The organism is Blautia sp. OM06-15AC (assembly GCF_003481425.1).
Taxonomy (GTDB): domain Bacteria; phylum Bacillota; class Clostridia; order Lachnospirales; family Lachnospiraceae; genus Fusicatenibacter; species Fusicatenibacter saccharivorans.
This window is the reverse complement of the sequence record NZ_QULD01000007.1, coordinates 115344-196446: the sequence shown is the minus strand read 5'-3', so window position 1 is coordinate 196446 and position 81103 is coordinate 115344. Positions and strand designations below refer to the sequence as shown.

General features: G+C 50.5%; 71 protein-coding genes, 2 tRNA genes, 1 pseudogene and 1 other annotated feature (1 of these 75 running past the window's edge). Of the genes and pseudogenes, 13 read left to right on the top strand and 61 right to left on the bottom strand.

Translation table 11 applies throughout. From position 1 onward, the window contains the following. Positions 1–145: 145 nt before the first annotated feature. The 17 genes from DXB83_RS10975 to ispG all read right to left on the bottom strand — a co-directional run bounded on the left by DXB83_RS10975 (position 146) and on the right by ispG (position 21860). Positions 146–235 (bottom strand) — tRNA-Ser (locus tag DXB83_RS10975). A gap of 48 nt (positions 236–283) precedes the next feature. Further along, positions 284–369, bottom strand: a tRNA-Ser gene (locus tag DXB83_RS10970). A 250-nt stretch (positions 370–619) separates the two neighbouring features. Next, complete coding sequence (gene ispD, locus DXB83_RS10965; protein ID WP_055219901.1) at positions 620–1348, bottom strand: 2-C-methyl-D-erythritol 4-phosphate cytidylyltransferase; 729 nt, start codon at positions 1346–1348, stop codon at positions 620–622. Between the two features lie 79 nt (positions 1349–1427). Beyond that, on the bottom strand, positions 1428–2453 hold the full coding sequence (gene tsaD / locus DXB83_RS10960) for a tRNA (adenosine(37)-N6)-threonylcarbamoyltransferase complex transferase subunit TsaD (protein ID WP_022462650.1): 1026 nt from the start codon (positions 2451–2453) through the stop codon (positions 1428–1430). Continuing rightward, positions 2446–3369, bottom strand: coding sequence for a ribonuclease Z (locus DXB83_RS10955; protein WP_022462651.1), 924 nt, complete (start codon positions 3367–3369; stop codon positions 2446–2448). Before DXB83_RS10955 ends, tsaD begins: the two co-directional genes overlap by 8 nt. 137 nt (positions 3370–3506) lie before the next feature. Continuing rightward, on the bottom strand, positions 3507–4289 hold the full coding sequence (gene trpA, locus DXB83_RS10950) for a tryptophan synthase subunit alpha (protein WP_118697613.1): 783 nt from the start codon (positions 4287–4289) through the stop codon (positions 3507–3509). Next, on the bottom strand, positions 4282–5466 hold the full coding sequence (trpB, locus tag DXB83_RS10945; protein WP_118697612.1) for a tryptophan synthase subunit beta: 1185 nt from the start codon (positions 5464–5466) through the stop codon (positions 4282–4284). The genes trpA and trpB overlap by 8 nt, the downstream gene beginning before the upstream one ends. Further along, positions 5459–6067, bottom strand: coding sequence for a phosphoribosylanthranilate isomerase (locus DXB83_RS10940; RefSeq protein WP_055228636.1), 609 nt, complete (start codon positions 6065–6067; stop codon positions 5459–5461). The genes trpB and DXB83_RS10940 overlap by 8 nt, the downstream gene beginning before the upstream one ends. Before the next feature lie 53 nt (positions 6068–6120). Then, on the bottom strand, positions 6121–6903 hold the full coding sequence (trpC, locus tag DXB83_RS10935; protein WP_055219907.1) for an indole-3-glycerol phosphate synthase TrpC: 783 nt from the start codon (positions 6901–6903) through the stop codon (positions 6121–6123). Between the two features lie 4 nt (positions 6904–6907). Further along, entirely contained in the window at positions 6908–7927 is a 1020-nt protein-coding gene (gene trpD / locus DXB83_RS10930; protein WP_118697611.1) for an anthranilate phosphoribosyltransferase, read from the bottom strand. A gap of 34 nt (positions 7928–7961) precedes the next feature. Next, positions 7962–8534, bottom strand: a complete 573-nt coding sequence (locus tag DXB83_RS10925) for an anthranilate synthase component II (protein WP_022462657.1) — start codon at positions 8532–8534, stop codon at positions 7962–7964. Continuing rightward, on the bottom strand, positions 8531–10072 hold the full coding sequence (trpE, locus tag DXB83_RS10920) for an anthranilate synthase component I (RefSeq protein WP_118697610.1): 1542 nt from the start codon (positions 10070–10072) through the stop codon (positions 8531–8533). The genes DXB83_RS10925 and trpE overlap by 4 nt, the downstream gene beginning before the upstream one ends. A 436-nt stretch (positions 10073–10508) precedes the next feature. After that, a complete protein-coding gene (locus DXB83_RS10915) occupies positions 10509–11285 on the bottom strand; it encodes a hypothetical protein (RefSeq protein WP_118697609.1) in 777 nt (258 codons plus the stop codon). A gap of 3 nt (positions 11286–11288) precedes the next feature. Further along, a complete protein-coding gene (locus DXB83_RS10910; protein ID WP_118666559.1) occupies positions 11289–12536 on the bottom strand; it encodes a DUF5716 family protein in 1248 nt (415 codons plus the stop codon). Next, positions 12518–16093 (bottom strand): DUF5717 family protein, encoded by a 3576-nt coding sequence (locus tag DXB83_RS10905; protein WP_147399377.1) that lies wholly within the window; start codon positions 16091–16093, stop codon positions 12518–12520. The genes DXB83_RS10910 and DXB83_RS10905 overlap by 19 nt, the downstream gene beginning before the upstream one ends. Before the next feature lie 101 nt (positions 16094–16194). Then, positions 16195–20784, bottom strand: coding sequence for a PolC-type DNA polymerase III (locus DXB83_RS10900; RefSeq protein WP_117509873.1), 4590 nt, complete (start codon positions 20782–20784; stop codon positions 16195–16197). 20 nt (positions 20785–20804) lie between these two features. Beyond that, positions 20805–21860 carry a flavodoxin-dependent (E)-4-hydroxy-3-methylbut-2-enyl-diphosphate synthase gene (gene ispG, locus DXB83_RS10895; protein ID WP_117509872.1) on the bottom strand — a complete coding sequence of 352 codons (1056 nt, stop codon included), beginning with the start codon at positions 21858–21860 and terminating at the stop codon, positions 20805–20807. Between the two features lie 168 nt (positions 21861–22028). Between ispG and DXB83_RS10890 the strand changes: the two genes are divergently transcribed. Beyond that, on the top strand, positions 22029–22616 hold the full coding sequence (locus DXB83_RS10890) for an AAA family ATPase (protein WP_117509871.1): 588 nt from the start codon (positions 22029–22031) through the stop codon (positions 22614–22616). A gap of 81 nt (positions 22617–22697) precedes the next feature. On the opposite strand, the gene DXB83_RS10885 is transcribed toward DXB83_RS10890, so the two are convergent. From DXB83_RS10885 to DXB83_RS10845, 9 genes and pseudogenes are all read right to left on the bottom strand, one after another. Next, complete coding sequence (locus DXB83_RS10885) at positions 22698–23051, bottom strand: hypothetical protein (RefSeq protein WP_022462665.1); 354 nt, start codon at positions 23049–23051, stop codon at positions 22698–22700. 3 nt (positions 23052–23054) lie between these two features. After that, a complete protein-coding gene (locus tag DXB83_RS10880) occupies positions 23055–24056 on the bottom strand; it encodes an ABC transporter ATP-binding protein (RefSeq protein WP_022462666.1) in 1002 nt (333 codons plus the stop codon). Further along, positions 24056–25087: an ABC transporter ATP-binding protein gene (locus DXB83_RS10875; protein ID WP_022462667.1), complete on the bottom strand. Its 1032-nt coding sequence runs from the start codon at positions 25085–25087 to the stop codon at positions 24056–24058. The genes DXB83_RS10880 and DXB83_RS10875 overlap by 1 nt, the downstream gene beginning before the upstream one ends. A gap of 18 nt (positions 25088–25105) precedes the next feature. Further along, complete coding sequence (locus tag DXB83_RS10870; protein WP_022462668.1) at positions 25106–26023, bottom strand: ABC transporter permease; 918 nt, start codon at positions 26021–26023, stop codon at positions 25106–25108. A gap of 10 nt (positions 26024–26033) precedes the next feature. Further along, positions 26034–26990, bottom strand: coding sequence for an ABC transporter permease (locus tag DXB83_RS10865; RefSeq protein ID WP_117509869.1), 957 nt, complete (start codon positions 26988–26990; stop codon positions 26034–26036). A 115-nt stretch (positions 26991–27105) separates the two neighbouring features. Next, on the bottom strand, positions 27106–28857 hold the full coding sequence (locus tag DXB83_RS10860) for a peptide ABC transporter substrate-binding protein (protein ID WP_118640485.1): 1752 nt from the start codon (positions 28855–28857) through the stop codon (positions 27106–27108). 358 nt (positions 28858–29215) lie between these two features. After that, complete coding sequence (locus DXB83_RS10855) at positions 29216–30007, bottom strand: shikimate kinase (RefSeq protein ID WP_117761637.1); 792 nt, start codon at positions 30005–30007, stop codon at positions 29216–29218. A gap of 253 nt (positions 30008–30260) precedes the next feature. Next, a complete protein-coding gene (locus DXB83_RS10850; protein ID WP_330426816.1) occupies positions 30261–32339 on the bottom strand; it encodes a diguanylate cyclase in 2079 nt (692 codons plus the stop codon). A gap of 191 nt (positions 32340–32530) precedes the next feature. Then, a pseudogene (locus tag DXB83_RS10845) lies at positions 32531–32782 on the bottom strand (TIM-barrel domain-containing protein); the annotation flags it as partial. A 240-nt stretch (positions 32783–33022) separates the two neighbouring features. Between DXB83_RS10845 and DXB83_RS10840 the strand changes: the two are divergent. Next, positions 33023–34237, top strand: coding sequence for a GNAT family N-acetyltransferase (locus DXB83_RS10840; RefSeq protein ID WP_022462381.1), 1215 nt, complete (start codon positions 33023–33025; stop codon positions 34235–34237). A gap of 67 nt (positions 34238–34304) precedes the next feature. On the opposite strand, the gene DXB83_RS10835 is transcribed toward DXB83_RS10840, so the two are convergent. Beyond that, positions 34305–35531, bottom strand: coding sequence for a dicarboxylate/amino acid:cation symporter (locus tag DXB83_RS10835; protein WP_117802377.1), 1227 nt, complete (start codon positions 35529–35531; stop codon positions 34305–34307). Between the two features lie 162 nt (positions 35532–35693). Further along, entirely contained in the window at positions 35694–37025 is a 1332-nt protein-coding gene (locus tag DXB83_RS10830; protein WP_118697619.1) for an MATE family efflux transporter, read from the bottom strand. A 212-nt stretch (positions 37026–37237) separates the two neighbouring features. On the opposite strand from DXB83_RS10830, the gene rfbD reads away from it, so the two are divergent. Both rfbD and DXB83_RS10820 read left to right on the top strand, forming a co-directional pair. Beyond that, positions 37238–38083, top strand: coding sequence for a dTDP-4-dehydrorhamnose reductase (gene rfbD, locus DXB83_RS10825; RefSeq protein WP_117802376.1), 846 nt, complete (start codon positions 37238–37240; stop codon positions 38081–38083). Beyond that, positions 38083–39381, top strand: coding sequence for a dicarboxylate/amino acid:cation symporter (locus DXB83_RS10820; protein ID WP_118697606.1), 1299 nt, complete (start codon positions 38083–38085; stop codon positions 39379–39381). Before rfbD ends, DXB83_RS10820 begins: the two co-directional genes overlap by 1 nt. 124 nt (positions 39382–39505) lie before the next feature. Here the strand turns inward: DXB83_RS10820 and DXB83_RS10815 are convergent, their stop codons facing one another. From DXB83_RS10815 to DXB83_RS10800, 4 genes are all read right to left on the bottom strand, one after another. Further along, positions 39506–40009 (bottom strand): NUDIX hydrolase, encoded by a 504-nt coding sequence (locus tag DXB83_RS10815; RefSeq protein ID WP_118659405.1) that lies wholly within the window; start codon positions 40007–40009, stop codon positions 39506–39508. 74 nt (positions 40010–40083) lie between these two features. Further along, positions 40084–41787, bottom strand: a complete 1704-nt coding sequence (locus tag DXB83_RS10810) for a proline--tRNA ligase (protein ID WP_022462387.1) — start codon at positions 41785–41787, stop codon at positions 40084–40086. A 180-nt stretch (positions 41788–41967) separates the two neighbouring features. Then, positions 41968–42270, bottom strand: a binding site (T-box leader). A 79-nt stretch (positions 42271–42349) separates the two neighbouring features. Further along, the gene (locus DXB83_RS10805) at positions 42350–42622 is read right to left on the bottom strand and encodes a hypothetical protein (protein WP_022461797.1); all 273 of its coding nucleotides are present in this window, start codon (positions 42620–42622) and stop codon (positions 42350–42352) included. 20 nt (positions 42623–42642) lie between these two features. Continuing rightward, the gene (locus DXB83_RS10800) at positions 42643–43473 is read right to left on the bottom strand and encodes an alpha/beta hydrolase (RefSeq protein WP_055219937.1); all 831 of its coding nucleotides are present in this window, start codon (positions 43471–43473) and stop codon (positions 42643–42645) included. 331 nt (positions 43474–43804) lie between these two features. Between DXB83_RS10800 and DXB83_RS10795 the strand changes: the two genes are divergently transcribed. After that, entirely contained in the window at positions 43805–44620 is an 816-nt protein-coding gene (locus DXB83_RS10795) for a Cof-type HAD-IIB family hydrolase (RefSeq protein WP_117509860.1), read from the top strand. Between the two features lie 55 nt (positions 44621–44675). On the opposite strand, the gene DXB83_RS10790 is transcribed toward DXB83_RS10795, so the two are convergent. From DXB83_RS10790 to DXB83_RS10745, 10 genes are all read right to left on the bottom strand, one after another. Continuing rightward, positions 44676–45716, bottom strand: a complete 1041-nt coding sequence (locus tag DXB83_RS10790; RefSeq protein WP_118697605.1) for a YeiH family protein — start codon at positions 45714–45716, stop codon at positions 44676–44678. Between the two features lie 66 nt (positions 45717–45782). Further along, positions 45783–47132, bottom strand: a complete 1350-nt coding sequence (locus DXB83_RS10785) for an MATE family efflux transporter (RefSeq protein ID WP_118697604.1) — start codon at positions 47130–47132, stop codon at positions 45783–45785. A gap of 116 nt (positions 47133–47248) precedes the next feature. Further along, a complete protein-coding gene (locus DXB83_RS10780) occupies positions 47249–47806 on the bottom strand; it encodes a hypothetical protein (RefSeq protein WP_118697603.1) in 558 nt (185 codons plus the stop codon). Positions 47807–47905: 99 nt separating this feature from the next. Continuing rightward, positions 47906–48391, bottom strand: coding sequence for a hypothetical protein (locus DXB83_RS10775; RefSeq protein WP_118697602.1), 486 nt, complete (start codon positions 48389–48391; stop codon positions 47906–47908). A gap of 158 nt (positions 48392–48549) precedes the next feature. Next, entirely contained in the window at positions 48550–49269 is a 720-nt protein-coding gene (locus DXB83_RS10770) for an N-acetylmuramoyl-L-alanine amidase (RefSeq protein WP_118697601.1), read from the bottom strand. Beyond that, complete coding sequence (locus tag DXB83_RS10765; protein WP_118697600.1) at positions 49266–49685, bottom strand: phage holin family protein; 420 nt, start codon at positions 49683–49685, stop codon at positions 49266–49268. The genes DXB83_RS10770 and DXB83_RS10765 overlap by 4 nt, the downstream gene beginning before the upstream one ends. A 96-nt stretch (positions 49686–49781) precedes the next feature. Beyond that, on the bottom strand, positions 49782–50264 hold the full coding sequence (locus DXB83_RS10760) for a hypothetical protein (protein ID WP_118697599.1): 483 nt from the start codon (positions 50262–50264) through the stop codon (positions 49782–49784). An 80-nt stretch (positions 50265–50344) separates the two neighbouring features. Beyond that, positions 50345–51898, bottom strand: a complete 1554-nt coding sequence (locus DXB83_RS10755; protein WP_118697598.1) for an RHS repeat domain-containing protein — start codon at positions 51896–51898, stop codon at positions 50345–50347. 110 nt (positions 51899–52008) lie between these two features. Continuing rightward, complete coding sequence (locus DXB83_RS10750; RefSeq protein WP_055268114.1) at positions 52009–53562, bottom strand: DUF3794 and LysM peptidoglycan-binding domain-containing protein; 1554 nt, start codon at positions 53560–53562, stop codon at positions 52009–52011. Positions 53563–53577: 15 nt separating this feature from the next. Next, positions 53578–54000, bottom strand: a complete 423-nt coding sequence (locus DXB83_RS10745) for a protease complex subunit PrcB family protein (RefSeq protein ID WP_022461788.1) — start codon at positions 53998–54000, stop codon at positions 53578–53580. Between the two features lie 177 nt (positions 54001–54177). Between DXB83_RS10745 and DXB83_RS10740 the strand changes: the two genes are divergently transcribed. Further along, entirely contained in the window at positions 54178–54909 is a 732-nt protein-coding gene (locus DXB83_RS10740; RefSeq protein WP_118697597.1) for a lysophospholipid acyltransferase family protein, read from the top strand. A 131-nt stretch (positions 54910–55040) separates the two neighbouring features. Here DXB83_RS10740 and DXB83_RS16920 read toward each other — a convergent pair whose 3' ends face one another. The 6 genes from DXB83_RS16920 to DXB83_RS10715 form a co-directional block, all read right to left on the bottom strand. Continuing rightward, positions 55041–55157, bottom strand: coding sequence for a putative holin-like toxin (locus tag DXB83_RS16920; protein ID WP_226906323.1), 117 nt, complete (start codon positions 55155–55157; stop codon positions 55041–55043). A gap of 81 nt (positions 55158–55238) precedes the next feature. Continuing rightward, positions 55239–56618, bottom strand: coding sequence for a UDP-N-acetylmuramoyl-tripeptide--D-alanyl-D-alanine ligase (locus DXB83_RS10735; RefSeq protein ID WP_118697596.1), 1380 nt, complete (start codon positions 56616–56618; stop codon positions 55239–55241). Further along, complete coding sequence (locus tag DXB83_RS10730; protein WP_055228033.1) at positions 56615–57664, bottom strand: D-alanine--D-alanine ligase family protein; 1050 nt, start codon at positions 57662–57664, stop codon at positions 56615–56617. The genes DXB83_RS10735 and DXB83_RS10730 overlap by 4 nt, the downstream gene beginning before the upstream one ends. 55 nt (positions 57665–57719) lie before the next feature. Next, a complete protein-coding gene (locus DXB83_RS10725; protein WP_118697595.1) occupies positions 57720–59138 on the bottom strand; it encodes a L,D-transpeptidase family protein in 1419 nt (472 codons plus the stop codon). Between the two features lie 130 nt (positions 59139–59268). Beyond that, positions 59269–60555 (bottom strand): aminotransferase, encoded by a 1287-nt coding sequence (locus tag DXB83_RS10720; protein WP_118697594.1) that lies wholly within the window; start codon positions 60553–60555, stop codon positions 59269–59271. Positions 60556–60773: 218 nt separating this feature from the next. Next, positions 60774–61640 (bottom strand): class I SAM-dependent methyltransferase, encoded by an 867-nt coding sequence (locus tag DXB83_RS10715; protein ID WP_118594863.1) that lies wholly within the window; start codon positions 61638–61640, stop codon positions 60774–60776. A gap of 163 nt (positions 61641–61803) precedes the next feature. Here DXB83_RS10715 and DXB83_RS10710 point away from each other — a divergent pair, with 163 nt between their 5' ends. Together DXB83_RS10710 and DXB83_RS10705 are read left to right on the top strand one after the other, a co-directional pair. Beyond that, on the top strand, positions 61804–62184 hold the full coding sequence (locus DXB83_RS10710; protein ID WP_055219975.1) for a DUF3783 domain-containing protein: 381 nt from the start codon (positions 61804–61806) through the stop codon (positions 62182–62184). Positions 62185–62294: 110 nt separating this feature from the next. Further along, complete coding sequence (locus tag DXB83_RS10705) at positions 62295–62888, top strand: ECF transporter S component (protein WP_022461779.1); 594 nt, start codon at positions 62295–62297, stop codon at positions 62886–62888. 168 nt (positions 62889–63056) lie between these two features. Here DXB83_RS10705 and DXB83_RS10700 read toward each other — a convergent pair whose 3' ends face one another. Beyond that, positions 63057–64139, bottom strand: coding sequence for an NUDIX domain-containing protein (locus tag DXB83_RS10700; RefSeq protein ID WP_118697593.1), 1083 nt, complete (start codon positions 64137–64139; stop codon positions 63057–63059). Positions 64140–64417: 278 nt separating this feature from the next. Here DXB83_RS10700 and proB point away from each other — a divergent pair, with 278 nt between their 5' ends. Then, the gene (gene proB / locus DXB83_RS10695) at positions 64418–65500 is read left to right on the top strand and encodes a glutamate 5-kinase (protein ID WP_243108914.1); all 1083 of its coding nucleotides are present in this window, start codon (positions 64418–64420) and stop codon (positions 65498–65500) included. A 175-nt stretch (positions 65501–65675) separates the two neighbouring features. Further along, entirely contained in the window at positions 65676–66878 is a 1203-nt protein-coding gene (locus DXB83_RS10690) for a MalY/PatB family protein (protein WP_118697591.1), read from the top strand. Between the two features lie 99 nt (positions 66879–66977). On the opposite strand, the gene DXB83_RS10685 is transcribed toward DXB83_RS10690, so the two are convergent. From DXB83_RS10685 to spoVAD, 3 genes are all read right to left on the bottom strand, one after another. After that, positions 66978–67640, bottom strand: coding sequence for a methylated-DNA--[protein]-cysteine S-methyltransferase (locus DXB83_RS10685; RefSeq protein WP_055220159.1), 663 nt, complete (start codon positions 67638–67640; stop codon positions 66978–66980). 157 nt (positions 67641–67797) lie between these two features. Beyond that, positions 67798–68154: a SpoVA/SpoVAEb family sporulation membrane protein gene (locus DXB83_RS10680; protein WP_055220161.1), complete on the bottom strand. Its 357-nt coding sequence runs from the start codon at positions 68152–68154 to the stop codon at positions 67798–67800. A gap of 13 nt (positions 68155–68167) precedes the next feature. After that, positions 68168–69187 carry a stage V sporulation protein AD gene (gene spoVAD / locus DXB83_RS10675; RefSeq protein ID WP_118697590.1) on the bottom strand — a complete coding sequence of 340 codons (1020 nt, stop codon included), beginning with the start codon at positions 69185–69187 and terminating at the stop codon, positions 68168–68170. Positions 69188–69344: 157 nt separating this feature from the next. Between spoVAD and DXB83_RS10670 the strand changes: the two genes are divergently transcribed. The 3 genes from DXB83_RS10670 to spoVAC are packed head-to-tail and all read left to right on the top strand — an operon-like array spanning position 69345 to position 70885. Further along, the gene (locus tag DXB83_RS10670; RefSeq protein ID WP_118697589.1) at positions 69345–70013 is read left to right on the top strand and encodes a stage V sporulation protein AA; all 669 of its coding nucleotides are present in this window, start codon (positions 69345–69347) and stop codon (positions 70011–70013) included. Next, the gene (locus DXB83_RS10665) at positions 69970–70392 is read left to right on the top strand and encodes a stage V sporulation protein AB (protein WP_191901198.1); all 423 of its coding nucleotides are present in this window, start codon (positions 69970–69972) and stop codon (positions 70390–70392) included. The genes DXB83_RS10670 and DXB83_RS10665 overlap by 44 nt, the downstream gene beginning before the upstream one ends. A gap of 19 nt (positions 70393–70411) precedes the next feature. Beyond that, complete coding sequence (gene spoVAC, locus DXB83_RS10660; protein ID WP_022461770.1) at positions 70412–70885, top strand: stage V sporulation protein AC; 474 nt, start codon at positions 70412–70414, stop codon at positions 70883–70885. Between the two features lies 1 nt (position 70886). Here the strand turns inward: spoVAC and DXB83_RS10655 are convergent, their stop codons facing one another. The 9 genes from DXB83_RS10655 to DXB83_RS10610 form a co-directional block, all read right to left on the bottom strand. Further along, a complete protein-coding gene (locus DXB83_RS10655; RefSeq protein WP_022461769.1) occupies positions 70887–72266 on the bottom strand; it encodes a DUF4129 domain-containing protein in 1380 nt (459 codons plus the stop codon). Next, the gene (locus DXB83_RS10650) at positions 72257–73387 is read right to left on the bottom strand and encodes a DUF58 domain-containing protein (protein ID WP_022461768.1); all 1131 of its coding nucleotides are present in this window, start codon (positions 73385–73387) and stop codon (positions 72257–72259) included. Before DXB83_RS10650 ends, DXB83_RS10655 begins: the two co-directional genes overlap by 10 nt. A gap of 6 nt (positions 73388–73393) precedes the next feature. Then, entirely contained in the window at positions 73394–74338 is a 945-nt protein-coding gene (locus DXB83_RS10645; protein ID WP_118697588.1) for an AAA family ATPase, read from the bottom strand. A gap of 187 nt (positions 74339–74525) precedes the next feature. Next, complete coding sequence (locus DXB83_RS10640; protein WP_118697618.1) at positions 74526–75710, bottom strand: iron-containing alcohol dehydrogenase family protein; 1185 nt, start codon at positions 75708–75710, stop codon at positions 74526–74528. 78 nt (positions 75711–75788) lie between these two features. Continuing rightward, the gene (locus DXB83_RS10635) at positions 75789–77312 is read right to left on the bottom strand and encodes an APC family permease (RefSeq protein WP_055219995.1); all 1524 of its coding nucleotides are present in this window, start codon (positions 77310–77312) and stop codon (positions 75789–75791) included. A 3-nt stretch (positions 77313–77315) separates the two neighbouring features. Further along, positions 77316–77936, bottom strand: a complete 621-nt coding sequence (locus DXB83_RS10630) for a cytidylate kinase-like family protein (RefSeq protein ID WP_117509835.1) — start codon at positions 77934–77936, stop codon at positions 77316–77318. Positions 77937–78099: 163 nt separating this feature from the next. After that, entirely contained in the window at positions 78100–79317 is a 1218-nt protein-coding gene (locus tag DXB83_RS10625) for an aspartate aminotransferase family protein (protein ID WP_117509834.1), read from the bottom strand. Between the two features lie 337 nt (positions 79318–79654). Then, a complete protein-coding gene (locus DXB83_RS10615) occupies positions 79655–80209 on the bottom strand; it encodes a helix-turn-helix domain-containing protein (RefSeq protein WP_055220001.1) in 555 nt (184 codons plus the stop codon). A gap of 193 nt (positions 80210–80402) precedes the next feature. Continuing rightward, on the bottom strand, positions 80403–81103 hold the 3' portion of the coding sequence (locus DXB83_RS10610; protein WP_055220004.1) for a SigB/SigF/SigG family RNA polymerase sigma factor. Its footprint extends 16 nt past the window's final position; 701 of the gene's 717 nt are visible here — the last part of the coding sequence; its start codon lies off the right edge, out of view — the gene reads right to left on this strand; it ends in the stop codon at positions 80403–80405.

Genomic DNA, 81103 nt, shown 5'->3' with positions numbered 1-81103 from the left:
GAATTACTTATTCAGAACTTTCGAGGATGTGTTTCATTGTTTAATTATCAAGGTTCTTCGCTGTTCTCTCGATCAGCAACTCGTTTATTTTATCAAACTCATTTGCATTTGTCAAGAACTTTTTTCAACTTTTTTCAAAGCCGAGCGGAGAAGGAGGGATTTGAACCCTCGCGCCGCTATTAACGACCTACTCCCTTTCCAGGGGAGCCCCTTCAGCCAGCTTGGGTACTTCTCCATAGTTTGCCTGATTCATAATCAGATATTCAATTAACTGAGTTTTGAGCGGAGAGGGTGGGATTCGAACCCACGCGCCCTTTCGGACAAACGGTTTTCAAGACCGCCTCGTTATGACCGCTTCGATACCTCTCCGTGTGTGAATTCAAATCTCGGTAACTCCCGAAATCATCTCAGTTTTTGGCCTGTCAGCTTTGCGTTTTTATCTCTCTCGCTCAGCGACATTCGTTATTATATCAGCAGTGTTTCAGAATGTCAACCACTTTTTTGAATTTTTTTTACATTTTTTTCAATTTCTTTTTCGTTTTCGCTGTTTTTCCCTGTTTTGCAATTCACACATTTGTTTTTATCCATTTATAGTTTGCTTTCTGTATTTTGCTTTTTTCTATTTTTCTGCCAGAAAGCTCTCTGCAACGAGCAGATCCTCCGGTGTTGTGATTTTTATATTTTCATAGCCGCCTTTTACCATCACTGATGCGATTCCCATCTCCTGCTCCACAACCATGGCATCGTCGGTGATTCCTTCTGTGGAATGCTGCATCAGTTTTTCGAATGCCGGAAACAGAAGCTCTGCTGCAAAGGCCTGCGGGGTCTGTGCCTGCCATACGAGATCTCTTCGCGGGCTTTCCCTGATTTTTCCGTTTTCATCGGTAAGCTTGATGGTATCCTTGACCGGCATGCCAAGGACACAGGCTTTTTCTTCTTTTACACATGCGCAGAGACGTTCCAGCATTTCCTGGTTTAAAAACGGGCGGGCGCCATCGTGAATCAGAACGTAATCGGTCTTCTGATCCTGTTCGCTTTCCAGGCTTTTCAGCGTCTGCAATGCTTTCCAGACAGATTCATACCGTTCCCTTCCGCCTGCGCATACGGAAACAGTTTTCTTAATTCCATATTTTTCGATAATCTCTTTCTGACAGTATTCTATTTTATCCGCACCTGTCACAAGAATGATCTGGTCAATCTCCGGCGAATGTTCAAAAACCTCCAGCGCGTAAACCACGACTGGTTTTCCTCCGATTTCCAGAAACTGTTTTGCTACGCTTCCGCCCATCCGGGTTCCCTTTCCGGCTGCCAGGACAACCGCAGTGTATTTTTCTTTCTTCTCGCTCATCTTTTCCTCCGTTTTCTACAAATACAAAAACTCCGCAGCAGATCTCTCTTCTCCGTTCTGCTGCGGAAGTTTCTTTTTCTTATCGTTCTCCAAGCTTCAGGTTCGGTACGGCATTCAGGTCCCAGCCGTGGCGGGTTCCCTTCTGGTACTCGTAGTAAGCTGCCACACCGATCATGGCCGCATTGTCGGTACAGAAGATCGGGGACGGACGGTAAAAGCGGATGCCCTCTTTTTCACATGCTGCTTCCATCGCCGCGCGGAGTGCCCCGTTCGATGCAACGCCGCCGGCGATCGCCAGACGGTCCATATGGTAATCTTTGGCCGCACGGATGGCATTATCCACCAGAACGTCCACAACGGCCTGCTGGAAGGACGCAGCGATGTCTGCTTCGACAATTGGTTCGCCTGTCATCCGGCATTTGTTCAGATGGTTTAAAACGGCAGATTTTACGCCACTGAAGCTGAAGTCATACGGCGCATCCTCCATGTGGGCACGCGGGAAGTCGATGGCGTGCGGGTTTCCTTCTTTTGCCAGCTTGTCGATCTTCGGTCCGCCCGGATAGCCGAGTCCGATGGCACGGGCTACCTTGTCGAAGGCTTCTCCGGCTGCGTCGTCTCTCGTTCTTCCGAGGATTTCGAAAGAACCGTAATCTTTTACAATGACAAGATGGGTATGGCCTCCGGAGATGATTTCACACAGGAACGGCGGCTCCAGATCCGGGTGTTCGATATAGTTCGCCGAGACGTGGCCTTCAATATGGTGAACGCCGACCAGCGGTTTCTTTTTTGCATAGGCGATCGCTTTTGCCTCTGCCACGCCGACGAGAAGTGCGCCGACAAGGCCAGGGCCGTACGTAACACCGATCGCATCGATATCATCCAGAGTGACATCGGCTTCTTTTAAGGCCGCTTCTACAACCTGGTTGATTTTTTCGATATGTTTTCTGGATGCAATTTCCGGCACAACGCCGCCATACAGGGTATGGATGGCGATCTGGGATGAAATAATGTTAGACAGCACACATCTTCCGTTTTTCACGACGGAGGCTGCGGTTTCATCGCAGGAGCTCTCAATTGCAAGAATCAAGGTATCTTTTTCACTCATTTTTCGTTTCCTCTTCAAATAACAGTTCTACTGATCTTCCGTCTTTTCCAAGCTCTGCGGCCGGGAAAATCTTCTGTACCTCATCCATGTACCGCTGCGGGCCGACGAGCGACGGGGAAAAGTGGGTCAGCCACATTTCGGCAGCCTCGGCATCTTTTGCCAGTTTTGCCGCCTCGTAGAAGGTCATATGCTTAAATTCTTTTGCTTTTGCCTGTTTTTCCGGCTCGCCGTACATTCCCTCGCAGATGAAAAGGTCGGAGCCTTTCGCATGTTCGGAGATCGACGGAATCGGGCGGGTATCGGTGCAGTAGGTCACCTTCAGTCCCTTTCTGGCAGGGCCGAGGACCATGTCCGGCGTATACGTCTTTCCATCCAGGGTGACAGTCTCGCCTTTCTGCAGCGGATTCCAGCATTTAATCGGAATTTCCTGTGCTTTAGCGCGCTCCACATCGAATTTTCCCTTGCGGGAGATCTCCAGCGAATAGCCGTAGCAGGTGATATTGTGCTGCACGCGGAAGGCTGTGATTTTGTAGCCGTTCATCTCAATCACTTCCTCCGGCGCTGTCACCTCGTGAAATACAATCGGGAACGGCAGCTCCGGGCAGATGACACGCAGTGAATTGACGACGCGCTCCAGGCCTTTTGGGCCGATCATGGTCAGCGGTTCTCTCCGGTCGGTGTTTCCCATCGTCAGGAGAAGTCCTGGAAGGCCGCTGATGTGGTCTGCGTGGTAATGGGTGAAGCAGATGGCATCAATCGGCTTAAAGGTCCAGCCTTTTTCCTTGATGGCAACCTGGGTTCCCTCGCCGCAGTCGATCAGAAGGCTGCTTCCGTTGTATCGGGTCATCAGGGCGGTCAGGCGTCTGCCTGGCAGAGGCATCATACCGCCTGTTCCCAGTAAACATACATCTAACACGTTTTTCCTCCATATTCTATCCGGCTTTTTCGAAAGCCGGTCAGGTATTTTACGTTGAAAAAGCGTGTCCAAAACGGTTTGTTTCAGACACGCTCTCATCTTAACACAGTTTTTTCAAACACGCAATGACGCGGGTTTTATTTATTTGCTGTCATGACAGCTTCCTTCATCATGCGGACATACGTATAGATGTGCTGCTCCGCATGAGTGCCGTACTTCGCAATCATTTTGACGATAGCGCTTCCGACGATGACACCGTCCGCAATTTTTGCAATGTTGGCCGCCTGATCGGTCGTGTTGATGCCGAAGCCTACGGCTACCGGAATATCGGTTACTTTGCGGATTGCGGCGATCATTGAATCGAGGTCTGTCTTGATCTCGCTTCTGACACCGGTAACGCCCAGAGACGATACGAGGTAGATAAAACCTTCGGCATCTGCGGCAATTTTCTGGATGCGCTGCTCAGACGTCGGCGCAATCAGGGAAATGACATCTACCTGATGGCTGCGCGCAATATCGTTTAATTCGCCTTTTTCCTCATACGGCATATCCGGGATGATGATGCCATTGATGCCGACTTCCTCGCATTTTGTAAAGAACGGCTCGTATCCGTAATGGAACACCGGGTTTAAGTAGGTCATAAACACCAGCGGAATGTCTGTTTTTTTGCGCACGGAAGCTACTATATCGAAAATTTTATCGGTGGTGGTTCCGGCTTTTAAGGAACGGAGGTCTGCCTCCTGGATGACAACGCCCTCGGCAATCGGATCCGAGAACGGGATTCCGATCTCGATCAGGTCTGCGCCTGCTTTTTCGAGCTCCAGGATATAGCTCTCGGTCTTTTCAATGTTCGGGTCTCCGGCTGTCAGAAACGGAATGAATGCTTTGCTATTTGAAAATACTTCTGTTACTTTACTCATGAAGGTCCCTCCCTCTGTATCTTGCAATCGCTGCTACGTCTTTGTCTCCGCGTCCGGACAGGCAGATGATAATGGAGTCTTCCGGATCAAATTCTTTGGCGATCTTCATCGCATGGGCTACCGCATGGGCGCTCTCGATCGCACAGATGATACCCTCGGTTCTTGCAAGGTATTCAAATGCTTCTACCGCCTCGTCGTCCGTTACCGGAACGTATTCGGCGCGGCCGATGTCATGCAGATATGCATGCTCCGGTCCAATGCCCGGGTAGTCAAGGCCTGCGGAAATCGAGTAAACCGGTGCGATCTGACCGTATTTATCCTGGCAGAAGTAGGATTTCATACCGTGGAAGACGCCGAGTGTTCCGGTTTCAATGGTTGCTGCAGTCTCTGCGGTGTTGACGCCGCGTCCTGCTGCCTCGCATCCAATCAGGCGGACATTTTTGTCATTGATGAAGTTATAGAACATACCCATCGCATTGCTTCCGCCGCCGACGCATGCCATGACGGCTTTCGGGAGTTTTCCTTCTTTTTCGAGGATCTGCTCTCTTGCCTCTTTGCTGATGACAGCCTGGAAATCGCGGACGATGGTCGGGAACGGATGCGGGCCCATAACGGAACCGAGAACGTAGTGGGTGTCATCGACACGTGATACCCACTCGCGCATCGCCTCATTGACGGCATCTTTTAAGGTCATAGTTCCGGTAGTAACGGCATTTACTTTTGCACCGAGAAGCTCCATCCGGTATACATTGAGGGCCTGACGGTCGGTGTCTTCTTTTCCCATGAAGATCTCACACTCAAGTCCCATCAGCGCTGCTGCCGTTGCGGTTGCCACACCGTGCTGGCCGGCTCCGGTCTCTGCGATGACACGGGTTTTTCCCATTCTTTTTGCGAGGAGGCACTGTCCGAGCACGTTGTTGATTTTGTGGGCTCCGGTGTGGTTCAGATCCTCTCGTTTGAGGTAAATTTTTGCTCCGCCGAGATCCTTTGTCATTTTCTCTGCGTAGTAGAGAAGGGACGGGCGGCCCGCGTAATTTTTCAGCAGGTCATCGAGTTCCTGGCAGAACTCCGGATCGTTTTTATAATAATTGTACTGTTTTTCCAGATTGATAATTTCATTCATCAGAGTTTCCGGTATGTACTGGCCTCCGTGAATACCAAATCTTCCGTCAGACATGTCTTATCCTCCTTATGCATTCTGTGATTTTTTTCGGGTCCTTTACGCCGTCTGTCTCGACACCGCTGCTGATGTCGACGGCGAAGGGATGTGTCTGTAAAATCGCCTGTTCCACATTTTCGGCGTTCAGGCCTCCCGCAAGGAAATACGGGCGGTCCATGTTTCTGATCAGTGACCAGTCGAACGATTCGCCGGTACCGCCTTTTCCGTGGTCGAGAAGGATGTAATCGGCGCTGCTTTTTTTCGCCTTTTCGACGTCCTCCCTGGTTTTGATGGAAAATGCCTTGATCAGTTCCCCGCCGGTGCGGAACCGGAGCGAATGGATATATTCTTCACTCTCATTTCCGTGGAGCTGTGCCAGATCGATGACGCCCTCTTCGAGGTATCCTGCGACAATCGCCGGAAGCTCGTTCACAAAGACGCCGACCGCCTGGATTTCGGGATCCAGATAGCGCCGCAGCGTCACGGCATGTTCTTTTGTAATCTGTCTGCGGCTTTTTGCAAAGACAAAGCCGACATATTCGGGCTTCAGCTCATTCACCGCATCGATGTCTTCCAGCCGTGTGAGCCCGCAGATTTTGATTCTGGTCTGTTCTTCCATAACGTTTGACTCCCCGTGCGCTCTGTTTTGTTTTGCGCACTTACGTTACCACTTTAACACATTGAAGAGAGTTTTTCAAGCTCTGCTTTTTTGTTGCTGCTCCGCATCAGCGTTTCGCCGATCAGAACGGCATCGGTTTTATTCTGATACAGTCTTCCGACATCCTCCGGCGTTTTGATGCCGCTCTCGGATACGAAAACAATGTTTTCCGGGACAAGCTCCCGCAGCCGCTCACTGTTGTGGATATCGACCGTGAAATCTTTTAAGTTGCGGTTGTTGACACCGATGATCCTTGCTCCGGCGCGCATGGCCTGTGCAACCTCCGCCTCATCGTGGGCTTCCACAAGAGCGGAAAGGCCGAGGGAATGCGCTGTTTCCAGATATTCTTTTAAGGTTTCCTCCGGCAGCAGCGCACAGATCAGAAGGACAGCGGTGGCTCCGAGCACCTTTGCCTCGTAGATCATATAGGGATCCACGGTAAAATCTTTCCGTAGAACCGGGATGGATACGGTTTCTGCAATTTTTTTTAAGTAACGCTTGTCGCCTTTGAAGTATTCCGGCTCAGTCAGGCAGGAAATGGCGGAGGCACCGGCCGCTTCATATTCCTTTGCGATCTCCAGATAGGGGAAATCTTCTGCGATGATGCCCTTCGACGGGGAGGCTTTTTTTACCTCGCAGATAAAGGACATGCCCGGCTTTTTCAGCGTCTGTTCAAACGGGAATCCGGTGTCCGGGTTCATCGCCGTTGCTTTTTCTTTCATTTCTGCAAGAGAACACTTCTCTTTTTCTGCAGCGACACGTTTTCTTGTGGCTTCTGCAATCGTTTCCAGTATCATATGTTTATTCCTCTTCTGCCAATTTATTGGCGAGTGACACAAACTCTTCGAGTTTTTTCTGTGCTTTTCCGCTGTCGATCAGCTCCTCTGCCAGTTTTACAGCGTCCTGCATCGGGATTTCTTTTGCTACATGAAGGGCTGCGGCGGCATTCAGGACAACAGCGTCTCTTGCCGGGCCTTTCTTTCCTGCAAGAATTTCTTTCGTAATTTCAGCATTCTCCTGCGGGGTTCCGCCGACCAGCTCTTCTTTGGTACAGCGGGTCATGCCGAACTCTTCCGGTGTGATGACGTATTCCTCAAACGTTCCGTCCTTGATCTCGCAGACGCTTGTCGGTGCGCTTAAGGAAATTTCATCGAGGCAGTCCTGGCCGTAGACAACCATGCCGCGTTTGACACCAAGATTGGAGAGAACTTCTGCCATCGGGCGGACAAGTGCTTCCTCGTAGACACCCATCACCTGCATCGTGGCTGCTGCCGGGTTGGTCAGCGGTCCGAGGATGTTGAAAATAGTTCGGATGCCGAGCATCTTGCGGACCGGTGCCACGTATTTCATGGACATGTGGTATTTCTGTGCGAACAGGAAACAGATTCCAAGTTTTTCCAGAACTTCTTTGTTTTTCTCCGGCCCCAGGTCGATTTTGACGCCGAGCGCTTCGAGACAGTCGGCTGCGCCGGATTTGCTCGATGCGGCGCGGTTTCCGTGTTTTGCAACTGCGACGCCGCCTGCAGAGATCACAAGGGATGCTGTTGTGGAGATGTTGAAGGAATTGGATTTATCTCCGCCGGTTCCGACGATTTCCAGAACATCCTTGTCATGTTCCATGGGAACACCGTGCTTTCTCATGCCGTTGGCACATGCGGTGATCTCTTCGATTGTCTCGCCTTTCATCGTCATGGCAGTTAAAAATGCGCTGATCTGGATCGGATCGGCTTTTCCTCCCATGATTTCATCCATGGCGCCCTCTGCCATCTCGTAGGTTAAGTTCTCTTTATTTACCAGTTTTACAATCGCTTCCCGAATCATATTCTGTTCCTCTCTTTCTTGGCTGTCCTGTGATCTATCTTGTAATTTTTAAGAAGTTTTCTACCATCTGTCTGCCCTGCGGGGTCAGAATGGATTCCGGATGAAACTGGACTCCGTAGATCTTTTTCTCACTGTCCTCGACTGCCATGACCTCGCCGTCTGCAGTTCTTGCCGTTACCTTTAAGGTTTCCGGCAGTGTCGCTTCATCAGCTGCGAGGGAATGGTATCTTGCAACCGGAACGGTTTCCGGCAGCCCCTGGAATAATTCCGAGGTAAGATCCAGCGTTGTCTCGGACTGTTTGCCGTGCATCAGCTGTTTCGCATAGGTGACGGTCGCGCCGTACGCGGCACAGATTGCCTGATGGCCGAGGCAGACACCGAGGATCGGGATCTCGCCGCCTAATTTTTCTACAATCTCCATGCATCGGCCTGCCTGCTCCGGACGGCCCGGTCCGGGAGATAAAATGATGGATGCCGGTGCCAGTGCGCAGATTTCGTCGATCGTCATCTCGTCGTTCCGGATGACCTTCATGTCCGGATTGATCGAACCGGCGAGCTGATACAGGTTATAGGAAAAACTGTCATAATTATCTACCAGCAGTATCATAAGTTGCTTCCTCCTTCTGCCTCTGCAAGTGCGACCATCACGGCCTTTGCTTTGTTGATGCATTCCTGATGCTCTTTTTCCGGTACGCTGTCGGCTACAATGCCGGCACCGGAGCGGACGAACACTTTTCCGTTTTTCTTAAACGCAAGCCGGATTGCAATGCAGGTGTCCATATTTCCGGTGAAATCCAGATAGCCGATCGCACCGCCGTAAATGCCGCGCTTGTTGTTTTCCAGCTCGTTGATGATCTGGCAGGCACGGAGCTTTGGTGCACCGGAGAGGGTTCCGGCCGGGAGAACGGAATCGATGGCATCGACTGCGGTCTTGTCTTTCCGAAGCTGTCCTTTTACAGTGGAACCGATGTGCATGACGTGGGAGTAACGCTCGATTGACATGTATTTTTCTACTTCCACGGTTCCGAAATCACAGATCTTTCCGAGATCGTTTCTTCCCAGATCAACCAGCATGTTGTGCTCGGCACGCTCTTTTTCATCGGCGAGGAGTTCTTTTTCCAGCCGCTGGTCTTCTTCATAGCTCTTTCCTCTCGGCCGCGTTCCGGCAAGCGGGAAGGTCCGGACCTCTCCGTCCTCGACTTTTACGAGGGTTTCCGGGGATGCACCGGCGATCTCGACATCATCACTCGAGAAGTAGAACATGTACGGCGACGGATTCGTCGTGCGGAGAACGCGGTACGTATCGAGGAGGCTTCCCTCAAAATCAGCTTCGAGCCGGTTGGAGAGAACGAGCTGGAAGAGGTCTCCCTCATGGATATAATGTTTGACCTGCTCGACTTTCTCACAGTACGCTTTCTCATCGAAGAGCGGGCGGAACTCGGATTTCAAGTGGCCGGCTTTCGTCTCGGCCGGTTTTCCGAAGCGGATCAGCTCTTCCATTTTTTCGAGTTCCTGTACGGCTTTTACGTAATTTTCTTCGAGATTTTCGGTTTCGATATTAATCATCAGTACGATTTTCTGACGGTAATTATCATAGGCGATGACCTTATCGAACAGCATCAGGTCGACATCTTTGAAATGTTCCTGATCTTCTGCGTCCAGCTTTAAGGTCGGCTCGCTGTACTTGATGTAATCGTAAGAGAAGTATCCGACGAGGCCGCCAGTGAAGGTCGGCAGTGTCGCGATCTTCGGACTTTTATTTTTCTCAATCAGGGTTTTGATGACGGCTCCCGGATGGGCTGTCTTTGCGGTCAGCCGGATCTGTCCGGTCGGAAGCTGTTCTTCGTGGCTTTCCGGAATATCTTCTACTTTTTTCATCTCTGCCGCATCGGCAGTGATTGTCAGGTTTCCGTTGACACAGGTGAGTTCCAGAGACGGATCGTAGCCGAGGAAGGTGTATCTTCCCCACTGTTTTTTATCCTCCACGCTTTCGAGCATGTAGCAGTGGCTGCTGACGCCCTGCAGGACTTTCAGTGTTTCTACTGGTGTACGGATATCCGAATAAATTTCTCTGCTTACCGGGATTTTCCGAAAAGCTCCCGATGCGGCTGCTTTTGAAATTTCTTCTAACGTCATCTGTTTCATCTTGTTATCTCCTCTCCTTGTGTCTGCAAAGGCTGTCATCAACACTGGTCCTCAGAACCAATTTCTGATATACAAAAAACCGCCCCCGGCAAAGAATCACTTTGTTCTTTGCCAAGGGCGGGTATATTTTTATACTCGTGGTGCCACCTTGTTTTGCGATTGCTCACACGCTCTGCAGAATACGATCATATTCCTGGCAACTAACGTATGCCTGCACGTTACAGAATACTCAGACGGTTTCCCGCTTTTCCCTGTACCCTCCGTGGTCCATTTGCTGATCCGCTTTCTGTCCGGCTTCCACCTGCCCGGGCTCTCTGTGAGTGCGCTTCCAACGTTATCTCCACTTCATCGGTTTCGAAGTATTTATTTTTTTCTTATGGGCTGTATTATAGTTCCATTCTTTTTTGCTGTCAAGTAATTTTTTTGTTCTTTTTGTTCAAAGTCCGGTATTTTTATGATATTCCCGTGTCCACGCCGCAAGAGCTTCGTCCAGATCGCGCGGGAGCTCGACCTGCATTGCCTCGGTGATCTGGCGGTCCATCTCCCGTTTCGTCTCGGCATCCACTTTCCGCTCGGTGCACATCTGCTCATAGGCGTCCTGTCCTTTGCTCATGTAGACCGCAAACAGCCAGCTCTTTAACGATGCTTTCGTGTGCAGCTCTTCATTTGCTTTCTGAAAGCACGTAAGTGCTTCATTCATCTGGAACAGACTTGCGTAGGCACAGCCCATGTTGTTGTAAATACTTCCGGTGAACTGGCTTCCCATGTTGTTTTCGTTTTCCTCGGTATCTTTCAGCGTTTCCTGGTAAACCTGGATCGCATTGATATATTTTTCGTGGTCGACAAGGTAATCTCCCTTGATTTTTTTCCGCACAATCTCCGGCTGCTCCTCGAACCGTTTCAGGCGCTCATTCATCTCACGGAACTGATCGTGGGAAAGATAATTGATCTCCTTGAAGATCGGCAGGATAAACTCACCGATGTTCTTTTTCTCCTCCAGAAGGACGTAGAGACGCTGGTACAGTCTTCTTAAGTGGAGTTCTTCTTTCATCCACACCAGCAGCTGCTCGTTAATGATGGTCTCGTCCAGCAGATAGATGTTGTGGTACAGATAATAGCACAGTTCCTCGATGGAATAAATATTTGTGCTGATGTTGGAAATATAATACGGATTTTTCGCCCGTTTGACCTGACATAAAATATAACCGCTCATCGTTTACACCTCCCCCATCGTCTCGTGCCAGGTTTTGTGGCTTGCCGGGAACATATCGCCAAAACCCAAATCCTCTGCGGTGATCTGACACGTAACCGGAGAATCATACTCCAGACGCAGCCGGATCCGTGTTGTCTTCGGCGGCCGTTTGGGCAGCCCGTCCAGCTTCATGGTATAGCGGTTTCGTTTTCCGCTTTCCATGGAACTTACAACAAATTCCAGCTCCTCCGTTCCGTCGAGGATCAGCTCACATTCTTTTTCTGCTTCATACCAGTTCACACCGGCTGCAATCAGCGCATAGTATGCCGGAGAACCATTGATCGTCATCTCCATGCCGATGTTGTAGCGCACGAGGTCATTTCCGAGGAAGAGATAGCCCTTTAAGCGGCGCTCCTCCACTTTTTCGCGCGCGGAAAAGCAGGCGCCCTGTGCAAACAGGTTCGTTCCGCCGAAGATTCTTCTCTGGTTTTTCTTTAACTGACGCAGAGAGTTGTCGGCCCAGGCAAGGTCGAACTCCTCGCTCACCAGAAATACGCTGGAATAAATTTCATTCCCCATCGCTTCTCCCATCAGATGGCAGAAATCGCGGTCGCGCTCCATCGGCTCGATCGAAAGTGCGGCTTTTGGCCCCCGTTTTACGGTCACAGTTGCCGGCTTCGTTTTACGGCTGATGGAAAGTTCAGAAAACGATGCTTCCTCATCTTTCAGGAAAAACAGACCGACTTTACGGCTCCAGAGCTCCGGCTTCTGGTTCAGCACATGGCAGTAAAAGCTCTCGTCATGCTCCTGCAGGTAGGCTCTGCCGCGCGGAAGTCCGATTATCTTGTATGCTTCACGCACATTTTCCACAAATGGACGGGTCAGATGGCCCGTGGTGATCATCATCGCCTGGATCTGCTGGTCCGGGCGCTCGATGCCGATCATCTTCAGTGCTTCGCGAAGGAACGTGCCAAGGACTTCTCCCGGCGTGTAATCCCGGTTTTCGATCTGGCAGATGCGGGATCCCATGCAGATCTCGTACAGATTGTCCAGCCAGATGCCGTTTTCCGCGTGAGCAGATTTTTCTGCATCCGGTCCTGTTTTCCACGTTTCCTCATTCCGTTTTTTGGCAATGGCGGTCGGAAATTCCACCGCCTCTTCTCCTTCTTTTACCGGGATGGAGACGGCCGTATGGGTTCCCCTGTCATAGCAGCAGAACTGGGAATATTTCTCTCCAAAATCAAATCCTAAAATTAAATTTTTCTGTTCCATGTCGTATCCTCCTGCTGCTTCTTTTCATCCACAAGTGCAAAACAGTTCCGAACCAGAGCCTCCTGCTGCAGATACTTTTGGAATGCTTCTTCTGCTTTTTCCGAATCTCCTGCCGCGCGCGCTGCTTTCATCTGATTCAGAAGCTGGTACCGCGTCTTTCCTGCTTTTGGTTCGCCGGTCATGGAGACGGTTTTCACCTCTGTTTTTCCCTCGCCCTGACGGTTCGTAAAGGTCAGGTAATACTCCATTTTCTCGCCGTAGAACAGCAGAAACTCTTTCACAAAAATGCCCTGATACATATTGCGCATCGGTTCGCTCTTCCATGTTTCTTCGGCGTTTGTCCGGTAATGAATCGTCACCTTTGCCTCCGCTCTCTGGCGCTCCTCGATGAACATGCGGTCGCCGATCTGGAAGCCTTCGGTCAGGTGCTCCGGCAGATCCTTGTAGAAGGCAAAGCGGAGTCCCTGTTTCGTAAACGCCAGAAGCAGGGTATGCGCCTCTTTTTCTTCCTCCTCAGAAAGCTGCGGCTTCGTGGAAAGATGTTTCAGCATCGCAAAACGGCAGATCTCGTCCAGCTCCCAGCCCTGTTTCCAGGCGCGGTCCAAGTAGTCAAACATCTGATCCGAAAGCGGTTTTCCGTCCATAAAATAGCCGATCGCAAGATACGTCAGGTATGCCAGAATGACATGCTCTTTTCCGCTCTGGCGGATGTAGCTCTCCAGCATTTCCTGCTCCCACTTCGGGTGGCTGCGCACAAAGACGGACCAGGTCAGAATGCGCTCCTCCAGCTTGTCGCTCTCCATCTGAAAGCCGCGGATTTTATCCCATAAACTGCACATATCCTCAATAGAACCGGTGAAATAATCTCTCAGATAGCACAATACAATTTCATCGTAAATGCCCTGTTTTACCACGTAGGATGCCAGATAGAGAAGCTCCTCGTCCTCTGTAAACTCTTTTTCCAGAATCATCGCATGCGCCAGACGGAAGAGACACGACACCGGGATCTTTTCGTAGCCGTACCGATCCGTCAGGGCAAAGGCGCGGCTGTAACAGCCGTAGCGTACCAGAAGCTCGATCGTAGAAATACGGTCCACCTTTGCGTAAGCGCTGTCCTCCAACTCTGCAACAGCTGCCTCGGTCTCACGCTCATCCGGATGGGCAAGATAGTATTCCAGCAGTTTCTGACGCACTGTTTTCCGGTAAGCACTGGAAAATGCGCTCGTGCGCGCTGCCTGCTGATACCAGGCAAGATTTTCTGCGGTAAGCTGCATCTCCTCTTCCTGCTCCCCGCACAGGTGCAGCAGCAGACCCGGATTTTCAATGGCAAAACCGCCGCAGGCACGGGCAAGCTCTTCATCCGTAAACAATGGCTCTATGCGGCAGGTTTCTGTCACCGCATATCTTCTGCGCTGCTCATCTTCGAGAAGAATCCGCGCTTTTTTGCCGTACAGACGGATATAAGCACCCCGTTCCGTCATCGGATAGGACGTTTCGCCCGCCATCGCCGGATGGCAGACGATCACACGCGTGATTTTCGGATTTTCACACGTTACATGATGGGTAAACAGCACATTTGCGATCGCTTTTGCGCTGTCGGGATCTTCCGGTTTTTTCAGAAAAGTCCGGTACAGTGCGGCGTATTCGCGGTTCATGCGGCCTTTCTGGATCTGTCTTGCCGTGAAAACCTCCATCGCCGGGCGGTAGCTCTGGAATGTATGGCGGTCTTTTTCGCGGTTTTTGATCACGTTGGCGTAGATCAGCGCTTTCTTCTGGCCTGCCAGTGTGTTGCTGTAGGAGAAATACATCCGGATGACCTGCGGAAGGACCTCGTCGAACGACGCATCCATCGTTTCAATATAGTACTCGTACAGGCGCGTGATACGGATGTTCCGCTCCACGGCTTTTGCATACCACGGGAAATATTCCTTCCGCACCGGGCGGCCCTTCATCACCAGTTTGCAGATGGCTTCGAGCACTTCATCGTATGGAAAACGCTCATAGCCCGCAGTCAGAATCTGATAGACATTCTCATCGAACGTTTTCATCGTCTCTGTAAGATAAGCGGCCCGTTTTAACAGTTCCCCGCTTAAAATGCCTTCTTTCTGCGCAAATTTCAGCACCTGAACGGTGAACGGCGAAATCCGGCGGAGCTGTCCCTCCTGGCGGAGATAGAGCTGTGTCGCATCCAGATACAGAAGCGGGCTCTTGCACCCGCACTCATAGCAAAGTTCCATCGCGTAGAGCTGACGGGTCAGCGACTGCTGCCAGGAATCGTCGGCATCAATGGCAAGCTTTAACAGAAAATAGCTTGCACTCTCCTGCCGCATCAGCGTTCCAAGGCGTGATACCAGCCCGGTATGGCCCACTTCCATTTTCAGCTTCCATGCCAGATACAGGTACGCTCCTTTTTTCTCCGCGGTGTCCAGCAGTTCCTGATGCTCTTTTACGTAAGAAAGCGTTTCTCTTGCTTTTCCGGTTTCCTCATGGCTCTCGTACAGCCATGCTTTTCCCAGCGTCACCCACGCCATGTCTCCGCCGGCTTTTTCGAACTGCTCGATGGCCTCCCAGGTGTCCTGATACCAGGTACGGTAGTCGCGTTTATGGACTGCCAGATCGAGATAGCCGCGCGCGATGGCAGTTATCTGACGGTCGCGCTCCGTATTTTTCCTGCTAGTCACATGCTTTTCGCTGTTTGTCACTTCCAGTTCAAAGCGAAGCTCCTGTTTTCCCTGACGCACCGTAATTCTGCCGTAATGGCGGCCGTTTCCGATTTTCTCCTGATGGATAATGTATTCCACACCGTAGACGCTTCCGATGAAATCTTCTGAAGTGACGACTTTCTTTTCCACTTCCAGAAAGTCTCCCTGCACCTCGATTTCCATGCGGACGTAGCCCCAGGTATTTTTATACAGATACAGTGTTTCCTTGCGCGGCTGGTCCACGGTAAGCACAGTTTTCTCCGGCTGTTCCGCCGAAAGCATCACCGGCTCTTTCTGACCGAGGGCAACCAGAAATTCCTCCAGATGCTGAAATGTCACCGGCTTGTGGGACAGTCCCTGATAAAGTGCCATCTGCTCCGGTGCCTCTTTCTGAAGAAGACGTGCAAACTCTTTTTTTACAAAGAAGCGGTACGCTGCGCCGAAATCATGACTTGCCAGATGCACAAAATCTGCCAGGGAATGAATCTCCTGTCCGGAAATGTTCATTGTCTTTCCCGCAATCGAGACGTGTACCCGCACGCAGCGTTCCTCCAGATTGCTGCTGACGGTGATGTTTCCACAGATTTCATCGCCTGCTTTTAATCCGCTGGTATCCACGCCGTACTCAATCGTACTCGCCGTTCCCTGGAACTGATTTTTCGCCAGAACGATTCTCTGATGATCTGTGGTCACAATTCCTTTTACTCTTCTCCCGTCTTCCGCTCCGATATTCAGCTCTCCGCGGAAATTCTGCCCCTCGTCCAGCGTCAGGGCCACCTCCGTCTCGGACAGCAGCAGATGGGGAACCTCATATTCAAATCTGCCGTTCAGCAGTTGTTCCAATCTTCTTCTCAATGTTTTTCACCTTATTTTATCTAAATCGTTTTCGTTCTTTTCCACAACGTCTGATTATACCCCAAGACGCACGGGATTGCAACGGAAAGGGGACGCTCCTTTTAATAGTCGAACAGCGAAAACTGATTGCTTTCGGGCAGATCTCCGAAGACACCGAGGTCCGCCATAAAGTCGATAATCGTCTTGCTGACCTTGGTGCGGTCGCGGAAATCATCTTTCGAGAGGAATTTTCCGTTTCGTGCCGCAAGGACAACGGCGTCGGCCGCCTTGTCGCCCAGACCCTCGATCGAGTCGAGCGCCGGCATCAGATGTTTGTCATCGTAGACCTGGAAGCGGTGCGCCTGTGCCTTATAGAGGTCCACCGGCACGAAATCGAAGCCGCGGGCGTACATTTCCTGGACAATCTTCATATCCTTGACGGTTGCCTGCTCCTTCTGAGTCAGCGTGTCTTTCCGTTTTTCGTAATCTTTCATATAATATTCCAGCCGGTCGCGTCCCATGCACATGAGCTCGTAGGAGAATGCGGACGCACGAATGGAGAAGTACGCCGCATAGTACGCCAGCGGATAGAAAATTTTATAGTAAGCGATGCGGTACGCCATCATGACGTACGCCGCCGCGTGGGCTTTCGGGAACATGTACTTGATCTTTTTACATGACCAGATGTACCAGTCCGGCACATCGTGGGCCTTCATCTCCTCTTCCCACTCCGGTTTTAAGCCCTTTCCTTTTCGCACACTCTCCATGATCGTAAAGGAAAGCTCACTTTCGAGTCCCTTGTCGATCAGGTAGATCATGATATCGTCCCGGGTACAGATGGCGGTGGAAATCGTCGCCTTGCCCTCCTCGATCAGGGTCTGCGCATTGCCGAGCCATACGTCGGTTCCGTGCGACAGACCGGAGATACGGATCAGGTCAGAGAACGACTGCGGCTTCGTGTCCAGAAGCATCTGGATAACGAAATCGGTACCGAACTCCGGCACGCCAAGGCATCCAAGCGGGCAGCCGCCGATGTCCTCCGGCTTGATGCCGAGCGCCTCGGTGCTCTTGAACAGCGACATGACCTCCGGGTTATCGAGCGGAATCGTCTGCGCATCAAGATGCGTGATATCCTCGAGCATACGGATCATGGTCGGATCATCGTGTCCGAGAATGTCGAGCTTTAAGAGGTTGGCATCAATGGAGTGGTAATCGAAATGGGTCGTAATAATGTCGGTTGTCATATCGTTCGCCGGATGCTGCACCGGGGTGAAGGAGTTGATGTCCTCACCGAACGGCAGAACGATGATACCGCCCGGGTGCTGGCCGGTGGTACGGCGGATGCCGGTGCATCCTTCCACGATACGGTCGATCTCGCAGTTCCGTTTGTGCTGGCCGCGCTCTTCGTAATAGTTCTTCACGTAACCGAACGCTGTTTTATCCGCCAGCGTACCGATGGTTCCCGCACGGAACGTCTGACCGGCGCCGAAAATAACCTCTGTGTATTTGTGCGCCTTACTCTGGTAATCACCGGAAAAGTTCAGGTCGATATCCGGCTCTTTGTTTCCCTTGAATCCAAGGAACGTCTCGAACGGAATGTCAAATCCGGCTTTTTTCAGCGGCTTGCCGCAGTTCGGGCAGACGGCGTCCGGCATATCGCATCCGGCACGGCCGACGTACTCTTTGACGCGCGGCGAATCGAACTCGCTGTAATGGCACGACTCGCAGTAGTAATGCGGGCTCAACGGGTTTACCTCCGTGATTCCCGCCATCGTCGCAACGAACGAGGAACCGACGGAACCACGCGATCCTACGAGGTAGCCGTCCTCGTTCGACTTCCACACTAGTTTCTGTGCGATGATGTACATAACGGCATATCCGTTGGAAATAATGGAGTTCAGCTCCCGTTCGAGGCGCGCGGAAACGATCTCCGGCAGCTCCTCGCCGTAGATTTCATGCGCGCGGTCGTAACAGATTCTCCGCAGTGTCTTGTCGGAATCCTCGATGACCGGCGGGAATTTTCCGGCACGGATCGGGGAGATTTTCTCGACAAGGTCGGAGATTTTGCGCGGATTGGTGATGACGACCTCCTCCGCTTTCTCACTTCCGAGATACGAAAACTCTTCAAGCATCTCCTCGGTGGTGCGCAGGAACAGCGGTGCCTGCTCATCCGCGTCGTCAAAACCTTTTCCGGTCATGATGATGCGGCGGTAGATCTCGTCCTGCGGATCCATGAAGTGGACGTCGCACGTTGCCACAACAGGCTTATGGAACTGCTCGCCAAGTTTGACGATGCGCCTGTTGATCTCCTTTAAATCCTCCTCGCTCTCTACGGCAGAAACGTCCTCTTTTTTGATCATGAACGCGTTGTTGCCGATCGGCTGGATTTCCAGATAATCGTAGAAGTCCACGAGACGCGCAATCGCCGCATCCGGTTCACCGCGCAGGATTGCCTGGTAGAGTTCGCCCGCCTCGCAGGCAGATCCGATCATCAGACCGTCCTGGTATTTCAGGTAGACGCTCTTTGGCAGCTTCGGCCGGCGGTTGTAGTATTTCAGGTGGGATTCCGACACGAGGCGGTACAGATTGACACGTCCCGTCTCGTTCTTTGCCAGAATGATCGCATGGTACGATGGAAGCTTGCGCACAGCCTCCTCCGATACTTTTCCCTGCGCATTCAGATCATCCAGAGTCAGAATATTGCGCTCCTCCAGCATTTTTACGAATTTCACGAAAATTTCCGCCGTACAGCCGGCATCGTCCACCGCACGGTGATGGTTTTCCAACGATACGCCGACCGCCTTCGCAACGGTATCCAGCTTGAAACGGTTCAGGCCCGGCAGCAGGAAACGCGCCATGGCGACGGTGTCCGCCGTTGTAAATTCCCGCTCGATCCCCTGCAGGACGCAGTTGTGCTCGATAAAGCTCATATCGAACGAAGCATTGTGGGCAACCATAACGGCTCCCTCACTGAACTCCAGGAATTTCGGCAGCACCGTTTCGATGTCCGGCGCGTCAAGAACCATGTTGTCGTTGATGCCGGTCAGATTCTCAATCCGGAACGGGATCGGGACTTTCGGATTGACGAAGGTGGAAAACTTATCGACAATCGCTCCGTTTTCCACACGGACGGCGCCGATCTCAATGATTTTGTTGACAACCGGGGAAAATCCCGTCGTCTCGATATCGAAAACAACGTAGCTTCCGTGGATGTCCTGTCCTTTGCTGTTGACAACGATATCTTTCAAGTCGTCGACGAGATAAGCCTCCATGCCGTAGATGACCTTGAACGGAGCCGAAACTTTTTTCAGCTCATCTTTTGTCGCATCCGGGTGCTCTGCCTGGTATTTTTTCCGGTAAGCGCCGTCGATCGCCTCGATCGCATGGTTTGCCTCCGGGAAGGACTGCACCACGCCGTGATCGGTGATCGCGATCGCCGGATGGCCCCACTCGTAGGCACGCTGTACCAGACGGGCAGCATCGGTGACACCGTCCATATCGCTCATCTTTGTATGGCAGTGCAGCTCCACACGCTTCACCGGACTCGTATCCTGACGGCCGGTACGGAAATCGGTGATCTTCTTGATGCCCCAGACAGACATAACCGTCAGATCGTGGTCAAATGCATCAACCGTCGTTTTTCCTTTTACTTTAATGAACGCGCCTTTTTTGATCGCATCCTTTAATTCCGGCACTTCCGCGTTCTGGACGAAAATCTTGACGCCGATGGTATCTGTAAAGTCGGTGATCGTGAACATGAAAATCGTACGCTCATTCCGGATTTCGCGCATATCCACACTCTGGACTCTTCCTCGGATGACAACATCACCGATCTCATCGCCGATTTTCAGAATCTCCACGCTCTCATCCTCGAAATCTCTTCCGTACAGCACATCCGGATTGGAGGATTTGCGCGGCTGATTGTCCGCATTCCGGCCGAAACTGCCCTTGCCTTTTTTGAAGGAACCGCGTCCGCCGCCGGAAAAACCTTTTCCCCTTCCGCCGTCTGCTGCTTTTTCTTTTTTCGCCTCGCCGTCCTTGGCTGCTGCGGCTGCTTTTGGCTGTTCGCCTGCTGCTTCCGCCTGCTCTTCCATCCGGTTCTGCTCTTTTTCGCCGAGCATCTCACCGTAATGGGTATGCGCCAGAACGTGGCGCACTTCCTCCCGGATGCGGAGCTCGGAATTTCTCATGGCGCGGCTCTCGCCCTCCGGCTTTCTCATCTCGGTTTCCACGATCAGGTCGAAGCCGCACCGCTCACAGAAGATTTTCTCGAGAATGTGGACCAGCTCCTCCTCGCGCTCCTTTGCCACAACGGAATCCACGAGCACCAGGTGCATTTTGTTCGTCTCCGGGAAGGTAATCTCGGCAGTCGAAAACAGATGATTCAGAAAGACACTGTGGTTTTTCAGCTCGAGCAGGATACTCGGACGGTACACCTCCAGAAAGTTTTCCGGCGTATACTGGCGCGACAGATAGAACCGCTCAATAATCTTCACGCGCAGCGGCACGTTGGAAAAGAGCTGCTCCTCGATCTGGCGCTCCAGCTGATAAATATATTTTTTGTGAATCCACTGATGGCTGACCACATAGATCCGCAGCAGATCTTTTTTCTTATTGATCGATACCCGCGAAACCTCCACGGTATCGAGAAGCTCTGCCATGCCCCCTTCGATTCTCAAATCCGGAAATACTTCCTGAAACTGTTTTTCCATTCCTATTCCTGCTTTCTTTTCTACTTGCCCCAGTGATCCAGCTCGTCCTTTAAGACGGACAGCAGCTCGCTCTCCGGTACTTTTTTCACGATTTCACCTTTTTTAATTAAAATGCCGACGCCTTTTCCGCCTGCAACACCAAGATCCGCCTCTTTTGCCTCGCCCGGTCCGTTGACCACGCAGCCCATGACGGCAACCTTGATATCAAGATCGTAGCCCTGCACCAGTGTTTCCACCTGGTTTGCCAGTCCGATCAGATCAATCTGGGTCCGTCCGCAGGTCGGACACGATACGACCTCAATGCCGCCTTTTCGAAGTCCCAGGGTCTTTAAGATCCGTTTTGCGGATTTGATTTCCTCGAGCGGATCGCCGGTCAGGGAAACACGGATCGTATCTCCGATGCCCTGATATAAAATAATACCGAGCCCCACTGCCGATTTGATGTTGCCGGAATACAGCGTTCCTGCCTCCGTAATGCCGACATGAAGCGGATGATCCGTCTGGTTCGTGATCAGCTCATGCGCTTTTGCACACATCATCACATCAGACGATTTGATACTGATGACGAGATTGTCATAGCCCATCTCCTCGATGATCCGCACTTTGTCGAGCGCGCTCTCCACCAGGCCCTCTGCCGTTACGCCGTTGTATTTTTCCACCAGCTCTTTTTCGAGTGAACCGCTGTTGACGCCGACGCGGATCGGAATCTGGCGTTCTTTTGCTGCATCTACAACCGCCTGGATCCGGTCGCGGCTGCCGATGTTGCCCGGGTTGATGCGGATTTTATCGGCTCCGTTTTCGATCGCGGCGATCGCCAATCGATAGTCAAAATGAATATCTGCTACAAGCGGAATCGAGATCTGCTTTTTGATCTCGGACAGCGCCCTGGCTGCCTCCATGGTCGGGACGGCGCATCGGATAATGTCACATCCGGCTTCCGTGAGCGCCTGGATCTGCTTTACGGTTGCCTCCACATCTTCTGTTTTGGTATTCGTCATGGACTGGATCAGAATCGGATTTCCGCCTCCGATGACCCGGTCGCCGATTTTCACAACTCGTGTATTTGCTCTGCTCATTGTCTTTCCTCCATTTATTTTCTCCGTGATGGCATAAAAATCTTATTTTATTATAAGACAATTTTTTCTCTGGCACAACCGTCTTTTCTCTTGCAATTTTTTCCCAAATTTTCTATAATGCTAGGAGTGATTTTTTTTGATTCAACTGGAAAGGAAGACATACAAACGATGAAAAAGATGATCCTCGTAACCTCGCCGCCGGCGTGCGGAAAGACATACATTTCAAAACAGCTCGCCAAGGAGCTGAAACACGTTGTTTATCTCGACAAGGACACGGTCATTCCGCTGTCGAACCGCGTTTTCAAAGCGGGCGGACAGGAAATCAACCGCAGTTCTGATTTCTTCGAGGAGAATATCCGCGATTATGAATATGAAGTAACGGTCAATTTCGGACTGGAAGCACTCGAGTATGACGATATTGTGCTGATCAACGCACCATTCACACGCGAAGTGCATGATGAGAAGTTCCTGAAAGACTTCTCCAAAAAGCTCGCTGACCATGGGGCAAAGCTTGTTGTGATCTGGGTTGTCACAAAACCGGAGATCTGCCACCAGCGCATGATCGACCGCAACTCCGTGCGCGATACGTGGAAGCTGGAGCACTGGGATGAATATGTGAAAACGATCGACTACTCCATCCCGGAAGCACTGAAGAAAATGAGCAGCTGCCTCGATCTGATGCTGTTCTACAATTCTTCGGATGAAGAATATCAGAAATCCATGGAGATGGTTATCTCCCGTCTCGAAGACGAATAACGACTAAACGAAAAAAGAGAATTTTGCCGGACCTCATTTTTACAGTCTGCAAAATTCTCTTTTTATTTATAGAAACTATTTTCACATCCGATACAAAAGATAATCCGCCGCTGCCGCCCACAGCACCCAGGAAACGCAGAGAACTGCGAACACACTCTTATATCCGAGTACGGCAAAGTGGACGCGCCATTTTTCCTTCTGCGTGAATTTCTCCGGGTTTTTGCCTTTTACCATCAGCATTCCGGCGATCACGAACATGCCGAGGGCCGCGATCAGCAGCAAGCCGTCTTTCGCCGCCTCAAGGGCAGCGCGGAACGTGAATCCCCCAAAGAGGAATCCTCCCAGCAGCAGCACAGCTGCCGCAGCGCCGCCGGAGAGCAGGCCGATTGTAAATGCTCTGCCGAGATCACAGCAGATGTTCTTTATCTTTTCCATGTTTTACAATTCCTTATTTTCTTCTAACGCATCACAGAAATGACATGCCACAAAGTGATTGTTGCCCACGTCTTTTAATTCCGGCATCTGCTGTCGGCAGATGTCTTTTGCGTACTTGCATCTTCCCTGGAATTTGCAGCCCGGCTTCGTGTTGATCGGGCTCGGCACCTCGCCTTCGAGGCGGATTTTTTTGCGGTCGCGCTCTGCCTCTACTTTCGGGTCCGGAATCGGAATCGCGGAGAGCAGTGCCTGTGTGTACGGGTGGCGCGGGTTGGCGTACAGCTCCTCGGATGTCGTCAGCTCGACGAGCGTTCCCAGATACAGAACCGCCACACGGTCGGAAATATGTTTGACCATCGACAGATCATGGGCAACGAAAAGATAGGTCAGTCCCATCTTTTTCTGCAGATCCACAAGAAGATTGACGATCTGTGCCTGGATCGAAACATCGAGTGCGGAGATCGGCTCATCGAGAACGATGAACTCCGGCTGCACGGCAAGCGCACGCGCAATACCGATTCGCTGGCGCTGTCCGCCGGAAAACTCGTGCACAAAACGGTTCGCATGCTCGCGGTTCAGTCCGACCAGTTCCAGATATTTGTAGATCATCTCCTGGCGCTCTTTCTTATTCTTTGCCAGATGGTGAATGTCGATGCCCTCGCCGATGATGTCGGCAACGGTCATACGTGGGTCGAGTGATCCATACGGATCCTGAAAGACCATCTGTACCTGTTTTTTGAAGGCAAACCGCTCTTTTCCGTTTAACGCATGGACATCGGTTCCCTTGTAGAGCACCTGTCCGTCGGTCTTGTCATACAGGCCGATGCAGGTACGGCCGCACGTTGTCTTTCCACATCCGGACTCGCCAACCATTCCAAGTGTCTCACCCTTGTAAATTTCGAAGGAGACATCATCCACGGCCTTTAAGGTCGCATGGTTTCCGACCTGAAAATATTTTTTCAGATGGGAAACGGAAAAAAGCACTTCTTTTTCGTTATTTTCCATTACAGTTCTCCTCCTTCCAGATTTGGCATTTCTACTTTTGGTGCCATCGGGTGATGGAGCCAGCAGGCAGCTTTATGCTCGCCGCCGAATTCCGTTGCCTCCGGCATCTCTTCCTTACAGATCGGCATACAATAGCTGCACCGCGTGCAGAACGGACATCCGACCGGCGGGTTTAAAAGATCCGGCGGAGTTCCCGGAATTGTCGCGAGTTCCTGCTTGTTTTTCAGATCCAGACGCGGTACGGAACGGATCAGCGCCCAGGTATACGGGTGACGCGGACGATAGAAAATATCCTCACACGTTCCGCTTTCCACGATAATACCGGAATACATGACAGCAATCTTCTGTGCGATATTCGCCACAACACCAAGATCATGTGTGATCATGATAACGGACGTCTGGTTTTTCTTCTGCAGATTCTTGATAATATCGAGAATCTGTCCCTGAATTGTCACATCGAGTGCGGTCGTCGGCTCGTCACAGATCAGAATTTTCGGATCACAGGCAAATGCAATCGCGATCATAACACGCTGACGCATACCGCCGGAAAATTCGTGCGGATACTGTCTGACACGTTTTTCCGGCTCCGGGATGCCGACCATGCGCAGCATCTCGACAGCCTCCTTTGCCGCTTCCTGTTTTGTCATGTTTTTGTGGCCCATCAGATTTTCCATAATCTGTTTTCCGACACGCATCGTCGGATTTAAGGAAGCCAGCGCATCCTGGAAAATGATTGCACACTCGCCGCCTTTGTAATGCTGCCACTGTTTTTTGTTGTATTTCAGAATATTCTCTCCATGATAGAGAATTTCACTGTTCTCTTTAATCTCACCCTGCGGGGCCTTGATGAGGCCCATGATGGATTTCGCCGTTACAGATTTTCCGCAGCCGGATTCGCCCACAATTGCGAGCGCCTGACCTTTCTCGAGAGAAAACTGTACACCGCGGACTGCCTTTACTTCACCGGCATAGGTGTGATAAGAGACTCTTAAGTTTTTTACTTCCAGAATCGGATTGTTTTGTTCGTTCATATCGTTATCTCCCACTTATTACTGGCGAAGTCTCGGATCCAGGGCATCGCGCAGGCCGTCTCCCAGAAGGTTGAATGCCATAACGATGATACAGAGCACGAGACATGGGAACAGAAGCTGTGACGGATAGAAATCCATGTTCTGCTGTCCCATCGAAATCAGGACACCAAGGCTGATTGATGGTGCCTTGAGGCCGATGCCGAGGAAGCTAAGACCTGCCTCCGTAAAAATAAACATCGGGATTGCCGTCGCCGTATCCAGAATCAGGATACCCAGCATATTCGGTACATAGTGTTTTAAGATGATGCGGAGCGGTTTTGCACCGAGCACCTCCGCCGCGTAAACGTATTCCGTCTCACGGAGCTGTTTGATCATACCGCGCACCTGACGTGCCGTGTTACACCATGCGGTGACACTAAGCGCGACCAGAAGTGCAAACAGGTTATTTCCAAGAATCATCATGATCAGAATCGTAAGAAGCAGAGACGGAATCGAGTTGATAACCTCGATGATCCGCATCAGAACCTCATCGACCCAGCCGCCGAAATGTGCCATCAGCGCGCCATATACCGTTCCGATGATGAGTTTGATTGCCGTTGCAACGATCGCGATGATCAGTGATGCCCGCGCGCCGACCCAGACTCTTGAGAAGAGGTCACGTCCCAGGTTGTCGGTTCCAAACCAGTATTTTGACGATACGCCCTGGTTTTTCTCGGCGATATTCATGGATACATAATCATATCCTTTGATATGCGGTCCGATGATGACCATGACAAGCAGAATACCGAGCACAACAAGAGATCCCATTGCGATCGGGTTTTTGCGGAGCCGTCTCCAGGCGTCCTGCCAGTAGGAAATGGTCGGGCGGTCAATCCGGTTCGCATCTTCCTCGGTGTATCCTATTACTTTAAATTTTTCCGGTGTTAATGCTGCCATAATATCCTCCTTATCTGCTCTTTCCTGTCAGACTGATTCTCGGGTCAACGACCACGTACAGCAGGTCCGTGATAAAGAGAACACCGATGTAAAGTGCTGCGATAATAACCGTCTCTCCCATGATAATGGAAAGATCCTGGTTATTGACCGCCGTCACATAATACTGTCCGATTCCCGGGATGGAAAAGATGCTCTCGATGAAGAAGGAGCCTGTGATACACATGGCAACCGACATCGGAAGCTGTGTGATAACCGGGATAAACGAGTTCCGAAGGATATGGCGGCGGATAATCTGTCCGCGGCTTAAGCCCTTCGATTCAGCAGTCAGCACGTAATCCTGATTGATCACATCGAGCATCGAGGTTTTCAGCAGACGCGCATACGTTGCGATATAAGAAAAGCATCCTGTCAGGGTCGGAAGAATCGTGTATTCCCATCCTCCGAACCACAGATCCTTTCCCGCAGGCCAGCCGATCGTCGGCAGAACCTTCAGGTTACCTGCGAAAATTTTCTGAAGCATCAGACCAAAGATCAGGTTCGGAATGGAAATCAAGAGGACCGACAGGGCGATCACCATATAGTCCCAGAAGCTTCCCCTCCTCATTGCCGCAAGAATTCCAAGCAGCAGACCGATCGTGATACCGGCCAGCACCTGCTGGATACCAAGGCGGGCGGATACCGGAAGACGGTCATGAATCAGCTTCTGTACCGTCTGTCCCGCATAGACAACAGATTCCCCGAACTCTCCCTTGCAGATTCCCTTCATTGTGATCACATAGCGCTCCATCATCGGCTTGTCGAGGCCGTAGCGCTTATAGAGGTTTTCCTTTACGGTCGGCGAGAGCTTGCTCGCACGCTCCGTCAGCGGATCTCCCGGAACCGCTTCCAGAAGGAAAAACGTGGCCGTTGCAATCAGAAACAGTGTGATCAGCATTTCCGCGAAACGGCGCAGTAAATATTTTGGCATAAAAATCCTCTCCCTGTCCGGTCTTTTTCGACCGGAATTTTATTATGATAGCGAAAGAAGAGCCTATTGTTTCATAAGCCCTTCTTCCCTCATTTCTTCTGTTTTGCTGCTTTTTTTATTTCTCTACAGTTGCTCTGTAAAGCTCCTGGCTTGCGCCGAAGGAGGATGTGTAGAAATCTTTTACCCAGTTCTGATAATAGTAATGTTTATCAGAGTAGTACAGCGGTGCAACACCACAATCCTGTGCAACCAGCAGATCTTCCAGCTTCTGGTAAATCTCAAGGCGTTTTGCGTTGTCGTTCTCTCCGGTCAGAGAATCGATCAGGCTGTCGTACTCGCTGTTGCTATAGAGGCCGTAGGAATCATAAACGCCTGTCTTCATGATGTTCAGGAAATCCAGCGGATCGTTGTAATCGCTGAACCATCCGCCTACAAAGATATCGTAGTTCTTGTTATCGCGCTCGTTTGCAAACATCTGGTAATCGCCAACGGTATTCAGCTCTACCTTTACGCCCAGATTCTGGGAAATGGACTGCTGCAGGTACTCTCTCTCGAGCTGATTCTCGGTAGCAGAACCCTGGGACAGCAGTGTAATGGTGATGTCTTCCGGTTTATCGGTGATACCAAGCTCATCAAGGCCTTTCTGGAACAGTGCTTTTAACTTGTCTGCATCTCCTGCATACTGCTCATATTCCTTTTTCATCGTCTCCGACGCCTGCTTGCGGTAGGAAGTTCCGTCGAGCGTGATCGCCGGGGAAACGAAGCCGTAAGCTGCGGTGTATCTTCCGTAAACAGCTGATACCATCTCCTCACGGTTGATGGAGTAGGAAATTGCCTTGCGGATGTTTACGTTTTTCATCAGACCGGATTTTCCGCCCTCAGACTGCTCGTAGCACAAAACCATAGTTCCCGGGTACTCGGTGGTCATGGTCTGCATATTGCCTGCTTCTACTTCTTTGTCATATTTTGCAATGTAATCGCCTGCTGCATCGAAAACGTCCAGCTGTCCGTTATCGAACATGGTTGCTGCTGTTGCGTTCTCTGCTACACAGTACCAGTTTACCTGATTCAGTTTTACGTTGTCCTTATCCCAGTACTGGTCATTCTTTACCCATGTCATGGAGTTATCTTCTACCAGGTTGGTCATGGCAAACGGTCCGTTGTAGACACACTTTGTCCAGTCTTTTCCCCACTGGTCTCCGGCTGCCTCTGCGACATCCTGACGGGTCGGGTAAAGCGGAGTTGCTACCAGCTTGGACTGGAAGGTCGGATCCGCTACCTTTAAGGTAACCTCGAAGGTGTAATCGTCAACTGCTTTGATTCCGATCTCATCGGCAGAACCCTGTCCGTTATAATACTCCTCTGCTCCTACTACGTTAAACAGGAAGAAAGAATAGGAATATCCGTATTCCGGATTTAACAGACGTTTCCAGCCGTACTCATAATCTGCTGCGGTAACCGGCTGTCCGTCGGACCATTTTGCATCCTTTCTCAGATGGAAGGTATAAACCAGTCCGTCGTCGGATACGTCCATGGATTCTGCACCGGCGTACTCGAAACGGTCTCCGTTCTCATCTGCTACGTCACGCATCAGTCCTTCGTAGCACTCTGCCATCATCCAGCGCCATCCCATATCCTGTACATCGAAGTTGTTTCCAAAGGATACCGCGCGAAGATTGATCTGTCCGTCCACTTCACCTGCAGTCTCCGGTGCTGCAGAATCCGCTGCTCCAGTACTGGTTGATGCCGCTGTAGCATTGTCAGCAGTTGCTACCTGTGCCTCTCCGCTGCTTCCGCATCCGGCCAGAAGACCGGCTGCCATGCATCCTGCCAAAAGCAGAGAAACGACTTTGTTTCTTTTTCTCATTGGTGTTCCTCCTTTGTTTTCCGCAGACCCTCCCCGGCTGATCCGGCTATGTCTGCACACGGGCCATTGTTTTTCATATAATTATCCTGAATTTTTTCTCTTATTCGGACAATAGCACGAAATAATACCTTGTTTTTTCAATCTTTTCACGTGATTTTAGCCCAACTTTTATCAGAATATCGAAAAATATCTTTTTTGTCAATCTTTTTTCCTACACATTTTGTATTTTTTAAGTGCGCAACAATTCGGTATCAAAAGGAAAAGAAGGAGGCTGCCGTCGCACACAGCATTCTCCTTCTTCTTTTTCTTTCTTTTTCTTGCTTTTTCTTGCTTCTTCTTTTTCTTTGCTTTTTCTCTTTTATTCCGCTTTTGCATCCATCTGCCGCAGGCTGTGGATCAGCTCCTCACAGATCTCCAGCTCGCTCTTTCCGTCCGTCTCGATGATAATGTCGGCTGCGGCCTCATATTTCTCACGGCGCTTGCTCATCAGATCTGCGATAAACGGAACGGTTTTGTTGTTCTCGATCAGCGGTCTGTCGTGGCTGTCTTTGACACGGTCTAAAATCGTCTCCGGCTTTGCAGTCAGAAGAACAACGCGGCCGTTCTTTTTCATCTCCGCAACGTTACACTCACGCATCGGAGTTCCGCCGCCGCACGAAATGACAACGTTTGTTCTCGACTGCATTTCAATCAGAAGATTCGTCTCGCAGTCACGGAAATACTGTTCGCCGTAAGTCTCAAAAATATCGGAGATGCTCATACCGGCACGCTCTGCGATGATCTGATCCATCTCGATGATATCCATGGCAAACACGGTTTTGAGATAATCGGAAATGGTGCTCTTTCCGGCTCCCATGAAGCCAATCAGTACAATATTATAATTGAACAGCTTTCTTGCCTGAATCTTTTTACTGTTTCTTGTGATGCTCTCGAAAACATCCGCAACTTCGTTTTTATGGCGTTTTTCCTGCATCCGGCGTTCCAGCCATTCCTTCTGTTTTGCTTCCTGCTCCGGCTGGAGAATCGGCACGTTATTTGCTTCTTTATATACCATAATGTCCTCGACAATACGGTTTCTCATAAGCAGTGCATCCAGAATAATCTCATCGCACTGTCCAAGACTCTCTCGTAATACTTCCAACTGATTCATGATATTTATCCTTTCCAGACTTGTGTGTACTTGTTCGCACAGCCCTCTTCCGGTATTTTTGTCGTATTTTTTGACATTTTCTGTTATTATAGCAGTTGTCCTCCGGAATCACAACAAAAATTTGCACAAAAGTGCGAAAAGCCCATGGAATCTTTTCAGGAATCCATGGGTTTTGGTATATTTTTATTTAAAATCGTCTTTCGAATCCGCATGATACCTGTTCTCCCAGGCATCTTCTGTGGATAACTTCTCATCAGAGTTCAGAAAACTCAGCTCTGCCCCCCCCCGATTTCAGATTCTTTTTCAGCTTTTCAATCTGAATCGAAGTCTGTTTTTCTTCGGATATGGTGTTCAGCTCCTCGCAGATGGCATCTTTGATATCGAGCAGACACTCGAGCATCAGCGGGCTGAAGGCACCGCACTCGCCGTTCAGGATCATCTCGATGGCTTTCTCGTGCGTGTATGCCGATTTGTAGACACGCTCGCTTGTCAGCGCATCGTAAACATCGGCAATCGATACAACCTGGGCTGCAATCGGGATCTCCTCACCTTTTAAGCCGTCCGGGTAACCCTTTCCGTCGTACCGCTCATGATGCCAGCGACAGATCTGGTACGCAATCTGTACCAGCTTCTCGTCCTGATACAGTTCCAGGCTCTTCAGCATGGACGCTCCGATCAGGGTATGTTTCTTCATCTCCTCGAACTCTTCTTTCGTCAGCCTTCCCGGCTTATTTAAAATGTTCTCGTCAATGCCCATCTTTCCGATATCGTGCAGCGCGGATGCCGTTGTGATCATCAGCTGATCGGACCAGCTTAAGTGGTAGCGGTCTGTCTTCTGTACCAGACGCTCGAGGAGCATACTGGTCAGAACGTTGATGTGGTGGACATGAAGTCCGCTCTCGCCATTCCGGAATTCCATGATATGGCTCAGGATACTGATCATCATCTGATTGTTTTTCTCTTTTTCGTAAATCTGCTCGGTGACGAGCGTCACGAGACGGCGCTGTTTTGCATATAATTTGATCGTGTTGAAGACACGCTGGTAAACAACTTTTGCATCAAACGGACGACTGATATAATCGGATACGCCCTGCTCATACGCACGGCGCACAAATGTGGTGGAATCCTCGCTCGATATCATGATGACCGGAACCTCTTCGATCCAGTGGTTGCGGTTCATGTAGTCAAGCACTCCGAAACCGTCCATGCCCGGCATGACGATATCCAGAAGGATCAGCGCAAGGCCTGTTCCGTATTCTTCCAGCAGACGCAGGCACTCTTCGCCGGTGGAAGCCTCGATGATATCGTATTCATCCTGCAGAATCTCCGAGAGGATGATACGGTTCATCTCGGAATCATCCACGATCAGGATGCGCTGTTTTTCTCTGCGGTTTTCCTGACGGACAACATCGTCCTGACAACCCAGGATCTGGTCTTTCTCGGTGACAACCATGTTTTTCCGTTGTTTCGCAAGATACATCAGCTGGTCGGCACGCATCGCAGCTTCGCCGATCGTCTCATCTCTTGTCAGAACACCTCCTACGCTGACGGAAAGACGCATCTTCGAGTAGCCTGGCACCTGTGCCTCATGGATCTGTGACTGAATCTGTTTTAATTTCTGTACAAAGTTTTCCTCATCCATCTCCGGCAGAACCAGCAGAAATTCGTCTCCTCCTAAGCGGATCAGACGGTCGGTACGTCGGGTGCAGCGGTTGACGGTCTTTACAATGGTGTCAAGCGCCATATCTCCGGCATTGTGGCCGTATGTATCGTTGTATAATTTGAAATCATCGAGATCGATCATGGCTACGCCGCAGCAAAAGCTGGCGTCCCGGATCTGGTCTTCGAAGTAGCGGCGGTTGAATACTCCGGTCAGCGCGTCACGATACAGCTCTTCGCTGTAGCTGTTCAGCTTGCTTACCAGATTCTGGCGTCCTTCGGAGTCCATCAGTGTTTCATCGTCGAGACGGTTGATCATCTCGATCACGCATGGTTCTCCTTCGATCTCCACGTATCTTGCAATGACCTGATACACATTCGACGCAATGCATTCCAGTTTTGATTTCTGCGATTTCTCCCGCAGGGCTTTTTCGGAAATACAGTTAAGGCACGGCATCGCTTTGTTCCATACTGTACAGCATTCACACAGCTTGCCATTCTCTTCATCGATAATAAAATCTCCGATCTCATCCGGACGGAGAACCCGCACATACATGAAAATATTCTTCAGATGTTCCACCAGACTGTCTGCCTGTTCCTGTGTCATCTGAACATCCTTAGAAGGCTCTTTCTTACTTATTTTTTCACATTCCGGCAATTCGGTCTGATTCATCTGTTTCCCTCTCTTCTCCCCGGTACACACAAAACTTCATTACCCCTTTGTGTGCTTCCGCGTTTTGCTACATTTTCCCATTTTAATTACAGTTATACATAATAGTGTAACGATTGTTTCCCGTTTCGTCAAGAAAAAAGTGTACAAAAACCGTCCTGTAATGGAAATTTATTCAAAAAAACCGACCGGTTTTACGCGGTCGGTTTTTTCTTCTTATCATAGAAGACACGGCTGTATAACTGCGGATAGATGTTGCTGCAGGAGAGCGCCGGTCCTTCAATATAGCGGTAATGATCGAAATCGTAAACACCGTAATCCGGCTCGGAGTTATCCAGCCAGAAAGCATTGATGCCGTAATCGTAGTAGTTCTTCTTGCATACGTTCCAGACATATTTTCTTGTCTCCGGATTGAACACGTCGATCTCAACGCAGTCACCCTGGAAATCGTATGTCTGCTTTTTCGCGCAGACTGTCCCTGTATGTTTTTCATTTTATTAGATTTTTTGTCTGTTTCTTGAAGTTTTTATCCGATTTCTAACACTATTTTGATCTTTTTACCAAATTTGCGGAATGGGCTTTATTTTTAACTGCACAAATTCCATTTCTTATGATAGAATATTTACGAAAAAATAAAGTATCTGATTCACTATACTTTGATTCACAATAAAATGAGGGAGTAATCCATGATTCAAACGAAAGATTCGAACTTAACCTTCCGCCCGCTGACCATCGACGACGCAGAGCAGTACAATGCACTTCTGCGCTACGCCTTTCAGGTTACAGAGCAGGAGCTTTCCGAAAGCGGATGGAAAGACGATGAAATCAAGCAGTCCAAATTCCCGGTTCTCGTCCGTGCCGATGTGCTCGGCTGTTTCTGCGAGGAGGATCTGGTATCACAGTTCGCGGTTTATCCGCTGGACATGAATATCTACGGTGTCCGCTATCCCGTTGGTTTTGTCACCAGCGTCTGCACCTACCCGGAATACACCGGCCAGGGCATCATGAAAAAGCTGATGATCCGGAGTCTCACGCGCATGCGGGAAAACCACCGTTCCTTTGCGCTTCTCTATCCCTACTCCATTCCGCTCTACCGGAATCTCGGATGGGAAATCATTTCCAATAAGATGACGTACACCATCAAGGACACGCAGGTGCCGCGGAAACTCAAAGCCCCTGGCTATGTGCGCCGCGTGGCATGGGATGACAAGGATTTCAAGGAACTACATACCAAATTTGCTTCGAAGACGCACGGCTGCCTCTACCGCAACAATCTGGCGTGGGAAGAATATTTCCGCTGGGATGAGGATGATACCGTCGTTGCGATCTACTATTCCGCTGATGATGTGCCGTACGGCTACATGGTCTATCTGATCAGCTCCGATATCATGCATATCAAAGAGATGATCTATCTGAACCGCGAAGCGCAGCTGGGACTCTGGGAGTATATTCATGCGCACGATTCCATGATCGATGAGGTCAAAGGAAATAACTACTACAGTGAACCCATCGCGTTCGAGCTTGAGGACAGCGATATCAAAGAAACGATTCGCCCATACTCGATGGGGCGTATCATCGATGTCGTGCAGTTTATGGAACATTACGCCTGCGACCCGGACGAGCCGGATGTGTGTATCCGTTTTGAGATCGAGGATGAGCTGCTTCCGTGGAACAATGACAGCTTCACATTCTTCTTTGAAAAAGGACACTGTGTGCCGACCGACCGCGAGCCGGACCATGTGATGAAAATGACGATCGCATCGCTCACGACACTGCTGCTCGGCTACAAGACGGCTTCCAAGCTGTATGAGATGGCGCGCATCGAAACGACGCCACAGACTGTGGAATGCCTGGATGACCTGCTCTTCCACCATATTCCATATGTTTCGGACTATATTTAATTTATTTTACGCATTGCAAAAGAGGGACTCCCGTGAAAGGAATCCCTCTTTTTCTATGTAACATTTTTTAGTTTTCTTCCAGTTTGATTTTCTCCTGCAGCACAACGCAGCCTGCCATATCGCCGATGACGTTGACGCATGTGGCACCCATGTCACACAGTGTATTGATACTGATGTAAACGCCCATGACGCCGGCCGGAAGACCTGCCATCGTGGCGAGTGCTGCGAACGATGCGATCGCACCGCCCGGGATACCCGGTGTTCCGACAGAAAGCAGGACGTTGGCAAGCAGAATGATCACCATCATCGAAATGCTGACGCTGATGCCGCAGGCATTTGCGAAGAACATGATCATAAACGACATCAGGATCGATACCGCATCCATGTTGACGGTGGCACCGAGCGGGATTGCAATACTGCTGATCTGGTTCGAAACGCCGAGTTCTTTCTCGACACAGCGCTTGCTGATTGGGATCGTCGCGGAACTGGAACATGTTCCGAATGCATTCAGGGCTGCCGGCATGATCGCCTTAAAGAACTTGACCGGACTCGTCTTTCCGATGAGTTTTACAGCGCCGCCGTAGACGACGATCGCAAATCCATAGAATGCCACATACAGAATGATGAGCTGGGTTGCCAGGGAAACGATGGTTTTGGTTCCGTTTGCCTCGACAACCGGCACGATCGTACAGAAGACACCGATCGGGGTGAAGTACATAACGGTGCTGATGACTTTTAAGCAGACCTCATTCAGGGAGTCGATCACGTTTAAGAGCGGCTGTCCCTTCTCTCCGACCGCAATCAGCGTAAAGCCGACAACGACAGCGAACACGAGTACCTGGAGCATGTTGCCCTCCGCAAATGCTTTCACCGGGTTGGACGGGATCAGGTTTTTGATCGTGTCGAGGATGCTGGTCATCTCGGTCGCCTGGATATCGGAAGTTGCCATCTCAAAATGGACTCCCTTTCCGAGGCGGATCAGTCTTGGAATGATAATGCCGACTGCACTTGCAATCGCGGTGGTGCACAGGAAGAAAATCATCGAGTAGCCGGTGATCTTACCTGTCGTTTTTGCATTTCCGATGCTGCAGATGCCCATGACAATTGAGCAGAATACCATCGGGAAAATCATCATATTCAAGGCGTTCATGTAGATGCCGCCGATGACGCCGGTTACGGTCAGAATCGGCGTAAAGCGGTCCGCCAGAAGAAGTCCGGTTAAAATACCGAGAAGCAGTCCGGTAAAGATCGCACCTGTAATATGCTTCTGATACCATGCATAAAACTTTTTCATATGTTCTCTCTTCTCTCCTTTTTCACAGAGTAAGAGGCAGGTGTCCCTGTATCTTCTACCTGCCTCTTCGCATACGGCCATCTTATCACACAACCGCGGATAATTCCACCTAAAAATGGATTTATCCGCGGTTTTTCTGGCTTTTTGTCTTTTTTCTCTTTTTTATACGGCTGCTGCCCGGCTGTGGACTTTCTTCCGCACAATCAGATAGCAGATCACCTGCAGGATAATCGTGATGATCCACGATCCCGGATACGAAATGAACAGCACATACAGCGAGCGGTGCTGCGGGAAAATGCCGAAGATCCACACGATTCGCGTTCCGACCGTTCCGATGACGGACAGAATCATCGGCACCGCCGAGCATCCCATACCGCGCAGGGCTCCCGGGAAGAGGTCCATGATGCCGCAGAGGAAATACGGAACCGTCGTGATCGACAGAATTTCCATACCGCAGCGGATAACCTCCGGGTCCCCGGTGTAAATCTGCAGGATTTCCGTACCGAACAGATACGCGCCGCCACCCATCACCAGTGCGATGCCGCTGGAGAGAATCAGGCAGTCGATCAGCACCTTATCCATTCGTTTGTATTTTCCGACACCGTAGTTCTGGCTTGTGAAGCTCATGCACGCCTGGGTGACGGAGTTGACTGAGGTGTATAAAAATCCCAGCACATTGTTGGCCGCCGTGTAGCCTGCCATTGCAATCGAACCGAAGGAATTGACGGATGACTGCAGCAGCACGTTCGAGAAGTTGATAACGGTACTCTGAATACCCGCCGGGATGCCGACCTGGAAAATCGGGATGATGTAATCCTTTTTCAGGCACAGCTTCGAGAACCGGAGCTGATAACTTCCCTCGCTCTTATAGAGGCACCGCAGAACCAGCAAGCAGGAGATCGCCTGCGAAACCACCGTTGCAATCGCCACACCTGCCACGCCGAGACTGAACACAATCACGAGGAACATATTCAGACCAGCGTTGATCACACCCGATACAATCAGGAAATACAGCGGCCGCTTCGTGTCGCCGACGGCACGCAGAATCGCCGCACCGTAGTTGTACAGCATGAAAAACGGCATTCCCATAAAGTAAATTCTCATATACAATGCCGACTGATCAATGACATCCGCCGGTGTATCCATCAGCTCCAGCGCGCCTTTTGCAAAAAATACGCCCACAAACGCCATCACAACGCCGCTGATCAGCGCCAGCATGATCGATGTATGTACCGTTTCCGACATCTCCCGGTCGCGCCCCGCCGCATAATACCGCGCCGCCAGTACATTCGCACCGAGTGAAATTCCCATAAACAGGTTGATGAACACGTTGATGAGTGCCGTTGTCGATCCGACAGCCGCAAGCGCCTGGCTTCCGCTGAACCGTCCGACGACGATGATATCCACCGCGTTGAACATCAGCTGCAGAATGCCGGACACCATCAGCGGCAGCGAAAAGGAAATCAGCTTGTCCATAATCGTGCCGTTGCACATGTCGATTTCATATTTGTTCTTTTTCAAAAATACTCCTCCTTCTTTTGTAGCAGATATGCAGTCTTACACCGCAGACATATACAGAAATGATACCACTTTTTTCCGGTTCTGCACAGAGACTTTCCATAATTTATTGACTTCTGTAAAGTCCACAGGTAAAATAAATACAATTACAGTTTTTCTGTATATAAATCAAGGACAGGAGAAAACCTATGAAAAAAATATGGATTACAGGTGCCGAAGGCCACATCGGTACTGCCCTTCTGGAACTGCTGGAGGGTGTGGAATATCAGCTTCTTCCGACGGATATTCACGAGGTTGATATTACCAAAATCGATGAAGTCACACAATTTGTTTATGTCAACCGTCCCGACGTTATCATCAACTGCGCCGGTATGACCGACGTTGCCGAGTGTGAAAAAAACCTCGACGAAGCCTATCGTGTCAATGCCATCGGTGTGCGCAACGTAGCGCTTGCCGCCAATGATATCGACGCAAAGGTTATTCAGATCTCAACGGATGATGTTTTCGACAAGGAATCCCGCATCCCGTACAACGAGTTTGATACCGTGCATCCGCGTACGATCTACGGAAAATCAAAAGAGGCCGGAGAGAAAATCCTGACACAGCTTTTGAACCGCTTTGTCATCATCCGAAGCTCCTGGATTTACGGGATCGGCCGCGATTTTGTGGATGAAGTACTCCGCAATGCGGCAAAAGGCGGCACGATGGAGGTTCCAAACAACCAGTATGCGGCTCCAACCAGTGCTTTTGAGCTTGCGCGCGTGATCTGCCACTTTATCGACAGCGAGGAGTATGGTCTGTACCACGTTGTCTGCCCCGGAAGCTGCAGCCGCTATGAGTTTGCAAGAACCATCCTCGAGTATACCGGAAAAACCGGTGACCTTGATCTCTACCCGGTTGTCGCACGCGATGATGTCCGCCCGACCTATTCTGTTCTGGACAACATGATGCTCCGCCTGACCGGTATTCCTGAGCCGCTCGACTGGAAAACGGCACTGAAAGAATATCTCGAAGAAACCGGAGGAATCGAATAATGGTCCGAAACAGAAAAGAAACAACGGAAAAGTCAAAAAAGAAGCCCGGGCTTTCCACCCAGATTTTTATTGCCCTGCTGGCCGGTGCGCTGCTCGGCGTGGTGATTCACTATTGGATCCCGTCCAGCTATATCAAGGACACCGTCATCGTAGAAGGTGTGCTGTATGTCATCGGACAGGGCTTTATCCGCCTGATGCAGATGCTTGTCGTACCGCTTGTCTTCTGCTCCCTCGTCTGCGGAAGTATGTCCATCGGAGACAGCAAAACCCTCGGAAAGGTCGGCGTAAAAACGATCGGCTTTTACCTTGTTACCACAGCACTTGCCGTCTGCATCGCACTTGGAACCGCCCTGCTCATTCACCCGGGTCTCGGACTTAACATGAGTGCGGTTCAGAAAGCCGACCTGTCCTCGACAGCAGCAGATTCCAGCGTCAGCCTGGTGGATACACTGCTCAACATCATCCCGAAGAACCCGATTGGTTCCATGGCAAACGGCGATATGCTTCCCATCATCGTATTCGCCCTGTTTGTCGGTGTAATGCTGGCAAAGCTCGGAAACCGTGCTTCGGTCGTTTCCAACTTTATCAGCCAGTTTAACGATGTCATGATGGAAATGACCATGACGGTCATGAAGGTGGCCCCGGTCGGCGTTTTCTGTCTGATTGCACGTACCTTTGCAACGGTCGGCTTTTCTGCGTTCGCACCGATGCTGAAATACATGGGAAATGTAACACTGGCGCTGGCACTGCAGTGCTTCATCATTTATCAGGTTCTTCTGTTCGTATTCACACGGCTGAATCCGATTAAATTCGTGAAGAAATTCCTTCCGGTTATGGGATTTGCATTTTCCACCGCAACCTCCAACGCGACAATCCCGATGTCGATTGATACCCTGAACAAAAAGATGGGTGTCTCGAAGCAGATTTCTTCGTTCACCATTCCGCTCGGCGCAACCATCAACATGGATGGTACCTCCATTATGCAGGGTGTCGCTGTCATCTTCATCGCAGAGGCATACGGTATTCATCTGACTCCGGCAAACCTCGCAACGGTTGTTGTTACCGCAACACTGGCTTCCATCGGTACCGCCGGTATCCCAAGCGTCGGACTTGTTACCCTGGCTATGGTACTGAATTCCGTCGGACTGCCAACGGAGGGTATCGCTCTTATCATGGGTATCGACCGTATTCTCGATATGCTGCGTACCGCCGTCAACATCACAGGCGATGCTGTCTGCACAACGATTGTCAGCCATCAGGAAAAGGCGCTCAACCGCGAAGTATTCAATCGCAATTAACTGCAATAAACTGCTTGCGAAAAGCCTTTTTCAGACACGCTCTAAGGCTAAGAAAACGCGTTCCCGTTTTCGGAAACCCCTGTGGTTTCCGGCGGGAACGCGTTTTTCTTATCTTATTTTTCTGTTACAGTTCAAATGCCTGGCGGATGCTGTCATAATGCAGGAATTTACCTTCTGCGGCGTACTCTTTGATTTCGTCCGGCGCAGCAAAACGGTAGCCGTCTGTTTCTTCCTCCTGAAGATGGAGATCTTCGTCTTTGACATCCATCACGAAGCGATAGACATCGACAAAGTAATTGTCTCCCTCATCCGGGTTGATGCGCCGGTAGGTAAAGAGATAACCGCCGTCAGCCTTGCTCACATCGAGTCCGGTTTCCTCTCTGACCTCACGGCGCACGGCCTCCCAAGAGCTCTCTCCTGCCTGTGCCGCGCCGCCGGAAACCTCCCACCAGCCCGGTGCCCATGCTTTCGTCATGACACGTTTTGTGATAAGAAAGGTCCCATCCGGTCTTGCGATTACGCCGAGTACGGTCAGGTGAAACTCGCCCGGCTTCATATGCCAGTCATTCCGTTTCATCGTGCGGCCGGTCGGCTGTTTGTTTTCATCATAGATATCCCAGAGTTCCATATCGTGTTTTCTCCTGTCGAACTTCTTCCGAGCCCCATCTCGATTTTTCTTCCCTTTCTCATGGTTCTGAATCATTACAGATACTGTTTAATCTCTTCCATCACATTTTCCAGCGGAATCTGTGTTTTCAGAGTCTTATCGCGGGATGCAACCTCGACAACGCCCTGTTTCATGTTTTTCGGGCTTACGATGATGCGCAGCGGAATGCCGAGCAGGTCGGCATCGGCAAACATTACGCCGGCTCTGACGCTTCTGTCGTCGTAGATCACTTCGATGCCTGCATTCTGCAGATCCTCGTACAGCTTGTCCGCATATGCTCTGACTTCCTCGTCATCGACGCGGACTGCACAGAGGTGTACCTGCCACGGAGCGATAGCTTTCGGCCAGATCGGGCCGTACTCATCGTGATGTGCCTCGCAGACCGATGCTGCCAGACGGCCGACACCGATACCGTAGCATCCCATGATCGGGGTCTTGCTCTCGCCGTTTGCATCGACATAGGTCATATTCATGGATTTTGTATATTTGGTTCCAAGCTGGAAGATATTTCCGACCTCGATACCTCTGGAGATCTTCACGGTCTTTTTGCCGCATTTCGGGCAGATGCCGCCCTCCTGGATTTTTGCAAAATCGTGATACTCGGCATTCGGAACGTCGCGCTCCATGTCGAGTCCTTTGTAATGATGCTCTGCCTCGTTGGCTCCGCAGGAAAGGTTGTTTCTTCCCTCGAGGGATTTATCATAGAGAACAACGGCATCTCCGTTCACCTTCAGGTTCACAGGTCCGATATAGCCTGCGTTCAGTCCGCATTCTTCGGTGATCACGGCTGCGTGAACCTGCTCGCCGAGGAAGTTGACCAGCTTCGTCTCGTTGACTTCGAGATCACCGCGGATGAAAAGGACAACGTATTTATCATCAACATTCTGCTGATAAACAACGGCTTTGCAGGAGTTCTTTGTCTCGTCTCCGAAGAAATTGCAGACGTCTTCAATGGTGTGGACGTTCGGTGTATAAACCTTTTCGAGTGCAGCGGATTCTGCATCTCTTGCGATGTCGGAAATGTTCTCAGCTGCCTCCATGTTGGCTCTGTAATCGCAGGAATCACACAGAACGATGGAATCCTCTCCGACCGGAGTCAGAAGCATGAACTCGTGGGAGATATTTCCGCCCATCATACCGGAATCGGATTTGACAGATACCACCTCCGGCACGCCGACACGCTCGAAGATGCGCTCGTATGCTGCATGGCATTTCTCGTAATACTGCTCCAGATCTTCCTGGCTGGTATGGAAGGAGTAAGCATCCTTCATCGTAAACTCACGCACACGGATCAGGCCGGCTCTCGGACGGGCCTCATCACGGAATTTTGTCTGGATCTGATAGATCATAAACGGATATTTGGTGTAGCTCTGTGCATACTCGCGTACAAGGTGTACGGCTGCCTCCTCGTGGGTCATGCCGAGTACCATTTTGGCATTGTTGCGGTCGGTGAAACGCAGCAGTTCATCGCCGATGCTATCGTAACGGCCGGACTCATCCCACAGAGAAGCAGGCATGACAACCGGAAACTGCACCTCCTGGCCGTCGATTTTGTCCATCTCCTCGCGCAGGATCTGCTCGATTTTGCGCACAATGCGGCGCAGCGGCAGATAGGAAGAATAGATTCCGTTTGCCATATATTTGATGTATCCGCCTTTTACCATAATAGCATGGCTGTCGATGACACAGTCAGCAGGTCTTTCTTTGAAGCGCTCTCCTACTAATTTTTCAAGTTTCATTTTCTGATTTCCTCCTTATTCTTTGGGTTTTCAACATCTGAAATCTTCCAGACGCGAGAACATTCCAGCCTGTCCGATTTTAAGCTTTTATACAACATTTTACGCATCTAACTCATCACTGAAGTAACGAGTTAGATGCTTCGTTTTCAAACAGAAAAAAGCCCTAAACCGCAAGCTGCAGTTTAGGGCGAATTTTTTTATCCGCGGTACCACCTAAATTCAGGAAAACTCCTGCACTCTGACACAAAGCATTTGTACCCCACGATTTTTGTATTTTGTAATACGCGTGATCTCTGCTCTCTGTACCTTCTCTGTAACGGGAGATCCCGGTGCAGCCTACGAAATAAATTTTTCCTGATGGATTTTCTTCTCTTCGGTGCACAGCTCCAAGACCGGTTCACGATAGATTCTGCAAAAAGCTTTCACCTGCCGCTTTCTCTCTGAATGCGCTCTGTCGCTACTGTTTCTTTTCGTCGCTTTTTCACTGCACTGATTGTAGCAGAAACCGGAAAAGAATGCAAGCCCGTTCCTTCTGCTTTTTCTGCATAAACGCCCGCCCAGGTTACAGGCCTTCCCGATACATTCTGCTGATTGCCGCCTGGGCTTCCTCAGACTGTTTTTTCTCAATCCATGCTTTGCGGTCACTCAGGATAGCCAGCATCTCATCGACAACGTCCTCGGCGCGCGGGCTTGTGACGCGGTAGAGATAGCCGAGCATCCGCGTGGCGGTAAAATCGGTGTTCATCTGGCGGTATGCAATTTCCCGGCAGAAGTCGTCCGGGTAACCGTTGTGTTTTAACGCACGGTACAATTCGTCATTTCTCGTTTCTGGCATTGCCTGTCTCCCTTTTTCCTTTAAACATTTACGTTTCCGCTGTTCAGACCTTCCGTCTTTTCCTCAAGTGGCAGCCAGTCCAGTGCCTTTTTGATCCACTCATCCCAGAAATCCCATTCATGGCCACCCTTGCTCTCATAGTAGACAATGTCCATGCCGCTCTCTTCCATCCGTTTATGGTAGAGACGGTTTACTTCCAGAAGTCCGTCCTCTGTTCCGCACGCCTGGAATACGGTCGGCACATTGACAGACGGATCTTTTTTCCGTGCTTCCTTTAACTGCTCGATAAGAACAGCCGGGTTTTTGTCACTCTTTGCTGCTTCGACCAGATTTCCGAAATAACCTTCTTCATGTGCAAAGCTGTCCGCTCTGCTCTCTTCCGGATTTTCCAGCACATGAAGTGCACCGGACAGGCAGATCACAGCCCCGAAGGTATCGTGATATTTCAGGCCATTTCTGAGTGCGCCAAAACCACCCATGGAAAGGCCTCCGATAAAGGTGTCTTCTCTTTTTCTGGACAGCGGAAACATTTTTCTTGTAATCTCAACCAGTTCTTCTCCGATAAACTGTCCGTGCATGGCACCGATGGACGGCTGATCCACATAAAACGCATTCTCGCCGGCCGGCATGACAACGGCAAGGTTTTTCTCCTCTGCCCATCTTTGGATTCTGGTTCCATGAACCCAGTCTGTCTCATTCCCAAAAATGCCATGCAGCAAATACAGCGTTTTAAACGGTTTTTCCTCGCGCTCCGGCTGCCCAAAGGTAAATTTGTCGACCGGCAGAATAACCTGCAGCGGTACGGTGCGCATTAAAGTTTTTGACATGAAGCTTACCTGAATAAATGCCATAATAAAAATCCCCCTGTGGATATATATTTTTCTTTATTTTACGCCTTATTTCCGCATTTCGTCAACGTGGAGTTTTGCGTTCCTCCGGTTCCGGCTTGCACCCCGAAGCAATTCACGATATAATCATGTTTATAGCAATCCCAGAAAATAATGCAAAAAATTCAGCACTGCAGAACGTGAATTACTGCGTCACGGATTTTCGTCGTACCCCGGTACGCCTTCAAATCCGTTCCTTGTAATTCGCGCCCTGCAGCACTGTCTTTTTTGCGTTATTTTCTGGTCTTGCTATAGTTTGAATTTTTTCTGTGACAAGATAAGGAGATTTTCTATTATGATAAAGTTGATTGCAACCGATGTCGATGGAACGCTCGTCAAAGACGGCACACTTCTGATCGACCCGGAATATATGACTGTTGTTTCCAGGCTTGTCGACCAGGGCATCCATTTTGTTGTCTGTTCCGGCCGCCAGTTTTCCAGTGAACAGAAGCTTTTCGCTCCGATCAAGGACCGCCTGCTCTACATCTCCGATGGCGGAACTGTCGTGCGCACACCGGAAAAGATTCTGAAAACATATCCGATGGAAACGGCACTCTGGAAATCCATGTGCCGCATGGTACACGACGAACTTCCGTCCTGCGACTGCTTTGCCGCCACCCCGGACTACTGCCTCGCCGAAGATGCCGGAAGCCGCATGTTTCACTGGCTCCGCGACTCCTACGGCTTCGATGTCCGCGAAGTACCGGATCTATCGAAGGTAGAAAACGAGGACATTATCAAATTCACAATCTACCATCCAACCTCCTGTGAAGAGCTTTGCTCCCCAAATTTCATCCCGGCGTGGAATCATCAGGCAAAACTCGCTGTCGCCGGTAAGGAATGGTTGGACTGCAACGCCCGCGGCGTCAGCAAATGGACCGGTCTCTCATTTCTGATGAACTACTTTGGCCTTACCCCAGACGAAGTCTGCTGCTTCGGCGACAACCTAAACGACATCGAGATGCTTCAGAACGCCGGCGAAAGCTACGCCGTTTCCAACGCCCGAGCGGAAGTCATCGCCTCAGCAAAACACACCTGCCCGCCGTACTGGGAGAACGGGGTGCTGCAGGTTTTGAAAACGTTTTTGAAGGAAACGACAAACCCGTTTTGATTTAAAAAATCCAGGCATCCTATACGGATGCCTGGATTTTTAATTCTCTGTTTCTTTACAGTACCCCATGCGGCGCAATGCCGATCGCAAATTCGACTGCAATCGCTACCAGGACTACCAACAGCGAAATGATGAATCCGTGCAGCATCGGCTTTGCGCCGGAGCGGCAGAGGGATTTGAAATCGGTGTTCAGGCCGATGGCCGCAAGGGCGGCCACCATCAGAAATTTGCTGATGGTTTTTAATGCGGCTGCTGTGCCTGCCGGGATAAGACCTAAGGAGGTCAGTGCTGACATGGCGAGAAAACCTAAGATAAACCATGGAAAAATGGATTTGATGCTTACCTTTACGGCGGTTCCTTCTGCTGCCTGCGCCTTCCGTTTCAGATGTACGTTGATGGCGGCGAATGCCAGAACAGCCGGAATGATGGCGAGGGTCCGTGTCAGTTTTACCATGGTGGCGAAATCACCGGCAGCCTCGCTGAATGCGTAACCGGTGGCAACGACGCTTGAGGTATCGTTGACCGCAGTTCCGGCCCAGAGGCCAAACGCGGCATCCGAAAGGCCCATCCAGTGACCGAGGATCGGGAATACGACAATCATGACCGTATCAAATAAAAACGTTGCGGAGAGGCCATAGGCAATGTCCATATCGGTTGCCTCGATGACCGGCGCGATTGCCGCGATCGCGGAACCGCCGCAGATACCCGTGCCGGCGTTGATGAGGCTGCTCGTCTTCCAGTTCAGTCCCATTGCTTTTCCGATCAGTGCGCCAAGGCCGAAGCACGTTGCCAGGGTAAATACCATAACCGTCAGGGAAAATCTTCCGACCGTCAGCACCGTGCGGATATTCAGGCTCGCACCGAGCAGAATAATCGCAAATTTCAGGATCTTCTTCGATGTAAATTTAATTCCCGGCGCCGTCACGCTGTTCGGCTTGTAAAAGGCGTTCACAATCATACCGATAAACATGGCGATGACCGATGCCCCGATAAAGTGCAGTCCGGCGCTCTCCTCCAGGCTTTCCAGGAATTTCGCCGCAGCGGCAATCACCAGCGCAATCGCCGCTCCGGGAATCAGTTTCTTTGCGTTTTTCATAATAATAACTTCCTCCAGATGTATCGTTTTTTCTTTCTCTCTCCCCAAAACATTCCGTATTTTTCATCACGTCTGATGCTGCCACTTCCCGCTTCGATAGCGAAGGACAAAGAAAATGGCACGAACAACCCAGTCCATCGTCATGGCGACCCAGACACCGAAGACGCCGAATCCCATACGCACACCGAGCACATAGCTCATGCCGATTCTGCAGATCCACATGGAAAGAATCGAGAGAATCATGCAAAATGCCACATCATTGGACGCGCGGAGTACATTCGGCAGATTGAAGGCAATTGGCCAGATTATCATACAGCAGATGCCGTGGTAAACGATGATATCTTCCGTCATGGCTGTTGCCTCCGCAGACAGACTGTAAACGTGAAGCACCGCCGGAAGTGCCGCGATGACACCGAGACAGCAGACGATCATCAGGCCATAAATGATGATGTGCAGCTTTTTCGCATAGTATTTTACCTGCTCATAGTCTCCCGCTCCCGCGCACTGTGCGCTTACGGTCAGCACTGCATTTCCGATCGCCATACCGGGCAGTGTCTGGAAGACAGCAATCGTGTTGGACACCGCATTTGCCGCGATCGACGCTGTTCCGAACTGTGTGATCATACTTAAGACCATAATTTTGCCGAGCTGGAACATACTGTTCTCGAGGCCGTTCGGAATGCCGATGCCAAGGATTTTTTTCAGCATATGGAAATCCGGTTTTAATTTCACCGGATAAGAGCACCGCACTGGATACCGCTTATTATGTACGAGAACAAATGCTGCCGCAGCCGCGTACATACGTGAAAACAGCGTCGGAATCGCAACGCCGTCCACGCCGAATTTCAGCGCATAGACCAGAAGCGCATTTCCCGAAATATTGATCAGGTTCATGACGATGGATATTTTCATCGGCGTTTTCGAATCACCCTGCGCACGGAAAATGGCCGCACAGCCGTTGTAAACCGCCAGAAACGGAATGGAGGCCGCTACGATCATCAGATAAATATTGCAGTTTCTTTCTACCTCTGCCGTAATGTTTCCAAACACAACATGCAGAATAAACGGCTTTAAAAGATAGACCGCCGCCATGATCACAACTGACAGCGCCGTTGTCACCAGCAGAAGCTGGTCAGCTGCCTCACATGCTTTGTGTGGCCGCTTCTTTCCGATATACTGGCCGCACACGACGGCTCCGCCGGTTGCAATCGCGGTGAACATGTTGATCAGCAGAATAAAGATTGTATCAATCAGCGACACACTCGACACCGCCGCCTCGCCGACACTGGATACCATAATTGAATCCGCCATGCCGACTGCGATGGCAAGAAGCTGTTCAATCAGAAGCGGCACAATCAGCCGTTTCAGATCCGCATTGGAGAACAGGTCACCATCCCGTTCCTTCAGATAATTCATCTTTTGTTTCCTCCATTTTCATACCTTCTCTGTTGATGATTTTTCACGCATGTGTATTACACTCATGCTGTTTTTATCTTACCTGCATTTTTACGTAAAAGCAAGAAGAACCGGCATCATTTCTTTACCGATTCTCCATTGATTGTCTGTACCAGGACTTTGTCAAATCTTGCGTATTTTTTTACTTCTTTCATCAGCGTATCGAGGTCTTTCACAATCTGCTCGCGCTTTCCTGTCGGTCCTATGAAATATTCTCTGCTGCCCATTTCCAGCAGATTTCCTGTCGTTCTTGTCCGTACGCCGAAGGTAAGTCTTCTGCTTCCCCGCCGGTAATAAATCGTATAGGTACGCGGCACATAGTTAAACAGGGAACTTTCTATTTCAGAAACCGTATAAAATTCACCGCTCTCCTTCGCCGCCGCATACCGCCTGTCCTTCAGGCAGTCCATTTCGGCTACAGAAATAAAGCAGATCAGATAGTCCAGAAACGAAAACACAACCAGAATCAGTGCTTCCACGATTCGCCCCGTCTTTGTTTTATCCAAAATGTGAACATAGATATCTCCGTAAAATACCGCAAAGAAAAGAACAATACTCAAAATAATCTTAATCCACGGCCAGAGACGGGATTTAATTTTCCGGTTTACTTTAAAAACATTGATCCAGTCAAGCAACTGTTTTTCCTCCAAAGCTGTAATTATACATGTATTTATACTACTCTCTTTTCCCCGTAAAAACAACAGAAATCAGAACACTTCCACTCTTTTTGTATGTTATTTACTTTCCGTATACTTGACACCGTATGAAGTGAGGAGGTTACAAAATTCGTCGGCACTGAACGGTATGATTCCCCAGCTTGGTGCCCGGAACTTGTCGAATATCATGATGCTGGTAAATGGATGATAAGTGCACCAAAACAAACTATCGTCTTTCTGTTTCGATATGTTGAAGAAAAAATGATCATTGTATCTTTGTATCACAGTGAAATCTTCCCATTCTATCTTTTTTTCATACCTCAAAAAAGATAGCTTTATTCCCCATTCGCAAATGTAAATTTGTCTTAGAAGTTCTACAGTTACAGCAACACCAAATAAGCCAATAAAAAACATCATTCCTATCAGTACTATAATACTTTCCTTCAATGAATACGATTGGATCTGGGCTTTTTCTTTTATCCATATACTCGCACAATAATAATTACCCATAGCACACACAATCAACTTTATACTTCTACCCAAATCATCCCATATTACTTTCATACAATCTTCCCCTCGTTATTTCTTTCGACTGTGCAATATTCGCACCACTTGTATCCATGGTATTTACCAGTTCTCCCCCTGCATCGTAAGAATAGTTTACTCCCTGCTTTCCATCGCTGTCAATCCGTCCGATGACATCGTTTTGCAAAGATGGGATTTTACACGCTTCCCCCGTAAAAACAATATGCTTTATGGCAGTTGATCCATCCCGCTCCCGACAGCAGTCTGCCCCAGCTTTTGTTTCTGATTTCTGTGATCGTATAGCTTCCCTGGTCTTTGATGACTCCCACCACCGGGTATTCTACTCCGGGACCTGTGCGGATGTTGAGCGCCGGGTCTGTTACACGGTAGATGCCGGGATTGTATTCACTTTTCTCACTGCCGTCTTCTGTTTCCCGAATCAGACGCTGGAACCGCTCCCAGTCTCCCCGCTTCTGAATCTGGGACGGGCAGTTTTTGCTGCAGATGTCGTAATGCCGGTAAACTGCATCTGACGGAATCCCCGTCTCGTTCATCAGGTTTTTCACCAGCTCCACCGTATGTAAAAATGCGGTTTCGTAATCATATCCTTTCTGCACGCACATCTCAACCGCGATGCTGTTCCGGTTTCCATATCTGCCGAATAGATTTTTACTTCCATAATTTCTCCCGACATGCCAGCATCCTCTGCTGTGCGGCGCAGCCTGATAAGCGATCTCCCCGTCATCTACGTAATAATGCGCCGACATATTCTGAAAATTTCCCTGGTACTGCGCTCTTGCATGCGCGCGGGCATCGGCTCCGGCGGCAAAATTGTCTGTATTGTGTACCACAATACACTGCGGATGATTTTCCGGCCAGGTATTCTGGTTACTGCAATAGCTTCTGTCAATCCTCATTTACTCTGCTCCTCCTTTCTCAGCACATCAATCCTTGACCGCAGAATCTCAGGGATTTTCACACCCATCAGCCCTGCATTTTCCAGAATTGAAACTGCTTCATTTAAAATAGCTCCAATGCAGACGGCATCTCGCAGGTAATTCGTCTGTGTAAACCGATCCAGTTTTTCTGCAACCAGCACAAAGAACAGCATCATCCCTTTTCTGCAAAGTCCTTTCCATCCTGCACGGCTCTCCAGCGTTCCGTTTTCGGATTTCGGGCTCTTTTTAAAAACGACAGGAAGCAGAACGCCTCCTGTGATCCAGTCAATTGCCATGAAGCAGACCAGCGTTTCCAGTGCAGCATCCCATCCTCCAAACTGTGCCGCAAGAAAGCTGCCTGCTGCGGCAATGATCGTGCAATAAATTGATTTCATTGGCATTTCCTTCTTTCTTTTTCCAAATTTGCGTATAAAAAGGGAAGTGGCTTGTAATTTGTGGGATCTTACGGCCACTTCCACTCTTTTTGTATGTTATTTACTTTCCGTATACTTGACACCGTATGAAGTGAGGAGGTCACAAAATTCGTCGGCGCTGATTGGCATAATACGGACACAACTAAATTGTGACTTATCAAATATCACAAAGCTAGTAAATGGATGATATGTTAAAAAAAACAGACCGCTATCTTTTTGTTTTGATACGTTAAAGAAAAAATGATTTTTATATCTTTGTATAACGGAAAAATCCTCCCATACAATTTTTTTCTTATATCCCAAAAAGGTAAGTTCCATTCCCCACTTATGGATGTAAATACGTGTTAAAGCATCTACACTTCCCCATGACACTATCCCGCAAATAAACATCATTCCCAATATTACCCAAAGCTTTTGAGGCAAATTATATAATTCGCATTGATTTTTTGCATCTTCCCAAAATTTTGTCATAAGATACCCGATGCCTATTAATATGACAACTTGTCCAAACATAAAAAACTTACGATATCCTGCTCTCATATTTTCTCCTGTTAATATATTTTCACCTTTGCACGAAGATATATTTTATCTCATCTCGTGCAAAGGCATTTCAAAACTTTTTATCTAAGTGCCGGAAGTCCTATATTCTGCATTTTCTTTGAAATTGCGGATTTATTGTTTTGCCAATTCTTTTTTTCTCCACCTTGTTTAGTACCAAAATTGGTATTGCTATCTTTCTTAAATGTTGATCCATTTTTATTTTCCTGTTTTTGGGGTTTTCCAAAAACACCATCCAAAACACCACTTTTTCCATGTCCAAGAATTGGTGCCTGAAAAAAATTCGAAAAAATCTTTAATGCATCCTTTTCCACTTTTTTCTCTACATGAGCAGTATAGGTTCCTGGCTGTAATGCTGTTACAATACTCTCATAAACTCCAGCCGCAATAGCTCTTCCTGGATCCTTTGAATCCTGATATTCCGAATAAGCTCCTCCTGCAAAACTTACTGCTATTGAAACGGCTATTCCGCCAAAAGCACCTGTGATTCCTCCAGAAATAGCTGCGATAAACGTTCCTTCTTTTGTCACATCTTCGCCACTGATCAAACACTGAATCCAGTATGTAACAACTCCCACAAAGGCTCCTTTTGCTACTTCTTTCAGTACCGCTATAACTCCCTGCAAAGTTTCTGCTAAGCTGCCGTCCTCATCTACCGCATTCACCGGATTGTTGCAGCAATACACATAAAGGTTCTTTCCGTTCATACTGAACATTTGCGCTTTTACAACATCAAAGTTGTCTGCACAAAGGAATCTGCACAGTTCCGGATCGTAATAGCGGCTGGCAGTGACATAGAGTCTGGTGTCGTCATCATAGCAGTAAGCACGATAGCGGAATGGATTGAGCTTTCCGATATTTTCTCCGCTGGTATCGGTCAGACCGGTCTGCTTTCCCCATGCATCGTAAGAATAGTTTACTACCTGTTTTCCATCGCTGTCAATCAGTCCGATGACATCATTCTGGCTGTTGTACAAGTAATAATACTCTTTTTCTCCTTTTTTCAGCATCAGCGGGGATTTATCTGCACCGTAAACAAACTGAACCAGTACATCTCCATATTTGGTTCCCATCAGTTTATTTCCGCACCAGTAGTTCTTATGGCTGATTCCGTTCAGGTCTTTCCACTGGACTCTGTGTCCTTCGCTGTCGTAATGGTACACTGCTTTCTTTCCGTTTAAAGTCAGACTCTGCAGCAGACTTCCTCTGTACCAGGTCAGTGTTTTTCCCTGATAAGCTGTAATGTTGCCGACCGCATCATAGGAAATGCTGCTGCCATTATAGGAAATAAGTTGATCTTTCCACCCTGAAGTGCGGTAGGTAAACACATCTGTCTTTACCGCAGTGCCAAGTGTTCCCGTTGTATAGGAATACTCTTTTCTCGATGTCATATTCATTCCGGCATCGTAGGTATACGTAATACTTTTATTTTCCCATGCAGAATCCACACGGGTCAGTTCACTCAGCGCATTATACGTATATTTTACTTTTTGAACACCATTTTCGGAAATCGTAGTAATATTTCCCACAACATCATAAACAAAGGACGGTGTTTTTCCGTTATTGTTGATTTCTTTGAGAAGCAAGGTTGTAATTCCTGCTTTTCTTCCCGTCACAAAAGTGTACCTGTTCTTTCTGCAATGCAGATCGGCATGGAACTCGCAAAAAGACAGCCTGCTGCCTGATGGATTAACTCCATTCTTAAGGCAGTAGGCTGTCTTTTCCGCTATACCCGCTCCACTAATAACTGCTGCATCGGTGTGAGTGTTTCGGTTTTCAGTTCATTTAATTCCCTGATCTTATCTGTCGTCGTATAGAATTTCTTTGCGATATCCCACAGGGTATCCCCCGGCTTGACGAAGTAGCAGGTGATGCCCGGGAGGCTCTGCAGTTCTTCCGGATCTCGGTCTTTTTCTTCGACGTACTGCATTACCATCTCTTTTCTACGGCGGAAGACGAGGGCGTTCAGGTTCAGTACGACTTTGGCTTCGATGTCGCTGCTGTCCGGCATGGTTGTGGAGAGCTGGTCAATGGAGGACTGGAGTTCGTAGCGGCAGTCCGGTCCGATTCCCGGGACTTCGATGGTGTGGCGGAAAGGGAGGGCGGTTTCGGCGGCGTAGAATGGCATTTCATCGTCACTGACCACGTAGAGCGCCCTGAGTTCCACCACACCGGTTACTTCGATGCCGTTTTCTACGATTCTTTCCTCGTCGATCTTGATTTTGCCGTCGCTGTGGCAGATCTGCAGAATTTTATTTTTCGGCACGCGCATCTGCAGTTTGTCGGTCAGGCGGCATTTGGAGGAATTGCGGATCAGAAGGCTCTCCAAAGTCTCCTCCTGCACTTTTGGAATGCATTCTCGGTGCGGATGGTAAACGTCCTGCAGAAGTGATACGGTTTCTTCCTGATACAGACAGATGTCAAGTTCGAGTACGGCCTCCGCCTGCAGGACCCGCTCCTCGCCGTCGGAATCGGGCTGGATTTCGAGTGTGGTCTGGCCGAGTGTGCTTTCGATCCGCGGGATCATCTCGGAGATGCAGCCCTGGCATTCCACTTCTGCCTGGAACGGGAGCGCCTGCTCCACCCACTGCAGCGGGTGATCCTCCTCGCCGTCGCTGTACAGACAGAAGACAAAGAGTTCTCCCTGCGCACTGACCCGCCCCTCCTCAGAGCGGAGATCGAGACCGCGCACTTCCAGATCCTGCCAGAGAATCTCGTGCAATTCCGGCTTGCCGGACGGAATCGTAAGCTCCTTTTTGACACGCAGCACATCTTTTTTCTGCACTGCAAGCTCAACCACGCGGTATTCCTGCCTTTTTACCGCGACGTCGCTCTCCCCGCGGATTTCCATCGGCACGGCAAGGTCGCACAGTTCCTCGATCCACGCGTGCAGCGTGACGATCGCGCGCACGCCCAGCTTCCGCGAGTTGATGAGATGCAGGTTCAGATCTTCCACTTCCCAGGTGATGCAGACCTTGTCGCCCCCTGTCAGACCATCGAGATGGATCGTCTCGTCGATCGGAAGCTCGCCGGAGAGCTGGCAGATCCGGCGCCGTTCGCCGTCGGAGACGTACAGCAGATGAAAGGTGAGGCCGCCGAATACACGCGCTTTTCCTTCCGAAATCTGCACATCCCCGATCGTCACCTCGCCTTTTTTCTGAATCATCCGCCCCACATCGGGCCTTGCGTCCGGCACATTGTAGTCCTCGTCAAACGTAATCTGTGACACCGCTTCGCTTTTTCTGCTGATCTGATGCAGAATCTTTTTTACAAAATCCATAAGGCTCCTCCCACTCTAATCCTCAAATACGACTGAGATTCCCGCCGCCGCTTTCGTTTTCAGCACGACGTAAGGGCAGGAGGCGGCGCCTTTCTGCTCCTCCTTTGCGGCAGGTCCGACGAGTTTTGTCCGCACGAAAACGGCGTTTTCCGATTTCGATACTTCTTCGATCTGTATGGAAAAGCCTCCGCTTTTCTGCTTTCCGTAGCCGCGCAGTATGTAGAGATCGTCCCCGCTCTCGTACGCCATCTGGAACGCGGATTCTTTTTTCCTGCGCAAAATCTGATCGATTTCCGGCGGAAAATCGCCCGGCTTTACAATCGCATACGACAGTTCTTTTCGCTCGCCCTCGCTCACATCTGTGATCCGGCACGATGCCAGGAGCATCAGAATCACCGCCGCCAGAAGAACTCTTCCCCGTCTCTTTTTCTTCATCATTCCAAACGCCGCTTCCTGCTCTTTCTATCCATTGTATGACGGGCCGCAGTCTTCTATGACGCAAAATCTTTTTCTGAAAAAGACGAAAGTTATTGCAACATGCCCCGTCAATGACGTATACTGAAAAGTACGCAATAACTGAATACCACTATTTTTACCAAGAGGAGAAAAAGATTCATGATTCGTTTTATTCTGGTCATTCTGACCGCTTTTCTGTATCTGATTCTGTCGATCCCGGTGCTTCTTGTTCTGCTTCTGATCCGGAAGAAAAAGCCGGAGGTCTGTGACAAGGTAAGCCGCTCCCTGATCCGCTGGATTTTTCGCGTAATTCTGTTTTTTTCCGGCACGAAGATCACCGTAAAAGGTCAGGAAAATATTCCGAAGGACCGGGCTGTTCTATACATCGGCAATCACCGCAGCTATTTCGATATCCTTGTAACCTATACAACGGTTCCGGGTTCCTGCGGATTTGTCGCCAAAAAAGAACTTTCACGCATTCCGCTGTTAAAGAACTGGATGGATCTCATCCACTGCCTCTTCCTCGACCGCTCCGACATCAAACAGGGTCTGCAGATGATCCTTGCCGGATGTGAGGAGATCAAGAGCGGCACTTCCATCTGTATCTTCCCGGAGGGTACCCGCGGCAAGACGGAGAGCGAGCTGGAGCTCGGCGAGTTCCACAACGGTTCATTCAAGATGGCAACGAAAACCGGCTGCCCGATCATTCCGCTTTCGATTTCCGGATCCAGAGAAATTCTGGAAGCACATTTCCCGAAGATCCGCGGTACCCACGTTACCGTAACGTACGGCAAGCCGATCATTCCGGGCGAGCTTACGAAGGAAGAGAAAAAAGAGATTGGAAATTATACGAAAAACATTCTATTAGAACAATTGAAAGAAAATGCTTGAAAATGCCAGACCCCTGCGATATAATAAATATATAAAAAGAAAGCACCCACTCCAAAGTGGATGCTCTCGAGAAAAGGGTTAAATGTTCTTACGAACACCGCCTATCCCGTTTGCCGACGGGGTAGGCATTTTTATTTTCGCTTATTTCTCTTATCGAGAAAGGTAAGCAACGCAATGATGAAGCCTCCGAAGGAAATCAGTAAAGCTAAGATTCCCAGAAAAACCATAATAATTTCGTATGCTGTCATTTACGCCACCTCCCTTCCTATGTATTCATTAGCTCGGGAGGCTACCACCCTGTCATGGGTACTTTCCAGTTTAAAATTTTATCATAATTTCTGTGCTGTTTCAAGCATCTCCACAATCTTTCCATATTCCATAAAATGCGATGCCTTTACCAGAATCTGATCGCCGTCCTGTAAGAGCTTCGGCAGTTCTGCCATCAGGCTCTCGCGGTCTGCAAAGTGGCGTACCTCAAGCTTCGAATCAGCCTCTTTTGCCGCTTTTGCAAGATGCTCGCAGAGCGGTCCCGCACAGTAGAGGGCGTCAATGCCGCAGGTTCCGGCGTGTGTGCCGACTTCGGCGTGGAGTGCTGCCTCATCGGTTCCAAGCTCTCCCATATCGCCGAGCACGGCCACTTTTCTTCCCTTCGCCTCTTTCAGAACATCGAGAGATGCCTTCATCGAAACCGGGTTTGCGTTGTAGCAGTCATCGACAACGGTGTATTTTCCTGTCTCGATGATGTGGAATCTTCCGCTCACCGACTGCAGTGTCTCGATTCCCTGTTTGATCTGCTCCAGCGTCAGCCCGTACATGCATCCGACTGCGGTTCCGGCCAGCGCATTGTAAACCATATGGCGTCCCGGAATCGGAATCAGTGCAGAAAAGCTCCCCTGCGGGGTATGAATCCGGCAGGAAATGCCGCGGAAGCCCTGGCTCTCGATCTCATCGGCATAATATTCGTTCTTTTCATCCAATCCGAAATGAACCGGCTTGATGCCGTGAACCGTTCCAACAGTAGACAGCTTATCATCGTCCCCATTGATGATAATGTGCCCGTTCTCACGCAGATGATCAAAGATCTCGGTCTTCGCCTGTAAAATACCGTCTCGCGTCTTCAGATTTTCCAGATGGCACCAGCCGATATTCGTAATGACTGCGGTCTCCGGGCGTGCGATCTTCGCCAGACGGTGCATCTGGCCGAAATCGTCGATTCCCATCTCGAGAACCGCCATCTCATCCTCCTCGCGCAGGCGGAAAACAGTAAGTGACAGTCCCAGCTCATTGTTAAAGTTCGCATCCGTTTTCAGCACACGGTATTTCTGCGCCAGCACCGACGCGATCGTCTCCTTTGTACTGGTCTTTCCAACACTTCCCGTAATGCCGACAACCGGAATATTGAGCTGCTGCATATAGTATTCTGCCATTGCTTTAATGGCCTCCATGGAATCCTTCACGAGGATATACGGGCATGGCGGTGTTTCAAGTTTCTGCTCGGAAATAACAGCAAGTGCGCCCTGGGAAGCCACGTTCGGGATAAATTTATGGCCGTCCACACGCTCACCCGGAATTGCAACGAAGAGGCTTCCCTCTCCCGCTTTCCGGCTGTCCGTCACGATATCCGTGACTTCCGCTGTTTTCTTTTCTTCCGGTCCGAAGTAGATTCCGCCGCACACCTCTGTGATGTGCGCAAGTGTCATATTTTTCATGCGTTGTTACCTCTTTTTCTGAGAGAAAGCTGGATCAGCAGCTCGCAGAGTTCCGGATAGGAAATGCCGAGTACCTGTGCCTCCTGCGGCAGAAGGCTGGTCGGGGTCATGCCCGGAAGGGTGTTTGCCTCGAGGCAGTACATTCTTCCGTCCTTGCGCATCATAAAGTCGAGACGGCAGTAGTTTTCGATACCGAGAGCGGCAGCGCCGTCCTCTGCGTGCTTCTGCATTTCTTTCGTCTGCTCCTCCGTCAGTACGGCCGGGCAGGTATCAACAGTAGCTCCGGCTTTGTATTTGTTCGTGTAATCATAGAAGCCTTCGATCGGTGCAATCTCGATGATCGGGTAAGCCTTTCCGTCTACCACGCCAACGGAGAACTCTCTTCCCTCGATATACTCCTCAACGACAACCTCCGGTTCGTAGGAGAAAGCATCCTTCATAGCCTGCCAGTATTCTTCGTTCGTGTGTGCAATATAGACACCGACACTGGAACCGCCGCAGCACGGTTTTACGACAACCGGAAGCTCCAGGCCAAAGCCGGACAAAGGCTCGCTCTCCTGGCCTTTTTTCAGGGTCACGCCGTTCGGGGTCGGCACATGGTGTGCACGGAAGAACTGTTTTGTGATGGATTTGTCCATTGCGAGGGCGCTGCTTAAATAGCCCGTTCCGGTATACGGAATGCCGAGCAGATCGAACGTAGCCTGTACCTTTCCGTCCTCTCCGTTTGCGCCATGCAGGGCAAGGAAAACAACATCCGCTGCCTCGCAGAGTTCCAGTACGTTCGGTCCGAAAAATCTGCGGCGGGATTCGATCATTTCGTTTAATCCTGCATCAAAGCTGTGCATATATTCTGCTGCTTTGTCTATATCGTACGCCTCCTCTGCAAATACATCTTCCAGGTTCCCCTTCACATCGATACCGCAGAAAACGTCTACCAGAACTGCCTGATGGTTTTTCTCGCGGAGTGCCTTGCAGACCATAGTTCCCGATGTAATGGATACCGAACGTTCCGTGCTGGTTCCTCCAGCTAATACTACTATTTTCATCTATCAAAATCTCCTTTATTTGATGTGCTTCTGCTGTGATGCTTAAGCGTTTTTCCTACAGGCTGTTTTTCTGTGTAGGCTGCGGCCCGGTTACATCATCCAGGCTATAGTATACGATAACCGGGTCCCCAATTTCAATAGCATTGAACACTTTTTCTGCTTCTGTGTACGGTGTATTCACACATCCGTGGGATCCGTTCGTCAGATAGATGTCCCCGCCGTACTCGGTACGCCAGCTCGCATCGTGAATTCCGACGTCGCCGTTAAACGGAAGCCAGAACATGACATGGCTCGGATAGAGCTTGAAATCACAGTCACTTTTTTTCGCATCCACCGCCCAGACACTGCCTGCCGGAGTGTCATAGCCCGTCGCATGATTGCCCGTTGTGACCGGTGTTTCCGTCACCAGAACGCCATCCTTGTAGCACCACATTTTCTGCTGGGAAATGCACACCTCGACGTATGTATTTCCGATATCATTTGCCGAGCGGTCATTGGCCGTATAGAGGTAAACCGGGTCGAGATTTCCCTGTGTTTCGTCCTCGATCGCCTGCAGAAGTGCCTGCGTCGTCTCCTCCTTGTCGATGCACCAGCCGTAATCGCCGCCCGCATTCAGGTTAATGGTCGCGCCAAGACTCGTTTTGAAGGTATGCGCCAGCCCGAAGGTGTCCGTCTCATACGCCATATGGCGCACAAAAGCTGCCGCTTCGTCCTGCGAAATCGTGCAGGTTCCATCCTCCCCCTGTACGAGCCAGCTCTGTAAGGTCGCCCGGTCTATGGCATAGCTGTTTTCACCGATTGCATACGTGATCCGCGCCGCTGTCAGGTGGTTCAGTTCCGCCATTTCCCCATTCAGTGCTTCATCATCCTGCGTAATGCCCGGTTTCCGGTAAACATCTTTTTCTTCCAGATCCACGCTCGCCGCTCCGGCATCCAGCGCCTCGATGACAGCCTGCTCCGCCTTCTCATAGTCCACCTGCTCGCCCTCTGTTTCCGGCACAATGACGTACGAGGTTCCGTTATCCGTCAGATACGCATCCGTCGGCGCTTCCTGCTGTTCTTCCTGAAACCCTTCCATCGTCTGCAGTTTTTCCTGCACCATTTCTTTGTCATAGACAGAGTCCGCCGCCACCTGGTTTTCTTTCTCTTTCCAATAGAATGCAGGCCATGCAAGAGTATTCTGGGACTCCAGCAGTTTTTCCACCGCGTGGTCGTCCACATACGTGAGGCCGATCTCCGTGCCGCTTAATGTCTCTGTTTTTCCACCGCGCTCGGTAATGCTGAGTGTATAATCCACAATGTGCTTCTGAATTTCCTCTTTGACCTGCTCTGCGGTCAGCCCTGCGCAGTTCAGTCCGTTGATCGCGGTTTTCGGGAAAAAGTGGGATGCATAGTAATGCCCCACGCCCGCGTAACCGCCTGCGGCCGCAAGGAGTATGAGTCCTGCGGCAATTCCTATTACTTTCTTTTTCATGTTTTTCCTTTCTGTCCCATAGAAAATTTCTTTTTAACTTTCTGATAGAAAAAAGCCGGAACTCCCCCACCAGAGTTCACAAAAACTGTGTCCCCCGGGAGAATCCGGCTTTTGTATTTTTACTTATCTGTTATTTGCTTTCCAGAATCTTATCCACGCTGACCAGTTTGACACTCAGCACGAATACCTGACCTGCGATTTCCAGCTCTTCCGGTGTCGGGAAGGACGGTGCAATACGGATGTTGGAATCCTGCGGATCGTTGTGATATGGATACGTTGCGCCCGCGCCTGTCATGGTAAGACCGGCCTCTTTTGCTTTTGCAACGATCTTCTTTGCACATCCCTCCATCGCATCGAAGGAGATGAAGTATCCACCGTTCGGTTTTGTCCAGGAAGCGATGTCAAGGCCGCTCAGCTCCTGATCCATTACCTGCAGAATTGCCTCGAATTTCGGTCTTAAGATCTCAGCATGCTTTTTCATCTGATTCATCACGCCGTCCAGGTTCTGGAAGAATTTTACATGGCGCAGCTGATTCAGTTTATCATGACCGATGATCTGGAAGTTCATGTACTCCTGTGCCTCTTTGAGGTTTGCCTCAGAAGAAATGAGAGCTGCAATTCCGGCTCCCGGATAGCTTACTTTCGAAGTGGATACGAACTCATAGACCATATCCGGATTTCCGGCTTTCTCGCACTCCTCGATGATGTTCAGCAGGTGATCCTGTCTGTCATCATACAGGTGATGGATGATATATGCATTATCCCAGAAAATACGGAAGTCTTTGGCTGCCGGTTTCAGGTTTGCAAATCTTTTGACGGTCTCATCGGAGTAGGTGTAGCCCTGCGGGTTGGAGTATTTCGGTACACACCAGATTCCCTTGATGGCGTCATCTTCTGCAACGAGTTTTTCTACCATGTCCATGTCCGGTCCTTCTGGTGTCATCGGAACATTGATCATCTCAACGCCGAAGTACTCGGTTACACCGAAGTGACGGTCATAGCCCGGTACCGGACAGAGGAATTTTACTTTGTCCAGCTTGTTCCACGGAGTGCAGCCTGCAACGCCCTTCAGGAACGAACGTGCTACGGTATCAAACATAATGGTAAGGCTGGCGTTTCCGTAAACGATGACGTTTTCCGCCGGAACCTCACAGATATCTCCGATCAGTTTTCTTGCTTCCGGAATACCGGTCAGCACGCCGTAGTTCCGGCAGTCGGTTCCATCTTCTGCGAAGGTGTCTTCATTTTTCGAGAGAACGGTAAGCATTCCTTCCGTGAGATCTAACTGGGCTGCTGCAGGTTTTCCCCTGGAAATATTCAGATTGAGGCCTTTTGCTTTTACCTCTGCAAATTCCTGCTCCAGTCTGGCTTTCTCGGCAACTAATTCTTCTTTGGTCCATTCGATATACGGTTTCATGAAACGTCCTCCCTTGTACTTTCCTTACCCGTTTTTCAGGTTTCTTGCTCAACTAAAGACCATTTTACCAGATCATGAGTTTCTGTCAAGGAGAACTTGCATGTTTTATACACTTTTCAGCATTTTATCCCACTTTTTGCAGTTTTATACTTCATTTCCTGCAATTTCAGCCAAATGTTTTTCGTATGACGGACATACGTCCGCTGCCAAAAGATGTTTTAAACGTTGTCAGACTGCCATCTTCCCGATGCACCGCACGGCAGAACAAGGCCGGTCGACTTGACCGGAAGGCCGATTTCCTGTGCTTCTACGTGGCCTTTGTACTGTTTTAATTCCAGGGAAATCATGTACGTCAGGACAGCCGGTGCAAGTCCTGTCGTGTAAGAATTCACAAGGAAGAACAGCGGGTCATCGCTTAAGAGCTGCGTGCAGAGCCTGATGAACGGATGAATCGACTCCTCGATTTTCCAGATCTCGCCCTTTGGTCCTCTTCCGTAGGACGGCGGGTCCATGATGATCGCGTCGTAGTGGTTGCCTCTGCGGATCTCGCGCTCGACAAATTTGGTGCAGTCATCCACAAGCCAGCGGATCGGCTTGTCCGAAAGGCCGGACACGGCAGCGTTCTCTTTTGCCCAGTTGACCATGCCTTTGGATGCATCGACATGTGTGACGCTTGCGCCTGCTGCGGCCGCTGCGAGCGTTGCGCCTCCCGTGTAGGCGAACAGGTTCAGCACTTTAATCGGGCGGTTGGCACGGCGGATCAGATCGCCGAACCAGTCCCAGTTCGTTGCCTGCTCCGGGAAAAGGCCGGTGTGTTTGAAGCTGAACGGTTTCAGGCGGAAGGTCAGGTCTTTATAGTTGATCTCCCACTGCTCCGGCAGATGGAAAAACTCCCATTCTCCGCCGCCCTTGCTGCTTCTGTGATAATGGCCGTTTTTCTTTTTCCAGCCCGGATTTTCTTTTTTCGTGTTCCAGATGACCTGCGGGTCTGGTCTTACCAGAAGGTAATCTCCCCACCGCTCCAGTTTTTCTCCGCCGGACGTATCCAGCACTTCATAATCTTTCCATCCATCTGCTATCCACATTTTATTGGTTTCCTTTCTCTTTTATCTCAAAATTTATCGTGTTCTGAATTGTACGTTCCTATGATACCATAAAAGTATTGTTTTTCCAAAACATTTCTTATATCATAGTTCTGGGCATCCGCGCATTTGATCCGGAAATCTGCCCGTGGAAAGGATTTTTCTCATGGAAACCGTACTCTTATATCAGATCAAAGGAACGAAAACAGCTGTGCTTTTAAAGCCGGTTCTCTTAAAGCTCGGTATCCGCGTGCGCATTGTGGAACCGGAACAGTATCTCCAGTCGATCGGATTTCTTGCCGGAAATAAAGCATTTGCAGAATCCCCCGAAGCCTATGACGGCGCCGGATTTGATGAACCAATGATGGTCATGGCCGGCTTTTCCGAGCGGAAACTCGATCTTTTTCTCACCGAAATGCGCCGGAAAAAAGTGCCGCCGATCGCCCTCAAAGCCATCGTCACAACGCAGAACCAGGCGTGGAATTCGCTGCAGCTCTACAGAGAATTAAAAGAAGAACACGAAAAAATGAAATCGTACCGGAAATAACTGGTCTGGTCAAAAAATCCGGAATTGGAACTTTTTCTTCATGCCACCACTCCCTATAATAGGGTGCAATCAAGGAACGAAAGTTCCAGATACCAAAGGAGTGCGTTGTTATGAAAAATGAAAAAGTCTGGAAAATCGCAATGACAGGTGTCTTTGCAGCCCTTTCCTACGTTGTCTTCACCTTCCTGCAGTTCAAAATCTGGCTGCCAGGCGGAGATGCCACCTCGATCCATTTCGGAAACGCTGTCTGTGTGCTCGGTGCACTGATTCTCGGCGGTGTTTACGGCGGAATCGGCGGTGCGATCGGCATGACCATCGGAGATCTTCTCGATCCGGTCTATGTGGTATACGCACCAAAGACCTTCATCTTAAAATTCTGCATCGGCCTCATCGCAGGACTGATCGCACACAAAATCGGTAAAATCAACGAGCAGACCGATCAGAAACAGATCTTCAAATGGGCACTGCTTGCAGCCATCGGCGGACTTCTGTTCAATGTGATCTTCGATCCGCTCATCGGTTACTTCTACAAACTGGTTCTTCTTGGAAAACCGGCAGCAGAGGTTACCTTAAGCTGGAACGTAGCGGCAACTTCCATCAACGCCGTACTTTCCACCATCGCTTCCGTTGTCATCTACATGGCACTGCGTCCGGCTCTTCAGAAATCCGGACTGTTTAGCCAGGTAAAAGCAGCAGCGAAATAAAAAAAAAATTTCATTTACGCGATATCCAAAAAAGTCACCATGTTCTATTTCGAACCGGTGACTTTTTTCATGCATTTCTTTTTATTTTTCAGCGGTGGCTGCTGCCTCTTTTTCCTCGTGCTTCGGGGTCAGCTTCTCGTTGATGAATCCATTTTCTTTCATCTTCTCTTACTCCTCATTTTTTGTTTTTTCTCCGGCGAACCACGCTTTTTCAATCATTTCCAGTTCCCGTATATCAATACAGTTGGGAATGCTTCCTTCTCTTACCGCCTTCTGGCACTCTTTGAGATCCATCCAGCGGACTGCTTCTACTTCCGACTCCTGTAGATGCAGTTTTTCCGCCTCGACCGGCTTCGTGTAAAGATACACGGCGCTGACCTCATGATCGTGGAACGGTTTTCCGTAAAAAACACCGTGTGATACTTTTTCCAGCAGGCCAAGATCCCTCAGCTCCTCTGCCTCTGCGTGGATGCCGAGCTCCTCGCCGATTTCCCGCAGAGCCCCTTCCAAATATGTATCGCCCGCCGAAAGATGGCCGGCGCTTGAAATATCGTAGCAGCCCGGATTCGAATCTTTCCAGGCACTCCTTTTCTGCAGCAGTACCTCACAGCCGCTCTTCTCATTCGCCCGTGCAATCCAGATATGTGCCGTTCCGTGACACCGTCCCTCACTGTGCGCCACGCCGCGTTCTACGATGGTTCCGGTCGGCGTGCCGTCGCCTGAGCGCTCCTCAAAAAGTTCCATCTGTTTTCCGTTCAGCACCGCTTCTGCGAGCGTGTCGCCCACATACCGCAGCTTCAGGGAGAAAAACGGCTCGTCTTCATTCAGAAGGCGGAAAAAGATTTTGTCTCCCTCCCACAGATTCAGGTGCAGGACGTCCTCTTTTTTCACCCAGGCGAGTTCGCCCTCATCACATGCAGTCGGTTCTCCCGTGAATCCGTCTGCCGTGTAGAGACACATATACTCCATGTACTCCACCGTTTTGCTGTTTTCTGCCTCTGTCACAAAGGTAACAAGACCGCGGAAACGCCAGCTCGTCAGCGTGTAGCCGGTTTCCTCTTTTACTTCACGCAGCAGGCATTCCTCCGGGCTTTCGCCAAGTTCCGCATGGCCGCCGACGCCGATCCACTTGTCCTTGTTGACATCGTTCTTTTTCACCGTGCGGTGCATCATCAGATAGCTGTCATCCTTTTCGATGTAGCACAGCGTTGTCATGCAGCCTCTGCCTCTTTCTTCTGTTTTTTCCTCCATCTTTGACTCCCTCCGTCGTGTGCCGGACTTCTTTCCGCTTCTTTTGTTTTTCAGGAAAAATGTATTTCTGCACACACCTTTTTCTCGTTTTCTATTCTACCATACTTTTTCAGAATTCCAGCAACAAATTTCTATCTTTTTGCAGATCTTTCACGAAAAATGTAACGACCATTCCGCATCTTCTTGACTCTCACACAGTACTGTGTTAAAGTGTCTGTAATTGATGTTTTGTCACCCGTAAACAACGTTTCTTATCATTTCTTACATTTGAGGTTTTCATGATGGAAAAACAGACGATAGTTGTGAAAGTCGGCACCAGCTCCCTGACACTCTCAGACGGAACCATGGATGCTGAAAAAATACGGAACATTACGACCCAGCTTGCCGCGCTGCAGACGGCAGGCCACCATGTGATTCTCGTTTCCTCCGGTGCGATCGCCGCAGGCTTTTCCCGTCTCGGCTTTAAAAAACGGCCGACGAAAATTGCCGATAAACAGGCTGCCGCTGCTGTCGGCCAGGGCCTTCTGATGGAGGAATACACGAAAAATCTGATGGCGTACCAGATTCCGTGTGCGCAGATTCTTTTGAACCGCAGTGACTTTGAGGACCGCCGCCGCTATAAAAACATCTTCGGCTCCCTCTCCGTCCTGCTCGGGCGCGGTGCGATTCCGATCATCAATGAGAACGATACGATCGCGATTGAGGAGCTGAAGGTCGGCGACAACGACACGCTCTCCGCCCAGGTGGCTGCGATGCTGCATGCATCGCTTCTGATTCTGCTGACCGATATCGACGGGCTCTACACTGTCAATCCAAAGAGTGACCCGAATGCGCGCCATATCGACGTGGTAAATGAGATCACGCCGGAGCTCACTGCTGCGGCAGGCGGTGCGGGATCGGGCAACGGAACGGGAGGCATGACAACGAAGCTCTCCGCCGCTTCGCTTGCCACAAGAGCCGGTGTGCCGGTTCTGATCTGCTCCTCGGCGGAGGAAAACAACATTGTGCGTGCGGTGAAAGGAACCGCAAAAGGAACGTACTTTACCGCCAGCGGCCACAACATGAAAACGCGTCTGCAGTGGATGGCATTCTATGCGCCGAGTGCGGGCAACCTCTACGTCGATGAGGGTGCCGCAGAAGCACTTGCTGTTCAGGCAAAGAGCCTGCTTCCCAAAGGCATCGTGGCAGTCGAAGGCGATTTTAAGAAAGGCGATGTCGTCAGCGTCTTCCGGCGCGGCAGCCATGAATATCTCGGAAAGGGCATTGTCAACTATGACCGGCCGGATCTGCAGAAAATCATGAACGAAAGCACCAGCCACACGGAAGCAATCAACCGCGATAACTGGATCGGCGCGGAATAAATGGTGCCGAATAAAGCATTCTTTTGTTTACGAAAATTCCCCTCCGTGTTATAATATTTGTATTCAGCCGGCTGCAGGTTTTTCTTTCAGCGAGGAAAGGAAGCTGCATCCGGTTTTCCATGTGCTTTTGGTTTTACTTCGAGAGCACAGCAAACACAAAGGAGGGTTTTTACCAATGAAATACGATTTTACATCTCTGATGAACCGCAGCGGCCACGATTCGATCGCTGTCGATCAGATCCCGATTCCGGGTGCGGAAGTCAAAGAGGGCTTCTCCCGCATCCCGATGTGGGTGGCCGACATGAACTTCCCGTCTCTTCCGACCATTCAGGAAGCAATTCACGCGAGAGTCAACGAACCGCATTTTGGCTACTTTAATCTGCCGGATGCATATTTTGACAGCATCATCCGCTGGCAGAAAGAGCGCAACGGTGTGGAAGATCTGCCGCGTGAGGCGATCGGCTATGAGAACGGCGTGCTCGGCTGTGTTGCTTCGGCTGCTGCCGCTTTTACATCCCCGGGCGAATCCATTCTTCTGCATTCCCCGACATACATCGGTTTTACCGGTGTTCTTGAGAACTGCGGACGCAATATCGTTCTCTCCGATCTTGTTCAGGATGAGAACGGCGTATGGCGTATGGACTACGCCGATATGGACCGCAAGTTAAAAGAAAACAACATTCATTTCGCCATTTTCTGTTCGCCGCACAACCCGACGGGCCGTGTCTGGGAGCGCGAGGAGATTGAAAAAGCGATGGAAATTTACAAGGCCAACGACTGTGTTGTCATCTCCGATGAGATCTGGTCTGATCTGACACTGCCGGGCTTCAAACATATCCCGACGCAGTCCGTTTCCAAAGATGCACGCGAGCGTACCATCGCGCTTTATGCACCGTCCAAGACCTTTAACCTCGCAGGCCTTGTGGGCTCCTACCACATCATCTACAACCGCATGCTGCGCGACCGTGTGGAGAAGGCTTCGTCCCTTTCCCACTACAATTCTCCGAACGTACTCTCTGTTCATGCGCTGATCGGCGCTTACCGGCCGGAGGGATATCAGTGGGTGGATGAACTGCGCGAAGTGCTGAAATCGAATGCGGATTATGCGTACAACTACATTCTCGAGCATTTCAAGGGCGTGAAGCTTTCCAAACCAGAAGGAACGTACATGCTGTACCTCGACTGCGAGGAGTGGTGCAAGGAGCATGATACCGATATGGATACACTGCTGAAAGCCGGTGTTGCTGTCGGCGTGATCTGGCAGGACGGACGGCCGTTCCACAGACCGTATGCGATCCGCCTGAATCTGGCACTGCCGCATGTGCTTGTGAAAGAGGCATTTGACCGTATGGATAAGTATGTATTCAATGCGAAATAATTGTATTTTCTAATTTTATAAGCCAAACATAATGAAAGACCGAAACGGACATTTTCCTCTGCCGTTCCGGTCTTTCGCTGTTTTGTGCATCCTATTTTTTCAGTTTTGCTCCAGCTCCCGCTGTGCCAGCATCTCTTCCACGTTGATGCCGTACTTCTTTAAATTGACGCGGCCGTTTTCCAGCACAATGCCGTCTGCCTCCAGCATATCCGCCTGTTTCCCGGCGCCGCCGAAGACAAATTCCGCGGCCAGTTCGCCTTTGGAGTTTACCACACGGTAGCATGGAATGTGCTCCGGATCTGTGTTTTTATGTAAGGCGTTTCCCACGGCACGCGCCATCTTCGGCTCGCCTGCAAGCGCTGCTATCTGGCCGTATGTCGCCACTTTTCCGCGCGGAATCTGCTTTACCGCCTCATAGATTCTTTTGGTCGGGCTGTCCGTGATGATGTCGTAGCTCTCGGCGATCATGGTACGCACAGCGTCATCGGGTACGGTTCCGTCGAGGAGAATCGTGTTCCAATGTTCTTTGTTCTGATGATATCCCGGGATAACTGACGCGAATGCATCGCGCCAGTAGTCCCGCCATTCCGGGTTTGCTTTTACATTCAGCTGAATGATTCCGTCCTTTTCATAGACCCACAGAAATGCCTTTTTGCTTCCTTTCACGCGGATGAGCTGCCAGTTGTCATCGTGGAACGGTGCTTCCTGATATGTGTCCGGGAAGGAAAGGCCATAGGATAGCGCTTCTTCTCTTGTCTTCATTGCAGACTTCCTTTCTTCCTGTCGCGGGTGTTTTGATGTTTTTTCCGCAAAACACCCGCTTTTTTCTGTATTCGTCCTGCCGCTGCGATTCTGCTTTTTTCTGCGGCATTTTTCTTTATTATATCAGTCCGCCTGCTTCTGCGCAATTTTTCACCTGCTATTTTTTCATCTTCGGCTGGAAAATCCAGCTTGCAAGATACGCGAAAATCAACGCCGCTGATGTTCCGACAGCCCCCGCCTTTAATCCGCCCTGGAACAATCCTAAAAATCCGCTTTCTTTTACGGCATCTTTTACTCCCTGAAACAAAAGATGCCCGAACCCGAGCAGCGGCACCGACGCGCCTGCCCCGGCGTATTCTGCAAATGGATCGTAGAGTCCCAGAAAGCTCAACACCGCGCCCGTGCACACAAGCGTTACCATAATTCTTCCCGGCAGCATTTTCGTGCGGTCGAGCAGAATCTGGCACAGGGCACAAATGAGGCCGCCGACCCAGAAGGCATTGAAATATTCCATAAACGTTCCCATTTTACACATCCTCCTCCCTCTCGACTACAACCGCCTGTGCAATACCAGGCACGCTGCTGCCCTCCTGAAAGCTGACCTTCGACATCAGCGCACCAGTCGGTACAAACAGAATCCTCTTCCACTCTCCGTTTTCCAGCTTCGGCAGCAGATACTCCGCCAGCACCGATGCCGCACAGCCGCAGCCGCTTCCGCCCGCGCCGGTGTCCTGTTTTGCCGGATCGAAGATCAGCATGCCGCAGTCACTGTGCTGTTCCGAGATATCGTATCCTTTTTTCTTCAGCAGCTCCAGCAGAATTTCCCGCCCCACAACGCCGAGATCTCCCGTCACAATGCGGTCGTAATCGGCCGGTTCCCGGTTGAAATCGACGAGGTTCTGTGCAATCGTATCGCACGCAGCGGGGGCCATGCAGGCGCCCATGTTCTGGTTGTCTTTCAGCCCGTAATCAATGATTTTTCCCGTCGTAGCGCCCGTGATTTTCACTCTGCTCTTCGTTTTTCCAAGCACACACGCGCCGCTTCCCGTCACCGTCCAGCTCGCGGACGGCGGGCGCTGGTTTCCGTAGGCGAGTGGAAAACGGAACTCCTTCTCCGCCGTTCCAAAATGGCTCGATGTCACCGCCAGCACCCGGTCACCGTATCCCCCTGCGACTGCCATCGCGCCAAGCGAAAGCGCCTCTCCCATCGTCGAGCAGGCACCGAACAGGCCGTAGAGCGGGCAGTTCAGATCCACCAGGCCGAACGATGATGCGATTGACTGTGCCAGAAGATCGCCCGCAAAAATCATGCGGATCTGCTCCGGCCTCACATTGGCTTTCTGCATTGCCAGCTTCGCGGTGGCAAGCTGCAGTTCACTCTCGCCCTCCTCCCAGCTCTCCTGCCCGCACATCGGGTCCGAAAGCGTGTGCGAAAAGTATTCGCCCAGCGGTCCATCCTTTTCCTTTTCTCCTACAATCGCCGCGCTGCCCTCGATATAGACGGCTTTGGCAAACGAGATGCTCTGCTTTCCTGTCATCTGTCTCATCGGCAAATTCCTCCGTTTTCTTATTTTGCGTCTTACCATTTCTGACCTTCAGTATTTCCGTTTTTTCCATTCTTACGCATGATTTTCCTGTTTTAGGGAACTCTGTACGCTGTAGCACAAAAATCCTGTTTCAGAAACTTTTAGAGGAATGTTTTTCATGAGTGAAATGCTGTATCTTCAGACGGAGCGGAATATCAAAATCACCAGTCCCGTCGTGACGCTCGGCGATGTGGCGCAGCTTTCCTGTTCAGACGGCGCTGTCCTTGCCCGCAATCAGGTCCGCCGCGTGGCGCATCTTCCCGATGACGGATACGGACGCTACGTCTGCTCCGCCTCCACCCTCGTCCGCCTCGTCACGGAGGCCGAGGAGCACGTCGATGTCACCCACATCGGCGAGCCGAATTTTATTTTAACGTACGAGGATCCGCGTCAGAAAAACACCTGGATCAGCTGGTGCAAAACGATTCTGGTCGGCATCCTTACGTTTATCGGAACTGCGTTTTCCATTATGACCTTCCACACCGACATCGGCGTCCGCGAGCTGTTTTTGGATGTTTACACCCGTTTTCTCCCGCAGATGACGCCCGGATTTTCGGTGCTGGAAATTTCATATTCCATCGGCATCGGCCTTGGCGTCGTGCTCTATTTCAACCATTTCGGACGGCGGAAATTCACGAAGGACCCGACGCCGCTCGAGGTGGAAATGCGGGTCTACGAGGATGATATCGATACGACCATTATCGAACAGGACGACCGCTCCGGTAAAGGAAAGGAGGCTTTTCATGCGAATCCTGCCAGAGATCCTGCTGATCACAGCCGGTCTTAGCCTTGGCTTTTTCATCGCGAGCGGCCTTGTCGCGCTTGTGATCGGCCTTGGCATCGTGACACGGTACGCCGGCATCACAAAGACAGCAGGGAGCCTGCGTTTTTACGAATGCTGCTGTATGGCCGGGGCGCTGTTCGGCGATCTTTTCTCGCTTGGCACCTTCTCGTTTTCCCTGCCCTCCTGGACGGCCGGTGTGTTCTGGCTTTTTGCGGGCATTTATCTGGGAAGCTGGATCATCGCGCTCGGCGAAGTCGTCAACCTGTTTTCGATCCTCTGCCGCCGGATCGGACTGACGCGCGGACTGCCGTTTGTAATTCTCTGCATGGCGGCAGGGAAAATCGCGGGCTCTCTCTATTATTTTGCAAGTGGATTTCAATAAGAACTGGAGGTAAGATGTGATGCAGAGTTTAAAAAGTGAACGGGCAAAAAAAGAATACGAACAGTTTGTCAAAGAGGTGACGCCAAAGCAGAATCTCTTCTGCAATATGGCAAAAGCCTTTATCGTCGGCGGTCTGATCTGTGTCGTGGGGCAGATTCTGCTCCATATCGGCAAAACGCAGTTCTCGCTCAGCAAAGATGACGCCGGCTCCTGGTGCTCGCTGATTCTGATCCTTAGCAGTGTGATTTTAACCGGCCTCAACATCTATCAGAAAATCGTCACCTTTGCCGGCTGCGGTGCGCTCGTCCCGATCACCGGCTTTGCCAACTCGGTTGCAGCTCCTGCGATTGAATATAAAAAAGAAGGACAGGTCTTCGGCATCGGTGCGAAAATTTTCACCATCGCCGGACCTGTCATTCTGTACGGTGTCTTTGCAAGCTGGCTGCTCGGCTTTCTCTATTGGCTGTGGACCGCTGCCGGGAACTGGTTTTAAATCAGTTCCGCAGCGCTTCCGCCTCTTCTTTTGTGCAGCCCTCGCGGCTGTAACGGGCTTTTTCATAGCCGTCGTGCAGCCGTCTCATGCCGTCGCCGGAAAGCTCGTTTCTCTCTTCCAGCTCCGCCGGGGTTTCGACTCCGGTCGGCTGGTATTTTCCGGCTTTTTTGATCGTTTTTTTATACTGCCGGCGGATACGCATATTCGGGGAGAGATAGCCCTCTTTCTTTTCCCGCCGCCACGGCAGATTTTCCCGTTCGTCGTTTCCCTGATGCAGGAAGAGAACTTCGTCCTCCTCATCCTCTGAGAAGGCTTTTCCCGCATTTTTTACGCTCTGGTAAATCGCCCGCAGAACCGCGATTCCGACGGCAACCATCACAAGATACATGACCGCCGTAAAAAGATTCTGGATCCACTGCGGCATCGGTTTGTACTCTTTGTCCCCCAGCATATCGGACAGATCGGCCTGCTCCATGCCCTGCGGCGCCTCGACCTCCGGTGTTTCGATCGTAAGATCGCTTTCCAGCTCTTTCGGCTCATAACCTGCGATCGCCTCCGCAATCGGATCCTTTCCGTAGAGCGCCGATGGGAGCACGAACAGTACCAGAAGGAGTACTGCAATTTTCAGGATCAGTTTTCCCGTCCGCTGCATCATCTCCACCGGGAGATTGGCGATTTTCTGATGGTCACGGATGAACCCGTGCATGCCGTCGAGGTACTGGCAGAAGAAGCACAGGAATACATCTGCAAAGAAAAACCAGTAGATCAGATGCCAGTAGAACGGCATTTTCATCAGCACACCGATCACATACTGTATCATAAACCAGAGAAAATGAAGGGGCTTTGGCTCATCGAGGAGCGTCGGGATCTCCCACACTTCCATATCCGCCAGCGGCATTGAGCCGGCCGGCAGTTCCTGCGCTGCTTTCTTTAACTGGCCTTTGCGGATTCTGACATAGCCGCGGATCAGGAAAATCACAGCGGCCATAAGACCCGTCATCACGCCGGAAAGGCTCTCCAGAAATGCAGGAGAAATACCGTTCTCAAACTTGTTTTTTCCATCGTTTGCCGCCACAGCCGCTTCAATTACCGCTGCCGCCTGCACACTGAACAGGGAACAGAAAAATTTCGCTGCCAGATACGTCACCGCGCAGACCGCAATTCCGCCAAGCAGAAACTGCCAGAGTGCTTTCGTTTTCCGGATCAGAATCCAGCTTGCGGCGGCCGGAATCAGCAGCAATAAGGATATGGCGCAGAAATACAGCGCCTCCCTTCCCGTCAGCTCCAGAAAACCGGCGGCAAAGCCATAGATGCCGGCGAATAAAAGCCAGACATGAAGCCAGGTCAGCGGGATCTGTACCGGTGTCTTTTTTATTTCCATGGTTTCACCTCCCAGCCGATTGCGGTGTACGCACGGTTCTGCTCCGACGGAACTTCTTCGCCCGGCAGATACGGAATCACCCACAGCACCTGGTTCTGCGCACCGGAGAGCAGATGAAGCGCCTCACGGACCTCATCGGTTCTGTTTTTGGATACGACAACGTAGGTGTGGCCGGTGAGCTCTTTTTCCGCCTCTTTGTGCAGAAACTCCGCGCTGCCTGTGAGATTGCCCCCAAGCTGCACGCACGCCAGTTTCCGGTTCAGCTCCGCTGTTTTTCCGGCGCCCGCTGCCAGATGGACACGCAGCTCCTCGCCGGTCTCCTCATCTTTCGCATTGCTCTTCACCCACAGATTCATCTTGTTTTTCACCATCCGCGCCGCAAGCGAAGACGTGATGCGGATGCTCTCCTCGACCTGCGCTTCCTCGCGCAGAATGTTGGCGTCCTCGATATCGAGAAGCACCGTAACTTCCACGCTCGTCGTCGCGTCAAACTGGTTGACCATCAGATCTCCCATCCGTGCCGACGATTTCCAGTTGATGCGGTTCATCGGGTCTTCTTTCCGGTAATCGCGGATACCGGAAAATTCAAACGGGTCCTCGTACAGGCGATTCCGTGACAGAACCATGCCCGACACGGCACGGCAGATCATCTGAATCCGTGCAGTATCGACCTGGCGCGGGTAAACGTACATCTGTGTCTGCTGCGGGTAATCGCTGTAAAGACCCTCCCGGAAAAAAAGATCGTACGCTACGGCATGCGCACCGGTGATCTCGTAGAATCCTCGTTTTTTCGCCTGAAACGGCAGTGTTCTCGTGACCTGCTGATGAAACAGGAACGAAAAGACATCGCGTTTGTAGCTCTGGTCGGTGATGCTCGCGTTTGCTTTTGCCTCGCGGTCGAATTCCAGATTCCGGCTCATCGAAATGCCAAGCTCGAGTGCCGGAATCGGCAGCAGTTTGTCGTTTACGACGACCTCTTTTAACGTACTCTCCTCGCCCTCATAGATCGCGGAATCCTGGAAGCTGACCTGGATTTTCAGATTTTTCTGCCAGTTTTTCTGGTACAGCTTTTTCTGCAGAAACCAGGCGAGCGCCATTCCAAATAGTAATAAAAGAAGCATAGTCCGTTACCTTCCTGACCAGTTTTCGGTCGGCAGACCGATGCGGTTTAAAATTTCCTCGATCACCGATTCTGCGGCTCTTCCGTCGTCTGCGCCGATCTGCATGGTGAGACGGTGTGCGAGTACCGGAACAGCCACGGTCTTGAAGTCCTCCGGCACAACGTAGTTTCGTCCCTGCACCAGCGCGTGGCCCTGTACGGCACGTAAAAATGCGAGTGTTCCACGCGGGCTCACACCGCTTGCAATTTTGCTGTTGACTCTCGTCTCCTGTACGATGCGGACGAGATACTGTACCAGTTCCGGATGCAGGTAGACTTCTTTACACGCCTCCTGCAGGGTACGGATTTCTTCTTTTTGGCAGACAGACGACAGCTCGGCGAGCGGCTCCTCGGTCAGGAAACGGGCGATCATCTGTGTCTCTTCCGCCGGGCTTAATGCTTCCATCGAAAGTTTCATTAAAAAACGGTCCATCTGCGCCTCCGGCAGCGGGAAGGTTCCGAGCGTCTCGAGCGGGTTCTGCGTGGCGATGACGAGGAACGGCTCCTCGAGCGGCCGTGTCACACCGTCCACGGTGATCTGGCGCTCAGCCATGCACTCGAGAAGGCTGCTCTGCGTCTTCGGCGTTGCACGGTTGATCTCATCGGCAAGCAGAATGTTGCAGAAGGCAGGGCCTTTCGAAAAGACGAACTCTCCGCTTTTGGCATCAAAATAATTGAGACCGGTGACATCGGACGGCAGTAAGTCCGGTGTGAACTGGATGCGGCCGAACTCTGCCTCGACGGATTTCGCAAGGGATTTCGCCATGACCGTTTTTCCTGTTCCCGGGACATCCTCGAGCAGGATATGACCTTTGGCAACAAGGCAGGTCAGGACAAGCTCTATCGTGCGCTCGTTTCCGATCATGACCTTTGCGATATTTTCTTTTAATTGCTGCAATACATTATTTTCCATGTTTTGCTTCCTCCAATAGCAAGATTTAATAAAAAAATCCACCCCTCGCTGTTCTGTTTTGTAAGAACAGCACGATAAATTTATTTTACAGCACATATTTTCGGAAGACAAGCAGAAAAAGGACGATGCTGTACATACTTTTCACAGCATCGCCCTTTACAGTTTCTTCTATAAATTAGCTTGTCTCTTACAGTGCTTTCCGGTACAGCGCCTCGATGTCCTGCTGACGGGACGCTCTCGGGTTGACGGCGATGTTTCCGCTCTTCATCGCATCTACCGCCATCGGCACGATTTTGCTCTCGATCTCCTCTGCTGTCACTTCTTTTCCCTTTGCCGCCTGGCGGATCGCATCGGTCAGGCTGGCCGGGATTCCGATGGCTGCGGTCAGCTCGCGGATCGCGCCGACCAGCATCATCGGCTCAAATTCATCGGCGTATGCCGGGATTTCGCTGATGTAGTTGTAGATCTTCAAATATCTTCCATGGTCTGCCAGTGCATTGTACTCTGCGATGACCGGAAGCAGAACGGCATTTGCCACGCCGTGCGGCACATCGAAGAAGGCGCTCACAGGATGACTCATTGCATGGACATTTCCAAGTCTTGCGTAGGAAAATGCAATACCCGCGAACAGCGAACCGGTCAGCATCGCCTCTGCGGCTTCGAGATCGGTTCTGCGCGCCACGAAACGGCGGATATTTTTACCGATCAATTCCATCGCTTTTTCTGCCATGGCATCGGAGAACGGAGATGCGGCTGTGGAAATATAAGCCTCCTCCGCATGGATAAAGGCATCGATACCGCAGGCTGCCGCAACGGATGCCGGAGCGGAAGTTAAAAGTTCCGGATCAAGAATGGCATACTCCGGCAGAAGTTCATAGCTGAATACGGTCAGCTTGTAATCTCTGCTGTGGTCGGTGATCACGGAAAATGCGGTCACCTCGGAGCCGGTTCCCGCAGTCGTCGGAATGGCAATCAGCGGGACAATTTTTCCCGGCACTTTGTGTGCGCCTTCGTATTCCGTGATGCTTCCGCCGTATTTTGCCGTCACACCGACGGCCTTTGCTACATCCATCGGAGAACCGCCGCCGAGTGCTACGAGAAAGTCTGCGTCGGAAGCAAGATAGCTCTCGGTTGCTTTTTCTACTGTCGTCACAGACGGATTCGCCTCAATATCTGTGAAAATATCGGCTGCGATGCCTGCCGCTTTCAGGCTGTCCGCTGCTTTGTCCACAACGCCCATTTTTTTCAGGGTAGGACCGGAAAGAATCATCGCATGGGTTCCGCCCATCTTCTTGGCACACTCCGGCAGTTTGGCAAGCGTTCCTGCTCCGACAATAATATTCTGTGGAATCGAAAATTCGAATGGATTCATCTTATTTTTCCCCTTTCTTTCAGAAAGCGTGCCGAAAATTTTTCTTTCCGACACGCTTTGTTTTATCCTATCTCAGCTTCAGCCAGCCATTTTGGCAAGAACACGGTCGATCGCTGCATCGATAACAACGTCGAGTTCCGCATCGTCTGCCTCCGGCATCAGGGACGCTGCGTCCTCGTCGGAGATCAGCTCGATCAGGCTGCCGAACTTCTCTTTATATTTGAACTTGCAGACTGCAAAAAATACAACACCGAGGAGGCTCCAGCCGCCTACCATCAGCCACTCCTGCCATACCAGTGTTCCGCCGGAACCAGGAATGCAGTAAACAAGCACCATGCATCCGGACATCAGAACCGCCATCGTTCCAACAAATTTGTATGCCGGAACACGGTACGGACGCGGCATATCCGGCTCTTTCTTCCGCAGGATCAGGAAGGAAAGAGATACCATACAGTAGGCAAGACAGCATCCAAAGTTACCTGCATCACAGATCCACACCATCATGCCTCGTCCTGCAAACGGAGCCAGCATAGTCAGCGCGCCGATCAGGAACAGGGCGTTGATCGGAGTTTTGTGCTGCGGATGAAGCTTTGCGAACATCGGCGGAATCATGTAGGATTCAGCCATAGAGTACAGGGCACGGGAACCGCCGATCATAAAGGAGTTCCAGGATGTGATGATACCGCACATACCGCCGACGATGATGACTTTTGCCATAACCGCTGTACCGAACGCTTTCGCCATCGCATCTGCTGTGACAAGTCCGGTTCCTGCTTCCGAGCTCAGGATTTCGGACGGGTTCAGCACATAACCGACAGCCAGGATAACACAGGAATAGAAAACAACAGCGAGTACAACGGAGAGAATCATCATTTTACCGATTTTCTTTAACGGAACGTTGATTTCCTCTGCTGCCTGCGGGATAACGTCAAAGCCGATGAAGAAGAACGGGGTAACAACAGCAACTTTGATGATGTTCTGGAACATCGTTCCGGTGCTCTCGCCGACGAACATCTGTCCCTGCAGATTGCTGGAATCTCCGTTGATCACGGATGCCACAATCAGAAGGATACCAGCGCCGCCGATGATACAGGTAAGGACCGTCTGCAGAACGGCTGCTGTTTTTGCGCCCAGCACATTGATCAGTGTGATGAGGAACGCTACAATAACGGCTACGGCTACCCAGGAAGCATAGATATCAAATCCTGCCACGCTGTACATATAGCCTTTCAGGAATCCCGGCCACAGATACGTGATGATGGTTGGGAAGGCGCACGCCTCGAAACACGTAACACTGACGTATCCTAAAATAATCGCCCAGGTACAGATGAACGAACCGTTCGGGCCCATCGCCTTGTAGCTGAAGACGTGCTCGCCGCCGCACTGCGGCATCGCTGCAGTCAGTTCTGCGTAAGTCAGTCCGATGAAGAAGATCATGACACCGCCGATCGCAAACGCAATTGAAGCTCCGACAACGCCGCCCTTCTGAATCCAGCTTCCTGAGGATACGACCCAGCCCCAGCCGATCATGGCTCCGAAAGCGATGACGAGAATATCCCATGCACCTAATACTTTGTCAAATTCTGATTTTTTCTGTTCCATGGCTTATTCCTCCCCGCTTCCGTATTTCTTCTGAATCAGTTCCTCGAGATATTCCGCTGTGCCCTCCACACCAAGGAATGCACTGTTGATCAGAATGTCTCGGTTGTGCCGGTCTCCGCGGTTGCTGCCGGTCAGCGCCAGATGACGTTTGTGATACCGTTTGTCCTTCTCGAGCAGCAGAATTTTTGCATCGCTCTCGGAAAGGCTGTGGCTCTTCATGATATTCTGAATGCGGATCTCATCCGGTGCATAGATAAAAGCCCGGAGGAGCTTGATATCTTTGCTGTCCTTTAAGATGTAATCCGCGGATCGTCCGATGATGACGCAGGCCTCTTTTTCTGCCAGTTTCCGGATGATCTGCTTCTGTACATGAATCGCACGCTCGGTCAGGTCCGCATATTTTGAGAAGGATCCACGGACATCGCCCTCGGCTCCTTTTCCGGCAATCGTACCGCCCTCTTCTACACGGTTCATGATGTCTTTCGGAATTCCGACTTCTTCAATAATCTGATCCACCAGATCGCGATCGTAGAACTTAATTCCGAGATCCTCCGCAATTTTCCTGCCGATGGCATTTCCTTTGGCTCCGTACTCGCAGCCGATTGTGATAACCAGATGTCCCATACCGTTTTCCTCTCACATTTAATTTCTCTGTTTTACCTGTTGTTTCCGATTCACAGAATGAAAAGAAAAACAGGACAGGGGCGAAGCATGGTTCTTTGCTTTTTGACGTCCTTGTCCTGTTCTTTTCACGCTATGAGATTTTCTTTGTTTCTATAAGAATTCTTTATTTTTCCAGAGCTTTTACGGTTTCTTCGATGATAGCAACTGCCTTGTCGCAGTCCTCCTCGGTTACGATAAGCGGAGGGATCAGACGAATGATGTGCGCTCCGATGGCGGTGATCAGCAGATGGCGGTCAAGGCAGCCATGTTTGACTTCTACGCCGCTGATGGTATCATCAAACTCTACGCCGACCAGCAGTCCCTGATGTCTGACTTCTTTGACATGCGGCAGTTTTGCTAATTTTTCTGCGAAGTAATCACCGACTTTCTTTGCATTTCCGGCAAGGTCGCGGTCGATCAGTTCGTTGACTTCTGCCAGTGCTGCTGCACAGCTGACTGGATGGCCGCCGAAGGTAGTTCCGTGAGATCCCGGGGTAAAGGCTTTTGCTACTTCAGCTGTTGCGCAGATTGCGCCAATCGGCATTCCGCCGCCAAGACCTTTTGCCATGGATACGATATCCGGTTTGATGCCGTAGTTCATGTAAGACATTACCGCACCGGTTCTGCACCAGCCGGTCTGTACTTCATCAATCAGAAGCAGCATGTCGTTCTCATCACAGAACTTCCGGAGTCCCTGCATGAACTCTTTCGTTGCCGGATGAACACCGCCTTCGCCCTGTACCGGCTCAACCATGATGGCGATGGTGTTTTCGGTACATGCATCTTTGAAGGCCTGCAGATCATTGTACGGTGCGTAGGAGAATCCGTAGGTCATCGGTCCGAATCCAACCTGGCATCCGTTGCCCGGCTGACCGGTTGCAGACATGGCACCGAAGGTTCTTCCATGGAAGCCCATCTTTGCGGTTACGATGTGGTAACGGTTCGGGCCGTATTTCTCGATGCCGTACTTTCTTGCCATTTTGATCATGGCCTCGTTCGCCTCGGTACCGGAGTTCTGATAGAAAATCTTGTCCATGCCGATGGTCTCGCAGACTTTCTCAGCAAGCAGTGCCTGCGGGATGGTGTATGGATAGTTGAAGGTATGCATGATATCGTCGAGCTGCTCTTTTGCTGCAGCAACAACTTTCGGGTTTCTGTTTCCGGCGTTGTTTACGGCGATGCCTGCGTAAAAGTCAAGATACGGCGTTCCGTTTTCGTCGTACATGTACATCCCCTCTGCGGTTTCTGCAAGGAAATCGAAACGCTCGTAGGTCTCGATCATGTACTTGTTTACTTTGTCTTTGATGTCCTGAACCGTTAATCCTGTGTCTTTTAATCTCATAGTGTTATCCTCCCATAGCGTTGAAAAGATTTTTTAAATAAAAAACAAAAAAGCAAAGACTACTCGTTGGTAAGCGTCTTTGCTTTGTTTTTCGTTTATTATTTTGTACAACCATACAATAGCACCACTCCCTATATTTGTCAATTACTTTTTTTAAAAAGTTTTTTATTTTTGTTTTTTCTTTAACGCCCGCTTTTTCTATTCTTTTTTGATGCTTTTTCGTCTTCCGCCGTATTTTTTTCATATCCGTTGTTTTTTATTCTGATGTTCCAGCGGATTTCTGTCCATTATATTGAACAGTTCATTCAAAAAAAGAAAGCCTGTTATTCTGCGGCTTTTAGTGATAGTCGAGAAAGAAACACATGCAGCTCGTCTTCTCCGTCCCTCTGTTGCGGTAGATGTGGGTCTGGTCTGTCTCGAAACGGAATGCCTGCTTCAGGTGGATCTCATGCTCTTTTCCATTGCACTCTACGGTCATCACGCCATCTGTCACCACCAGGTACTCTCTTGTTTTCTCTCCGTGGCCGCCGCTCACATACGTTCCGCCCGGTTCGATGTCGATGCGGTAGATTTCCACAAGCCGCGTGTCCTCATACGGAAAGCACGTCCACACAGTGTACTGCCCCTCCAGCTCTTTCGTCGGAACCAGATCCTCCGGTGTCACAAGATAACTATCCACCAGCGGCGTTGCAATCAGCTCCTGAAATTCAATCCGCAGGCCGCTCGTAATCTTCCCAAGCACGCCAAGCGACGGGTTCGCCGTTCCCTTTTCGATCTGCGAGAGCATACTCTTGCTGACCCCGGTCTGCTCTGAGACCTGGTCGAGACTCATCCCTTTCGACTGCCGGATCCGTTTCAGATTGACCGCCACATTTTCTGTCAGATAATCCATGTTCTTCCACCTGCCTTTCTTCGTATTTCGCTCATTGTAGCACACCTTCCTCCGATATTCCAGTGAATATTTTTAAACTTTCTGCCGCCTTTCCCCGCTTCGCCTTTCTTTTCTTCCTTTATCCGCCCGGGTTTCAGGCGCTTTTCTCTGCCTTTCCCAGGAAAAGCGCCCTTCCGCCGGATTTGTATTTTTGTCAGACCTTTTCCATCCGCATCTGCCGCAGAATCTTCTTTTCCATCCGCGACACCTGCACCTGCGAAATCCCCAGTTTTCCGGCGATCTGCGCCTGCGTCATGTCCTGAAAATAGCGCATGTAGATGAGCTGCCGCTCCTTCGCGGGCAGTCGTCCCAACAGCTCTTCCAAGAAAATCCGGTTCAGCAGCTTTTCCTGCCCGTTCTCTTTTTCCGGAATGCGGTCCATCAGAGAAATATCGTGGTTTTCCCCCTGATAGATGGTCTTCTGCAGCGATTCCACCTCCGCGCCGGACTCCATCGCCTCCACGATTTCCTCCACGGTAACATCAAGCTCCCCCGCTATCTCCGCCAGCGTCGGATCGCGCCCGTTCTCCCGCTCCAGCCGCTCACGCACCGCATACGCTTTCCACGCCAGTTCCCGGATCGGGCGGCTCACCTTCACCATCCCCTCCGACCGCAGAAACCGCCGGATCTCCCCCGCAATCATCGGAACCGCATACGTCGAAAAACAGACTTCAAACGAAGGATCAAATTTATCAATCGCCTTCAACAGCCCAATGCTCCCGATCTGGCACAAATCCTCCATCTCCACCCCGCGGTTTGCAAACCGCCTCACCATGCTCCAGACCAGTCCCATATTTTCCTCTGCCAGTGTATCCCTTGCCGCTTTATCCCCTTCGTGTGCCTTTTCGATCAGGG

Excerpts from the sequence above, each read along its gene's own strand:
- ispD (WP_055219901.1), bottom strand. The coding sequence starts at position 1,348 with ATGAGCGAGAAGAAAGAAAAATACACTGCGGTTGTCCTGGCAGCCGGA.
- tsaD (WP_022462650.1), bottom strand. The coding sequence starts at position 2,453 with ATGAGTGAAAAAGATACCTTGATTCTTGCAATTGAGAGCTCCTGCGAT.
- trpA (WP_118697613.1), bottom strand. The coding sequence starts at position 4,289 with ATGAGTAAAGTAACAGAAGTATTTTCAAATAGCAAAGCATTCATTCCG.
- trpB (WP_118697612.1), bottom strand. The coding sequence starts at position 5,466 with ATGTCTGACGGAAGATTTGGTATTCACGGAGGCCAGTACATACCGGAA.
- DXB83_RS10940 (WP_055228636.1), bottom strand. The coding sequence starts at position 6,067 with ATGGAAGAACAGACCAGAATCAAAATCTGCGGGCTCACACGGCTGGAA.
- trpC (WP_055219907.1), bottom strand. The coding sequence starts at position 6,903 with ATGATACTGGAAACGATTGCAGAAGCCACAAGAAAACGTGTCGCTGCA.
- trpD (WP_118697611.1), bottom strand. The coding sequence starts at position 7,927 with ATGATTCGGGAAGCGATTGTAAAACTGGTAAATAAAGAGAACTTAACC.
- DXB83_RS10925 (WP_022462657.1), bottom strand. The coding sequence starts at position 8,534 with ATGATACTGCTGGTAGATAATTATGACAGTTTTTCCTATAACCTGTAT.
- trpE (WP_118697610.1), bottom strand. The coding sequence starts at position 10,072 with ATGAAACAGATGACGTTAGAAGAAATTTCAAAAGCAGCCGCATCGGGA.
- DXB83_RS10915 (WP_118697609.1), bottom strand. The coding sequence starts at position 11,285 with ATGAGCGGTTATATTTTATGTCAGGTCAAACGGGCGAAAAATCCGTAT.
- DXB83_RS10910 (WP_118666559.1), bottom strand. The coding sequence starts at position 12,536 with ATGGAACAGAAAAATTTAATTTTAGGATTTGATTTTGGAGAGAAATAT.
- DXB83_RS10900 (WP_117509873.1), bottom strand. The coding sequence starts at position 20,784 with ATGGAAAAACAGTTTCAGGAAGTATTTCCGGATTTGAGAATCGAAGGG.
- ispG (WP_117509872.1), bottom strand. The coding sequence starts at position 21,860 with ATGAGCAGAGCAAATACACGAGTTGTGAAAATCGGCGACCGGGTCATC.
- DXB83_RS10890 (WP_117509871.1), top strand. The coding sequence starts at position 22,029 with ATGAAAAAGATGATCCTCGTAACCTCGCCGCCGGCGTGCGGAAAGACA.
- DXB83_RS10885 (WP_022462665.1), bottom strand. The coding sequence starts at position 23,051 with ATGGAAAAGATAAAGAACATCTGCTGTGATCTCGGCAGAGCATTTACA.
- DXB83_RS10880 (WP_022462666.1), bottom strand. The coding sequence starts at position 24,056 with ATGGAAAATAACGAAAAAGAAGTGCTTTTTTCCGTTTCCCATCTGAAA.
- DXB83_RS10875 (WP_022462667.1), bottom strand. The coding sequence starts at position 25,087 with ATGAACGAACAAAACAATCCGATTCTGGAAGTAAAAAACTTAAGAGTC.
- DXB83_RS10870 (WP_022462668.1), bottom strand. The coding sequence starts at position 26,023 with ATGGCAGCATTAACACCGGAAAAATTTAAAGTAATAGGATACACCGAG.
- DXB83_RS10865 (WP_117509869.1), bottom strand. The coding sequence starts at position 26,990 with ATGCCAAAATATTTACTGCGCCGTTTCGCGGAAATGCTGATCACACTG.
- DXB83_RS10860 (WP_118640485.1), bottom strand. The coding sequence starts at position 28,857 with ATGAGAAAAAGAAACAAAGTCGTTTCTCTGCTTTTGGCAGGATGCATG.
- DXB83_RS10855 (WP_117761637.1), bottom strand. The coding sequence starts at position 30,007 with ATGAATCAGTTGGAAGTATTACGAGAGAGTCTTGGACAGTGCGATGAG.
- DXB83_RS10850 (WP_330426816.1), bottom strand. The coding sequence starts at position 32,339 with ATGAATCAGACCGAATTGCCGGAATGTGAAAAAATAAGTAAGAAAGAG.
- DXB83_RS10840 (WP_022462381.1), top strand. The coding sequence starts at position 33,023 with ATGATTCAAACGAAAGATTCGAACTTAACCTTCCGCCCGCTGACCATC.
- DXB83_RS10835 (WP_117802377.1), bottom strand. The coding sequence starts at position 35,531 with ATGAAAAAGTTTTATGCATGGTATCAGAAGCATATTACAGGTGCGATC.
- DXB83_RS10830 (WP_118697619.1), bottom strand. The coding sequence starts at position 37,025 with ATGTGCAACGGCACGATTATGGACAAGCTGATTTCCTTTTCGCTGCCG.
- rfbD (WP_117802376.1), top strand. The coding sequence starts at position 37,238 with ATGAAAAAAATATGGATTACAGGTGCCGAAGGCCACATCGGTACTGCC.
- DXB83_RS10820 (WP_118697606.1), top strand. The coding sequence starts at position 38,083 with ATGGTCCGAAACAGAAAAGAAACAACGGAAAAGTCAAAAAAGAAGCCC.
- DXB83_RS10815 (WP_118659405.1), bottom strand. The coding sequence starts at position 40,009 with ATGGAACTCTGGGATATCTATGATGAAAACAAACAGCCGACCGGCCGC.
- DXB83_RS10810 (WP_022462387.1), bottom strand. The coding sequence starts at position 41,787 with ATGAAACTTGAAAAATTAGTAGGAGAGCGCTTCAAAGAAAGACCTGCT.
- DXB83_RS10805 (WP_022461797.1), bottom strand. The coding sequence starts at position 42,622 with ATGCCAGAAACGAGAAATGACGAATTGTACCGTGCGTTAAAACACAAC.
- DXB83_RS10800 (WP_055219937.1), bottom strand. The coding sequence starts at position 43,473 with ATGGCATTTATTCAGGTAAGCTTCATGTCAAAAACTTTAATGCGCACC.
- DXB83_RS10795 (WP_117509860.1), top strand. The coding sequence starts at position 43,805 with ATGATAAAGTTGATTGCAACCGATGTCGATGGAACGCTCGTCAAAGAC.
- DXB83_RS10790 (WP_118697605.1), bottom strand. The coding sequence starts at position 45,716 with ATGAAAAACGCAAAGAAACTGATTCCCGGAGCGGCGATTGCGCTGGTG.
- DXB83_RS10785 (WP_118697604.1), bottom strand. The coding sequence starts at position 47,132 with ATGAATTATCTGAAGGAACGGGATGGTGACCTGTTCTCCAATGCGGAT.
- DXB83_RS10775 (WP_118697602.1), bottom strand. The coding sequence starts at position 48,391 with ATGAAAGTAATATGGGATGATTTGGGTAGAAGTATAAAGTTGATTGTG.
- DXB83_RS10770 (WP_118697601.1), bottom strand. The coding sequence starts at position 49,269 with ATGAGGATTGACAGAAGCTATTGCAGTAACCAGAATACCTGGCCGGAA.
- DXB83_RS10765 (WP_118697600.1), bottom strand. The coding sequence starts at position 49,685 with ATGAAATCAATTTATTGCACGATCATTGCCGCAGCAGGCAGCTTTCTT.
- DXB83_RS10760 (WP_118697599.1), bottom strand. The coding sequence starts at position 50,264 with ATGAGAGCAGGATATCGTAAGTTTTTTATGTTTGGACAAGTTGTCATA.
- DXB83_RS10750 (WP_055268114.1), bottom strand. The coding sequence starts at position 53,562 with ATGGATTTTGTAAAAAAGATTCTGCATCAGATCAGCAGAAAAAGCGAA.
- DXB83_RS10745 (WP_022461788.1), bottom strand. The coding sequence starts at position 54,000 with ATGATGAAGAAAAAGAGACGGGGAAGAGTTCTTCTGGCGGCGGTGATT.
- DXB83_RS10740 (WP_118697597.1), top strand. The coding sequence starts at position 54,178 with ATGATTCGTTTTATTCTGGTCATTCTGACCGCTTTTCTGTATCTGATT.
- DXB83_RS16920 (WP_226906323.1), bottom strand. The coding sequence starts at position 55,157 with ATGACAGCATACGAAATTATTATGGTTTTTCTGGGAATCTTAGCTTTA.
- DXB83_RS10735 (WP_118697596.1), bottom strand. The coding sequence starts at position 56,618 with ATGAAAAATATGACACTTGCGCACATCACAGAGGTGTGCGGCGGAATC.
- DXB83_RS10730 (WP_055228033.1), bottom strand. The coding sequence starts at position 57,664 with ATGAAAATAGTAGTATTAGCTGGAGGAACCAGCACGGAACGTTCGGTA.
- DXB83_RS10725 (WP_118697595.1), bottom strand. The coding sequence starts at position 59,138 with ATGAAAAAGAAAGTAATAGGAATTGCCGCAGGACTCATACTCCTTGCG.
- DXB83_RS10720 (WP_118697594.1), bottom strand. The coding sequence starts at position 60,555 with ATGAAACCGTATATCGAATGGACCAAAGAAGAATTAGTTGCCGAGAAA.
- DXB83_RS10715 (WP_118594863.1), bottom strand. The coding sequence starts at position 61,640 with ATGTGGATAGCAGATGGATGGAAAGATTATGAAGTGCTGGATACGTCC.
- DXB83_RS10710 (WP_055219975.1), top strand. The coding sequence starts at position 61,804 with ATGGAAACCGTACTCTTATATCAGATCAAAGGAACGAAAACAGCTGTG.
- DXB83_RS10705 (WP_022461779.1), top strand. The coding sequence starts at position 62,295 with ATGAAAAATGAAAAAGTCTGGAAAATCGCAATGACAGGTGTCTTTGCA.
- DXB83_RS10700 (WP_118697593.1), bottom strand. The coding sequence starts at position 64,139 with ATGGAGGAAAAAACAGAAGAAAGAGGCAGAGGCTGCATGACAACGCTG.
- proB (WP_243108914.1), top strand. The coding sequence starts at position 64,418 with ATGATGGAAAAACAGACGATAGTTGTGAAAGTCGGCACCAGCTCCCTG.
- DXB83_RS10690 (WP_118697591.1), top strand. The coding sequence starts at position 65,676 with ATGAAATACGATTTTACATCTCTGATGAACCGCAGCGGCCACGATTCG.
- DXB83_RS10685 (WP_055220159.1), bottom strand. The coding sequence starts at position 67,640 with ATGAAGACAAGAGAAGAAGCGCTATCCTATGGCCTTTCCTTCCCGGAC.
- DXB83_RS10680 (WP_055220161.1), bottom strand. The coding sequence starts at position 68,154 with ATGGAATATTTCAATGCCTTCTGGGTCGGCGGCCTCATTTGTGCCCTG.
- spoVAD (WP_118697590.1), bottom strand. The coding sequence starts at position 69,187 with ATGAGACAGATGACAGGAAAGCAGAGCATCTCGTTTGCCAAAGCCGTC.
- DXB83_RS10670 (WP_118697589.1), top strand. The coding sequence starts at position 69,345 with ATGAGTGAAATGCTGTATCTTCAGACGGAGCGGAATATCAAAATCACC.
- DXB83_RS10665 (WP_191901198.1), top strand. The coding sequence starts at position 69,970 with ATGCGAATCCTGCCAGAGATCCTGCTGATCACAGCCGGTCTTAGCCTT.
- spoVAC (WP_022461770.1), top strand. The coding sequence starts at position 70,412 with ATGCAGAGTTTAAAAAGTGAACGGGCAAAAAAAGAATACGAACAGTTT.
- DXB83_RS10655 (WP_022461769.1), bottom strand. The coding sequence starts at position 72,266 with ATGGAAATAAAAAAGACACCGGTACAGATCCCGCTGACCTGGCTTCAT.
- DXB83_RS10650 (WP_022461768.1), bottom strand. The coding sequence starts at position 73,387 with ATGCTTCTTTTATTACTATTTGGAATGGCGCTCGCCTGGTTTCTGCAG.
- DXB83_RS10645 (WP_118697588.1), bottom strand. The coding sequence starts at position 74,338 with ATGGAAAATAATGTATTGCAGCAATTAAAAGAAAATATCGCAAAGGTC.
- DXB83_RS10640 (WP_118697618.1), bottom strand. The coding sequence starts at position 75,710 with ATGAATCCATTCGAATTTTCGATTCCACAGAATATTATTGTCGGAGCA.
- DXB83_RS10635 (WP_055219995.1), bottom strand. The coding sequence starts at position 77,312 with ATGGAACAGAAAAAATCAGAATTTGACAAAGTATTAGGTGCATGGGAT.
- DXB83_RS10630 (WP_117509835.1), bottom strand. The coding sequence starts at position 77,936 with ATGGGACATCTGGTTATCACAATCGGCTGCGAGTACGGAGCCAAAGGA.
- DXB83_RS10625 (WP_117509834.1), bottom strand. The coding sequence starts at position 79,317 with ATGAGATTAAAAGACACAGGATTAACGGTTCAGGACATCAAAGACAAA.
- DXB83_RS10615 (WP_055220001.1), bottom strand. The coding sequence starts at position 80,209 with ATGGATTATCTGACAGAAAATGTGGCGGTCAATCTGAAACGGATCCGG.